The organism is Streptomyces sp. NPDC104313 (genome assembly GCF_055583985.1).
Genome location: NZ_JBVJMW010000001.1, coordinates 1 through 114190, shown reverse-complemented (window position 1 = coordinate 114190; position 114190 = coordinate 1). Strand labels below are relative to the sequence as shown.

Genomic DNA, 114190 nt, shown 5'->3' with positions numbered 1-114190 from the left:
CACCTCGCCGCCCGCCTCCGGCCGGAACAGCCGCCGCGCCGGATCCGCCGACGCCGACGGCTCCCCGTGCCCCGGCGCGAGCCGCAGTTCGTCGCCGTCCACCGTGAACACCGCGTCCGCCGCGTCCGCGTCCAGGGCGTACGGCCCGTGCCCCGCCAGCCGCAGCGAGCAGGCCGCCCCGCCGGAGGCGATCCGGGGCAGCCACTCCCTGGCCACCGGTCCGCCGGTCCCGCCCAGCAGCACCCCGGCCGCCAGGGTCTCCGCCACCGGTCCGGGCACCGCGTGCCGCCCCAGCTCGACGCAGGCGAGGGCCAGCTCCACGGGGAGCGGCCCGAGACCCCCGTACGCCTGAGGGACGGCGAGCGCGAACACCCCCGCGTCCGCGATCCGCCCCCACAGGGCCCGCCCCGGCCCGTGATCCCCGGCGGCCCACGCCCGCAGGACCGATGGCGTGCCGGCCGCCGTCAGCATCGCGTCCAGCGACCGGGCGAACTCCCGCTGCTCGTCGTCGAGGAGGAAACGCATCAGCGCCGTCCCTTCGGCAGGCCGAGCAGCCGCTCGGCGATGATGTCCCGCTGGATCTCGTTCGTCCCGGCGTACACGGGGCCCGCGAGGGCGAAGACGTACCCCTGCGCCCACGCCGTGTCCGCCAGCTCCGCGTCCGGGCCCAGCAGATCGAGCGCCGTCTCGTGCAGCGCGATGTCGTACGTCGACCAGAACACCTTGTTCAGGCTGGACTCGGGCCCCAGCGACGCCCCCGCCGCGAACCGGGACGCGGAGGCGGCCGTGAACAGCTGATACGCCCGCGCCCCGATCACCGCGTCCGCCACCCGGTCCCGCAGCGCCGTGTCCGTAGGGTCGCCCGCCTCCCGCCACAGGTCGGTGAGCCGGTCGGCGGCGGCCAGGAAACGGCCGGGGGAGCGGAGGGTGAGCCCGCGCTCGTCGCCGGTGGCCGACATAGCGATGCGCCAGCCCTGCCCCGGCTCCCCGATCACGTCCTCGTCCGGTACGAAGACCTCGTCGAGGAAGATCTCGGCGAACGCGGGCTTCCCGTCCAGCCGCCCGACGGGGCGGACGGTGACCCCCGGCTCCGACAGCCCGAACATCAGATACGTGAGCCCGTGATGCGGTTTCGCGGCCCCCGGGTCCGTACGGAAGATGCCGAAGGCCCGGTCCGCGAACGCCGCCCGCGAGGACCAGGTCTTCTGCCCCGACAACAGCCAGCCGCCGTCCGTGCGCACCGCCCGCGACCGCAGCGCCGCCAGGTCCGACCCGGCCTCCGGCTCCGACCAGGCCTGCGCCCAGACCACCTCGCCGCTCGCCATCGGCGGCAGCACCCGGGCCCGCTGCTCCGCCGTGCCGTGGGCGAGGAGGGTCGGGGCGAGGAGGCTGATCCCGTTCTGCGAGACCCGGCCCGGTGCGCCCGCCGCCCAGTACTCCTCCTCGAACGCCAGCCAGCCGAAGAGATCCGCGCCCCGTCCCCCGTACTCCTTCGGCCAGGAGAGCGCCGACCACCGGCCGGTGCCCAGCAGCGCCTCCCACTCCCGGTGCGCGGCGAACCCCTCCTCGGTCTCCAGGGAGGGCAGTGGCCGGGCCGGTACGTGGTCCCGGAGCCAGGCCCGGGCCTCGGCCCGCAGGGCTGCCGTCCGCGCCGTCTGCGCCAGATCCATGGAGCGCCCGCCTTCCGTCCGGTCGGCACCGTCGCCGACGGTGTTCCCTAACAAGTGTTTGGTAGGTTAACGTACGACCCACAGACCGTCGAGAAGCCGGGGGACCGGGCCATGGACACACCGTCGTACCTGCCGGGACACGGACTGCTGGCCGGCCGCACCGCCGTCGTGACCGCCGCCGCCGGAGCGGGGATCGGCGGCGCGACCGCCCGCCGCTTCCTGGAGGAGGGCGCCCGCATCGTGATCGGCGACGCCCACGCCCGCCGGCTGAAGGAGAGCTCCCACGCCCTCGCCGACGAGTTCGGCCCCGACCGCGTCACCCACCTGACCTGCGACGTCACCGATGAGGGCCAGGTCGGCGCCCTCTTCGCCCACGCCGAACGCACCCACGGCGGCCTCGATATCGTCGTCAACAACGCGGGCCTCGGCGGCACCGCCGAACTCACCGAGATGACCGACGACCAGTGGGCGAGGATCCTCGACGTCACCCTGAACGGCACCTTCCGCTGCACCCGCGCCGCCCTGCGCTCCCTCAAGGCCGCCGGAACCGGGGGAGTCCTCGTCAACAACGCCTCCGTCGTCGGCTGGCGCGCCCAGCGCGGCCAGGCCCACTACGCCGCCGCCAAGGCCGGCGTCATGGCCCTCACCCGCTGCGCCGCCGTCGAGGCCGCCGACTACGGCGTACGCGTCAACGCCGTCGCCCCCAGCCTGGCCATGCACCCGCACCTGGCCAAGGTCACCTCCGCCGAACTGCTCGCCGAGCTCACCGGGAAGGAGGCCTTCGGCCGGTACGCCGAACCCTGGGAGGTCGCCAACGTGATCGTCTTCCTCGCGAGCGGCTACTCCTCGTACATGACCGGCGAGGTCGTCCCCGTCAGCAGCCAGCATGCGTGAACACGCGGGCCGTGGGCGGACAATGACCGGGTGCCTACCAAGAAGAAGCCCCAGGTGACCCCCACGCCGGAGCGACGCCGTGAACTGCTCGCCACCGCCGCCGAGGTCTTCGCCGCCCAGGGATACAACGCCACCACCGTCCGCCGGATCGCGGACGAGGCGGGAATGCTCGCGGGCAGCCTCTACTACCACTTCGATTCCAAGGAATCGATGATCGACGAGATCCTCTCCACCTTCCTCGACGAGCTCTGGCGGGGCTACGGCACCGTCCTGGAAGCCGGCCTCGGCTCCCGCGAGACCATCGAGGCCCTGGTCACCGAGTCCTTCCGGGAGATCGACCGGCACCGCCCCGCCGTCGCGATCTACCAGAAGGAGTCCAAGCACCTCGCCACCCAGCCACGCTTCGCCTACCTCCTCGACTCGCAGACGAAGTTCGAGAAGGCCTGGCTCGGCACCCTGGAACGCGGTGTCGCCGAAGGCGTCTTCCGCGACGACCTCGACATCCGCCTCACCTACCGCTTCGTCCGCGACACCGTCTGGGTCGCGGCCTCCTGGTACCGGCCCGGCGGACACCACAGCCCCGAAGAGATCGCCCGTCAGTACCTCTCGATGGTGCTCGACGGAATCGCCCTGCGTACGTAACCGGAAAACGGTCCATCCCGAGCGAACCGAGGAGCGGCAGCCATGGCCGAGGCCTACATCGTCGAAGCGGTACGCACCCCCGTCGGGCGGCGCGAAGGCGGCCTCGGGGCCGTCCACCCCGCCGACCTCGGCGCGCATGTGCTGAAAGAGCTGATCGTCCGCTCCGGCGTCGACCCGGCGGCCGTCGAGGACGTCGTCTTCGGCTGCCTCGACACCGTCGGACCGCAGGCCGGCGACATCGCCCGTACGTCATGGCTGGCCGCCGGACTGCCCGAGGAGGTCCCCGGCGTCACCATCGACCGGCAGTGCGGCTCCTCCCAGCAGGCCCTCCACTTCGCGGCGCAGGGTGTCCTCTCCGGCACCCAGGACCTCGTCGTCGCGGGCGGCACCCAGAACATGACGCAGATCCCGATCGCCTTCGCCTCCCGCCGGGCCGCCGAACCCCTCGGCCTCACCCAGGGGCCGTACGCGGGCAGTGAGGGCTGGCGCGCCCGCTACGGCGACGCCCCCGTCAACCAGTTCCACGGCGCCCAGCTGATCGCCGAGAAGTGGGGCATCAGCCGCCGGGACATGGAGGAGTTCGCCCTCACCTCCCACCACCGGGCACTCCGCGCCATCGACGAGGGCCGCTTCGCCCGCGAGACCGTCACCTACGGGGACGTCACCGCGGACGAGGGTCCGCGCCGCGACACCACCCTGGAGAAAATGGCCGGTTTGCGGCCCGTCGTGGAGGGCGGCACCATCACCGCGGCCTGTTCCTCCCAGGTCTCCGACGGGGCCGCCGCCCTGCTCATCGCCTCGGAGCGGGCCGTTGTCGAACACGGGCTCACCCCGCGGGCCCGCGTCCACCACCTGTCCGTACGGGGCGAGGACCCGATCCGGATGCTCTCGGCCCCGATCCCGGCCACCGCGTACGCCCTGAAGAAGACCGGCCTCACCATCGACGCCATCGACCTCGTCGAGATCAACGAGGCCTTCGCCCCGGTCGTCCTCGCCTGGCTGAAAGAGACCGGTGCGGACCCCGAGCGGGTCAACGTCAACGGCGGAGCCATCGCGCTGGGCCACCCGCTCGGCGCGACCGGGGCCCGGCTGATGACGACCCTGCTGCACGAACTGGAACGCACCGGCGGTCGCTACGGGCTCCAGACGATGTGCGAGGGCGGCGGACAGGCCAACGTCACCATCGTCGAGCGGCTCTGAGAGGCCGGCCCGGGCCGGCCTCTCGGGCGAGTCCGGCCCCGGGCCGGACTCGCCCGGGCACCCTCTGGTCAGCCAAGTCTTCCCTCCGACGGTGCGGCGTGATCCACCACCGGAGGAGAGGACGTGCTAGGGTGTTTCCCGTTGCAGTTTTGGTACCCATGAACTTTATGTGCGCCTGACGGGAATGCTTCCTCAGGCGCTTTATTGTTTTCCGGCTTTCTCCGGGTGGGGCTCAATGCGGCGACTTGGAATCCGTAAAGTGCGGGTTCTCGGCACTGCACCTGTTTTAGGAGAATGACATGGCTACTGGAACCGTGAAGTGGTTCAACTCGGAAAAGGGCTTCGGCTTCATCGAGCAGGACGGCGGCGGCGCCGACGTCTTCGCCCACTACTCCAACATCGCCACCCAGGGCTTCCGTGAGCTCCAGGAGGGCCAGAAGGTCTCCTTCGACGTCACGCAGGGCCAGAAGGGCCCGCAGGCGGAGAACATCGTCCCGGCCTAATCGCCGGACGCGTACCTCGCTGACCGGGGCCCGCACCGTGAAGGTGCGGGCCCCGGTTTGTGCTGTCCGAGCAAGAACCCGTTTCGTGCGCACATCCTGGGGGCGCATCACAGACGGCCGGGCCGGCACATCGCAGTAAACCCACTCGGCAGTTGCCCAGGAATCCCCCAGGAGGGCAATTCCGTATGACCAGTTCCGAACGCCAGGACCGCACCCCCCGCTCGCGACCGGCCCGTGGCCGAGGCCGCGGCCAGGGCGCCGGCCCCCAGGCTCCCGCGAACGGCCGGGGCGGCGCACCCCGCTCCAAGGCCCAGGGCGGCTCCAAGCCCCCGGCCCGCCGCCGCGCCACCCCGCCGCAGGGCGAGTTCGCCCTGCCGGAGACCGTGACCCCCGCGCTGCCCGCCGTCGACGCCTTCGCCGACCTGGACATGCCCGGCGGGCTGCTGAAGACCCTTACCGCGCAGGGCGTCACCGAGCCGTTCCCGATCCAGGGCGCGACCCTGCCGAACTCGCTGGCCGGCCGCGACATCCTCGGCCGCGGTCGCACCGGCTCCGGCAAGACGCTCGCTTTCGGCCTGGCACTGCTGGCCCGCACCGCCGGACGCCGCAGCGAGCCGCGCGCCCCGCTCGCCATGGTCCTGGTGCCCACGCGCGAGCTGGCCCAGCAGGTCACCGACGCGCTGACCCCGTACGCGACCGCCGTGAACCTGCGGCTCGCCACCGTCGTCGGCGGCATGTCGATCACCAAGCAGTCCGCCACCCTGCGGCGCGGCGCCGAAGTGCTCGTCGCCACCCCGGGCCGGCTCAAGGACCTCATCGAGCGCGGCGACTGCCGCCTGGACGAGGTCTCCATCACGGTCCTGGACGAGGCCGACCAGATGGCCGACATGGGCTTCATGCCGCAGGTCGTCGCGCTGCTCAAGCAGGTCGAGACGGACGGGCAGCGGATGCTGTTCTCCGCGACCCTCGACAAGAACATCGACCGGCTCGTGAAGATGTTCCTCACCGACCCGGTCGTGCACTCCGTCGACCCGTCCGCCGGTGCCGTCACCACGATGGAGCACCACGTGCTCCACGTCCTGGACGAGACCGACAAGAAGGCCGTCGCCACGAAGATCGCCGCCCGCGAGGGCCGGGTGATCATGTTCGTCGACACCAAGCGCGCCGCCGACCGCTTCGCGAAGCGGCTGCTCGCCAGCGGTGTACGGGCGGCCGCCCTGCACGGTGGGCGCTCGCAGCCGCAGCGCAACCGGACACTCGACCAGTTCAAGAACGGGCAGGTCACGGCGCTCGTCGCGACGAACGTCGCGGCCCGCGGCATCCACGTCGACGACCTCGACCTGGTCGTCAACGTGGACCCGCCGACCGACCACAAGGACTACCTCCACCGCGGCGGGCGCACGGCGCGCGCCGGGGAGTCCGGCAGCGTCGTCACGCTGGTGCTGCCCGAGGAGAAGCGCGAGATGACCCGGCTCATGCAGGACGCCGGCATCGCGCCGCGCACCACGCGGGTCACCTCCAGCGATGCTGAGCTGGGCCGGATCACGGGGGCCCGTGAGCCCTCGGGTGTCGCGATCGTGATCGAGGTGCCGCAGCCGACTCCGCCGAAGCAGCGGACCCGGTCGGGCGGTGCGGCGGGCGGCTCCGGCGGGGGCGCGGTGCGGTCCGGCAGCCGGGGACGTGGACGGCGCGGGTCCGGCGCGGGGGCCGGCGGTGGCGGCGCGGCGCGTTCGGCCGGTGCCGCACGCTCCGGTGGCGGTGCGGCGCGCTCCGGTGGCGCAGACCGCTCCGGCGCGCCCGCACGGGGGCGCCGGGCCGCGTAGGGCCACTCATCTCCAGCCGTCCGGCGATGGAGGACCGGGTCCGGGGCTCAGCCCCGGACCCCGGACCGGGGCTTTGTCCTCGTGCGCCGGACGGGCTGGGTGTGGCCGCCCGGTCGTTGTTGTCGGCCGAGGGCCCGGCCTCGGCACGATGCGGCCGGGGTCTTGTCCTCAAGCGCCGGACGGGCTGGAGTCGGCCGCCCGGTCCTCCGGATCGGGAGCCGGCAGCGCCGCGCGAGCCTCGTCCGCCTCGGCCAGGATCCGGTCCACCAGCTCCGCCACGCTCGGCAGGTCCTCGATCAGGGCCGCGACCTGGCCCGACGCCATGATGCCGAGGTCCGTGCGGCCGTCGACCATGGACGCCCTCAGCAGCATCGGGGTGTTCGCCGCCAGCAGCACCTGGCTCCAGCTCAGCTCCTTGCCGTGCCGCATGGCCAGACCGTCGCGGACCATGCCCGGCCAGCTCAGGCCGGAGATCCGGCGGAAGCCGGACGCCCGGCGCAGCGCCCGGTACAAGGAGCGCAGCCGGCCCGCACCCTCCAGTTCCGCCACCATCTCCGTACGGAGCATGCGGTGCGGGAGCCCGTCCACCGCCCTCGTCAGGGTGATGTCCTTGGCGGTCGCCGCCAGATAGCGGGCCTTCACCGCGTCCGGGACCGTCGAGTCCGAGGTCAGCAGGAACCGGGTGCCCATCGCGACGCCCGACGCCCCGTACGCCAGCGCCGCCACCAGGCCCCGGCCGTCGTGGAAGCCGCCCGCCGCGACCACCGGGATGTCCACCGCGTCCACGACCTGCGGCAGCAGCACCGTGGTGGCGACCTCGCCGGTGTGGCCGCCGCCCTCGCCGCCCTGCACGATCACCGCGTCCGCGCCCCACGCCGCGACCTTCTCCGCGTGCCGCCGGGCACCCACCGACGGGACGACGACCACACCCGCGTCCTTCAGCTCCGCGATCAGCTCCCTGGACGGGGCGAGCGCGAACGACGCCACCCGCACACCCTCCTCGACGATGATCCGGACCCGCTCCCGGGCGTCCCCCGCGTCGGCCCGCAGATTCACCCCGAACGGCGCGTCCGTCCGGGACTTCACCTCCCTTACGGAGGACCGCAGTTGACCCGGCGTCATGGTCGCCGAGGCCAGGATGCCGAGCGCCCCGGCCCGCGCGGTCGCGGTGACCAGGCGGGGGCCCGCCACCCAGCCCATCCCGGTCTGCACGATCGGGTGCCGGACACCGACGAGGTCGGTCAGGGCGGTGCGCATCAGGACCGGACCTCCCGGTCCCGGGTGCGGGCCGGGTCGACGACCTCGCGGATCAGGGCGAGTTCGGCGGTGGACGGGGCGCGGGTGTACGGGACGTCGTCCGGGACCGTGAGCGCGAAACCCGTCGCTTCCCTGACCTGGTCCACCGTGACGCCGGGATGGACCGAGGCCAGGCGCATCGAACGGTCGGGCGTCGCGAAGTCGAAGACCCCGAGATCGCTGACGACCCGGGGGATGCGGTGGAAACGGGTGGCCGAAGGGCCCGCCGCCCGCGCGCTGTCGTGGCCGACCCCGCAGATCATGTCGACGCGTTCGACGAAGACCCGGGGGGAGTGCCGGGGGATCCAGTAACTCACCGGGTTGTTCAGGGTGTTGACCGGGGCACCGCGTACACCCAGCAGTTGCCGGGAGGGCTGTTCCCAGTCGCCGATGCAGGAGATGTTCTGGTTGCCGAAGCGGTCGATCTGACTCGCGCCCATCATCACGTGCCGCCGACCGCCGGTCACCAGGGCCAGGTGCCTGCGGTAGGGGAGCCAGCCCTCCGCCTCGCCGTCCGGGCCGACGAGCGTCGCCTCGCCGTCCGTGAGGAGGAGTTCGGGGGCGAAGGTCAGCCGGGCCAGCCGCGCGCCGGCCGAGGGCACCGCGCCCATCGGGCTGGCCAGGATCTCGCCGTCGCCCCGCCAGGCCTCCGCGCACGCGATCACGCAGTACTCGGCACGGGTGATGCTGCCGGTGCCGGTGCCGGTGCCGGTGCCGGTGCCGGTGTCGCTGCCGGTCGCGGACGCGTTCACTTCTGCTCCTCGTGCCAGGTGCGGACCGCCTGCTGGTAGCCCTTCTCGTCGCCGTCCGGCGGCAGGAAGCGGGCCGCGAACTCCGCCCAGGCGGCCGGGTCCGCCGCCGCGGCCGCGTACGCCTTCTGGAACGGCTCGTCGCGCGGGTGGTCGGGTACGCAGGAGGTGAAGTGCGCCCCGCCCGGCGTCTCCACGACGCCGGTGACCGAGTGCCGCTGGACGAGGAGGGTCTGGGCGGTGGAGTTCTCGGTCAACTCAGCTGTCCGCACGATGCGTTCGCAGGAGACGTAGGCCGCGTCCGCCGCTTCGCAGAACAGGTCGTCGAAGTACGGGTCGGGGCCCAGGTACTGGCCGTTGCCGAGCCGGTCCGCCCGGTTGAGGTGGACCAGCGCCGCGTCCATCCGCAGGGCCGGCATCGCGACGAACTCCTCGCCGTCCTCGTACGGTGAAGTCACGGTGCGCAGCTCGGGGTTGACCCGCATCACGTCCGATCCGATGCCCGCGCGAACCGGCAGGAACGGCAGCCGGTTCGCCGCCGCGTGCAGTCCCCACATGAACATCGCCTCGTCGATCTCCGTCAGTGCGAACGCCCCGCGCTGCCGGGCCGCCCGGTAGTGCGGCTCCAGCGGGATGGAGTCGAGCGTCACGAACGCCGTGACCAGGCGGGCGATCCGGCCCGCCGCGGCCAGCAGTCCCACGTCCGGGCCGCCGTAGGAGATCACCGTGAGATCGGTGACGGGCGATCGCAGCAGCGCCCTGACCAGGGCCATCGGCTTGCGGCGCGCCCCCCAGCCGCCGATCCCGATCGTCATGCCGCTGCTCAGCCGGTCGACGACCTCCTCGGGCGTCATCGTCTTGTCGCGCACATGAGGGGGAGTGGGCACGATTCAGTCCTCCTTGCCGAAGGTGTCGCGGACCCGGGCGGCGGTCCCGGCGAGGTTCGCCTCGAAGGTGAACCCCTGCTCGAAGCGGTAGCTGCGCTGTACGTCGACGGGGTCGATGCCGTTCAGTGCGGCCTTCGCGAGCCGCAGCAGATGGCCGTCCTTGGCGGCGATCTCGTCCGCCAACTCCAAGGCGGTGTCCATCAGTTCGTGGGGAGGGACCACCCGCCACACCGATCCGTGGGCGAGCAGTTCCGCCGCGGTGACCGTGCGGGAGGTGTAGTACAGCGTGCGCATCAGGTGCTGCGGGACCAGCCGGGCCAGGTGGGTCGCGGCGCCGAGCGCGCCCCGGTCCAGCTCCGGCAGGCCGAAGACCGCGTCCTCGCTCGCGACGATCGCGTCGGCGTTCCCGACCAGGCCGACCCCGCCGCCCAGGCAGAAGCCCCGCACCGCCGCGACGACCGGGACCTCGCACGCGTACACCGCCGCGAACGCCTCGGCGCAGCCCCGGTTGGCGCCGATCAGGGCCCCGTGGCCCGCATCGCGCTGCAACTCCTTGATGTCGACGCCCGCGTTGAAGCCGCGCCCGGCGGCGGCCAGGACGACGCAGCGGACCCCGGGATCGCGGCCCGCCGCCCGGACGGCGTCCGCCAGGTCGTACCAGCCCTGCACGGGGAGCGCGTTGACGGGGGGACGGTCCACGGTGACGACGCGGACGCCGTCCGAGGGGCAGGCGGTGGAGACACTCATCGGAGGATCAGCTACCTTTCCACCAAACATTTGTTAGGTGGACGGTAGCAGTCGCGACGCCGCCCGCCAACCGCCTGCCGGCCGGTTGCCGTCAGCCGGCCGTTGATCATGGGGAGATGAGATGACCGCATCCACCGCACGCCGTGCCGGACTCTGCGCGGACCGGGTCGTCGCCGTCACGGGCGCCGGGCGGGGGCTCGGCCGGGCGCACGCTCTGGCCTTCGCCGCCGAAGGGGCGCGGGTCGTCGTCAACGACCTCGGCGTCGGCCCGGACGGGGACGGGGGCTCTGCCGGCCCGGCCCGGGAGGTCGTCGACGAGATCGCGGCGGCGGGCGGCGAAGCCGTCGTCCACGGTGGCGACATCGCCACGGCCCAGGGCGCGGCCTCCCTGGTCACCACCGCCCTGGAGGCCTTCGGCCGCTTCGACACCCTGGTCAACAACGCGGGCGTCCTGCGCGACCGGATGCTCGTCAACCTGGACGAGGACGACTGGGACGCGGTGATGCGGGTCCACCTCAGGGGCCACTTCCTGCCCCTCAAGCACGCAGCCGCCCACTGGCGGGCCGAGGCGAAGGCGGGCCGCCCGCCGGTCGCCCGGGTGATCAACACCAGCTCCGGCGCCGGACTCCTCGGCAGCGTCGGCCAGGGCAACTACGCGGCGGCCAAGGCCGGAATCGTCGCCCTGACCCTGGTCGCCGCCGCCGAACTGGGCCGGTACGGGGTCCACGTCAACGCCCTCGCCCCGGCCGCCCGGACCCGGATGACCGAGCAGACCTTCGCCGAGACGATGGCGGCCCCGGAGGGGGAGTTCGACGCCATGGCCCCCGCGAACGTCTCGCCCCTCGTCGTCTGGCTCGGCTCCGCCGCGAGCGAGGGGGTGAGTGGCCGCGTCTTCGAGGCCGAGGCGGGCCGTATCACCGTCATGGAGGGCTGGCGCCCCGGCCCCACCGACGACCGGGGCGCCCGTAGATCCCCGGCCGAGGCGGGCGAGACGGTGCGCCGCCTGCTGGCGGACGCGGAGGAGCCGGGGCGGGTCTACGGGGCGTCCTGAGAGGTGTCCCTGCCGGTCGTTCCGGGCGCGCGTGCCCCGGCACCCTCTGCCCCGCCGATCGCGTACGGAAACCCGCTTGCGCACCCGTCCGGGCACCCGGTATCCAGCAGGGGACACCGGAGGAGCACACGATGACGCGACACGGCCCGATGAACGAGTTCTGCTGGATGGACCTCAAGACCCACGACCCGGCCGGCACCGCCGCCTTCTTCTCCTCGGTGCTGGGCTGGGACTTCGCCGTGGACGAGGAGGACTGGCGGCGGGCCGTCAAGATCACCGCCGGGGCCGACCGGATCGGCGGGGTGAGCGATCTCGCCCAGCCGGTCTACCCGCCCGGTACGCCGCCGCACATCGCCTACTACCTCGCGGTGGACGACGTGGACCACCGTACGGCTCTGGCGGTGGCGAACGGGGCGCAGGTCGTCGTCCCGCCGTTCGACGCGGGGGACCAGGGCCGGATCGCCACACTGATCGACCCGGTGGGCGCCGTCCTCTCCCTCTGGCGGCCGCGTGGGTTCGCCGGGTGGCCGGTGTCGGCCACGGCCGGTGGCACGCCCCACCATGCGGTCCTGGCCTGCGAAGACCCCGAGCGGGCCCGGGAGTTCTACACCAAGGCGACGGGCACGCCCCTCGGCCGGGCCGCCTTCCGGGAAGCCGGACCCGCCCCGACCGGCACCGGAGCGGGCGCCACCGGCTCCGTACCGCAGTGGGAACTGGCCCTCGCCGTGGACGACCCGGACGCTGTGATCGGCCGGGCCCACGCTCACGGGCCGGACCTCGTGACCCCGGCCGACGAGGGCGGTCGCCGCATCGTACGGCTGCGCAGCCCGGAGGGGCTGACGTTCCGGATCCAGGGCCGGGGCCGGGACCTGATCCAGGGCCGGGACCGGGACCTGATCCAGGGCCGGGACCGGGACCTGATCCAGGCCCCGGAGGCCTGATTCCGGGCCCGGGACCGGACCTCCGGCCCGGACCACCGACGCCCGCGCATATCGGGTGGCGCGGCCCGGCCGCCGGCGGTGAGGATCGCCGTATGCGCACCTTTCTGGAGACCGACCGGCTCGTCCTCTGTCCGGTCACGGAGGCCGACGCCCCCGACCTGCTCGCCCTCGACAACGACCCCGCCGTCATGCGGTACATCAACGGCGGCCGGCCGACGAGCCCCGAGTCCATCCGGGACCGGACCCTGCCGAGGCTCCTCCACGACCACCCGTGCACCGGATCCCGCGGCTTCTGGGCCGCGCGGGAGAAGGGCGCCGGAGCCTTTCTGGGCTGGTTCGAGCTCCGGCCGCTGGATGACCACGACCCCGCCGTCGCCGAACTCGGCTACCGGCTGAACCGGGCCGCCTGGGGCCGTGGTTACGCCACCGAGGGCGCGCGAGCCCTGGTCGACAAGGGGTTCACCGACCTCGGTGTCCAGCGGGTCACGGCCAACACCATGGCGGTCAACATGGGATCCCGGCGCGTGATGGAGAAGACGGGCCTGACCTTCCTACGGGCCTACACGGACAACTGGCCGGAGGCCATCGAGGGCTCCGAGCACGGTGAGGTCGAATACGTACTCACCCGTGAGGGGTGGGAGCGCGACAGACAAGCGACCCGGTAGCGCCTACGACGGCCCACCCAGCAGGGCCGCGATCTCCCCGTGCCCCGTGTGCTGGTCCGTGCCCGCCGACGGCACCCCGTCCCGGAGCAACTCCACCGCCACCGTCTCCTCGCCGTCCCTGTGCTCGCGGAGCGTCACCGTCTCGATGTCGGAGCCGTACGACTCCTCCAGCTGTCGCCGCAGTTCGCGTTCCGGGTCGAGGGCGGCGATGCGGCGCGCCTCGGCCAGCGCGAGGGCGACCACGGGCTCCTGCCCGGCCGCCCCCGCACCGTGCGCGAGCAACGCCCGTACCGTCCGAGGGGATCCGCGCTGCGCCGCCAGTGCCAGCATCGCCTCTCCCCGGGGGCCCGGAAGCAGCGGGTCGGCGCCATGGGCGAGGAGCGCTTCCACGGTCGGGGCGTGCCCCAGACCGACCGCCCACCGCAGCGCGGTGAAGCCGAACTCCTCGCGCAGATCCGGCCGGGCCCCGGCGGACAGCAGCGCCTCCACCACCTCGGTGTGCCCGCCGCACGCCGCCCCGCACAGCGGCAGGTCGCTCGCCCCGGGGCCGCTCGCCCGGTTCGGGTCCGCCCCGGCGGCGAGCAGCAGGCGGACCGCCTCCAGGCGGTCCTGCACCGACGCCAGATAGAGCGCCGTCGTGCCCTCCTCGTCGCTCGACTCGGCCCGCACGCCCGAGCGCAGCGCCCGTACGACCGCGTTCTCGTCCTCGTACAGCGCGTCGAACAGGCGTAGTTCGTCCCTGATCGGCTCGTTCGTCATGCTTCGATCCTACGGTGGCCGGAACGACGCTCAGGTGTCGCATTCCAGGGCGGTCCCGCACAGCCCGCAGCGCGCGGTGAACCGGCCCCGGACGGGGACCCGGATGCGCTGGTGGCAGGTGGGGCAGGGGAAGGAGACGCGCAGGTCTCGGCCGTCGGTCCGGAAGGCGTACGGGGTGTCCGGGGCCGGGCTCGCGCCGGGGTGGTCCTGGGCGTACCGCCGGTCCTTGGCGTAGCGGCGGCGGCTCGCCCAGCCCGCGGCGGTCAGCGGGGGCCTGCGCAGATCGTGCAGCGCCCGCTCCCGCCCCTTGGTGTACGCGGTGTACGCCTGGGGGCTGGTGAACCACGGTGAGGGGTCCTCACCGAAGGCGAACGCCCGCTTGGCCAGGACGTATCCGAACTCCTCGGGGGTGAGGTAGCCGAGCTTCTGGCGGGACGTGGCGTCCTCCCGGAACGCGTCCAGCAGCAGCCAGCCCGCACCGAGGTAGGCCGTCGTCGTGTCGGTCAGGATCTCGTTGGCGCGGGTACCGGGGAACTCCAGGCCGAGCCGGTGCAGCAGTACATGGGTGACCTCGTGCGCCAGCGCCGCCCCGATGTCCCTGCGGTGGGTGCGGAAGCGGTCGTTGAGCTCGATGAAGTACTCGGGGCCCGCGGTCAGTTCCACACTCGCCGCGTGCTCCATCGCCCGGAAGCCGACGATCATGCGGGCCTCGGGCAGATGGAGGTGCTGGACCAGGGAGCGCGCCACCCGCTGGGCCCCCAGGTGCAGATCATCCCGGTCCGCGAACGCGGCGTCGGCGGGCGGGAGGCTGGTGGCATAGGCGTGGACGCCGTCCGCGGAGAGCCGCCGGTAGAGCGCGGTGATGGCGGAGCGGACCGTGTCCAGATGCGGAAAGCCGTGGACGACGGGTGCGCCCGGAGGGCTGTTCGTCATGCCTTACCCCCTCCGTGCGGCGACCGTCCGCGCCGTGCGCCCGCGACGGTCGGCGGACTTCCACTGTAGGCCCGAGGGGGGCTCGGCGGGGGTGGATCCCGGCGCGGGGATCATGGCCGGAAAGTGTCTCTTGTATCAGCGGTGAGCAACTCCCGATAATCGGATCACTTGTCGGGAGCATGACTAAAGCTCTCGTCGGGCACCCCAGCGACCCCCCCCCACGAAAGCAGGCAGCCCATGAAGCAGCTTCTGCGTGCGCTGAAGAGATTCTCCGTCGTCATAGCCGCCGTCGCCATCGCGACCGTCGGCCTCCAGCCCCTCACCGCCTCCGCGGCCCCCAACCCCGTCGTCGGCGGAACCCGCGCCGCCCAGGGCGAGTTCCCGTTCATGGTCCGGCTCTCCATGGGCTGCGGCGGCGCCCTCTACGCCCAGGACATCGTCCTCACCGCCGCCCACTGCGTGAACGGATCGGGCAACAACACCTCGATCACCGTCACCGGTGGTGTCGTCGACCTCCAGTCGCCCAACGCCGTCAAGGTCAAGTCCACCAAGGTCCTCCAGGCCCCCGGCTACAACGGCACCGGCAAGGACTGGGCGCTGATCAAGCTCGCCCAGCCCATCAACCAGCCCACCCTGAAGATCGCCACCACCACCGCCTACAACCAGGGCACCTTCACCGTCGCCGGCTGGGGCGCCAACCGCGAGGGCGGCAGCCAGCAGCGCTACCTCCTCAAGGCCGACGTCCCCTACGTCTCCGACGCCACCTGCCGGGCGGCCTACAGCAACCTCGTCTCCTCCGAGGAGCTGTGCGCCGGATACACCGACACCGGCGGTATCGACACCTGCCAGGGTGACTCCGGCGGCCCGATGTTCCGCAAGGACAACGCCAACGCGTGGGTCCAGGTCGGCATCGTCAGCTGGGGCAACGGCTGCGCCCGGCCCGGCTACCCGGGCGTCTACACCGAGGTCTCGACCTTCGCCTCCGGTATCGCCTCCGCGGCCGCCTCGCTCTGAGGCCCGCCACCACCCGCGACCCCGCGGATGATCACGGCTGAACCACCCCGGGGGCGTCCGCATCGACGGGCGCCCCCGGACCCAGCTCCACCCGCGGCTCACCCGCGTCCTCCAGCTCCAGCACCCACACCTCGTTGGCGCCATCGAGGAGCACCGGACCCGGCACGTACAGGGTCCGCTGCGGGCCCACCGACCAGTACCGCCCCAGGCAGAAGCCGTTCACCCAGACGAACCCGCGTGTCCAGCCCGGCAGTTCGAGTCCCGCGTGGTCGACGCCGAGAACACCCGAAGCACCCGAAGCACGAAGAGCGCCCGAAGTGCCCGAAGCACCAGAAGCACGAAGAGCGCCCGAGGCACCCGAAGTGCCAGAAGCGCGAAGAGCGCCCGAAGCGTCTTCCGGATCCGAAGCGCCTTCAGCGCCGGCAACACCTGAAGCGCCCGCGGTTCCCCCGATGGTGAACGTCCCCCGGAACAGACCCGTCCGCCCCGCCTCACCCGCCCCGGCGGCCGCCCCCACCGGCCCGAACGGGACCGCGGCCACCGCGCCCGCGGCCTCGAACGCGTCGAGCCGCAGCCCCCGGGCCCGTACTCCGTGCAGATACTGCCGCTCGTGCAGCACGCCGCCCGTGAGGCCCTTCGGCTCGCCGAGGCGCGGCCCGTAGTTGACCCGGCCCAGCGACTCCACCCACAGCTCGGCCTCCGCCGGACCCGCCACCGGCTCCGGCAGCGTGTCGGACTCCTCGGTCAGCACCCCGGCCCGCACCCCGTCCACGTACACCACCGCCCGGTCCCGCAGCCCCGAGGCCCTCAGCGGATAGGCCTGACGCGGCCCCGGCACCGCCACCCGGTAGCGCACCAGACCCCGGTCCACGCCCAGCTCCTCGAACGTCGGCGGTGCCCCCGCCTCCGTCTCCGGGTCGCCCAGCGCTTCCAGGACGTCCCCGAGCCCGGCCCACTCCGCCAGCTCCACCCGCACCGGCGCGGCGAGCCCGACCGGCTCCGGCGGCAACGCGGGCAACGGCCCCTCGGCGTAGGCCTCCAGGACTTCCCGGAACAGCCGGAACTTCTCCGTGGCCCGCCCGTACTCGTCGATGGGCGCGTCGTAGTCGTACGACGTCACTGTCGGCTGGAACGACTCGTCCTGCAGAGGTCCGGACCGGTTCGCGCCCGCCCAGCCCCCGAAGTTCGTCCCCCCGTGCGCCATGTAGATGTTCACCGACGCACCGCACTCCAGGATCTCCCGCAGCGCACCGGCCGCCCGCTCCGGATCCCGCAGCACCGGTTCCGCCCCCCAGTGGTCGAACCAGCCGCACCAGAACTCCATGCACATCAACGGGCCCCTCGGCCGGTGCCGGCGCAGCACCTCGAACCCCTCCCGCGCCCCCGAACCGAAGTTCGCCGTCGCGAGGAGACCCGGCACCGAACCGCCGGTCAGCATATGGTCCTCCGGGCCGTCCGACGTGAACAGGGGAACCGTCACCCCGCACTGCCGCAGCAGCCCCGCCAGCCACTCCAGATACACCGCGTCGCTGCCGTAGCTGCCGTACTCGTTCTCCGCCTGGACGAGGATCACCGGGCCGCCCCGGGACACCTGCCGCTGCACCACCTGCGGCAGCAGCTCCCGGAACCACCGCTCCACCACCGCCCGGTACTCCGCGTCCCGGGTGCGCACCCGCCGCCCGAACCGGCCCGTCACCCACACCGGAAGACCGCCGTTCTCCCACTCGGCGCAGATGTACGGACCCGGCCGCACGATCGCCCACAGCCCTGCCCGCCCCGCCGCGTCCAGGAACCGGCCGAGCGCCCCCACATCCCGGACCTCGCCCTCCCGGGGCTCGTGCAGATTCCACGGCACATACGTCTCGACGCAGTTCAGCCCCATCGCGGCGAGCATCGCGAGCCGGTGCTCCCACTGGGCCTCGTGCACCCGGAAGTAGTGCAGGGCGCCCGACAGCAGCCGCACGGGCTTCCCATCGAGCCGGAAGCAGTCGTCCCCCACGGCGAAGTCGGTCATGGTGCTCGTACGCTCCTGTGCTCGGCCGCACCCGAGGCCCTCGGGTCGATGGGTCCGACCACCTTCACCTCTGGCGCCGCACCGGGTCCATGGACAAAGATCGCTGTTGATTGGACACAACGGACCAGCCGGATCGGACACCGCGCATCAGCTGGATCGGACACCACGGACCAGCCGGATCGGACACCACGCATCAGCCGGATCGGACACCACGGACCAGCAGGGAGCGGAAGGACCGCGATGTACCACACCTGGATGCGCTTCTTCACCCCGAGCCCGCTCCACCACCGCCTGGGCCTCGTCTGCCTCGGCGTCGGTCTCCAGCACGGGGCGCTGCCCACCGTCGGACCCCGCACCCTCGACCACCACGTCGCCGTGATCGTCAACTCCGGCACCGGCTGGTTCAAGGGTCCCGACGGCCGCCGCACCCCCGTCACCGGCCCCAGCCTCATCTGGCTGACCCCCGGGACCCCCCACCACTACGGCGCCGACCCCGCCACCGGCTGGGACGAGAGCTTCGTCGACTTCACCGGCCCCGCCACCACCACGTACACCGAACTCGGCTACATCGAGCCCGACCGCCCCCTCGTCCCCCTCTCCGACACCGCCGCCCCCCGCGCCGCCGTCGGACGCATCGTGCGCGCCGCCCGGCGCGGCAACCCCCTCCTGGAGGTGGAGACCGGGGCCGCCGTCCACGAACTCCTCGTCACCCTGCGCCGCGCCCGCGCCGACATCGGCCCCGACGGCGACCCGGTGCTCCAGGCGCTGGCCCGCGACGCGTACCAGCCGCTCACCGTCGCCGAGCACGCCGCCCGGCACGGTATGACCCCCGCCGAACTGCGCGCCGCCGTACGGCGCGGCGCCGGATGCAGCCCCAAGGACTACCTGCTGGGCATCCGCCTGGGCCGGGCGAAGGAGCTCCTGGCCGGCACCGACCTCCCGGTCGCCGCCGTGGCCCGCCGTGTCGGCTACGACGACCCCGCCTACTTCTCCCGGCTCTTCGCCCGCCGCGTCGGCACCGCCCCCGTCCGCTTCCGCGAACAGCAGGGCCGCAGCGTGCCCGGCGGCTGGAGCGACCGGGTGCCCGACCCCGACGACCCACCGACGATCACCACGTGAGCCCGGCGGTCTAAGCTCGCTGACCATGAGTACGAGCGAGATCGACGCGTCCGTCCAGGCCGAGCTGAACCGGCTGCGCGAGAGCATCGACAACATCGACGCCGCCGTCGTCCACATGCTGGCCGAGCGCTTCAAGGCCACCCAGCAGGTCGGCCGCCTCAAGGCGGACCACAGGCTGCCGCCCGCCGACCCCGCCCGCGAGACCCGCCAGATCGCCCGGCTCCGGCAGCTCGCGCAGAGCGCCAACCTGGACCCGGCGTTCGCCGAGAAGCTGCTGAACTTCATCATCGCCGAGGTGATCCGCCACCACGAGCGCATCGCCGACGAAGCGGAGAACGGCCACGCCGGCCGGACCGGGGGCACGACGGGCACGGCGGCCGGAGCCTGACCGGTCGGCCATGGACCCCGCGTACCCCGCGTGCTCCTCCCTGCCCGCGCCCCGTGAGACCCGCCCGCCCCGGGGACCGCCCGCCCCGGGGACCGCCCGAACCGCCCCGTCCGCCCAGGGAGAACCCCACTGCGCCCGCCGTCCCCCGTACGGCAGCATGGGGCCATGTCCGTACTGACGCGCGACGAAGCGCAGACCCGAGCCCAGATCCTCGACGTGGAGCGGTACACGATCGCCCTCGACCTCACCACCGGCGAGGACACCTTCGACTCCCGCACCGCCATCCGGTTCACCGCCCGCGCGGCCGGAGACACCTTCGTCGAGGTCAAGCCCGCCACCCTGCGCTCGATCAGCCTCGACGGACACCCCCTGGACCCCGCCCTCCTCGACGGCAACCGCTACCCCCTCACCGCCATCGCCGCAGGCCCCCACGAACTGCGCATCGACGCCGCGATGTACTACTCCCGCACCGGCGAGGGCATGCACCGCTTCACCGACCCCACCGACGGCGAGACCTACGTCTACACCCAGCTGTTCATGGAGGACGTCCAGCGCGTTTTCGCCGCCTTCGACCAGCCCGACCTCAAGTCCGTCTTCGCCATCGACGTCACCGCCCCCGAAGGCTGGACCGTCCTTGGCAACAGCGTCGCCGAACACACGGGAGAGGGGCGCTGGACCATCGCCGCCACACCCCTCGTCTCCACCTACCTCGTCGCGGTCGCCGCAGGACCCTGGCACTCGGTCACCACCGAGCACGCCGGACTGCCCTTCGGCATCCACTGCCGCCGCTCCCTCGCCCCGTACCTGGACGCCGACGCCGACGAGATCCTCGACATCACCCGCGCCTGCTACGACCGCTACCACGAGAAGTTCGACGAGCCCTACCCGTTCGACTCCTACGACCAGGCCTTCGTCCCCGAGTTCAACGCGGGCGCCATGGAGAACCCCGGACTCGTCACCTTCCGCGACGAGTTCGTCTACCGCTCCGCCGTCACCGACACCGAGCGCCAGACCCGCGCCATGGTCATCGCCCACGAGATGGCCCACATGTGGTTCGGCGACCTCGTCACCCTGACCTGGTGGGACGACATCTGGCTGAACGAGTCCTTCGCCGAGTACATGGGCTACCAGACCCTCACCGAAGCGACCCTTCCCCGAGCTCTCAACCCCGATCGAGCGGGGGAGACCCTGTTCCCCGACACCTGGGTCGACTTCGGTGTCGCCCGCAAGGGCTGGGGATACGACGCCGACCAGCGCCCCTCCACCCACCCCGTCGCCCCGGACCCCGACGCCGTCCCCGACACCGCGTCCGCACTCCTCAACTTCGACGGCATCAGCTACGCCAAGGGCGCCTCCGCACTGCGCCAACTCGTGGCCTGGCTCGGCGAGAAGGACTTCCTGGCCGGTATCAACACCCACTTCGCCCGCCACAAGTTCGCCAACGCCACCCTCGCCGACTTCATCGACAACCTGGCCTCCGCCACCGACCGCGACGTCCACGCCTGGGCCGAGCAGTGGCTGCGTACCACCGGCATCGACACCCTCACCGCCGAGACCGGCGCCCCCGAGCCCGCGCCGAACGGCAACGGCGCCGGCCCGTCCTGGTCCCTCACCGTCACCCGCGACGGCTCCCGCCCCCACCGTGTCACCGTCGGCGCCTACGACCTCGCCCCGGGTACCCAGGCAGGCCCCGGCCGGCTCGCCCCGCGCGACCGCTTCGAGCTCGACGTACCCGGCGACGGGACGCCCACGATCCGCCCCGGCAGCCGGCCCGCCCTCGTCGTCCTCAACGACGGCGACCTCACCTACGCCAAGGTCCGTCTGGACACCGCCTCCTGGGACACCGTCCTGACCAGCCTCTCCGGCATCCCCGACGCCCTCACCCGGGCCGTCGTCTGGAACACCGCCCGCGACATGGTCCGCGACGCGGAACTCCCTCCCGCCACCTACCTCGCGACCGCCCGCACGCACCTCCCGCACGAGAGGGACCTCGCGCTCGTCCAGGGCGTCCTGTCCTTCGCCGCCGCCCAGGTCGTCGACCGCTACACCGTTCCCGAGGACCTGCCCGCCGCCCGCGCCACACTCACCGACCTCTGCCGCGACCTCATCCGCCGCACCGAGGACGGCTCACAGCCGGGCCTCCGCCTCATCGCCGTACGCCACTTCATCGACGCCGCCACCCAGCCCGACACGCTCCGGAGCTGGCTCGACGAAGGCACCGTCCACGGCGGACCCGAACTCGACCCCGAACTGCGCTGGCGCATCCTCACCCGGCTCGCCGTCCTCGGCGCCACCGACGAGGCCGCCATCGCCGCCGCGCTGGCGGCGGACCCGAGCGCCACCGGCAGGGAAGGCGCGGCCCGCTGCCGTGCCGCACTGCCCACCGCCGAGGCCAAGGCCGCCGCCTGGGCGGCCCTGTTCACCGACGACACCCTGTCCAACTACCTCTTCACCGCCACCGCCCAGGGCTTCTGGCAGCCCGGACAGGAAGAGCTGCTCGGCGGTTACGTGTCCCGCTTCTACCCGGACGCCATCGCGCTCGCCGACCGCCGGGGCCCCGCCATCGCCGAGGCCGCCGGACGCTACGCCTTCCCCGCGTACGCCGTCGACCCCGAGAGCCTCGGCATCGGCATCCGCGCCCTGGAGGACCCGGCCCTCCTCCCCGCCCTGCGCCGCAAGCTCGTCGACCAGCTCGACGACCTGCGCCGGGCCCTGGCCGTACGGTCGGCCGTCGCCCTCGCCGACTGACCGACCCGCCACGGCCGCGGGACGGGAACCGCTTCCCGCCCCGCGGCCGTGGCGGGATCACCGGGCGGTACGGAGGATCAGCCGCTGCCGCTGCCGCTGCCGCTGCCGCTGCCGCTGCCGCTGCCGCTGCCGCTGCCGCTGCCGTCGTCGTTCTTGTCCGCGGCCTCGTCCGCGACGTCGTCCGGAGCCCCGACCGGGTCGTCGTCCCCGGAACCGCCCGCCGCCCGCAGATCGGCCAGCAGCTCCGCCTGGCCCGCCAGCACCCCGGTCAGGATCGTCCGCGCCACCCGCAACAGCTCCGCCACCCCCGGGTCGGCCAGCGTGTAGTGGACGGCCGATCCCTCCCGCCGGGCCGTCACGAGACCGGCACGGCGCAACACGGCCAACTGCTGCGAGAGATGGGCGGCCTCGACCTCCACCTCGTACAACATCTCCGAGACCGCGTGCTCGCGTTCACTGAGCAGTTCGAGCACCCTGATCCGGACCGGGTGCCCCAGCGTCTTGAAGAACTCCGCCTTCAATCGGTACAGCGGTGTGCTCACCGGCGCGGCCCCGTTCCGCACGCCGGCAATCCGTCGCACCACAGCTGACCAGAACTCTTCTCCATAGGCTCATCCTCGCGCCTTCGCGCCCCACGGATGAACCCGGGGACGACACCCGCCCCCGAAGTCACCCGACGGCCCGGGAAGCCACCCGGCGGTCCGCTCACCGGCCGCCGGGCCGCAGCGGGAGGGTGATCCAGATGCTCTTGCCGCCCTCGTCGACATCGCCCCGCACCACCGCACTGCCGCCCAGACCACGGGTCAGCTCCATCACGGTGGCCAGGCCCCGCCCCGGAGCCGTACCGGCGGACGCGAACAGAGCCGGCCGGTAGGGGTGACGGTCGTGCACGCCGAACGCGAACGTGCCCGGCCCGCCCGCGAACACCACCGTCACGTTCGGCGAGAGCACCGCCGCGTGCCGCACACTGTTGGCCACCAGCTCGCTGAGGATCAGCAGCGCCGGATCCCGGCACATATCGCCCGACCCCACCCCCCACTCCGCCAGCACCCTCTCGGCGGTCTCCCGGGCGATACGCACGGCCGCCCCCATCGCGGGCAGCGTCAGCACATGCCGGTACGGCAACGTGTCGGGCGGCGTGATCATCGGGCGGACTCCCCGGCCAGGAAAACCACCGCCGCGGGCCGGAGAGCCGCGCGGGGGCCGCACGCCAGCGGCGGAACGGCCCGTACAGCATGTAGAGAATTGCTGAAATCTGCAATTCACTCATTGGGCAAGGGTGGGAGAGGCGACCACCCCCGCACCCCGACCCGGCGACCGGCCCCGAACCCATCCCAGCCCCCACCCCCGGACACGCACACCCGTCCCACAACCGCACACCCCTACCACCCCACCCCTCCCCAACCAGGCCACACCGGCCGCCAGTACCCCTTTCGAGTCCAGATCGTTGGGCTCTTCGGCCGCGCCACCCGAAACCCGGGACAAGCTGGCATGTCCACCTCCCGCACACCCGAAGGACCACCCCACCCATGCCCACCCCACCCCTCGCCGGAGGCACCGCAGGCCCCGCCGCCCTCCGCCCCCTCATCGACACCGTCCTCACCGCACTCCACGACGGCGCGACCCTCCGCGGCGGCCCCCTCCCCGCCGGCGGACCCGACACCGTCACCCCCCGCCTCCGCACCGCCACCCACCCCCTCATCCCCGACCACGGCACCGGCCCCCACCACGCCCTCCGCAGCCTCGTCACCGCCCTCGCCGCAGGCGCCGCGGACCCCGCCCACCCCCACTGCGCCGCCCACCTCCACACCCCGCCCCTCGCCCTGGCCGCCGCCGCCGACCTCGCCGCCAGCGCCCTCAACCCCTCCATGGACTCCTGGGACCAAGCCCCCGCCGCCTCCGCCCTCGAAGCCGACCTCACCACCGCACTCGCCACCGAGATCTACCCCCACACCCCCTCACCCGACGCCGTCATCACCACCGGCGGCACCGAGGCCAACCAACTCGCCCTCCTCCTCGCCCGCGAACGCCACGGCCCCGTACAGACCATCTGCGGCGCCAACGCCCACCACAGCATCGCCCGCGCCGCCTGGCTCCTCGGCCTCCCCGAACCCGTCGTCGTCCCCGCCCCCACCGGCACCCTCGACCTCGCCGCCCTCGACGAAGCCCTCACCGAACTCCACCGCCCCCTCCTCGTCGTCGCCACCGCCGGCACCACCGACACCGGCGAGATCGACCCCCTCGACGCCATCGCCGACCTCGTCACCACCCACGGCGCCGAACTCCACATCGACGCCGCCTACGGCGGACCCCTCCTCTTCAGCCCCACCCACCGCACCCTCCTCCACGGCCTCCACCGCGCCCACAGCGTCACCCTCGACCTGCACAAACTCGGCTGGCAACCCGCCTGTGCCGGCCTCCTCGCCGTACCCGAACACCACCACCTCACCCCCCTCCACCACCACACCCCCTACCTCAACGCCGACGACGACACCGAAGCCGGCCTCCCCGACCTCCTCGGCCGCTCCCTGCGCACCACCCGCCGCCCCGACGCCCTCAAGATCGCCGTCACCCTCCAGGCCCTCGGCCGCACCGGACTCGCCGACCTCATCGACCGCACCGTCGCCACCGCCCACCACCTCGCCGACCTCGTCACCACAACCCCCACCCTCGACCTCTACGACCGCCCCACCATCAGCACCGTCCTCCTGCGCCCCGCCGACGCCGACGACCACACCGTCGCCACCGTCCGCCGCACCCTCCTCCAACGCGGCCACGCCGTCCTCGGCCGCGCCCACGCCGAAGGCCGCCTCTGGCTCAAAGCGACCCTCCTCAACCCCCACACCACCCCCCAGGACCTCCAAGCACTTCTCGACCTCATCACCGCCACCACCGCCGACCTCCTCACCCACCCACCCGCCACCGCGACCCACCCCGCCGCGACCCACCCCACCCCCCACCCCACGGAAAGCGACACCCCGCGATGACCGCCCGGCCCGCCCCCGCCCCCGACCAGCCACACGACCTCGTCGGCATCGGCATCGGCCCCTTCAACCTCTCCCTCGCCGCACTCGCCCACAACATCCCCGCGAGCACCGACGACCCCCGCCCCCTCGCCGCGACCTTCTACGAACAACGCCCCGCCTTCCACTGGCACCCCGGCCTCCTCCTTGACGGCGCCAGCCTCCAAGTCCCCTTCCTCGCCGACCTCGTCACCCTCGCCGACCCCGCCAGCCCCTGGAGCTTCCTCAACTACCTCCGCACCCGCGACCGCCTCTTCCCCTTCTACTTCGCCGAGCGCTTCCACATCCAACGAGCCGAATACGACGCCTACTGCCGCTGGGTCAGCGAACAACTCCCCGGCCTCCACTTCGGCCACCAGGTCGACGCCGTCCGCTGGAACACCGACCGCGCCCTCTTCGAAGTCGACTTCACCCAGACCGACCGCGACGGCGAGGCCGAAGCCCTCGGCCGCGCCTACGCCCGCCACATCGCCCTCGGCATCGGCACCGAACCCTTCGTCCCCGAACCCCTCAAACCCCTCGCCGAAGCCGAAGCCGTCCCCGTACTCCACTCCGCCGACTACCTCCGCCACCGGACCCGACTCCTCGCCGCCGAACACATCACCGTCATCGGATCAGGACAGTCCGGCGCCGAGATCTTCCTCGACCTCCTGCGCGCCCGCCCCGAAGGCGCCGAGAAGATCCACTGGCTCGCCCGCACCCAGGCCTTCGCCCCCATGGAGTACTCCAAACTCGGCCTCGAACACTTCACCCCCGACTACAGCCGCTACTTCCACGCCCTCCCCGAATCCGCCCGCGACGAACTCGTCCCCCGCCAATGGCAACTCCACAAAGGCATCGACGCCGACACCATCGCCGCCATCCACGACGAGCTCTACCGCCGCACCCTCCACGGCGGCTGGCCCGACGCCACCCTCACCCCCGGCGTCCACGTCCGCACCGCGGGACGCGTCGCCAACACCCGCGTCGAACTCCACCTCGAACACACCCAACAAGGCACCCGCTCCCGCCTCACCACCGACGCCGTCATCCTCGCCACCGGCTACCGCGAACGCCCCCTCGACGCCGTCCTCGGCGGCCTCGGCCCCTACCTCAGCCGCGACGCCTCCCGCCGCCCCCGCATCGACGACCAGTACCGCCTGGTCCTCGACCACGCCGTCACCGGACACGTCTACGTACAGAACGCCGAACGCCACACCCACGGAGTCGGCGCCCCCGACCTCGGCCTCGCCGCCTGGCGCAGCGCCACCATCCTCAACAACCTCACCGGCGCCAACCCCTACCCCCTCCCCGAACGCACCGCCTTCACCACCTTCGGCCTCACCCCCCGGCCGCCGAGGATCCCCGCCCAGGCCCCCGCCCTCGTCCCCCTGAGCCAATCCGTCTGACCCGCACGACCAACGGCCCGGGCACCCACCGAAGGAGACCCGGGCCGAACGAACAGCACACCCCACAGACAGCGTTACGGAAACACGGGCACCCCATCACGCGTCAGCCGCCACCCCACCGAGGCGAACGCGGCCGGATCCACCGACCCCTTCTCCCGCACCCACCCGATGATCGTGTTCCGGATCTCATCCGAATCCGCCCACACCTGCCGCGCACCCGGCACATGCGGAAAGTTCCCCCCACCGCTCGCCCGATAGTTGTTCACCGCGAACACGAACCGCGCCGCCGGATCGATCGGCCTCCCCCCGAAGGACAACCCGACAATCCGCGAACCCACCGGCCGCGCGATGTCGATCTCGTACACCACACCCGACACCGCGTCATAGTTGTAGTCCGGAATCCCGTCCGCGTTCGTCAACTTCGCCGTATCCACCGCACCACCCGCCGGCGTCCGCACGAAATACCGCGCCGAATACTCCAGATACTCCTTCAACTGCGCACCCGTGAGCAGCCGCGCCTCCAGCGTGTTCTCGAACGGATACAGCCCCGCCGCATCCCTGATCGTCACCTCACCGGCCGGAACACCCGCCGTACGCGAGAAACACGAAGCCTGCGACAACACCGGCAGCCCCGCGTACTCCCCACCCGCCAGTGCCACCCTCACCGTCTCCGCCTGCACCTCGTTGATCAGATCGATGATCGGCTCGTCCCTCCACGGCGCCTCCGCCGTCGACATCGCCACCACCGACGTACCGATCACCTGGTTGACGTACTCCACCACCTTGCGGTGCTCGGAGAGCAACAGCGACGTCACCTTCCGGTCCTCCGGCACGGTATTCGAATTCAGCACCCGCGAACCAGCCCGCTCCACCGTCCAGCGGCCCTTCTCCCACACCAGATCGAAATTAAACAGCGTCAGCCGCTGACCCCACTTCGCCGGCTCCGAGAGCACGACCCGCTTCCCGGTCTCCTTGTTCGTCACGAAACGCTCGGCGATCTCCACATGCGCGTGCCCCACCAGAATCGCGTCGATACCCGGCACCTGCTCCGCCACCAGAGCCGCCGCGTTCTCCACATACGGCAACTGATCCCCCCACGACGAAGTCCCCGAAGAACCCGAATGCGCCGACACCACCACCACATCCGCGCCCATGGACCGCAGCTTCGGTACCCACTTCGCCGCCTGCTCCTCCAAACCAGGGAACACCATCCTCCCGCCCACATGCGCCCTGTCCCAGATCGCGACACCGGGATTCGTCAACCCCAGCACCGCCACCCGCACATCCCGCCCGTACGGCGTCCGCATCCGCTTGATGACATACGGGGCGAACGCCGGCCGCAACGTCTTCGCATCCAGCACGTTCGCCCCGAGCAACGGAAACTCGCACTGCTCCTCGAACTTCCGCAGCACCGGAATACCGTAATTGAACTCGTGATTCCCCAGCGCCGCCGCGTCGTAACCGATCACGTTCATCGCCCGCGCCATCGGATGCACCGGACCACGACGGGCCGTGATCGGATCGACCTTCGCGTAGTAGTACGACAACTGCGTACCCTGGATCGTGTCGCCCGCGTCGATCAGCAACGTGTTCCGGCGGCCCTTCTCCCGGCGCACCCGGTCCACCAACGTTGAGATCTTCGCCAGCCCCACATCGTTGTGCGCGGAGTCGTCGTACTCCTTATCCGTGAAGTAGTCCCAGTTGAAGACGTTCCCGTGCAGATCGGTCGTGCCCATCACCGTGAACGAGTACCGCTTCGCCGGGCGCCCGTGACCATGGCCGCGCCCCTCCGCCACCGCCGCACCCGCCGAGCCCACGACCGCCCCGCCCACCATCGACACACCCGCACCGGCGGCAGCCGAACGGCCCAGAAACGTCCTACGGTTCAACGGCATCTCTTCACTCCTCGTTCAGAAGGGCAACGCGCGTAGATTCTGGCCCAGGGGCCACCACGCACAACACCCCACACAGGTTTCGATCCGATGACCACGCGACACACACCGCGACACACCACCCCCCATGCCACAGTGAACGCATGACCGAAACCCCCGCACCCATCCCCGCCCCCGCACCCCACCACCCCTACGGCACGCCCACCACCCCCCACGTCACCGTCCGAGGCGAAGCCCACCTCGAAGTCGACCCCGAAATCGCCCACATCACCATCACCCTCACCGCCCGCGGCACCGACCGCCGCACCACACTCGACGGCCTCACCCACCGCAACACCACCACCCTCGACCTCATCAAGAGCTACGGAGACGCGGTGGAAAAGCTGGAAACCGGCACCCTCACCATCCGCCCCGAACTCACCCGCCACGGCCGCGCCGAACGCATCCGTGCCTACCACGGCAGCATCCAACTCAACGCCACCCTCAACGACTTCACCGCACTCGGCGAACTCACAGCCCGCGTCGCCGACCACGACCTCAGCCGCGTCGACGGCCCCTGGTGGGCACTGCGCCCCACCTCCCCCCACCACGCCGCCGCCCGCCGCCAAGCGGTCCAGGAAGCCCTCCAACGCGCCCGCGAATACGCCGAAGCCCTCGACACCCGCCTCAGCGCCCTCCTCGAACTCAACGACACCGGCGTCCACGGCAGCCCCCACATGGCCCCCATCAGCTTCTCCGCCCAGACCAGGTCCTACGGAGGAGCCGCGGAAGCCGCCACCGACGCCGCACCCATCGACCTCGAACCCGTACGCCAGACCGTCGACGCCCAGGTCGAAGCCTCCTTCACGCTCGTCCCACCGAACCTCGGATAAACGCTCATCAGAGCGGCCCACCGCACAATTCAACAGTCGTCAACCACCCTTTATGAGAAGGTTGTTGAGGTGTCACGCAGAGCCAAATACCTACCCGTAGGTAAGGTTTAGTCTCGAACCATGCGCCGAGCGAAAATCGTTTGTACCCTGGGACCCGCAACCGACACATACGACCAGATCAAAGCCCTGGTCGAAGCGGGAATGGACATCGCCCGCCTCAACCTCAGCCACGGCAGCTACGCCGAACACGAACAGCGCTACCACCACGTCCGCAAAGCGTCCGAGGAAACCGGCCGCAACGTCGGCATCCTCGCCGACCTTCAAGGCCCCAAGATCCGCCTCGGACGCTTCCGCGAAGGCCCCGTACTCCTCGAACGCGGCGACACCTTCACCATCACCGTCGAACCCCTCGAAGGCCAAGGCACCGGCGACATCTGCGGCACCACCTACGACGGACTCGCCGCCGACGTCACCACCGGCGAACGCATCCTCGTCGACGACGGCCGCGTCACCCTCGAAGTCACCGGAGTCGAAGGCCCCCGCGTGCACACCACCGTCATCGAAGGCGGCATGGTCTCCGACAACAAGGGACTCAACCTCCCCGGCGTCGCCGTCTCCGTCCCCGCCCTCTCCGAGAAGGACATCGACGACCTCCGCTGGGCCCTGCGCACCGGCGCCGACATCATCGCCCTGTCCTTCGTCCGCACCGGACGCGACATCGACGACGTCCACCGCATCATGGACGAGGAGAACCGCCGCCTCCCCGTCATCGCCAAGGTCGAAAAGCCCCAGGCCGTCGACAACATCGACGACATCGTCGCCGCCTTCGACGGCATCATGGTCGCCCGCGGCGACCTCGGCGTCGAAATGCCCCTGGAACAAGTACCGATCGTCCAGAAGCGCGCCGTCAAACTCGCCCGACGCAACGCCAAACCGGTCATCGTCGCCACCCAGATGCTCGACTCGATGATCGACAACTCCCGCCCCACCCGCGCCGAAGCCTCCGACGTCGCCAACGCCATCATCGACGGCACCGACGCCGTGATGCTCTCCGGCGAGACCAGCGTCGGCAAATACCCCGTCGAGACCGTCCGCACCATGTCCCGCATCGTCGAGGCCGCCGAGGAAGACCTCCTCGCCAAGGGCCTCCCGCCCCTCACCGAACACAACAAGCCCCGCACCCAGGGCGGCGCCGTCGCGAGGGCCGCCGCCGAGATGGGCGACTTCCTCGGCGCGAAGTTCCTCGTCGCCTTCACCCAGAGCGGCGACACGGTCAAGCGGCTCTCCCGCTACCGCTCACCCATCCCGCTCCTCGCCTTCACCCCCGACGAGGCCACCCGCGCCCAGCTCAACCTCACCTGGGGCGTCGAGACCTTCCTCGGCCCGCACGTCGACTCCACGGACGCGATGGTCGCCCAGGTCGACGAGGAGCTGCTGCGCATCGGCCGCTGCGCGAAGGGCGACGTCGTGGTCATCACCGCCGGCTCCCCGCCCGGCGTCGCGGGCTCCACGAACCTGGTCCGCGTCCACCACATCGGCGAGGACGACAGCCCGAAGTAGGGCGGCTCGGGATCAGCTCAGTACTTGGGCCCGACGTGCGCATCCATCAGGGCTACGGATGCCCGTCGGGCTACGGAGATGTTCAGCGGTTTGTCGCCGCGAGCGAGGGTGGTCCACTCGACACCTACGGCGGTCAGGGTGTCGCTGAAGAGCTTGCGGATGTCGTCGGACTTGTTGGTGAAGAAGTACCGGGGGTACTCGTAACGCCTGCGTTCGCCACGGACGAGGCGCGTGGTCCAGTTGATGATCCGGCATCCGTCGGAGTGGACGAGGCCGCGGATGAATGCCCAGGGGTGGGCGTCCACGATCTGCTGTTGCCACGGTTCGAGGACAATCCGACGGTCGTGCTTCTTGCCGGGGCCGTGTTGAGGGAAAAGGCAGGGCCAGTGCTTGCTGAAGGAAGTGACGTACTGGCAGCCCGCGCTCGCCACCCGGCAGACCTTGTTGTGCGGTCGCGCGATCTGTAGGGCTTCGGCGCAGGCGTCGATCAGGCCGGGCCAAGCGTCCGCGCACGCGATACGGAGCGAGTACACGCCTCGCTTGGTCGCGCTGATGCAGCCGTCCCCCAGATAGAGCCCCAGTAAGTAGGCGTAAGAAGAGGGAGACTCGATCGCTGTGGGCGCTTCGGAGCACCTCGGGCAGGGCGTACCTCGATTGAGCGGTTCAAGGCGCGACTGCCACGAACGAATGGCGGCGCGCGATATGCCAGTCTGCTTGCTCACGGAATTGAGGCTGCGACCCTGCGAGACCAAGGCCAGAGCTCGCTCGCGGGTTCCCACGTCGTACATGCTGCCGAGTTTCGTCGCGTGCGAGGCAGTCCGGCGCGGAATGGCGCACGCGTACTCAGATCAAGTGAAGTTAGCCGAATCGTGTTGTGCCTTGGAATCCAAGGAAAAGTGCCCCAGGTGGGATTCGAACCCACACTGTCCGCTGTTTGAGAGCGGCCTCTCTAACCAGTTGGAGTACTGGGGCCTTAGAAAGGAAGGGTCATTGCTGCCCTGCGCGTCACTACCTTACAGGAGCTAGGTAGGCTCGTGGCAGCAGTATCTGCCCCATATCAAGGAGCCCCGTGACCACCCCCGAGTCGCCCCAGCCCGTAGACGCCGTCGACGACGACAAGTCGCACGTCCCGCCGCTGACGACCCGCGTCGTCATCGCCGAGGACGAGGCCCTCATCCGCCTCGACCTCAAGGAGATGCTGGAGGAGGAGGGTTACTCGGTCGTCGGTGAGGCGGGCGATGGGCAGCAGGCCGTCGAGCTGGCCCGGGAGCACAGGCCGGACCTGGTCATCCTGGACGTCAAGATGCCGATCCTCGACGGCATCTCCGCCGCCGAGAAGATCGCCGAGGAGTCCATCGCCCCGGTCCTGATGCTCACCGCGTTCTCGCAGCGCGACCTGGTCGAGCGGGCCCGGGACGCCGGGGCCATGGCGTACCTCGTGAAGCCGTTCAGCAAGAGCGACGTGGTGCCGGCCATCGAGATGGCCGTCTCCCGGTTCGCGGAGCTGAAGGCACTGGAGAGCGAGATCGCGGACCTCTCCCAGCGGCTGGAGACCCGGAAGCTGGTGGACCGGGCCAAGAGCATCCTGCAGACGGATTACGGGCTCTCCGAGCCGGCCGCGTTCCGGTGGATCCAGAAGACGTCGATGGACCGCCGGATGTCGATGCAGCAGCTGGCGGAGGCGCTGATCGAGGACGCCGAGGAGAAGAAGAAGTCGGCCGGGTAGCCGCGTACGGACCACGTGAGAGGCCCGCATCCGGGGTGAACCGGGATGCGGGCCTCTCACGTACGGCAGGGGGGTCAGTCCTCGCCGAGGTAGGCCTTGCGGACCGACTCGTCGTGGAGCAGGTCCGAGCCCGCGCCGGAGAGGACGATTCTGCCGACCTCCATGACGTGGCCCTGGTCCGCGAGGGACAGGGCTGCCTGGGCGTTCTGCTCGACGAGCAGGATCGTGGTGCCCGACGCCTTGAGCTCGACGATGGTCTCCATGATCTTCTGCATCATGATCGGGGAGAGTCCCATGGAGGGCTCGTCGAGCATGAGCAGCTTGGGCTGGGACATCATGGCGCGTCCCATGGCGAGCATCTGCTGCTCCCCGCCCGAGAGGGTTCCCGCGGCCTGCTTTCGGCGTTCCCCGAGGATGGGGAAGAGGTCGTAGGCGCGCTGGACGTCCTTCTCGATGCCTGCCTTGTCGTTGCGGAGGTAGGCGCCGAGGAGGAGGTTCTCGGTGATCGTCAGCCGGGGGAAGATGTGGCGTCCCTCGGGGGAGTGGGCGATGCCCAGGGAGACGATCTTGTGGGCGGGGATGTTGGCCAGCGGCTTGCCCTCGAAGAGGATGCGGCCGCTGAGCGGCTTGAGCAGTCCGGAGAGGGTGCGCAGGGTGGTGGTCTTGCCCGCGCCGTTGGTGCCGATGAGGGTGACGACCTGGCCGGCTTCGACGGTGAAGGAGATGCCCTTGACCGCTTCGATCTTGCCGTAGGCGACCCGGAGGTCTTCGACCTCTAGCAGTGCGGTCATCGGGTGCCCTCCTCATCGGTGCTGGTGGTGTCGGGCGTGGTGTCCTTCGCCGTGCCGGTGGCTGTTTCGGTGGCCGGTGCGGTGTGGGCCGCGGCTTCCGCTTCGGCGGCCTCCACCTCGGCGACCTCGTCGGCGCCGGGGGCGCCTTCGAAGGGGGTGCCGAGGTAGGCGGCGATGACGCGTTCGTCGGCCTGGACGTCGCTGGGGGTGCCCTCGACGAGTTTCTCGCCCTGGACGAGGCAGGCGACCCGGTCGCAGAGGTTGAAGATGAACCGCATGTCGTGCTCGATGACGAGGACGGCGACGCCTTGGTCCCGGATGGCGAAGATGAGTTCTTCGGTGACGCGGGTTTCCTGGGGGTTCATGCCGGCGGTGGGCTCGTCCAGGAGGAGGAGTCCGGGGTCGCTGGCGAGTGCGCGGGCGATTTCCAGCTTGCGCTGGTCTCCGTAGGGGAGGTTTCGCGCGAGGTGGTCGGCCTTGTCCTGGAGGCCGATGAACTCCAGGAGTTCCATGGCGCGTTCGCGGCTGGCGTCTTCCGCCCTGTGGTAGCCGGGGAGGCGCAGGAGGGCCGACCAGAGGCCTTCCTTGGTCCGGGTGTGGCGTCCGACGAGGACGTTCTCCAGGACGGTCATGTTGGAGAAGAGGCGGATGTTCTGGAAGGTGCGGGCGATGCCGGCCTTGGTGACGAGGTGGGGCTTGGGCGGCAGGACGGTGCCCTTGTAGCTGACCTTGCCCTCGGTGGGGATGTAGAGGCCGGTGAGGCAGTTGAAGAAGGTGGTCTTGCCGGCGCCGTTGGGGCCGATGAGACCGACGATCTCGCCGCTGTTGACGGTGAGGTCGACGCCGCGTACGGCGGTGAGTCCGCCGAATCGCATGGTGACGCCGCTGGCGTCGAGCACCGTGGTGGTGGCCGGGGTGGTTGTGTCGGTGGTCATGTGATCACGCCCCCGCCTTCGTGGTGCCGGCGGCCCGGTCGGTGAGTGGGATGTCCGGTGGGACGTCGTTCTGGCCGGTCTCGTGGAATTCGAGCTGCTTCCTGCGGTCGGCGACGAGCCCTTCGGGGCGGAAGCGCATCAGGAGGATGAGTGCGATGCCGAAGAGGAAGAGCTGGTAGTCCTGCATGAACTGCAGCTTGGCCGGGATGAGGTAGAGCAGTGCGGCGCCGACGAGGGGTCCGCTGAGGGTTCCCATGCCGCCGAGGATGACGGCGGCGAGGAGGAAGGCGGAGTTCGGGGGCACGGAGCCGGCGAACTGGTACTGCTCGGGCGTCACGGTGTAGGAGACGTGGGCCTGGACGGTACCGGCGAGTCCGGCGAGGGTGGCGCCGAGGGCGAAGGCGAGCAGTTTGAGCCGGAAGGCGTTGATGCCCATGGCGGTGGCCGCGGTCTCGTCCTCGCGGATGGCGACCCAGGCGCGGCCGATGCGGGATTCTCCGGAGCGTCGGAAGACCAGGACGACGACGGCGGTGAAGGCGAGCATCAGCAGGTAGTAGTTGGCCGACCTGCCGAGGGTGAATCCGGCGATGTCGTGGCTGACGCCGAAGTCGAATCCGAAGAGGTTGAGGTCGGGGATGCTGGGGATGCCCTGGGAGCCGTTGGTGAGGTCGGGGCCGCTGACGCCGTTGAGGGCGTTGACGGTGAGCCGGAAGATCTCTCCGAATCCGAGGGTGACGATGGCGAGGTAGTCGCCGCGCAGTCGCAGGGTCGGGGCGCCGATGACGACGCCGAAGATCAGTGAGGCTGCGGCGCCGGTGAGGACGGCGGCCCAGAAGGGGAACTGGACGCCGACGGGGGAGAGCGGGGAGCCGGAGACCAGGGCGGCGGCGTAGGCGCCGACGCCGAGGAAGGCGACGTATCCGAGGTCGAGGAGGCCGGCGAGGCCGACGACGACGTTGAGGCCGAGTGCGACGGTCGCGAAGATGAGGATGTTCGCGCCGATGAGGGCGTACTGCTCGTTCTGCTGGGTGAAGGGGAAGCAGAACGCCGCGATGAGTGCGGCGGCGAGGGTGACGTTGCGGTGCTTGGTGGTCAGCCGGGTGATGCGGGCGATGAGCCCGGCCCGGGTGAGGGCTGTGAAGCCGAACGCGACGCTGATGATGTAGCCGATGAAGAGTTCGGCGTACTCGGTGTCGATGCCGTAGGTGAAGACGTGGAGGGCGACGCCGAAGGATCCGGCGATGATGAGGATCTCGGCCCAGTTGGGGAGGTCCTTGGCGCGTCGGATCTCGCGGGGGTTGGAGCCGAGGCGGATGTAGCGCCAGAGCGGGTAGGTGAGGAGCCCGGTGATGATGGTGAGGCCGATGAAGGCCAGCCAGTTGAACTGGGGCAGGGATTCCTTGGTGTGCCGGTCGAGTGGCAGGCCGAGGGAGGCGATCACGGTGAGGAGTGAGACCACCATGGCGACGAAGCCGCCGGGTTCGAGGTTGGCCAGTCCGCCGAGTTCCGCAGCGATGGCGATGGTCGTGAACCAGGTGGTGGCGAATGTGCCGAGGGCGACGAGGAAGGTTGAGTTGTTGCTCTGGGCGGGGTTGAGCCAGCCCAGCCCCCGTACGCCGTATCCGGCGGTGGCGAAGAGCAGGGTGAGTACCGCGCCCATGAGGGTGAGGACCTGGAGACCGCCGGGGTACCCGTAGACGGTGAGGTCGCCGGGGAAGGCGTCTGTGTAGGTCCAGGCAAGGAAGGTGGAGGCGACCGTGAGCGCTGCGCCGGTAACGGTAGCCGCGCGGGCGGCTGCCGTGGGTATCGCGATGACCGGGGTCGTCTCGGTGGTATTGATGGTCATGGTCATCACGCCCGATCCGCGACGCGTTCGCCGAGCAGGCCCTGGGGGCGTACGAGGAGGACGATGATGAGGAGCGCGAAGGCCCATACGTCCTTCCAGGCGCCGCCGCCGAAGAGTTCCATGCCGGGGACTTCGCTCATGTAGCCGGTGGCGAGGGCTTCGGCGACGCCGAGGACGATGCCGCCGAGCATGGCGCCGTAGATGTTGCCGATGCCGCCGAGTACGGCCGCGGTGAAGGCCTTGAGGCCCATGATGAAGCCCATGCGGAAGCCGATCTGGCCGTTCTTGAGCCCGTAGGCGACGGCGGCGACGGCGGCGAAGGCGGCACCGATGGCGAAGGCCATGACGATGATGCGGTCGGTGTTGATGCCCATGAGCTTGGCGGTGTCGGGGTCCTGGGAGGTGGCCTGCATGCCGCGGCCGGCCCGGGTCTTGGAGACGAAGAAGCCGAGGGCGAGCATGCACAGGGGGGCCACGACGAGGACGAAGACGTCGCCGCGCTGGATGGTGGCGCCGAGGATGTCGAAGGCTTCGCCTTCGAACTGGGGGAAGGAGCGGTCCTTCGTGGCGTTGGGGTACCACATCCATACCGCTTGCTGGAGGGCGAGGGAGAGCCCGATGGCGGTGATGAGTGGTGCCAGGCGTGGTCCGCCGCGCAGGGGCCGGTAGGCGAAGCGCTCGGCGGCCATGCTGATGGCGACGGCGGCTATGACGCCGCCGACGATCATGAGGGGTATCGCGGCGATGAGGGAGAATCCGGACGGAAGCCCGAGGTAGACCGTGAGGGCTCCGAAGCCCCCGATCATGAAGATCTCGCCGTGCGCGAAGTTGATGAGCTGGATGATTCCGTAGACCATCGTGTAACCGATCGCGATGAGACCGTACATCGCGCCGAGGATGAGTCCATTGGCCAGCTGTTGCGGCAGTTCGTTCACCGCAGGGCCTCCGTGGAGTGGTTCGGATATGGCACCGCGCGGGAGGGCTCGTAGCGCTCCCGCGCGGTCTGGTTGCTTTGTGTGATGGTGGCGGGGTCGTGGCCCGGCCGGTGGTTACTCGACGGTGCCGCTGGCCTTGGAGACCCACTTGCCGCTGGTGACCTGGTAGGCGGTCATCAGGGTGTTGGTGGTGTCGCCGAACTCGTCGAAGGAGACGGGGCCGGTGACGCCTTCGAACTTGACCTTGTCCATGGCTGCGAGGACCTTGGCGCGGCCGTCGTCCGCGGGGATCTTGCCGTCGTTCTCGGCGGCGACGATCTTGACGGCCTCGATGATGGACCAGGTGGCGTCGTAGGTGCCGCCGCCGTAGGCCTCGTAGGCGTCCTTGTAGCCGGCCGTCTTGTAGTCCGCGATGAACTTCTTGGCGGACTCGAGCTCCTCGACGGGCTTGCCGACGGAGGTGGCGATGTCGCCTTCGGCCTTCTTGTTGAGGGAGATGAAGTCGGCGCTGTACATGCCGTCGCCGCCCATGAAGGGGATCTTGACGCTGTCCTTGATCTGCTGGCTCAGCGGGGCGCCGGCGGGGTACTCGCCGCCGTAGTAGACGGCCTTGGCCTTGGAGCTCTTGACCTTGGTGGCGACGGAGTTGAAGTCGCGGTCCTCGGGGTTCACGTGGTCGGTGCCGACGATCTTGCCGCCGAGCTCGGTGAACTTCGCCTTGAAGGAGGCGGCGAGACCGGCGCCGTAGGGCTTCTGGTCGTCGATGAGGTAGACGTCCTTGATCTTCGCAGTTTCGAAGAGGTACTTGGCCGCGAAGGCGCCCTGGATCTGGTCGGTGGTGGCGGTGCGGAAGTAGGACGCGAAGGGGCGCTTCTTGGCGCCGGTCTTCCAGTCGTTGCCCTGGGTCAGCTCGGTGCCGGTGTTGGCGGGGGAGACCTGGGTCAGCTTGGCGTCGTTGAGCGGCTTCTGCATCGACTGGGCGACGCCGGAGTTCAGCGGGCCGACGACACCGAGGACCTCTTTGGTGCCGATGAGCTTGACGGCGTTCTGCTGGCCGACGGAGGGCTGGGCCTGGTCGTCGAGCGCCTCCAGCTTGAAGGTGACGCCGGGGACGGTCTTGTCCTTGTTGGCCGTCTTGACGGCGAGTTCGGCGGAGTTCTTGATGCCGAGGCCGAGGGCGGACAGGTCGCCGGTGAGCGGGGCGTCGAGGCCGATGACGACCGTCTGGTTGCCTCCGCCGTCGCTGTTGTTCTTGCTGTCGTCGCGCGAACCGCAGGCGGTGAGGGTGAGTGCTCCGGTGGTGAGCAGTGCGGTGAGTGTGAGCAAAGAACGGTGTCGCACGAAAAGTCCTTTCCCTGGCGCGGCCTCCTCTGCTTGAGGTGCCGTGTCGGTCGCCGGGCGGTACTGGTTTGGTGCAGGGTCGTGCGGCAGACGCGCCCGGCGGCGCGGTGACTGGCGGTGACTCTAGGCGCAGCCGGGGGCCACCGGGACTGGTCGGCGGCGGATGTGACTCTCTTGTTATGCCCTTGAGCAAGGCTTGAGGTTCCTGTGAGGATGTGTGGGGGTTTCGCCTGGAGTGCGAAATGACCACATGGTGAGAACGCGCAGCTCTGCTAAGGGGCTTGGGGTGATCTTGGTGCTGACGCGATGCGGTGGCGGCGGTGGGCGCGGCGAGGATTCCCGGGTGTCTGCGGCGGGGGTGTGCGGCTGGATTCCGCATCGCCTGCACGTTACGCAGTGTTACATCGGTGCTTGGGTCCCCGGGGGCGTGGGGGCTGATGTGGCTGCTGAGTGGCTCATGGAACGCGCCGTTGCGTCAAGGAAGTTGACCGAGTGTGTTGGGCAACTGTCTTTCTTTGGTGGGGATATGGAACTGCCCGGCCGGAATGCACAGGGTGCGATTCTGGTCGGGCAGGTGGGGTTTCGCCGTGTGGGCCGAAGGGGTGGCCGGTGGTGGGGGTCAGCCCGCTTTGGGGTGGGGGGCGTCGCGGAGCAGGCAGGTGAGGCGTGCGGTGCAGACCCGTTTGTCCTGTTCGTCGGTGATGACGATTTCGTACGTGGCGGTGGAGCGGCCCTGGTGTACGGGGGTGGCGACGCCGGTCACGAGTCCGTTGCGGACGCCCCGGTGGTGGGTGCAGTTGAGGTCGACGCCGACGGCGAGTTTGGAGGCTCCGCCGTGGAGCATGGAGCCGATGGATCCGAGTGTTTCGGCGAGGACGGCGGAGGCGCCGCCGTGCAGGAGGCCGTAGGGCTGGGTGTTGCCCTCGACGGGCATGGTGCCGACGACGCGGTCGGCGGAGGCCTCGATGATGGTCACGCCCATGCGCTCGCCGAGGTGGCCGGCGGAGAAGAGGGCGGGCAGGTCGACGCCGAGTGCCGCGTATTCGTCGATGACTTCCTGCGGGAAGTGGGGTGCGGTGTGCTCGCCCATGGATCCGGCTCCGTTTCGGTGCGTTCGTTCGTTGCTGTCTGCACTGTTCTTATCAGACGGCTGAGCGAACGCTTAGGGGGATTGCGTGGGTGGTCCGGTGCGGGGCGCCCGGTCCGGTCCGGGTCGGTGGATGTTCTCGAAGCGGACGACGACCGATTTGCTGGCGGGGGTGTTGCTGGTGTCCGCCGTGGAGTCGAGGGGGACCAGGACGTTGGTCTCCGGGTAGTAGGCGGCGGCGCAGCCCCGGGCGGTGGGGTAGTGGACGACGCGGAAGCCGGCCGCGCGGCGCTCGACGCCGTCCTTCCACTCGCTGACGAGGTCGGTGTAGGCGCCGTCGGTGAGGCCGAGGTCGGCGGCGTCCTCGGGGTTGACCATGACGATGCGGCGGCCTCCTTTGATGCCCCGGTAGCGGTCGTCGAGGCCGTAGATGGTGGTGTTGTACTGGTCGTGGGAGCGCAGCGTCTGCAACAGGAGCCTGCCGTCGGGGAGTTCGGGGTACTCGACGGGGGCGGCGGTGAAGTTGGCGCGGCCGGTGGCAGTGGGGAAGCGGCGCTCGTCGCGGGGGGCGTGGGGGAGGGTGAAGCCGCCGGGGTCGGCGATGCGGGTGTTGAAGTCCTCGAAGCCGGGGACGACGCGGGAGATGCGGTCGCGGATGGTGGCGTAGTCCCGCTCGAAGGCCTCCCAGTCCGTACGGGAGCCGGTGCCGAGGACGGCGCGGGCGAGGCGGGCGACGATGGCCGGCTCGGAGAGCAGTTGAGGGCTCGCGGGGGTGAGGTTGCCGCGTGAGGCGTGGACCATGCCCATGGAGTCCTCGACGGTGACGAACTGTTTGCCGCCCGCCTGGACGTCCTTGTCGGTGCGGCCGAGCGTGGGCAGGATCAGGGCGTGGGTCCCGGTCACGGCGTGGGAGCGGTTGAGCTTGGTCGAGACGTGGACGGTGAGGCGGGCGCGGCGCATCGCTGCCTCGGTGACGGTGGTGTCGGGCGTGGCCGCGACGAAGTTGCCGCCCATCGCGAAGAAGACCTTCGCCTCGCCGTCGCGCAGTGCCTGGATGGAGCGCACCACGTCCAGGCCGTGGTGGCGCGGTGAGGTGATGCCGAATTCCTTGTCGAGGGCGTCGAGGAAGGCCGGCGCGGGCCGTTCGAAGATGCCCATGGTGCGGTCGCCCTGGACGTTGGAGTGGCCGCGCACCGGGCAGACCCCGGCGCCGGGGCGGCCGATGTTTCCCCGCAGGAGAAGGAAGTTGACGACTTCGCGGATGGTGGGCACGGAGTGTTTGTGCTGGGTGAGGCCCATCGCCCAGCAGACGATGGTGCGTTCCGAGGCGAGGACGAGGGCGAGGGCCTGCTCGATCTCGGCGCGGGCGAGGCCGGTGGCGGTGAGGGTCTCGTCCCAGTCGGCTGTTTCGGCGGCCTTGGCGAACTCTTCGTAGCCGTGGGTGTGTTCGGTGACGAACGTGGTGTCGACGGCGCCGTCGGTGGCGAGGATCAGTTTGTTGAGGAGGCGGAAGAGGGCTTGGTCGCCGCCGATGCGGATCTGGAGGAAGAGGTCGTTGAGGGTGGTGCCCCGGATCATGCCCTGCGGGGTCTGGGGGTTCTTGAACCGCTCCATGCCGGCCTCGGGCAGTGGGTTCACCGAGATGATCTTCGCCCCGGCGGTCTTGGCCTTCTCCAGGGCGGACAGCATCCGTGGGTGGTTCGTGCCGGGGTTCTGTCCGGCGACGATGATCAGGTCGGCCTGGTGGATGTCCGCCAGGGAGACGCTGCCCTTGCCGATGCCGATGGTCTCGTTGAGCGCCGAGCCGGACGACTCGTGGCACATGTTGGAGCAGTCCGGCAGGTTGTTGGTGCCGAACTCGCGGGCGAAGAGCTGGAGCAGGAACGCGGCCTCGTTGCTCGTGCGGCCGGAGGTGTAGAAGAGGGCCTCGTCGGGGGAGTCGAGGGCGGTCAGCTCCTCGGCGATGATCGAGAAGGCGCGCTCCCAGGTCACCGCCTCGTACCGGTCGGCGCCTTCGGGGAGGTACACCGGCTGGGTGATCCTGCCCTGCTGGCCGAGCCAGTATCCGCTGCGTCCGGCGAGGTCGGCCAGCGGGTGGGCGGCGAAGAAGCCGGGGGTGACACGGCGCAGCGTCGCCTCCTCGGCGACGGCTTTGGCGCCGTTCTCGCAGAATTCGGCGGTGTGCCGCTTGTCGCCCTCGGGCCAGGCGCAGCCGGGGCAGTCGAAGCCGTTCTTCTGGTTGACCTTGAGGAGGGTCTGTGCGGTGCGGCGTACTCCCATCTGCTGTTTCGCGATGCGCAGGGAGTGGACGACCGCGGGCAGTCCGGCGGCGGCGTGTGGGGCCGGCTCGACCTGCGGGGCGTCCTGGACCGGGTCACCGGTCGGCGGCTTGGTGGCCATGATGCTGCTCCCCTCCGAGGGCTTGCTTCCACGTCGGTTACGTCCTGCGTACGTCCTTCCTGTCGATCCTGTCACGGCCCCCGGATGTCGTGCCGGTCCGGATTGTCAGTGGGCCGTGGCAGGATCGGGGGCGTGGCTGAGACGGCATCGAAGAAGACGGCAGACAACCGACCGCGCCTGCTCCTCATGGACGGGCACTCCCTGGCGTACCGGGCGTTCTTCGCCCTGCCCGCGGAGAATTTCACGACGGCGGTGGGGCAGCCGACGAATGCCGTGTACGGCTTCATGTCGATGCTGGCGAACACCCTGCGTGATGAGGCGCCCACGCACTTCGCGGTGGCGTTCGATGTGTCCCGCAAGACCTGGCGCGCGCGGGAGTTCCCGGAGTACAAGGCGAACCGCTCCAAGACCCCCGACGAGTTCAAGGGGCAGGTGGAGCTGATCGGCGAGCTGCTCGACGCGATGCGCGCGGACCGGTTCGCGGTGGACGGTTTCGAGGCGGACGACGTCATCGCGACGCTGGCCACGCAGGCGGAGGCGGCCGGGTTCGAGGTGCTGATCGTCACCGGCGACCGGGACTCCTTCCAGTTGATCACGGAGAACGTGACCGTGCTGTACCCCACCAAGGGGGTCTCCGAGCTGACCCGGTTCACCCCGGAGAAGGTCGTCGAGAAGTACGGGCTGACCCCGCGGCAGTATCCGGATTTCGCGGCCCTGCGCGGCGACCCGTCGGACAACCTTCCCGGCATTCCCGGAGTGGGGGAGAAGACGGCCGCGAAGTGGATCAATCAGTTCGGCTCGTTCGTCGAGCTGGTCGAGCGGGCGGACGAGGTCAAGGGCAAGGCCGGGCAGAATTTCCGCGACCACCTGGACGCGGTGAAGATGAACCGGGTGCTGACCGAGATGGTCCGTGACGTGGAGTTGCCGAAGGCCCCGGCCGAGCTGGAGCGTGCCCCGTACGACCGTACGGCGGTCACCGGTGTCCTGGACATACTGGAGATCCGCAACCCGAGCCTGCGCGAGCGCCTCCTCGCCGTCGACCCGGGTGCGGCGGAGGCCGAGCCGCCCGCGCCCGCCGCCGGTATCGAGCTGGACGGGGTCGTGCTCGGCTCCGGCGAGGTCGCCCCGTGGCTGGAGGCGCACGGGGCGCAGCCGCTCGGCGTCATGACGGTGGACACCTGGTCGCTGGGCGCCGGCGCGGTCACCGAGGTCGCGCTCGCCGCCGCCGACGGGGCCGCCGCCTGGCTGGACCCGGCCCAGCTGGAGGAGGCCGATGAGCAGGCGTTCGCCGCGTGGGCGTCGGACCCGGCGCGGCCGAAGGTCCTGCACAACGCGAAGAACGTGATGCGGGTCCTTCCCGAGCACGGCTGGCGGCTCGAAGGCGTCACGATGGACACCGCGCTCGCCGCGTATCTGGTGAAGCCGGGCCGCCGCTCCTTCGCGCTGGACGCGCTGGCCGTGGAGTATCTGGGACGGGAGCTGGCCCCGGCCGCCGCATCCGACGGGCAGCTGGCCTTCGGTGCGGACGACCGGGCCGAGCAGGACGCCCTGATGGCGCAGGCCCGCGCCGTGCTCGACCTGGGCGATGCGTTCACCACCCGCCTCAAGGAGGTGGGCGCGGCGGAGCTGCTGCATGACATGGAGCTTCCGACGTCGATCCTCCTGGCCCGTCTGGAGCGGCACGGGATCGCCGCGGACCGGGCCCATCTGGAGGGTATGGAGGAGCAGTTCGCCGGGACCGTGCAGCAGGCGATCAAGGAGGCGCACGCGGCGGTGGGCCGTGAGTTCAACCTCGGATCGCCCAAGCAGCTCCAGGAGATCCTCTTCGGCGAGCTGGGTCTGCCGAAGACGAAGAAGACCAAGACGGGCTATACGACGGACGCGGACGCGCTGGCCTGGCTGGCCGCGCAGACCGAGCACGAGCTGCCGGTCCTGATGCTGCGCCACCGTGAGCAGGCGAAGCTGCGGGTCACCGTCGAGGGCCTGATCAAGACGGTCGCGGCCGACGGCCGGATCCACACCACCTTCAACCAGACGGTGGCGGCGACCGGCCGGCTCTCCTCCACCGACCCCAACCTGCAGAACATCCCGGTCCGTACGGACGAGGGCCGGGCGATCCGCCGGGGCTTCGTCGTCGGTGAGGGCTTCGAGACGCTGATGACGGCGGACTACAGCCAGATCGAGCTGCGGGTGATGGCGCACCTCTCCGAGGACGCCGGGCTGATCGAGGCGTTCGCCTCCGGCGAGGACCTGCACACCACGGTCGCCTCGCAGGTCTTCGGCGTCGAGAAGGGCGCGGTCGACGCGGAGATGCGCCGCAAGATCAAGGCCATGTCCTACGGCCTGGCCTACGGGCTGTCCGCGTTCGGTCTCTCCCAGCAGCTGAACATCGACCCCGCCGAGGCCCGGGTGCTGATGGACACCTACTTCGAGCGGTTCGGCGGGGTGCGGGACTATCTCCACCGGGTCGTCGAGGAGGCCAGGGCCACCGGGTACACGGAGACGATTCTCGGCCGCCGCCGCTATCTCCCCGACCTGAACAGCGACAACCGTCAGCGCCGCGAGGCCGCCGAGCGGATGGCGCTCAACGCCCCGATCCAGGGCACGGCCGCGGACATCGTGAAGGTGGCGATGTTGCGGGTGGACCGGGCGCTGACCGAGGCGGAGTTGACCTCGAGGATGCTGCTCCAGGTCCATGACGAAATCGTCCTGGAGATCGCGAAGGGTGAGCGGAAGCGGGTCGAGGAGATCCTTCGCCACGAGATGGCCCACGCGGTCGAGCTGCGCGCCCCGCTCGATGTGTCGGTCGGCGTCGGCAAGGACTGGGAGTCGGCCGCGCACTAGCCGCGGGGAGGGGGCCGGCGACGTGGTCGCGGGCCCCCTCCGGCGTTCCTACCTCCCGTCGGTGGACACTCCCGTACGGGACGCCTCCGGCACGGACGCGGTCCGGCCCGGACCCGGTGTCCCGCCCCGGCGGTGCGGCAGTCGCATCCACACCCCGTACAGCAGCAGCCCGGCCGCCAGCCCGGCGCCCGCGCCGAAGCAGGCCGTGGGGATGATGTCGAGCGGGTTCTCCACCCGGCCGTGGTGGGCGTACCAGCGGGCGCACCGGTGGACGGCGCCGAGCAGCACGCACAGGCCCAGCAGCCCGAGAGCGCCCCACCTCTCCCGGCGGTCGAGCACCGGCACCTCCTCGGGTGCGGGGGCCGCCGGGGTCAGCCGGAGCCCGGTGACGGCGAACCAGCCGATGACCACGAGGGCCAGGGCCGAACTGCCGTACTGGACGAACTGGAACACCGGGAAGCCGCCGACGTCGCGGCTGAGCACCGGCACCAGCTCCGTCCCCCACCTGCTGTGGTGGGTGAACGCGTCCCACACCACATGCGTGGCCGCGCCCAGTGCGCCGGAGACGGCGAACCACAGCCAGGCGGACGGCCCGAAGGAGGCCCGCGTCCACCGCTGTCCCCGGACGAAGGCGTGGACGCGGCCCCGTACGCGTACCGGCAGCAGCGCCGCCAACGGCTCCCGCAGCAGGACCCACACCATCACCAGCACCGCGGCGATGGCCACGTTCACCGTGACCACCCCGAGGAAGGTGTGCGTGAACGACCCGAACTCCATCGCCCCGGGGATCACCGTGTCCGCGAAGTAGGTGATGTCGGGCGCGAACGAACCGGCGACGAGAGCGGAGGGGAACAGCGGCCACCGGGCCGTCCCGTTCCGGCGGATCGCCGGGAGTACGGCGGCGGCATGACTGAGCGTGAACGGCATGGCGGCAAGTATGCGGGACCGTTCGGGCACTCTTCCGTGGCCGGCAGGACAACATGCGTCCGCGAACGTGAAAAAACAGTAAGAAGCGGTCAGGGACCGATGCTCGGGCAACACAAGTTGCCGTAGGGTCGCTGGAGTCCTTGCGCTGGGGAGCGCGAGCAGCCTTCGAGGGGGAGGGACCGGAACGTATGGCAGCGCACATTCGCCGACGTCTGCGCAGGGGGGCCACGACCACCGCGGTGGCGGCGGCCGCCGTGGCGGCACTTGCGGCCTCGCAGGCGCCCGCGGTGACCCTGGCCGACGGACCCGCCGGTGGCGGCGACCCGAAGGCGGCCGGTGAGGACACCGCGAGCACCGAGGACGACGGCGCCGCGACCGGTAACTCGCCCTACTACACGGACCTTCCGCCCCTGGTCACCCCCGACAAGCCCGGATCTTCCAGCAAGCTGCCGATGACCGGCAGTGCGGAAGCGGGCATTCCGGCGTCGATCCTGGCCGCTTACAAGCAGGCCGAGCGGACCGTCGCGACCACCGATCCGAGTTGTCGGCTGCCCTGGCAACTTCTCGCGGCGATCGGCAAGGTCGAGTCCGGCCAGGCCCGCGGCGGGCGCGTCGACGCCAACGGCACCGCCAGCCCCCGGATCCTCGGCCCGGCGCTCAACGGCCAGGGCTTCGCCCTGATCAAGGACACCGACGGCGGGGCGTACGACGGTGACGCGGTCCACGACCGCGCGGTCGGCCCGATGCAGTTCATCCCGTCGACCTGGGCCTCCTGGGGCCAGGACGCCAATGGCGACGGCCGCAAGGACCCCAACAACATCTACGACGCGGCGCTCGCCGCCGGCCGCTACCTCTGCGCCAACGACCGTGATCTGGCCATCGCCGCCGACCTCGACCAGGCCGTGCTGAGCTACAACCGGTCGACGGAGTACCTGCGTACGGTCCGCACCTGGTTCTCGTACTACCAGCGCGGTACGCACGAGATCCCCGACGGCACCGGAACGCTGCCCACCTCTCCGAGCACCTCCTCCGGCTCCTCCCCGGGCCCGAACCCGCGAACCCCGGGCCCCGGCGCCACTCCGGGCCCGAAGCCCTCCCCGGACAAGCCGGGCGGCAAGCCGGGACCGGGTCCCTCGAAGCCCGGCGACGGCACCGCCGGCCCGACGCCGAAGCCGCCCACCTCCAAGCCGCCCACCTCCAAGCCGACGCCGGCCGATACCTTCGGCTCCCTGGAGAACGCGGGCACCGGCCCGCTGCGCGCCACCGCCGGCCGGACGTTCGACGAGCGGGTCGCCGTCCTCGCCCGCAACGCGCTCGGTGCCCCGCTCGGCAAGGTGCCCGTCACGTTCACCGTCACCGGGGACACCGGCACGCTCTTCACCGGCGGCAAGAAGACCGTCACGGTGCGGACCGGGGCCGACGGCACCGCCACCGCGCCGGATCTCCGGGCGGGCGAGAAGGCCGGGGAGTTCACGGTGACCGCCGTCGCGGGCACCGGCAGGCCGCGCACCCTGACCTACGCGGCGACCGTCACGCTCCGCCAGGCCGACGCGATCGCCCGGACCGACGAGAAGGCGCTGCTCGCCGCACCCGGTGAGAAGTTCGCGGACGCCGTGACCGTCAAGGCCACGTACAAGGACGCCGCCGCGGCCGGAGTGGCCGTCACCGCCACCATGGTCAAGGACCCCCTGGGGCTCTTCGACAACGACAAGGGCCCGTACTTCAAGGACGCGGCCGGCAAGCCGGTGCGCACCCTGACCACCCTGACGACGGACGCCGAGGGTGTGCTCCGGCTCCCGGAGATCTTCGCTGACGGCACCGAGGGCACCTTCAAGCTGCGCCTCACCACCGAGGGTGGCGCCTCGGTCGTCATCGAACTCACCATTCAGGCCCCGGAGAAGACCGCCCCGGAGAAGACCGCCCCCGAGGGGACCGCTCCGAAGGGGACCGCCTCCGAGGAGGCCGCTCCGAAGGAGACGCAAACCCCCGGAGCCTGACCCCGCCGTACCGCACAGCCACCGCACAGCCCCTCGGCCCTCCGGCCGAGGGGCTGTCCGCTGTGTTCTCATCTCGCGCCCCGGTTGCTACGGTGCCCCAGCCCTGACGACCCATCAGGTCGCCGTCATCGGATCACTGTCCCGGGAGGCCGAGCATGCGTGCCCTCGTCGCCGCCGCCATCGGACTGGCCGCCGCCCTCGTGCTCGTGTTCACCATCTCCGCCGTCGGCTCCCCGGCCGGGGAGACCTCGCCGAAACCCCTGCTGACCACCGTCCCGGGACCGAAGAGATAGCCGCCGCAGAGGGAGAGGTCACCACCATGCGCCGCCGAGCCGCTCTCGTACTCCTGGCCTTCGCCGTGTTCTTCGCCGCCCTGTCACCCCTGCTGCGCTGGTACGCCTTCCCGCGCCTGGCCAAGGTCCCGCCGAACCAGTACCAGGAAGTCGTCCTGGAGGCGTCCCCCGCGACCCTCCTCGACTACACCACCCTCAAGGCGAGGAAGGTCGAGAAGGTCACCATCGTCCAGACGCTCAAGGGCAACGTGGAGGAGTCCGAGAAGATCGAACGCGGCGCCGGACGCGACGTCGTCGTCTGGGACGCGCTCTCCTACATCCAGGGCCCCGACGGCAAGATGGTCTCCGAGATCCCCGAGCGCTACATCTTCGACGCCCACACCCAGGCCCCCGTCAACGCCACCGGCGAGATGGTCGACGGCGACCCGGTCCGGCGCGAGGGCATCGAGTACAAGTGGCCCTTCCTCACCGAGAAACGGGACTACGCGTACTTCGACGCCCAGAGCCGCACCACCGCCCCCATCCACTACAAGGGCACCCGCACCTTCCGCGGCCTGGAGGTCTACTACTTCGAGCAGACCATCCCGTGGACCAAGGTCCCGATGCCCAAGAAGATGCCCATCGAGGGCATCACCGCCGAACAGATCGCGCAGACCGGCATGACCCGCTGGTACACCACGAAGCGCATGTTCTGGGTCGACCCCGTCACCGGAGCCCCCGTCAACGGCGAGGAGATCCACACGGAAGAACTGCGCGACGCCAAGAAGATGGGCATGTCCAAGGACACCGTCACCGCGTTCTTCGGCCATGTGAAGATGCGCGAGGACTACATCGCGGACACCGTCGACCTGGTGAAGTCCCAGCGCGTCCTGGTCCTCCTCCTCACCTCGTACCTGCCCTGGGGCTTCCTCGGCCTCGGCATCGGGCTGCTCGCGCTCGCCCTCTGGCTGGAAGCCCGCTCCCGGCAGGCGGAGAGTCCCTAGGAACCCTGCCGTCTGAGCCGCGCCGAGGTGAACCGCGTCGCCGCTACGGCCGTGGGGTCCTCCGGCCACGGATGCTTCGGGTAGCGGCCGCGCAGCTCCGCCCGCACCGCCCGGTAACCCTCCTGCCAGAACGACGCCAGGTCCGCCGTGACGGCCGCGGGCCGTCCCGCGGGGGAGAGCAGGTGCACCAGGACCGGCACCCCGGCCGCCCGGGGCGTCTCGCCCATCCCGAACAACTCCTGGAGTTTCACCGCCAGGACGGGCTGCTCACCGCCGTACTCGACCCTGATGCGGGAGCCGCTCGGCACCTCGATCCGCTCCGGCGCCAGCTCGTCCAGCCGGGCGGCCTCCCCGGTCGCCCAGGGCAGCAGCCGCCGCAACGCCTGGCCCGCGTCGATCCGGCCCAGATCGGAACGCCGCCGTGCCCGCGACAGCTCCGGCTCCAGCCACGCCCCGGTCTCCGCGAGCAGCGCCTCGTCCGAGACGTCCGGCCACGGTGAGCCCAGCACCCGGTGCAGGAACGCCAGGCGCGGCCGCAACTGCTCACTGTCCCGGGTCCGCCGCAGCAGCCCGAGCCCCTCGCGCCGCAACCCCTCCACCAAGGCTCCGCGCACCAGCTCCGGATCGGGCTGCCGCAGTGGCCGTACCGCCAGCTCCACCGCCCCCAGCCGGTCCACCGACCGGGCCGCCACCTCGCCGTCCACCCACCGGACCTCCTCGCCCCGCACCCGCAGATGCCCGGCGGCCAGCAGCGCGGTGGGCTCGTCGATGACCGCTGCCAGCCGGACCCGCGCCGACGCCGCGTGGGAGGGCCGGTCCGCGACCGCCACGGCCAGCCAGGGCGCGCTGCGCAGCCGCGAGGCGTCCCGCAGCTCCGCGCCCGTGCCCGACGCCATCAGGAAGGTCCCGTCGCCCCGGGCCCGCGCCACCCGCTCCGGAAACGCCAGCGCGGCCACGAGTCCGACGACGGCGTCGTCCGAGCCGCCCTTCCCGGTACCGGGGGAGCCGCCGCCCAGCGACGACGACAGCCGGCGCACCTCCTGCTTCCAGCGCGCCGCGTACCCGTCCTGGCCCCGGCGGGCGGTCCGCAGCGCCGCCGCGAGATCGTCCCCGTACTCCCTCGGCGGCTCCTCGCTCAGCAGTGCCACCACCTCCGCGGCCCGCCGCGCCCCGGCCTCCCGGGCGCCGTCCAGCAGGGCCCGCGCCAGCCGGGGATGCAGCCCGAGCCGGGACATCCGGGCACCGCGCTCGGTGACCCGGCCCCCGTCGTCCACCGCGCCGATCGCCTCCAGTACCTCCCGGGCGGCGCCCATCGCCCCGGCGGGCGGCGGGTCGAGCAGTGCGAGCGAGGAGGCGTCCGGATCGCCCCAGCACGCCGCCTGGAGCGCGAAGGCGGCGAGGTCGGCGACCTTGATCTCGGGCGAGGGGAAGCGCGCGAGCCGTCCGTCCTCGGCCTGGTCCCAGCACCGGTACACCGCCCCCGGAGCCTCCCGCCCCGCCCGCCCGGCACGCTGCCGCCCGGCCGCCCGGGAGGCCCGTACGGTGCTCAGGGCGCTCAGCCCCCGGGCATGGTCGGTACGGGGTTCCCGGGCGAGCCCCGAGTCGACGACCACCCGCACGCCCGGCACCGTCAGCGACGACTCCGCCACCGAGGTCGCCAGCACCACCCGCCGCCTCTCGAAGGACCCGGCCAGCACCGCGTCCTGCACGGCGGCCGGAGCCCGCCCGTGCACCTGGAGCACCTCCGCGTCCACGCCCGCGAGCTGCCCGGCCACCCGCCCGATCTCCCCGACGCCGGGCAGGAAGCAGAGCACGTCCCCCTCCCGCTCACCGAGCGCCCGCCGCACGGTCGCCGCCACATGCGTCAGCAGGGCAGGGTCCACCCTCATCCCGTGCGGCGGCTTCACCGGACGGGCGGGCGGCGCCCAGAGCACCTCCACCGGATGCGAGACGCCCTCGGCCTCGATCACCGGGGCGTCGCCGAGCAGCCGCGCCCAGCCCTGCGCGTCCGTCGTCGCGGACGCCGCCACCAGCCGCAGATCGGGCCGGATCGCCTCCCGTACGTCCAGGAGGAACGCGGCGACCGTGTCGGCGTCCAGGTGCCGCTCGTGACACTCGTCGATGATCACCGTGTCCACCCCGGCCAGCTCCTGGTCCCGCTGGAGCCGCTGGAGCAGCACCCCGGTGGTCACGACCTCCACCACCGTGTCCCGCCCCACCACGCGCTCGCCGCGCACCGTGAAGCCGATCCGGCCGCCCGGCCGCTCGCCCAGCAGCCAGGCCATCCGCCGCGCCGCCGCCCGCGCGGCGATCCGGCGCGGCTCGGCGACCACGACCCGGCGCACCGGGCCCTGGCCGGTCAGCCCGGCCAGCACCAGCGGGACGAGCGTCGTCTTGCCGGTGCCGGGCGGGGCGCACAGGACGGCGACGCCCCGGTCGTCGAGCGCGCGCCGCAGGGCGGGCACGGCGGTGCGGACGGGCAGTCGGTCCAGGGCGTCGGTGCGGATCACGCCCCCAGTGTCGTACGGGAGTGTCCTGAAGGTCTGCGCGCACCCCGGCCGGTCAGCGGCTCAGCCCCGCTCGCAGACGAAGATCGCCGTGCCCGGGATCAGGTTGCCACGCAGCGGGGACCAGCCGCCCCACTCCTGGCTGTTCCAGGCGGGCCATTCCGGTTCGACCAGGTCGACCAGCCGGAAGCCGCCCGCCACCACGTCCCGGACCCGGTCGCCCAGTGTGCGGTGGTGTTCCACATAGAGGGCTTCGCCGTCCTCGTCCTGCTCGACATAGGGGACGCGGTCGAAGTAGGAGGCGGCGACGGACAGCCCCTCGGGCCCGGGCTCGTCCGGGAACGCCCAGCGGATCGGGTGCGTCACGGAGAACACCCAGCGCCCGCCGGGCCGCAGCACCCGGTGGACCTCGCGGAAGACCCGCACGGGGTCGGCGACGAACGGCACCGCCCCGTACGCGGAGCAGGCCAGGTCGAAGGACCCGTCCCGGAACGGGATCCGGCCCGCGTCGGCCTCGACCAGGGGTACGTCCCCGCCGATCCGCAGGGCGTGCTGGAGCTGGCGGTGGGAGAGGTCGAGCGCGACCGGGCGGGCGCCCCGGCCGGCCAGCCAGCGCGAGCACTGGGCGGCGCCGGCGCCGATCTCCAGGATGTCCAGACCCCTGAGGGAGGCGGCCGGCCCCAGCAGGGCGGCGTCCGCCTCGTCCAGCCCTTCCGGACCCCAGACGAAACGATCGTCCCCCAGGAAGCCGCCGTGGTCGCTCTGGTAGGTGTCGGCGTTCCGGTCCCACCAGCCGCGGCTGGCCCGGCTGCTCTCCGCCCCGTCCGCCGCGCGGCGCGTGGCCTCGGGCTCTGCGGGTTCTGCGGAGTGGGTCCCGTGGATCTCTTGGCTCATCGTGCCCGTCGTTGTAGTTTGCCTTCACCCGTCGCGCGCGGTACGTACCAGGGGGCGCACCCCGGGGGTACGGACGCGCGTCCGCGACCCTGTGCCGTAGTGTTCTCGGGCCGATGTGGCCTCGGGGAACACGAGTTGTGCCGGAATTGGGGCGATGTGCCCCGGGTGTGCGCCTTCGCGCATTGACCCTGTCCGGCTGCCCCCGTATGCTACAAGTTGCGCTGCGAGCCTGCGCGCCTCAGACCTAGCAGGCCGCGCTCGCGTCTGTTGTATGTCCCCTCGGTTGTCGAGGCGTCTCTCCGGAAACGGATTGCGCGCTTTCCAGGCTGTCCGGCTTCTGCAGAGGCGATACGGGCTTTCGGCGTAGCAGTACCTACGACTCTCTGTCCGTACCGGAGCCCTTTCCCACATGACGAGCAGCACCGAGACCACCGCCACCACTCCGCAGGTTGCGGTCAACGACATCGGCGACGCGGACGCGTTCCTCGCGGCGATCGACGAGACGATCAAGTACTTCAACGACGGCGACATCGTTGACGGTGTCATCGTCAAGGTTGACCGGGACGAAGTTCTCCTCGACATCGGTTACAAGACCGAAGGTGTCATCCCGAGCCGCGAGCTCTCGATCAAGCACGACGTCGACCCGAACGAGGTCGTCAAGGTCGGCGACGAGATCGAGGCCCTGGTTCTCCAGAAGGAGGACAAGGAAGGCCGCCTGATTCTCTCGAAGAAGCGCGCTCAGTACGAGCGTGCTTGGGGCACCATCGAGAAGATCAAGGAAGAGGACGGCATCGTCACCGGTACCGTCATCGAGGTCGTCAAGGGTGGTCTCATCCTCGACATCGGCCTCCGTGGCTTCCTGCCGGCGTCGCTCGTCGAGATGCGTCGCGTCCGCGACCTCCAGCCCTACGTGGGCAAGGAGCTCGAGGCCAAGATCATCGAGCTGGACAAGAACCGCAACAACGTGGTCCTGTCCCGCCGTGCCTGGCTCGAGCAGACCCAGTCCGAGGTTCGCCAGACGTTCCTCACCACCCTGCAGAAGGGTCAGGTCCGCTCCGGCGTCGTCTCCTCGATCGTCAACTTCGGTGCCTTCGTGGACCTGGGTGGCGTCGACGGTCTCGTGCACGTTTCCGAGCTGTCCTGGAAGCACATCGACCACCCCTCCGAGGTTGTCGAGGTCGGCCAGGAAGTCACCGTCGAGGTTCTCGACGTCGACATGGACCGCGAGCGCGTCTCCCTGTCGCTCAAGGCGACGCAGGAAGACCCGTGGCAGCAGTTCGCCCGGACGCACCAGATCGGTCAGGTCGTCCCGGGTAAGGTCACCAAGCTCGTTCCCTTCGGCGCGTTCGTCCGCGTCGACGAGGGCATCGAGGGTCTGGTCCACATCTCCGAGCTGGCCGAGCGCCACGTGGAGATCCCGGAGCAGGTCGTCCAGGTCAACGACGAGATCTTCGTCAAGGTCATCGACATCGACCTCGAGCGTCGTCGCATCAGCCTCTCGCTGAAGCAGGCCAACGAGTCCTTCGGTGGCGACCCGGCCTCGGTCGAGTTCGACCCGACGCTGTACGGCATGGCCGCGTCGTACGACGACCAGGGCAACTACATCTACCCCGAGGGCTTCGACCCCGAGACCAACGACTGGCTCGAGGGCTTCGAGGCGCAGCGCGAGGTCTGGGAGACCCAGTACGCCGAGGCGCAGACGCGCTTCGAGCAGCACCAGGCCCAGGTCATCAAGTCCCGCGAGGCCGACGAGGCTGCTGCGGCCGAGGGCGCTGCTGCCCCGGCCGGTGCTGCTCCGGCCGCCTCCGGTGGCAGCGGTGGCGGTGGCGGCGGCGGCTCCTACTCCTCGGAGTCGGCGGACAACTCCGGCGCCCTGGCGTCGGACGAGGCCCTTGCCGCGCTGCGCGAGAAGCTCGCGGGCGGCCAGAGCTGACGCTCTGACCCCGGCGGCTCATCGGCTGCGGTAGCTGTAAAGCGGTAAGTGAGGCCCGTCCCTTCGGGGGCGGGCCTCACTCGTGTTCGCGGGGCGGGGCGGTCAGGGGGTGACGGCGATGTTGGTCAGCCCCTTGCCGCCGGTGACGGTGTTGCTCGCGTACACGGTGGTGCGGCAGTCGGAACCGCTGTTGGTGACGTTGACGGCGAGTCGCTTGTCGCCGGTGGCCCCGGAGAGGTTCGAGGCGTTGTCGCGGAAGACGGTGCCACAGCCCCAGCCGCTCTGCTGGGTGTGGGTCTCGTAGCCGTTGTTGGTGGTGCGTGAGCCCTTGTTGCCCTCGACCAGGACGTCGTTGCCCTTCACATCGACCCAGGAGTCGTCGTAGTTGGCGCCGGTCAGCCCGTCGCCGTCGAAGGTGTTGCCGATGATCCTCGCGCCGGTCGTGCCCTCCTTGATGTCGATGCTCTCGCCGCCGACACCGGGGCCGATGATGTTGTTCAGGATCTGTGCGTTGTCGCTGCGGTCGGAGAGGCCGCCGGCCGAACCGACGTACACGCCCTCGCCCATGCCGCGTCCGTTCTGCCCGGTGTCGTAGATCCGGGAGTTCTTCAGAACGCCGTCGTTGCTGGAGGCACGGAAGTGGACGCCTTCCATGTCGAGGTCGTGCACGGTCACCGAGTCGATCACGACACCGTTCGCCGCGTCGGTCATGATGCCCTTCTGGCCGCCCTTGACCGTGACGCCCCGGACGGTCCAGTACGAGGCGCCGTTCAGGTGCAGCCCGTAGCCGCCGCCCGCGGTCAGGACCGCCCTGCTGGAGCCGGTGAGGGTGATCCGCGCCCCGGAGGAGCCGGGCCGTGTGGCCTTGAAGTTCCCGGTGTACGTGCCGTCGGCGAGCCGGATCGTGTCACCGGGGGAGACGGTGGTGAGCGCCGACTTGAGCTGGGCCGCGGTGCTGACCTCGATGACCGCGGCGGTCGCGGGCCCGGCGCCTGCCAGGGTGAGAGTGCCGGCGGCCAGGGTGGCGGCGAGCAGGACGGTGAGGGGGGAGCGGCTGCGCATGGGGGTGCCTTCCCGTCGGAGGAGTCGTCCAGCTGTTCTCTCGTGCGGATACGTTCCCATTCGGTTCTCGTACATGAATATGGGGCGCGTGTCTGAACGAGCGTTGCCCAGCGACGGTAGGGATGGCGGCGGGGTGCGTCAAGGTCTGGACCAGGATCGGCCGGTGATGCCGGTGATGCCGGTGATGCCGGTGATGCCGGTGGTACCGGCGAGGCCGAACCGCTCCTGCGGTATGGGCTGCTGACGCGCCGTGAACCGTCCTCACCGGGGAAAGATCCGGGTGCGGGGAATGCGCGTGTCACCCCTCGTGTTGTTTCCAAGGAATACGAGGAGGAGCGGTAACCGTGCTTGATCCGCAGAGTTTGTACGAATGGGAGCCGAAGGGCCTGGCCGTCGTCGACATGGCGCTGGCGCAGGAGTCGGCCGGCTTGGTCATGCTCTACCACTTCGACGGCTACATGGACGCGGGCGAGACCGGCGAGCAGATCGTCGACGGCCTGCTCGAAGCGCTGCCGCACCAGGTCGTCGCGCGCTTCGATCACGACCGGCTCGTCGACTACCGCGCACGGCGCCCCCTGCTCACCTTCCGGCGCGACCGCTGGACGTCCTTCGAGGCCCCGGCCCTTCAGGTGCGGGTGGTCCAGGACGCCACCGGAGCGCCCTTCCTGCTGCTGTCCGGCCCGGAGCCGGACGTCGAGTGGGAGCGGTTCGCCGCCGCCGTCGAGCAGATCGTCGAGCGCCTCGGCGTCCGGCTCACGGTGAACTTCCACGGCATCCCGATGGGCGTCCCGCACACCCGCCCCGTCGGCATCACCCCGCACGGCAACCGCACCGACCTGATGCCGGGCCACCGCAGCCCCTTCGACGAGGCCCAGGTGCCCGGTTCGGCCGAGGCCCTCGTCGAGTACCGGCTGATGGAGTCCGGCCACGATGTCCTCGGGGTCGCCACCCACGTCCCGCACTACGTCGCCAGGTCCTCCTACCCGGACGCGGCACTGACCGCGCTGGAGGCGATCACCGCGGCGACGGGTCTCGTGCTGCCCGCGCTCGCGCACTCCCTGCGCACCGAGGCGCACCGCACCCAGACCGAGATCGACCGGCAGATCGGCCAGGGTGACCAGGAGCTGATCTCCCTCGTCGAGGGGCTGGAGCACCAGTACGACGCCGTCGCCGGCTCCGAGACGCGCGGCAACCTCGTCGCCGAGCCGGTCGACCTGCCGTCCGCCGACGAGATCGGCCGCGAGTTCGAGCGCTTCCTCGCCGAGCGGGAGGGCGAGGGCTGAGCGCCCCCGCCCGGCCCGTAGGCTGCGGCCCATGCTGAAAGTGGGCCTGACCGGCGGCATCGGCGCCGGTAAGAGCGAAGTGTCGCGACTGCTCGTGAAGTACGGCGCCGTCCTGATCGACTCCGACCGGATCGCCCGTGAGGTCGTCGAGCCGGGTACTCCCGGACTCGCCGCCGTCGTCGAGGAGTTCGGGCCGGGTGTCCTGACCGCCGAAGGCGCTCTGGACCGCCCGGCACTCGGCGCGCTCGTCTTCGCCGACGCCGGGCGTCTGGCGGCGCTCAACGCGATCGTCCACCCCCTGGTCGGCGCCCGCGCGGCCGAACGGGAACGGGCGGCCCCCGAGGACGCCGTCGTCGTCCACGACGTCCCCCTCCTCACGGAGAACGGGCTCGCCCCCCTCTACGACCTGGTCGTGGTCGTCGACGCCTCCGCCGGGACCCAGCTCGACCGGCTTGTCACGCTGCGTGGAATGACGGAGTCCGACGCACGTGCCAGGATGGCCGCACAGGCCACCCGTGACCAGCGCCGGGCCGTCGCCGACCTGATCGTGGACAATGACGGGCCGCTGGAGGCGCTGGAACCGCAGGTCCGCACGGTCTGGGACGAGTTGGTCCGCAGAGCTGCCGCCCGCTGAGTCCGCGTACGGGGACGCCCCGGCCGGATGTACCGGAGTACCGGCTCCGGGGCGGACGGTGGGAAACCCGTGACGGTGGGAAACCCGTGAGGGAAGGGAAGGACGCGACCGTGCCCGAGAGCGATCCGCAGACCCACGTCATCGACTTCCCGGCGGCCGGGCAGTTGCTCGACGCCCGGGACCCCCCCGGGGTGCCGTGGGGCATCCTCGACTCGGTGATCGCCGCGCACCCGGAGCACACCACCGCCCGGCTGCTCCGGGCCCGTGCTTTCTTCGCCGCCGCCCAACTGCGTCCCGCCGAGCTGGAATTCGAGCTCGTGCTGGAGAGTGAGCCGGACAGCGCGTTCGCCCACTTCGCCCTGGCCCGCACCTTCGAGCGGGCCGACCGTCCCCAGCGGGCGACCCGGCACTTCCGCCTGGCGGCGGCGCTCGACCCGAAGCCGGAGTACCTCCGGGCCGCGAAGTTCGACGAGCAGGGCTGAGCGACCGGGCCGACGGTGTGCCGATGGTGTCACGGAGCGGGCCGACGGTGTCCGGGGCCCGGCGGACCCGGTCGACGGGGTCCGGACGCCCTAGGAGTGTCCCGAGGAAGGACCGGCCCGGCCTCCGTTCTTCCAGCCGCTGTGCCTGCCGGGCCCCGGCCGATGCGGACGGTCGTCGTCGTGGTCCGGTTGATACGGCGGGACATCGCGGCCCGGCTGATAGCGCGAGCCCTGGCGTATGCGGTACGTGATTACGCAGAGGTCGAGGATCGCGAGCAGCAGCACCGCCGCGCAGGCCGCCGCCCAGCCCGGCCGTCCGGTCAGGGAGAACGCCACCAGGCCGAAGAGCGCCCAGAGTATCCCCCACAGGCTCAGCCAGAGCCGCATCCGCAGCGGACTGCGGGCGGTCGCGGGTTCACTGCCGGTACGCATGGCGACCACCTCACTCCCCAGCATGGACCCGCCCGACGGCGTACGGAACAGAACGCGGCGCACAAGGGAGGGGCATGACGCTGCGAGCTCCGGTGCTGACCCGGCGTGATGGGTGGGGAACCTCGCTCGGTGACGGCTCGTTCGTCCTTCATGAGCGAATCTCTGGTACGCGAGGGGTACGAAGGGACCGGCCCCGGAGCCATCACGCCGGACGGGTGCGCGGTCGAGCTGTATCGCCGACTGTCCGTCGGTGAGGAGCCGGACGTGATCGCGGGCGTGGCCCCCGCCGGGGCGAGCATTCTCGAACTGGGCTGCGGGGCGGGCCGGGTGACACATCCGCTGGTGCGGCGCGGGTTCCGTGTGACGGCGGTGGACGAGTCGCCGGAGATGCTGGAGGCAGTCGTGGGGGCGCGCAGGGTGCGGAGCCCCATCGAGTCGCTGGATCTGGGCGGCGAGCGGTTCGACGTGGTGCTGCTCGGCTCCTTCCTGGTCCACGCGGGCGAGCACCGGGTGCGTGACGGGATGCTGCGCGTCTGCCGTGACCATGTGCGGGACGACGGGATCGTCCTCGTGCAGCGCGAAGGGGGCGCGCACCGCTCGGAGCTGCCGTGGGAGCGGACCGACCCGTCCGGCGGCCTGATCCGGATCGTCTCCGCGGATCCGGTGGGCGACGGTGTGCGCTCCGTGCGCGTGGAGTATCACTTCGACGACGCCCGGTGGACGCAGACGTTCCTGTCGCGGGAGCTGTCCGACGGGGACCTCGCCCGGCACCTGGAAGTGGCCGGACTCGCCGTGGACCGCGCCCTCACCGATGACGGCACCTGGCTGCTGGCCCGCCCCGTGCTCTGAGGGGCCGCGGCCGGCCGGCTCCCGTCGCCGTCCGTCCCTGTCGCTCAGTGCACGAAGCTGTAGCTGCGCCACGGACCGCTGCCCGGCGCCGTCACATCGCTGAAGCGGGTCGGTACGTACGTCGTCCTGCCGCCCGTGCAGTCGCGAGTGCGGTACAGGACGACGTCGACCAGCGTCCCGTTCTCCACCTCGTGGGCCCCCGCCGGGGCGATCCGGTGGCAGCCGCGTACCGGCGGGCTGTTCACCTGCAGCACCGCTTCGCGCTCCGTCGTGTACGTCACCTGGCCCACCGCGGTGCGGCCGAGCCCGGAGCAGCCCGAGACGGCGAGGGCGAGGAGCGAGGCTCCGGCGGCGATCCCGAGGCGGCGGTGTCGGCGGGGAACGGTGGCGGTCACGGACATGGGCGGGTCCTCGTCTGCTCGTCCGGTGCTCGTCCGGCGGTGGGGCACGTCGGGGGAGACGTGCTGGCGCTGGCCACCCTGCCCGCCGGGCGGGGCCCCGGCATCCGGCGCGCGGCCGACCGGGCGAGCCAGGGATTCGATGAGGTTCACTATGCGGCCAAATGGGGCATAAGGTGCGTAGGGATGTTATGCAGTCGGGCATGCGTCCGCTCCCACTCCTCCGAGGGGGCTGCAATGGTTGAATTCCTGGTGATCGCGTTGGTGGTCGTGCTCTGCGCGGGAGCGCTGTACGCGGCCTCCTCGGCGCGGGTGATCCGGCAGTACGAGCGCGGTGTGGTGCTGCGCCTCGGCAGACTGCGGGACGACGTGCGGCGGCCCGGCCTCACGATGGTCGTGCCGGGGGTGGACCGGTTGCGCAAGGTCAACATGCAGATCGTCACCATGCCCGTGCCCGCCCAGGACGGCATCACGCGGGACAACGTCACCGTCCGCGTGGACGCCGTCATCTACTTCAAGGTGGTCGACCCGACGAGCGCCGTCATCGCGGTGGAGGACTACCGGTTCGCCGTCTCGCAGATGGCCCAGACCTCGCTCCGGTCGATCATCGGCAAGAGCGACCTGGACGACCTGCTCTCCAACCGCGAGAAGCTGAACGAAGGGCTGGAGGTCATGATCGACAGTCCGGCGGTCAGCTGGGGCGTGCAGATCGACCGGGTGGAGATCAAGGACGTCTCGCTGCCGGAGACCATGAAGCGTTCCATGGCCCGCCAGGCGGAGGCCGACCGGGAGCGCCGCGCCAGGGTGATCAACGCCGACGCGGAGCTCCAGGCCTCGAAGAAGCTGGCCCAGGCGGCCGGGGAGATGTCCGAGCAGCCCGCCGCGCTCCAGCTGAGGCTGCTGCAGACCATCGTCGCCGTCGCGGCGGAGAAGAACTCCACGCTGGTGCTGCCCTTCCCGGTGGAGCTGCTCCGGTTCCTGGAGCGCGCGCAGCAGCCGACGGCGGAGGGAACGGACACGGGGCGGGCGGGTGGGCAGGCGTCGGCGAACGGCGCGGCCGAGCGGCCCCCGCTGTCCTCGGAAGAAGGATCACCGCCTCCGGAGGCGGAGGCGCTCGAAGGGCGGGTACCCGAAGAAGGGGCCGCAGCGGCCCCCTCGACCGCACCGACGGATTCCGAACCGTCCTCCTCCAAACCGTTCGCCCATCACTGAGCGTGCTGGACGCAGCTGCGGGGCGGGACCTGGCACAGGCCGGGTCCCGCCCCGTTGAGCTGGGGTGACGCGGCCGGATCCCGCGGTGTCGGACCTCCCGCCTAGACTCACGGAGTCAGCACATTCCGTGCCGACGGAGACCGTGGATCAGTGGATCAGCGGATCAGGTGGGAGGAGGTGGCGGACATGACGGCACGGACCCGAGAGGGCGAGCAGCGGGAGACCGGGGACACGTCCCGGACCGCCGACGCCGGACGCCTGCTGCGCTGCGCGGCGGTCTTCCTGCCCGGCCAGGTGCCCAGGGACGGCCGCATCGCCTTCTGGGACCCGCTCGTGGACGCTGCCCCGTGGCACGGCGACGGCGCGCAGGGGCGGAGCGGGACGCCCTTCGCGTACGCGGAACCCCCCGGCCGCCCCGACCCCGTTCCGTACACCACCGCCCGGCTCACGGTCGTCCGGCCGGACCCGGCGGCGGGCCCCGGGAGTGTCCGTGCCGTCGCGACGCCCGCGGCGCTGCTGTCCGTGGCCGACGCGCTGCCCCTGCTCGTCCGGGCACGTCATCACGCCTCCGCTCACCCAGCCACCCGCTGCTGGGGCGCGGCCGCGCTGCACGCCCTGCGGCTCGTCGCCCGCGGCAGGCTCCTCCCCGGACTCACGGCGGACGGTCACGACGCCTGGCGGGCGGGCCCGAGGGACGCCGAGGATGTCGCGCATCTGCGGGCGGTCGCCGCCGCCCTGCCGGCCGAGGGGCACGCCGCGCCGGTCCCCGGTTCCGAGCCGCCCCGGCTCCCCGACCCCGAGGCCCTGATCGCGGCGTTCCTGGACGCCGTCGCCGACACCCTGCCGCGCACGCCCGCCGCGGCGTTCGCGATGGGCGCGCCATTCGCCGCCCGCGAGGCCCAGTATCTGCCCCATGCCGCGGCCTGGGCCGTGGAGGTCGCCTCGGGCCTGGACGCGGGCGTGCGGGTCTCGCTGCGCCTGGACCTCTCCGCGTACGAGCTGTTCGACACCGCCGACACCTACGCGGTCACGGCCGCCCACGAGAAGGCGGAGACCCCCGGCGGATCCGCGCGGCCGGAACACCCGGACGACCCGGCGGTCCGGCACGCCGCCGCTGCCGTCGTCCAGGTCCACAGCCTCGCCGACCCGACCTACGTGGTGGACGCGGCCGCCCTGTGGAACGGCACGACGGGCGAGCCGTTCGGGCCGCGTGCCCGGGTCGACGCGGTGCTGGCGCTGCGCCGCGCCGCCCGCGTCTGGGCCCCGCTGGAACGGCTGCTGGGGCAGCCCGCCCCCGATGTGTTCGCGATCACCGAGGACGAGCTGTACGAGCTGCTGAGCGACGCGGGATCCCGGCTGGCCGCCGCCGGGGTCGAGGTGCACTGGCCGCGTGAGCTGGCCCGTTCGCTCACCGCGACCGCCGTCGTGCGGCCGGCGCCCGGATCGGCCACCGACGGCACGTCCTTCTTCGACGCCGAGCACCTCTTCGCCTTCGACTGGCAGCTGTCCCTGGGGGAGGAGCGGCTGACCGAGGCGGAGATGGACACCCTGGCCGAGGCCCACCGCCCGGTGGTGCGGCTGCGCGACCAGTGGGTGGTCGTCGACCCCGCCCTCGTACGCAAGGCGCGCAAGCGGGAGCTGGGGCTCCTGGATCCGGTGGACGCGCTCGCCGTGGCCCTCACGGGCAGCGCGGAGGTGGACGGCGAGCGGGTGGACGCCGTCCCCGCCGGGGCGCTGGCCGCCCTCCGTACGCGGATCCTCAGCCAGGACGCCACGATCGCGCCCCCGCCCGGCCTCGACGCGACCCTGCGCGACTACCAACTGCGTGGTCTGGCGTGGCTGGACCGGATGACCTCGCTCGGGCTGGGCGGCTGCCTCGCCGACGACATGGGCCTCGGTAAGACGATCACCCTCATCGCCCTCCATCTGCACCGGGCGCACCCCTCGCCCACCCTGGTGGTCTGCCCCGCTTCTCTCCTCGGCAACTGGCACCGCGAGATCAACCGCTTCGCCCCCGGCGTCCCCGTGCGCCGCTTCCACGGCACGGACCGGATGCTGAGCGACCCGGACGGCGGCTTCGTCCTCACCACCTACGGGACCATGCGCTCCAACGCGGCCCGGCTCGCCGAACAGAGCTGGGGCCTGGTCGTCGCCGACGAGGCGCAGCACGTCAAGAATCCGCACTCCTCCACGGCCAAGGCGCTGCGTACCATCTCCGCCCCGGCCCGGGTCGCACTCACCGGCACCCCCGTCGAGAACAACCTCTCCGAGCTCTGGGCGCTCCTCGACTGGACCACACCCGGACTGCTCGGCCCGCTCAAGGCGTTCCGGGCCCGGCACGCCCGGATCGTGGAGAACACCGGCACCGCCGCGGGCCTGGGCAACGAGGAGGCGGTGGAGCGGCTGTCCCGGCTGGTCCGGCCCTTCCTCCTGCGGCGCAAGAAGTCCGACCCCGGCATCGCCCCCGAGCTGCCGCCCAAGACGGAGACCGACCACCCCGTCTCCCTCACCCGTGAGCAGGCCACGCTCTACGAGGCGGCCGTCCGCGAGACGATGGCGCAGATCGAGGCGGCGGAGGGCATCGCCCGCCGGGGTCTCGTCATGAAGCTGCTGACCTCGCTCAAGCAGATCTGCAACCACCCGGCCCAGTACCTGAAGGAGGAGCCGACCCGGCTCACGGGCCGCTCGGGCAAGCTCGCCCTGCTCGACGAACTGCTCGACACGATCCTGTCCGAGGGCGCCTCGGTGCTGATCTTCACCCAGTACGTGACGATGGCGAAGCTTCTCTCCGCGCACCTCGCCGCCCGCGCGATCCCCTCCCAGCTCCTCCACGGCGGTACGCCGGTGGCCGAGCGGGAGCGGATGGTGGACCGCTTCCAGTCCGCCGAGGTCCCCGTCTTCCTGCTCTCCCTCAAGGCGGCCGGCACCGGGCTGAATCTGACCCGTGCCGCCCACGTCGTCCACTTCGACCGCTGGTGGAACCCCGCGGTGGAGGAGCAGGCCACCGACCGGGCCTACCGGATCGGCCAGACCCAGCCCGTGCAGGTCCACCGGATCGTCGCGGAGGGCACGGTGGAGGACCGGATCGCTGAGCTGCTGGAGTCCAAGCGGGTCCTCGCCGACGCGGTGCTCGGCAGCGGCGAGAGCGCCCTGACCGAGCTCAGCGACCGGGACCTCGCCGACCTCGTATCGCTGCGGAGGCCCGCATGAGCCCGCGCCCGACCACCGGCCCGGCCGCCCGGAGACCGGCCGCCCGCGCCCGGCCCGGCCCGGACGATCTGCGGCGCACCTTCGAGGCGGTGCCCGCCCGCACCTCCGGACAGGACGAGCCCTTCGCGGGCAGCTGGTGGGGCCGGGCCTGGGTGGACGCGCTGGAGTCGCTGTCGATGGACGAGGCCCGCCTCGCCCGCGGACGTCACTACGCCGACGACGGCCAGGTCGCCGCGATCACGGTCACCCCCGGGCGCGTCGTCGCCTATGTGCACGGCAGCAGGGCCCGCCCCTACCGTGCCGAGCTGCGGCTGCGCACCTTCACCGACCCCGGCTGGGAAACCCTGCTCGACGCGGTCGCCGCCCACCCCGGCCATCTGTCCGCGCTGCTGGCCAAGGAGATGCCGCACTCCTTGGCCCACACCGCCGAGGAGGCCGGTGTCCGGCTGCTGCCCGCCGCCGACGACCTCGACCCCAGCTGCACCTGCCCCGACCACGGGCGGCCCTGCAAGCACGTCGCCGCCCTCTGCTTCCAAACGGCCCTGCTGCTCGACAGCGACCCGTTCGTCCTGTTGCTGATGCGGGGCCGGGGCGAGCGCGAACTGCTGGAGGAGCTGGGCCGGCGCAACGCCGAGCACACCGCCCGCGAACGCCCCGCCGCCCCCGCCGTCCCGTCGGTCGGGGCCAGGGAGGCTCTCGCCGCCCGCTTCCTGCCGCCGCTCCCGGCCCCCCTGCCCGTACCGCCGTATCCCGGCCAGCCACCCTCGTATCCGGATCTGCCCGGCGCCCGCGACCCGTTGGGCCTGGACCACCTCGCCGCCGACGCCGCCGCCCGCGCCCACGCCCTGCTGACCACGGGCCGTGATCCGCTGGCCGGGCTCACCCCGTGGCAGGACGCGGTCCGCCTCGCCGCCGCACGGCCGACCGCCGGGCTCACCGCCACCACCCGCGCGCTCTACCGGGAGCTGGCCCGTGCCACCGGCCGCACCACCACCGACCTCGCCCGCGCCGTCGCCGCCTGGCGACAGGGCGGTGCCGAGGGCCTCGCGCTGCTGGAGACGCCCTGGGACCCGCCGGCCGGTCCCTTCGACCGGGCCCGCCCCGCGCTCGCCGCCGCCGGCTTCCCGCGCTTCACACCCCGGCGCAACCACCTCACCCACCCGCGGGGTTCGCTCCAGCTCCGCTTCGGCCACGACCACCGGTGGTACGGCTACGAATCCGATCCCGGCGCCGACGACTGGTGGCCGCGCGCAGCTCCGGAACCCGACCCGGTGGCCGCCCTCGAGGCACTGCTGGCCGGCGATGCCGTCCCGGACACCTCCGGGGCCGATCCCCTGTACGTACGGTAAAACCCTTGGCCGACGGTGAGTCGCCACTGTTAGCGTCCTCGACGTGGCGAAACTCAATCAGATCATCGCAGTGGAGAAGGGCGTCAAGTCCAAGGCACACCAGGACCTGACGGCGGCTCATCACGGCCTCCAGAAGACCGGACTGCTGGCCGGGATCTCCCGGACCTACCAGCCCAAGGACGAGGAGGGCGAACAGCTTCCGCCCGAGTCGACCCTCGTCCAGGTCAAGGCCGAGCACGTCCTGAGGGACACCGCGGCCACCCTGACCAGGCTCTTCGACGTGACCGCCACGAAGGACTGGGCGAACTGCTCGGCCAGGGCCGATGTGCTGGTCGACGGCCGGGTGCTGGTGAGCGAGGTGCCCGTGTCGTATCTGCTCTTCCTGGAGAAGCAGCTGACCGACCTCAACACCTTCGTCCGCAAACTGCCCGTGCTGGACGCCGCCGAGGCCTGGGCGCAGGACCCCTCGACCGACTCCTGGAAGACCGAGCCGGTCCGCACGGTCCGCACGAAGAAGGTGCCCCGCAACCACGTGAAGGCGGAGGCCACCGAGAAGCACCCGGCGCAGGTCGAGGTGTACTACGAGGACATCCCGATCGGGTACTGGACGACGGTCAAGTTCTCCGGGGCGCTTCCGGCGCGACGCGTCAACGAACTGCTGGACCGGATCGAGAAGCTCCAGCAGGCCGTGAAGTTCGCTCGCGAGGAGGCCAACGGCGCGGACGTCGCCGACCAGCGAGTGGGTGATGCGGTATTCGGTTACCTCTTCGGGTGACCGACCATGGATTCCCCGGCCGCCGTCTTCGGTGGCCGGGGTGCGCGAGGAGCGCAAGCTGAAACTGAAGCTTGTCGTGAAGGCGCGGTTCCAGTGGAGGTTCGACTCCTCCCTCCGGCACGGGCCGGAGTAGCCCAAGCAGGCAGAGGCAGACCGCCGTCAATCTCAGACTCTTGCTCCAGACTCAGCATTCGCCGCCGATCGCCGGATCGAACGGGCCCGGGCCCGCGCGCGTCGAAATGCCGGTTCAAGTCCGGCCCGCAGAGCTTCGATCTGCGGTGGTCCAAAGGCAGGACGCGACGACATCAGACTGACCCGGATCCTTAAACGTGCCGGCGTGCCCGATGGGCGGCACCATCAGGGCCCGGAGGCCGGCTACGCCTCCGGGCCCGCTCCCGTTTCCGGGGCTCCGGCCCCGGGCGACGGGCGCGTCATGACAGCGAGACGCCCCGCCCCGCGAAGAACCGCTCGAACTCCGTCAGCGGCAGCACGGCCGCCCGCGTCCCGGCGTCCGTCCCCGACGGGTTGTGGAAGTGGACGCCGGACCCGTCGGCCGTCCGCGCGGTCAACAGCACCAGATGCCCGCCCCGCCCCGGAGCGGGCCGCTCCGGATGCCGGATCCCGTAGTGGACGGACGCCAGCACGGTCCGGCCCGCGTCCAGCAGCCCGGAGATCTCGCCCACGTCCAGATGCCGGTGGACCGTGGCTCCGAGCCCGTACACCTCGTTGACGTACTCCGCGAAGGGCGCGTAGACCAGACCCCGGATCCGTCCGTCCACGTCCTGCGTGTACGCCCCGTACCTCAACGCCCCGTCGCGCAGCGCGAACAGGGACGGGGCGTCGACGCCGAGCGCCATGCGCAGGCAGGTCATACCGCACAGATGACCTGCCCAACGCGCGTACTCGGTGGGCGAGGGCGCCCCCGACTCCGCCCAGCCCGGATCCTCGGCCGGATCGAGCCCGCCCTCCACGATCGCCCCGACCAGCTCCGGAGTGGCGAACTGGGTGTGGACGGGGACGGGGCAGAGGGCACAGGTCACTGGCGGTATCCGTTCAGGAAGCGGCCGATGCGGCTGATCGCCGCGTCGAGGTCGTCGGCGTGCGGGAGGGTCAGGATGCGGAAGTGGTCCGGGCGCGGCCAGCTGAAGCCCGTGCCCTGCACCACCTGGATCTTCTCCCGCAGCAGCAGGTCCAGCACGAACTTCTCGTCGTCGAGGATCGGGTGGACCTTCGGGTCGATGCGCGGGAAGGCGTACAGGGCGCCCTTCGGCTTCACACACGAGACGCCGGGGATCTCGTTCAGCCGCTCCCAGGCCCTCTCGCGCTGTTCGTGCAGTCTCCCGCCCGGCGCGACCAGCTCCCGGATGGACTGCCGTCCGCCGAGCGCGGCCTGAATGGCGTACTGGGCCGGGGCGTTGGGGCACAGCCGCATGGAGGCCAGCATGGTCAGGCCCTCCAGGTAGTTGCGGGCGTGCCGGCGGGGACCGGACACAACCATCCAGCCGGAACGGAAGCCAGCCACCCGGTACGTCTTGGACAGGCCGCTGAAGGTGAGGCAGACCAGGTCGGGGGCGAGGACCGCCGCGCTGTGGTGCTCGGCCCCGTCGTACAGGATCTGGTCGTAGATCTCGTCGGCGAACACCATCAGTCCGTGCCGCCTGGCCAGATCGAGGATGCCTTCGAGGATCTCGCGCGGATAGACCGCTCCGGTGGGGTTGTTCGGGTTGATGATCACGACGGCCCTGGTCCGGTCGGTGATCCTGGCGGCCATGTCGGCGAGATCCGGATTCCAGTCGGACTCCTCGTCGCAGACGTAGTGCACGGCCTTGCCGCCCGCGAGCGTGGTCACCGCCGTCCACAGCGGGAAGTCCGGGGCCGGGATCAGCACCTCGTCGCCGTCCTCCAGCAGTGCCTGCACGGCCATGGAGATCAGCTCGGAGACCCCGTTGCCGAGGAACACGTCGTCCACGCCGATCTCGGTGAGCCCGATGGCCTGGTAGCGCTGGACCACCGCCCGCCGGGCGGAGAGGATGCCGCGCGAATCGGTGTAACCGTGCGCCTGCGGCAGCATCCGGATCATGTCCTGGACGATTTCCTCGGGAGCCTCGAAGCCGAAGAGGGCCGGGTTGCCCGTGTTGAGACGAAGGACGCTGTGGCCCGCCTCCTCCAGGGCGTTGGCGTGCTCGATGACCGGGCCCCGGATCTCGTAGCAGACCTCGTTGAGCTTGCTGGACTGCCGGAACTCCATGCGCTGCCTCCCGAGCCGAATTGCGATACTTGGTTTTACCAAGTTTCAGCTTGGAAAGTCCAACAACATGTCTAGACTGCGTCGCATGCCACGTCAGCAGCAGCCAGCAGCACCCCCCGCCCGTCGCCGGAGCTACGACCAGTTCTGCGCCACCGCCCGCGCCCTCGACTCCGTCGGCGACCGGTGGACGCTGCTGATCGTCCGTGAACTGCTGGGCGGGCCACGCCGGTACACGGACCTGCACGCCGATCTGCCCGGGGTCAGCACGGACGTGCTGGCCTCCCGGCTCAAGGACATGGAGCAGGGCGGGCTGGCCCTGCGCCGCAAGCTGCCGCCCCCGTCGGCCGCATCGGTCTATGAGCTGACCGCCCGCGGCCACGCCCTGCTGCCCGTCCTCGCCGCCCTCGCCGAGTGGGGGGCGCCCGCCCTCGCCGAGCGCCGCCCCACGGACGCGGTGCGGGCCCACTGGTTCGCCCTGCCCCTGCTCGGCGCCCTCGCCGGGCTCACCCAGGAGGGCGTCCTCGAAGTCCGGCTGGAGGAGGGCGAGTTCCACCTCCATATCGGTGGGGGAGCGGGCGTCCCGCTCCCGGCCGCCGAAGCGGTCTCCGCGGTGTACGGATACGGTCCCGCCGACCGCCCCGACGCCCGGATCTTCCTCGGCGCCGAAGTGTGTCTGGAGCTCGCGCGAGGTGGGGCGACACTCGCGGAGGCGGTGAGGGAGGGCCGCGTCGAGGTGCTCGGCGAAGGCCCGCTCGCCGCCGAACTGCGGGGCGCCTGAGCCTCCCGCGCGCAAGCGTCACGCCGCCGGTCCGGCGATGATGGAGCCGTGCGACTCGAAGCGATCACCTGGGAACGGCTGGCCGGCGAGCTGGCCCGGTACGCCGACGGGCTGTCCGCCGCCGACGGCGGGCCCTGGCTCGCGCTCGGCATCGACGGCGCGCCGGCCGCCCGCACCGGCGAGAGCGCCGAACGCCTCGCGCGGGAACTGCGGCTGCTCGGCCGCGCCGTGCTCGTGGTCTCCACCGAGGGCTTCCTACGCCCGGCGAGCCTGCGCTTCGAGTACGGGAGGCGGGACCCGGACGCGTACGCCGAGGGCTGGTACGACACCGGGGCGCTGTGGCGCGAGGTGTTCGGGCCGCTGGAGGCGGGCGGCTCCGGCCGCGTGCTGCCCGATCTGTGGGACCCCGTGACCGACCGGGCCACCCGTACCCCGTACCACTGTCTGCCCGAGGGCGGAGTGGTCCTCGTGCACGGCCCGTTCCTGCTGGGGCACTGGTTCCCGTTCGCGCTGAGCGTCCAGCTGCGGCTGTCCCCGGGGGCGCTGCGGCGACGTACGGCGGAGTCGGAACGCTGGACCCTGCCCGCCTTCGCCCGGTACGAGGAAGAGGCGGCGCCCTCGGACCGCGCGGACGTGGTGGTCCGGGCGGACGATCCGTCGCACCCCGCCTGGTCGGGGCTGCCCGGGAGCGGGTAGCCGGCGCGCGGAGCGACACGGGCGGCATCGGACGCGTGGCCCGGCATCGGCCGTCACCGGGGCGGGCGGTTGCCGCTTCCGGACGGCGGCGGCCGAGGGCTACCGGTCCGGCGGTGGCCGCCCGCCCACCGTGGCCACGGCCGCCGCCCCCGCCCGGCAGCCCTCGGCCGCCGCGGTCATGTCGTCGGCCCCGGCCAGTAGGGCCGCGAGGAACCCGCCGGTGAACGCGTCGCCCGCCCCCGTCGAGTCGACCGGCTCGCGCACCGGCGGGGCGGGGACGCGGCCGACGACCTCGCCCCCGGCGGCCACCACGGCTCCCCGCGCGCCCAAGGTGACGACGACGCGCGGGAACCACCGGCTCAACTCGGCCGCCGCGGACTCCGGTCCGGGCCGCCCGGTGAGCAGGCGGGCCTCGTCCGCGTTCGGCAGCAACAGCTCCGCCCCCTCCGCGAACTCCAGGAACCGCTTGGGGCCCAGCTCGCCGAGGAACCCGGCCGACGCCGGGTCCACACTCACCGGTACGCCCCGCTCCACGGCGGTGCGCAGGGCGAGGAGGGCGGCGGTCCGGCTCGTCGCGGCGAACAGGAGATAGCCGGAGAGATGCAGCCGCCCGACACCGTCGAGCATCATGGGCGCGAAGTCCTCGACGGCGAGCCGCAGCACCGCCCCGCCATCGGTCAGGAACGTGCGCTCCGCCGCCGCGTCGACCAGGGCGATGACGGTCGCTGTCGGGAACGCGTCGTCCACCGCCAGGAACGCCCGCACCCCCGCCCGCTCCAGCTCCTCCCGGTGCCAGCCGGCCGACTCCGCCCCCGCCCTGGCCAGCAGCCGGACCTCCCGACAGCCCGAACGCACTGCCCAGCAGGCGACGTTGGCCCCCGCGCCGCCCGGCAGTGTACGGATCCGGGCCGCCGTGTCCGTACCGTGGGCGAGCGCCGATCCGTAGCGCGCCACCACGTCCGTCACCACGTCCCCCACCACCAACAGCCCACCGCCCGCCGCCGGACGGTTCACCGGGAGCCCGCCGCCACGACGGCGATCCGCGCCGCCAGGGCCACGTTTGCGCGTACGGCCGAAAGGTTCGCCTCCAGCGACGCGCCTCCGGTCCGCCGCATCAGCTCATCCAGCAGGAACGGAGTGACGCCCTGCCCCGTGACGCCCCGCTCCCGGCACGCGTCCAGCGCCTCCGCCAGCACCCGGTCGTGCAGTGCCGGATCCAACTGATCCTGTTCCGCTACGGGGTTGGCGACGATCAGAGCGGCTGCCGGGCCGCCCAGCGCCTCCTTCGCCCGGATCACCTCCACCGCCTCCTCGGGGCTGTGCACCGTCCAGTCGACGGGTTGGCCCGAGCTGCTCAGGTAGAAGCCGGGGAAGTGTCCGGTGCCGTAGCCGACGATGGAGACGCCGAGGGTCTCCAGCCGCTGGAGGGTCGCCGGGACGTCGAGGATCGACTTCACCCCCGCGCAGACCACGGTGATCCCGGTGCGGGCGAGCAGCCGCAGATCGGCCGACTCGTCCTGGTTCTCGGCCCACTCCCGGTGGACGCCGCCGAGCCCGCCCGTCGCGAAGACGCCGAGTCCCGCCCGGGCCGCCAGGAACGCCGTCGCGGACACCGTCGTCGCCCCGCTCGCCCCGGCGGCGAGCGCCGGAGCGAGATCGCGGTGCCCGAGCTTGCGTACCGCCGGATCTCCGGCGACCCGCTCCAACTGCTCCTCGCTCAGGCCGATATGGGCCCGTCCGTCCAGAACGGCGATGGTGGCCGGGACAGCGTCGGCGGACCGGACGAGCCCCTCCAGCTCCCGGGCCACGGACAGGTTGCGGGGGCGCGGCAGACCGTGCGCGATGATCGTCGACTCCAGCGCCACGACGGGCAGACCGGCGCTCAGAGCGTCCCGAACCTCCCCCGAGAGCACGGGTACGTAGGCGTTCGTCCCAGGGTTCTCGTGTGCGGCGGGACGCTGGTCCGGTGGGTTCTGTGGCATGCCCCATCCCTGTCGCGGCCGGGAGGGGCGCAAACCATGGACGGACGTCCTGGGGCGGGTCCTGGCCGCAGGGTGGCCGGAAGTGGTCGCTAAGGTGACCGGCCATGACGACATATGACCAGGTCCCCGTCTCCTTCGCCGTGCACATCCCGGACGCCGAACTCGTTCCGGAACCTCTCGATCCGGCGCGGACCCTCTCGGGCGATCCCGTGGTGACGGGCAAGGTGCTGTGGGAATCGGCCGACGGCAAGCAGATCCGGGGGATCTGGCAGATCACGCCCGGCGTGGTCACCGACACCGAGGCGAACGAGCTGTTCGTGGTCGTCAGCGGCCGGGCGACGGTCGAGGTCGAGGGCGGGGCGAGGCTGGAGATCGGCCCGGGGGACGCCTGTGTCCTGCGCGAGGGCGACCGGACGACCTGGACCGTCCACGAGACGCTCCGCAAGGCGTACCACATCAGCCTCTGAGGTCCCCGGCGATGGCCGCGGTTCATGCCCACGGCCGTCTCCGCGGCAGTGGTGAGGGCCGTGGCGACGGTGACAGAGGTGCGGTCCGGCGGTGTGTCAGCCGCTGACCGTTCCCGGCCGTCGCAGGCTCCGGCGCAGGGCGAGCGCGGCGACCGGCAGGAGCAGCGCGGCGCCGATCGCGTTGAGGAGGCCGTACCCCCACTCGGCGACGATCACCCCGGCCGCCGCCCCGCCGACGGCCGCCGCCGCGTTCATGATCAGGTCCGACAGCCCCTGTACCGCCGCGTGGGCGGACCGCGGCACCGCGTCGGTGAGCAGCGCCGAGCCGGCGATCATCCCCGCCGACCAGCCGAGGCCCAGCAGGAACAGGCCCGCGGCGGTCTGCCCGTGCCGGGGCCCGGCGGTGCCCGCGAGCAGCGCGGCGCAGCTCAGCAGTCCGACGGCCAGGCCGATCACGGCCGGCCGGCCGAACCGGTCGGCCAGCCACCCCATCACCGGGGAGAACGCGTACATGCCCGCGATGTGACCGCTGATCACGAGCCCGATCAGCTGGAGACCGGCGCCGTGCCGGCCCAGGTCGACCGGGGTCATGACCATGATCGACACCATGGCGGTGTGCGACACGGTGACCGTCAGCAGGGCGAGCCGCGCCATCGGCGACTCCCGGACGGCCTCGACCCCGGCGCGCAGGGAGCTCCTCGGCGGCCCCGTCGGGCCCTCCGGGGCCAGGGCGCGGGCGGTGAGCAGCGGATCCGGACGCAGCGCGAGCGCCACGACCACCGCGGCGAGCAGGAACACGGCGGCCGAGCACAGATACGGTCCGGCGGCCTCGGGCACCGGCGTACCGCGGAACAGCCGGCTGGCCGGGTCCGAGATGTTGGGGCCCACGACCGAGCCGATCGTGGTGGCCCAGACGACGGTGGAGATCGCCCGCCCGCGCCGCTCCGGCCCCACCAGGTCGGCCGCCGCGAACCGGGCCTGGAGACCGGCCAGGGACCCCGCGCCGAACGCGGCCATGCCGAGCAGCAGCAGCGGGAAGCTGGGCAGCATCGTGGCGAGGACCACCAGACCACCGCCCAGCGCGCCGATCAGATAGGCGAGCGCCAGGCCGGACCTGCGGCCCCGGGCGGCCATCAGGGCGGCCATCGGCAGCGAGAGCAGCGCCGTGCCGACGACGGACGCGGTCGGCGCCAGCCCCGACAGCGCCTGCGACCCGCTCACCTCGGCGGCCAGTATCGGGGCCAGGGCGATGCCGACGGCCACGCCGAGGCCGCCGAGTATCTGGCTGACGATGAGCACGGCCGACGTCCGGCGCTGGAGAGCGGGCAGACCGGCGGCCGTGACCTGGGGGAGGGAGAGCGGTCGTGTCACCGGCGCAGTGTGTCACCGCCCGACCGCCGCCGTGCACCCGGGCGGGTGAACGAGCCCTGACGTGATCGATCGGGCAGGCTCAGGAGCTTCGTTCGGATCGGGCCGGATGCAAGGTGCCGGACCCCGCGAGCCCGGCATGATCCGAACGGGAGTCCCTAGAACAGCGGCCGTGGCAGGACCCCCTCCAGCGCCAGCAGCTGCCGCTTGGTCTCCAGACCGCCCCCGAACCCGCCCAGACCCCCGTCGCTCTCCACCACCCGGTGACATGGCACCACCACCGGAAGCGGATTGGCCCCCATGGCAGCGCCCACCGCCTGAGCCCCCTCCGGCCGGCCGACCCGTGCGGCCAGCTCCCTGTACCCGACGACCGTCCCGTAGGGCACCCCGGACGCCAGCTCGCGGAGCACCTCACGGTGGAACCCGGAGGTGAGCGACCAGTCCAGGTCGAGGTCAAAATCCTGCCTCTCGCCCGCGAAATACGCCGCGAGCGCGCGTATGGGCCCGGCGAGCCGAGCGGAGCCGGGCTTCTCCACCGGCACCGCGCCGAACCGGGTCCGCAACCGGTCGAGAACCGTGTCCCGCACGGCGGGGCGGGCGTGGAAGGACACACTCACCAGACCCGCCCCGGTCGCGGCGAGCAGCAGCGGGCCGATGTCGCTGTCCACGACAGTCCACTCGACGGCCCGCTCGGCATCGGTCCCGTAGCTGTTCATGCCGACCACCGTGTACGACCCGCCACTGACAGTGCCGGGCCCGTCGGCGGGAAACCGACGGGCCCGCCCCCTGCCGCGTCAGCTCGTCGCGTCACGCACCGCGTCGGGGAAGTTGGAGATGATGCCGTCGACCCCGTAGTCGCGGGCCTTCACCGCGTCCGCCGCCTTGTTGACCGTCCACGTGTTCACCCGCAGACGCTTGTCGTGCGGGCCCTTGAGCCGCTGGACGGCCGCCACGTAGTCGGCGCCGATCGTCGCGTAGGAGGGGTTGATCTGATCGGTGAACGCCGCGTACGAGGGCAGCTCGGCCACCGCCGGTGTACCCAGGAAGCCGGTCGTGATGTCGGGGCGCAGGCTGTGCACCTTCTTCACGCTGTCGGCGCCGAAACTCTGGATGACCAGCCGGCTCCGCACATGGGAGCGGTCCAGCCACCCCGACTGTCCCAGGACCCGGATGATGTCCCGCTCGATGCCCGGGTAGGCCGCCGGGCTCTTGATCTCCAGGAGCAGCTTCTGCCGGTTGCGGTCCATGCGCTGCAGGAACTGGGTGAGCGTCGGCACCCGGGCCCCGGTGAACCGCGTTCCGAACCAGCTGCCCGCGTCGAGCTTCGCCAGCTCCGCCGCGGTGAAGTCCTTGACCGCCCATGGCGCCCGGTCGGGGAAGACCTGCTCGGCGTCCGTCGTGCGCTTCAGGTTGTCGTCGTGCAGTACGACCAGCACGCCGTCGCCGGTACGGTGGACATCGTTCTCGACCCAGTCGATGCCGAGCGCGTCGGCGGCGTCGACGGCGGCGAGGGTGTTCTCCGGCGCGTAGCCCGATGCCCCCCGGTGGGCCACGACGACCGGGGCGTCCTGCCGCTCCGGAGTCTCGGGCCGGTCGGCGGGCAGCAGCAGGGCGCCGGCGCCGAGCAGGGCGGCGGCCGTGGTGGAGGCGGTGGCGGTGCGGACGAACACGGGGACTCCTCACGTCGGGAGTGTGCGGACACGCAGAGAGTGACAGCGGACCGCCAACGCCCGGCGGGGCGGCGATGGCCGCGAAATGAACGGAACCTTTGATCCCGGATGCCACCGCCCGAGCAGGGCGCGCGGCCGTGCCGATAAAATGTGCTTTCTTTGTCTGCCTGCCGGGACTCGCCCCTTGGGGGACCCTCCTCGACCCCGGGCTTTCTCGAAGGGCGTACGCGCATGCAAGGAACAGTCGACGGATTCACCTACGGCCTGGTGACCCCGGTCGCGGCTTTCCTCATGGCTGCCCTGGGAGCCGCCCTCGGACTCCGTTGCACCACCCGGTCCCTTCACGCCACACGCTCCTGGCGGGTCGGCTGGCTGGCGCTGGGTTCGCTGTCCATCGGCTCCGGTGTGTGGACCATGCACTTCGTCGCGATGACGGGCTTCACCGTCCAGGAGGCTCCGATCTCCTACGACAAACCCCTCACTTTCGCCGGCCTCGCCCTGGCCGTGCTGATGGTCGGCATCGGCATCTTCATTGTCGGGTACCGCGGCGCGACCCGCATGGCGTTGATCACGGGAGGCACCATCACCGGCCTCGGCATCGCCTCGATGCACTATCTCGGCATGGCGGGCATGCGTATGGACGCGCGGTTCGCGTACGACACCCCCCTCGTCGTCCTCTCGGTGCTGATCGCCGGGTGCGCCGCCACGGGCGCCCTGTGGGCCGCCGTCACCCTCCGGGGAGCCCTCTCCGGCCTCGGCGCGAGCATCCTGATGGCCGTCGCGGTGACCGGGATGCACTACACCGGAATGGCCGCGCTCGACGTGCACCTGCACGTGCCGCCCACCCTGCCGTCCGACCTGGCCGACGTCCTGCCCGGCGACCGGCCCGCCGAGATGATCGGCCCGATGCTGGCCGGCCCCGGCTTCTTCCTGCTCCTCGCCGCCGTGGTGCTGATGTTCGACCCCAGGGCCGTGACCGGCGATCCCGCCCCGGACCCGAGGGCCGGGAAGCGCCCGCGGAGCACCGCCCGCGAGGGGGCGGGAGGGGCTCGGTACCGCTGATCCGGGGCCGTTGTCAGTGGCGAGCCGTACGGTGGTTGCATGCGGCCCGTTTCCAAGATCGAACGTTCGGTGGCGCCCTTCGAGGTCGTCAGTTCCTACCAGCCCAGCGGCGACCAGCCGGCGGCCATCGCCGAGCTGGAGCGGCGTATCCGCGCGGACGAGAAGGACGTCGTCCTGCTCGGCGCGACCGGCACCGGCAAGTCGGCGACCACCGCCTGGATGATCGAGAAGCTGCAGCGCCCCACCCTGGTGATGGCGCCGAACAAGACCCTCGCCGCCCAGCTGGCCAACGAGTTCCGTGAGCTCCTCCCGAACAACGCGGTGGAGTATTTCGTCTCGTACTACGACTACTACCAGCCCGAGGCGTACGTCCCGCAGTCGGACACCTACATCGAGAAGGACTCCTCCATCAACGAGGAGGTCGAGCGGCTGCGCCATTCGGCGACCAATTCGCTGCTCACCCGGCGCGACGTCGTCGTGGTCGCCTCCGTCTCCTGCATCTACGGCCTCGGCACGCCCCAGGAGTACGTGGACCGCATGGTCCGGCTCACGGTCGGCGAGGAGATCGACCGCGACCAGCTGCTGCGCCGCTTCGTGGAGATGCAGTACAGCCGCAACGACCTGGCGTTCACCCGCGGCACCTTCCGGGTCCGGGGCGACACCATCGAGATCTTCCCGGTCTACGAGGAGCTCGCCGTCCGGATCGAGATGTTCGGCGACGAGATCGAGGCCCTGTCCACGCTCCATCCGCTGACCGGCGAGATCATCAGCGAGGACCCCACGGTCCACGTCTTCCCCGCCAGTCACTATGTCGCCGGGCCCGAGCGCATGGAGAAGGCCGTCGGCGGCATCGAGCGGGAGCTGGAGCGGCGCCTGGCCGAGCTGGAGAAGCAGGGCAAGATGCTGGAGGCCCAGCGACTGCGCATGCGCACCACGTACGACATCGAGATGCTCCGTCAGATCGGCACCTGCTCCGGCGTCGAGAACTACTCGATGCACTTCGACGACCGCGCGCCCGGCACCGCCCCCAACACCCTCCTCGACTACTTCCCGGACGACTTCCTGCTCGTCCTGGACGAGTCCCACGTCACGGTCCCGCAGATCGGCGCGATGTACGAGGGGGACGCCTCCCGCAAGCGGACCCTCGTCGACCACGGCTTCCGGCTGCCGTCCGCGATGGACAACCGGCCGCTGAAGTGGGAGGAGTTCCTGAAGCGGATCGACCAGACGGTGTACCTCTCGGCGACCCCGGGAAAGTACGAGCTCTCGCGCGGCGACGGGTTCGTCGAGCAGATCATCCGCCCTACCGGCCTCGTCGACCCCGAGGTCGTGGTCAAGCCCACCGAGGGTCAGATCGACGACCTGGTCCACGAGATCCGCAAGCGCGTCGAGCGCGACGAGCGGGTCCTGGTCACCACGCTCACCAAGAAGATGTCGGAGGACCTCACCGACTACTTCCTCGAGCTCGGCATCCAGGTCCGCTACCTGCACAGCGACGTCGACACCCTGCGCCGCATCGAGCTGCTGCGCGAGCTGCGCTCCGGCGAGTACGACGTGCTCGTCGGCATCAACCTCCTGCGCGAGGGCCTCGACCTTCCCGAGGTTTCCCTGGTGGCCATCCTCGACGCCGACAAGCAGGGCTTCCTGCGCTCCGGCACCTCGCTCATCCAGACCATCGGCCGCGCCGCCCGTAACGTCTCCGGCCAGGTCCACATGTACGCCGACAAGATCACCCCGGCCATGGCGCAGGCGATCGACGAGACGAACCGGCGCCGCGAGAAGCAGGTCGCGTACAACACCGAGCGCGGCATCGACCCGCAGCCGCTGCGCAAGAAGATCAACGACATCGTCGCGACCATCGCCCGGGAGGAGGTCGACACCGAGCAGCTGCTCGGCACCGGCTACCGCCAGGGCAAGGAGGCCAAGGCGCCGGTGCCCGCGCTCGGCGGCAAGGCCGCCAAGGGCGGGGCCAAGGGTAGGGCGGCCTCGCCCGGCGCGGTGCTCAGCGACCGGCCCGCGACCGAACTGGCCGGGATCATCGAGGAGATGACCGAGCGGATGCGGGCCGCTGCCGCGGATCTGCAGTTCGAGGTGGCCGCCCGGCTGCGCGACGAAGTCGGCGAGCTCAAGAAGGAACTGCGTCAGATGAAGGAAGCGGGCCTCGCCTGATCCGGGTGGTTTGGCCGGCGCGGGATCTCCACTGACGCGTGCCGGCTCCGCGCTGGTTCCTCACCCGTTCCGCGCCTGCCCCGCGCCTGTTCCGGCGTGGATTCCGGCGCGGTCTCCGAAGCGCCGGGCATGCCGCGCCGGGTGTGTTGCAAGACCGACACGAAAGCGGAGCGAGCCTGCTGCCGCCCGGGGTGGAATGCGTAGGGTGCGGGGAAACCGCACACGGATGGTTGCGGGGCAATGCCGAGAGGGGACAGCGCGTGACGGTCAATATGACCAAGGGTCAGGCCATCAGCCTGCAGAAGAGCGACGGGGGGACCCTGACGGCGGTACGGATGGGGCTCGGCTGGCAGGCGGCTCCGCGCCGTGGCCTGTTCGGTTCGCGCACCCGCGAGGTGGACCTGGACGCCTCGGCGGTGCTCTTCGCCGACAAGCAGCCGGTCGACGTCGTGTTCTTCCGCCACCTCGTCAGCGATGACGGCTCGGTCAAGCACACCGGTGACAACCTGGTCGGCGGCGCCGGCTCCGGCGGCGGCGACGACGAGGCGATCCTCGTCGACCTCCAGCGCGTGCCGGTCCACATCGACCAGATCGTCTTCACGGTGAACTCCTTCACCGGGCAGACGTTCCAGGAGGTCCGACACGCCTTCTGCCGCATTGTCGACGAGACCAACGGCCAGGAGCTCGCCCGGTACACGCTCGACGGCGGCGGCCAGTACACCGCCCAGATCATGGCGAAGGTGCACCGCGCGGGCAGCGGATGGCAGATGACAGCCCTCGGGAACCCGGCCAACGGCCGCACCTTCCAGGACCTGATGCCGTCGATCCTCCCGCACCTGTAGGTCCCGCACCGGCCCGGCACGGCCGGCACGGGAAGGGGCAGGAGCAGCTCCCGGCGGCACCCGACGCCGGGAGCTGCCCCCCATGCGGCACGCGCACGGCAACAGGGCACACACGCGTGAACAACGGCCACGCCCGTACAGGGTCATGCACGGCACGCGCGTACCCGCGATCATGCACGGCACGGCAGAACACGGCAGAACACGGCATCGCATGGAACCGCGCCCACAGACGCGCGGGCCATCGTCGAGGGGGACAGGGAAATGACGGCCGAACTGGTCCGGGGGCAGAACCACACCTTGCCCCGGACCCGTCTGGAGATCCGGGTATCGGCGGGCACGCCCGTCGTGGCCGGGGCCACCCTCGGCGACGAACGGGGCACGGTGCGCGGCGTCGAGTGGATCGCCCACCCCGGCTCGCCCCAGCTCCCCGGGCTGGAGGTCTCACAGCAGGCGGCGGCCGATCACCGCCTCGCCGTCGACCTGGAGGCGCTGCCCGCCGGCGCCCACCGGGTCACCGTGCTGCTCGCGCTTCCCGTCGGAGCGGGTGGCCCGGCGCGGTTCGGCCTGGTCCCCGCCCCCTTCGTCGCCGTCACCGGGCTCGACGGCGCCGAGATCGCCACCTTCACGCTCACCGGCCTGGACGCCGAGTCCGCGGTCAGTGCCCTGGAGCTCTACCGCCGTCAGGACGCCTGGAAGGTCCGCGCCGTGGGACAGGGGTACGCCGGCGGGCTCGCCGAGATGCTCGCCGACCAGGGCGTGGCCGAGGCCACCGAACTGGCCGGATCCATTCAGGAGGCCGTCACCCGGGGCATGGCCCGCTCGGTGGCGCCGCCGCCCCGGCCCCGGGGAGGCGAGCGCGTCCGGCAGCCCACGGGCTCCGCGGCGGACCACCGCCCGTCCACGCCGCCGCAGGCCCCGGAGCCCCCCGAGCCGCTGACCGACCCGGCCACCACGCCCCAGCCGCACACCGCCCCGGGCCCGGCCGCCGCAGGACCCGCCGCCGACGGCCCCATCAACTACGCGCACCCGCGGCGGCAGCACGCCGCACCCCCGTCGCCCCCGCCCACCGTGCCCCCGGCCCAGCCCGGACAGGCCGCGCAGCCGGTCGCCGGGGACGCCACCGGCTGGTCGATGGACGAGCGCCTCTACAACCAGATCTGGGGCATGTTCGAGGATCTGGCCCGCTCCGTCGCCGCCTACCGCAGCGCCGTGGACTTCGCCGAGTCCCGCATGGACCAGGAGCTCGACCGGGCCCTGTCCGACCCGCGCAACCGGATCGGCGGTGCGGGTGACCGTGCCCGTGAGGGGGCCCGCGCCAAGCGCGACGAGCTGACTTCCCGGGCCTGGGAGGTCCTCGACCGCGATCTGGCCCAGCTGGCCGCCGAGGCGGCCGTCGTCGAGCCCGCGCTCCCGGCCGCGTACGCCGACTGGGGCAACCCCGTCTGGCACGCTCACCGCCTCCCCACGGAGATACCGATGGCGCTGCGCATCGGCGATCTCCACCTTCCCGAGCGCACCGACCTGCGTGTCCCGCTGCTCGTCCGGCTGCCACTGGAGCGCGGGATCTGGGTGGACAGCGGACGGACGGCGTCCGAGGCGGCCGCCCTGATGGACATGGACCGACTGCGCCGACTGGCCGTGGAGGCCGCGGTCACCCACGTGGCGCGGCTGCTCGCGGTGTATCCGCCCGGTGCGTTCTCGGTGCACGTCATCGACCCGGCGGGCGCCGCGGCCGGTCCCCTCGCGCCGCTGGTCGACGCGGGTGTCCTCGCCGGGCCGCCCGCCGCCGGGCCCGGGGGAGTGGCCTCGGTCCTCACCCACCTCACCCGGCGGGTGGACCTGGTGCAGATGGCGGTGCGGGCCGGAGCGGCCGATTCGCTCCCGCCCGACCTGGACACCGGCGAGCAGCTCCTGGTGGTCAACGACTTCCCGCACGGCTTCGACGACCGGGCCGTCACCCAGCTCCGCTATCTCGCCGACGAGGGTCCCGCGGTCGGGGTGCACCTCCTGATGGTCGCGGACCGGGAGGAGGCCAGTGCGTACGGGCCCGTGCTCGACCCGCTGTGGCGTTCGCTGTTGCGGATCACCCCGGTCGCCGACAGTCACCTCGCCGATCCGTGGGTCGGGCATGCCTGGACGTACGAGCCGTTGGCCCTTCCGCCGGGCAGTCGCGTCCTGGAACAGGTGCTCGCGGCGGTGGCGGCCGCCCGCCGAGCGGGCGGCCGATGACCCGAAAAGCCGTGACAACCTGCGGTTTTGACGATTTCTTTACTCTTTCCTTTACCTTTCCTTGGCGGTGCATGTACTGTTTGCGGAACGGAGGGGAGTACTCCTTACGCGACGTCCCGTCAATACGGATCGTTATCGATCCCGGGGCGCCGGTCCGGGCGCGCACAGAGCGCGCACGGGTGGAAGAGACCTCCGGCAGCGACGACGCTGATCAGTAGCCGTAGCGAACTGCCGGAGGCGCAGTGGACGTTTCATGGACCGTATGGGTTCTGACCATTCTTGGTCTGTCAACCCTCATCGCCGTCGACTTCTTCATCGGGCGCAAGCCCCATGACGTGTCGACCAAGGAAGCCGGAATCTGGACGATCGTCTGGATCGCCCTGGCCGTTCTCTTCGGATTCGGCCTCATGGCCTTCGGTGAGGGCCAGGCCTCCGGCGAGTTCTTCGCCGGATTCATCACCGAGAAGTCGTTGAGCGTCGACAACCTCTTCGTCTTCGTCCTGATCATGGCGAAGTTCGCGGTGCCCTCGCAGCTCCAGCAGCGCGTGCTGCTCATCGGTGTGCTGATCGCCCTGGTGCTCCGGGCCATCTTCATCGCCGCCGGCGCCGCCGTGATCGCGAACTTCTCGTGGGTGTTCTACATCTTCGGCGCGTTCCTGATCTACACCGCCTGGAAGCTCATCCAGGAGGCGCGGGCCGACGAGGAGGACGACGACTTCGAGGAGAACCGTCTCCTCAAGTCGATCGAGCACCGCTTCGGTGTCGCCGACAAGTACCACGGCACGAAGCTGTTCATCCGGCAGAACGGCAAGCGCATCATGACCCCGCTGATGGTGGTCATGCTCGCCATCGGTATGACCGACGTGCTGTTCGCGGTGGACTCGATCCCGGCGATCTTCGGCCTGACCCAGGACCCGTACATCGTCTTCACGGCCAACGCGTTCGCTCTGATGGGTCTGCGCCAGCTGTACTTCCTCATCGGCGGTCTGCTGAAGAAGCTGGTCCACCTCAGCTACGGCCTGTCGGTGATCCTCGGCTTCATCGGCGTCAAGCTGGTGCTGCACGCCCTGCACGAGAACGGGGTGCACGTGCCCGTCATCTCCATCCCGTTCTCCCTCGCCTTCATCTGTGGTGTCCTGGTGATCACCACGATCACCAGCCTCATCGCCAGCAAGAAGCAGGCGGCGGCAGAGGCGGAGAAGGACGGCAAGGCGGAGACCGCCGGCCCGGCCGACGAGGAGAGCAAGAGCATCAACAACAGCTGACCCCGGGCCGCCCCGAGCGGCACAGGGACACACCGGCAGCGGCCGGGGCGGTAACGGCGAATGCCGTCCGCCCCGGCCGCTTCTGTATGCGTACACGGGAGATGTGCGCGGGCTACCAGCCGCGGGCGCGCCACTCGGGCAGCTGGGGCCGCTCGTCGCCGAGCGTCGTGTCGTGTCCGTGGCCCGGGTAGACCCACGTCTCGTCGGGCAGCCGGTCGAACAGCTTCGTCTCGACGTCGTGCAGGAGGCTGGCGAAGGCCTCGGGGTTCTTGTTCGTGTTCCCGACCCCGCCGGGGAAGAGGCAGTCCCCGGTGAACAGGTGCGGGGCGCCGTGCGGGTCGTCGTAGACCAGGGCGATGGAGCCCGGGGTGTGGCCGACCAGGTGGCGGGCGGTCAGCTCGACCCGGCCGACGGTGACGGTGTCGCCGTCCTCGACCAGGACGTCGGTCGGGACGGGGATGCCCTCGGCGTCGTAGCGACCCGCGTACGTCCGGGCGCCGGTGGCACCGACCACCTGGGCCAGAGCCTGCCAGTGGTCCCCGTGCCGGTGCGTGGTGACGACGGAGGAGATCCCGTCGTCACCGATCAGCGCGAGCAGGGTCTCCGGCTCGGCGGCCGCGTCGATCAGCAACTGCTCGCCGGTCGCCCGGCAGCGCAGCAGATAGGCGTTGTTGTTCATCCCGCCGACGGCGACCTTGGAGATCATCAGATCCGTCAGTTCGTGCACGCTCGCCGGTCCGCCGGCCTTCACCGCTCCGCTGTACGTCATACGGCCCAGCCTATAGCGGGGGCAGCGCGGGCAAGGGGCCCCCGGCCACGGTCAGGGCGGAGCCGTCGCGACGGCCGCAGAGCCAGCCCAGCAGCTCGGCGGCGGGCCCCTGCACGGTCACCAGGGCGCTCGGCGGGCCGCCGCCGGTGGACCAGGTGTGGCCGTCCAGGTCGGTCAGCGCGGTGGCGGGCACGTCCTGGTTGCCCAGGAAGCGCTCGGTCAGGAAGGCGATCTCCCGCGACACGAACTCCGCGGACAGGTCCTCCAGCTCGTGGCCGACGTCGAGGTCAACGTGGTGCAGCTCCACCTCGACCCAGCGCCGGAAGGGCACCCGGGCCGCGGAGTCCGTCACATTGTTGCGCAGGGTGACCGTACGGGACCAGTCGGCGGGTTCGGCGGCGACCGCCAGGAAGCCCTCCGCGCTCTCCCGCAGGTCGGTCAGCTGCTCGGCCGCCGGGCGGGGGGCGCCGTCGGCGATGTCGGCGTCCCGGGTTTCGCTGCTCGCGTACATCGGGAGGCCCCGGAGAACATTTCCGAGTGCGTCGGCGTTACGTGACAGGTGGGCCAGAACATGGCCCCGACTCCAGCCGGGCAACCGTGACGCCCCGGCGACCGAGACGTTGTCCAGTTCACCGGCTGCGTCGAGCAGTCGTGTCGTCGCCTCGCGTACAGCTCCCAGGTCGTGCGCATGATCAATCATGCGGCCGAGCCTAGCTCCGCCACTCATTCGGGTGAAGGAGCCCGAGGGTGGCCGTAAATCGAATGTGCGTGCTATACGCTCGGAATCGAAAGCTTCTTACACCGCTGTGGCGCCCCCCATACCCTGGGAGAGGGGCTCAGCTCCCCCGCTTCTCTCCAGAAAGGTGCGGACCGGCGTGGCCGACCGTCTCATCGTCCGTGGCGCGCGCGAGCACAACCTGAAGAACGTCTCGCTCGACCTGCCCCGCGACTCACTCATCGTCTTCACCGGGCTCTCCGGGTCGGGCAAGTCGTCCCTCGCGTTCGACACGATCTTCGCCGAGGGGCAGCGCCGCTACGTGGAGTCGCTCTCCTCGTACGCCCGGCAGTTCCTCGGCCAGATGGACAAGCCGGACGTCGACTTCATCGAAGGTCTCTCGCCGGCCGTCTCCATCGACCAGAAGTCGACCTCGCGCAATCCGCGCTCGACGGTCGGCACCATCACCGAGGTCTACGACTACCTCCGGCTGCTCTTCGCCAGGATCGGCAAGCCGCACTGCCCCGAGTGCGCCCGCCCCATCTCGCGCCAGTCGCCGCAGGCCATCGTCGACAAGGTCCTCGGCCTGCCGGAGGGCAGCCGCTTCCAGGTCCTCTCGCCCCTGGTGCGTGAGCGCAAGGGCGAGTTCGTCGACCTCTTCGCCGACCTCCAGACCAAGGGCTACAGCCGGGCCAGGGTCGACGGCGCCACCATCCAGCTCGCCGAGCCGCCCACGCTCAAGAAGCAGGAGAAGCACACCATCGAGGTGGTCGTCGACCGCCTCACCGTCAAGGACAGTGCCAAGCGTCGGCTGACCGACTCGGTCGAGACCGCGCTCGGCCTCTCCGGCGGCATGGTCGTGCTCGACTTCGTCGACCTCCCCGAGGACGACCCCGAGCGCGAGCGGATGTTCTCCGAGCACCTCTACTGCCCGTACGACGACCTCTCCTTCGAGGAGCTGGAGCCGCGCTCCTTCTCCTTCAACTCGCCCTTCGGTGCCTGCCCCGACTGCACCGGCATCGGCACGCGGATGGAGGTCGACCCGGAGCTGATCGTCCCGGACGAGGAGAAGTCCCTCGACGAGGGCGCGATCCATCCCTGGTCCCACGGCCACACCAAGGAGTATTTCGGCCGCCTCATCGGCGCGCTCTCCGAAGCGCTCGGCTTCCGTACGGACATCCCCTGGGCCGGGCTGCCGCAGCGGGCCAAGAAGGCCCTGCTGTTCGGCCACAAGATCCAGACCGAGGTCCGCTACCGCAATCGGTACGGGCGCGAGCGCGCCTATACCACCCCCGCCTTCGAGGGCGCGGTGCAGTTCGTCAAGCGGCGTCACACCGAGGCCGAGAGCGACTCCAGCCGGGAGCGCTTCGAGGGCTACATGCGCGAGGTGCCCTGCCCGACCTGCGAGGGCACCCGGCTGAAGCCGATCGTGCTCGCGGTGACGGTGATGGAGAAGTCCATCGCCGAGGTGTCCGCGATGTCGATCAGCGAGTGCGCCGAGTTCCTCGGCCGCCTCAAGCTGAACGCCCGGGACAAGAAGATCGCCGAGCGGGTGCTCAAGGAGGTCAACGAGCGGCTGAAGTTCCTTGTCGACGTCGGCCTGGACTATCTGTCGCTGAACCGCGCGGCCGGCACCCTGTCCGGCGGCGAGGCCCAGCGCATCCGGCTGGCCACCCAGATCGGCTCCGGCCTGGTCGGTGTGCTGTATGTCCTGGACGAGCCGTCCATCGGCCTGCACCAGCGCGACAACCACCGGCTCATCGAGACCCTGGTCCGGCTCCGCGACATGGGCAACACGCTCATCGTCGTCGAGCACGACGAGGACACCATCAAGGTCGCCGACTGGGTCGTCGACATCGGCCCCGGCGCGGGTGAGCACGGCGGCAAGGTCGTCCACTCCGGTTCGCTCAAGGAGCTCCTGGCCAACAAGGAGTCGATCACCGGCCAGTATCTGTCCGGCAAGCGGTCCATCACGACCCCCGACGTCCGCCGGCCGGTCGACCCGGGACGGGGCCTCACCGTCCACGGTGCCCGGGAGAACAACCTCCAGGACATCGACGTCTCCTTCCCGCTCGGCGTCCTCACCGCCGTCACGGGCGTCTCCGGGTCCGGGAAGTCGACGCTGGTCAACGACATCCTCTACACCCACCTGGCCCGCGAGCTGAACGGCGCCAAGTCGGTGCCCGGCCGCCACACCCGGGTCGACGGCGACGATCTCGTCGACAAGGTGGTGCACGTCGACCAGTCACCGATCGGCCGGACGCCCCGGTCCAACCCGGCGACCTACACCGGAGTCTTCGACCACGTCCGCCGGCTCTTCGCCGAGACGATGGAGGCGAAGGTGCGCGGCTATCTTCCGGGCCGCTTCTCCTTCAACGTCAAGGGCGGCCGCTGCGAGAACTGCTCCGGCGACGGCACGATCAAGATCGAGATGAACTTCCTGCCCGATGTGTACGTTCCGTGCGAGGTCTGCCACGGAGCGCGCTACAACCGGGAGACCCTGGAGGTCCACTACAAGGGCAAGTCCATCGCCGAGGTGCTGGACATGCCGATCGAGGAGGGCCTGGAGTTCTTCGAGGCCGTCCCGACGATCGCCCGCCACCTCCGTACGCTCAACGAGGTCGGCCTCGGCTATGTGAGGCTGGGCCAGTCCGCGCCGACCCTCTCCGGAGGTGAGGCGCAGCGCGTCAAGCTGGCGAGCGAGCTCCAGAAGCGCTCCACCGGCCGCACGGTCTACGTCCTGGACGAGCCGACCACCGGTCTGCACTTCGAGGACATCAGCAAGTTGATCACCGTGCTCTCCGGCCTGGTGGACAAGGGCAACACCGTGATCGTCATCGAGCACAACCTCGATGTCATCAAGACCGCCGACTGGGTCGTCGACATGGGCCCCGAGGGCGGCAACGGCGGTGGCCTGGTGGTCGCCGAGGGGACACCGGAGCAGGTCGCCTCGGTCCCCGCCAGCCACACCGGGAAGTTCCTCCAGGGCGTCCTGGACGCGGACCGCATCAGCGAGGCCGCGGTGCCCTCCGGGCGGGGGACGACCCGTAGGACGGCCGCCCGCAAGACCGCCCCGGGGAAGAAGACGGCCGCCGCGGCCAAGAAGGCCGCGGTGACCAAGGCGAATGCCACGGGCGCCAAGGCGGGTACGGCCAGGGCCGCCACCAAGACGGCCGCCCCGAAGAAGGCCACCCGCGCCCGCAAGGCCTGAGTGAGGCCCGAGCGGTCGTCCCGCCCGACAGCCGCTCGCCCCTCGGGGGCGACGGCGGCCCCCACAGCACGAAGGGGGCCGCCGTCGCCCGTCGGTGCGGTGCTCCGGCCCGGTCGCAGGGCTTCCGATCCCCGCCGGTATCGTCGGTTCTGTCACCGGCCCGCAGGGCCGCCGTCGCCGCACCATCCTGTTCGGCGACGCGGATCCACCGTGATCCACCCCCGAACAGCCCGCCCCACCGTGATCCACCCCGAACGACAACCCGTGGAGTCCGCATGCCCGGCCTGCCCGCCGCCCGCCGTACCGTGCTGAAGGGCGCCGCGCTCGCCGGCGCCGCCGGGCTGGGAGCGGCCGCCTGCTCCACCGAGTCCAAGCTCGGCCACGCCAAGAACCCCACCCCCACCGCTCCCGTGGATCTCGGGGCCGCCTCCGAGGTGCCCGTCGGCGGGGCCAAGCTCTACCGCGAGCAGCGCCTGGTCGTCGTCTGCCCGGCGAAGGGCGAATACAAGGCGTTCAGCGCCCAGTGCACCCACGGCGGCTGTGTCCTGGACAAGGTCGAGGGCACCGAGGGCCACTGCCCCTGCCACGGCAGCCGCTTCGACATGACCACCGGCAAACCGGTGAAGGGCCCGGCCACCGTGCCGCTGCCCGCCGTCCCGGTCACCGCCGAGGGCGGAAAGCTCGTCGCGGGCCCCGACGCCTGAAGCGGAGCCTCGGCCCGACGCCCGACGCCCGACGCCCGACGCCCGACGCCCGACGCCCGAAGCGGAACCGCGGCCCGACGCCTGACGCGGAACCGCAAGCCCCGACGCCCGACGCCCGACGCGGAACCGCAAGCCCGGCGCCCGGTGCGTCATCGCGGCCCCGACGCCTGAAGGCCGGCCGTCACGACGGCCGAGGCCCTCACTCCCAGTCCCAGTCGACCCCGATCAGTCCGGGCCGTACGGTCTCCTCCACCAGGTGCACGGTCCGGTGCCGGCCGGTCAGCGTGAGGTCCTGGCGGGCCCCGCGCGCCGCCCCCGCCGAAGCCTGGGCGAACCGGCGGCACCGCACCGGGAGCGCCGCCTCGTCGAAGCCGACCTGGAGCACGTACTGCCCGCCCCCGAAGGTGAAGCCGCGCATGTACTCGCCGCCGGCTCCGCCCGTACCGTCCTCGAAGCCGTAGCCGAAGAGGTACGTCTCACCGGACCGCAACCGGGTGTCGAAGAGCAGCTCCGCCACCAGCACCCTCGCGTCCCGGTCCCAGCGGACCCGGCCCGTCCGGCAGTTCTCCAGGGCCCGCACCACGATCCGCGACGGGTCGCAGCCGGGGTCGCCCCGGTGGACCGCGAGATAGCGGTCGACGCCGTCCCGATGCGCGCGCACCACGTGCTGCGACGTGCGGCCCAGCAGCTCTCGCCGCGCCCCGATCCGTACCCGCTCCTGGTGCCCCACCGTGTGCAGACCGCCGTCCACGGGTGACTCCATCGCCGTGAGGAGCCGCTCCACCGAGCCCGACGCCTCCATGAGTGAGCGGTACGAACGGCCGGCCGGGCGGTCCCCGTCCGCCGGCGCGTCACCGTCGCGCAGCAGCCGCAGCAGCGAGTCGTCCGGCAGCGCGAGCACCTCCTCCAACGCCCGAACGGCCCGCAACGACTCGGCCCGCCGGGGCCAGCGCACCCCCTGCTGCCAGTAACTGAGACTGGTCACCCCGAGCTTGACGCCCCGGTGCGCCAGATGGTGCTGCACCCGCTGGAGCGGCAGCCCGCGTACCGACAGAGCGGTCCGCAGCGCCAGGTGGAACGGTCCGGTCCGCAGTACCTGCGCCAGTTCGGTCTCGGTCTGCCGCATGGTGGGCCTCCGGTGAACGTTCACGTGGGAAGTGGCGACACCTCCCCCGGTGGGATGCGGGGGAGCAGGTGACGGGACAGAGCCGTTCACACGGACGCCGTGCCGTTCACACCGTGATGTCACCTCGCATTGAAGCGTGTTGACCTGCTCCGGACAACGCCGGATGCTCCTCATCAGCGTCCGGACGCGCTCCTCCGATCCCCACCCCCGCATTGGGAGGAACGCCATGCGCAACCGAAGAGTCAGGCCCGGAAGGTCCTCGTTCACCGCCCTCCTGGCCGCCATCCTGCTCGCCGTCCCCGCGGGCACCGTCACCGCCGCCCAGTCCCCGGACGGGGCGGGCTCCACCATCGCCGCCGCCCAGCGGCTCAACATCACCATGCAGGCGCAACAGCAGACCAACTGGTGCTGGGCGGCCGGCGGCAACACCATTGCCGCCTGGTTCGGCCGCAACTACACGCAGAACCAGTTCTGCAACGCCGCCTTCAACCGCAGCCAGAACTCCCAGTGCCCCAACTCACAGGCCACCCTCGGCAACGTCCAGACCGGACTGTCCTGGGCCGGGGTCAGGCCCGGCAGTTACGTCACCGGCTGGCTGCGCTACCCGGTCGTGCAGGCCGAGATAGCCGCCCAGCGCCCCATCGAGACCCGTATCCAGTGGTCGTCCGGCGGCGGCCACATGCATGTCATCTACGGGTACGACGACGCCAACAGCTGGGTCTACTGGGGCGATCCGTGGCCCTCCAGCGGCCGCTACAACTGGGCTTCTCACGCCTGGTACATCAACAACAACGAGTTCTCCTGGACCCACTCGCTCTACCGGATCGGGGCGTGAGGTCATGAACTCCACCACCCGGCGCATCGCCGTCGCCACCGCCCTCACCGGCGCCGCCCTGTTCACCGCCGCCGCTCCCGCCCTCGCCGACGACGGCCGGGCGGCCCCGCCGAAGCTGACCGCCGCCACCCTCGACGCGGCCCACGAGGCCGCCACCGAGCCCGCGACCCTGGACACCCTGTCCCGCTTCTTCGCCCGGGAGGGCGCGGTGAGCAGGGCGGCGAGCGCTCCCAGGATCGAGGGGAGGTCCGTTCCCGTCCGCACGCTCTCCGCCGCCTTCGTCGCCGGGAAGCGGGGGGCCGCCCCGAGCACCCTGGACTACCTGGCCAGCACCGCCGTCTCCTCCGACGGCCAGAAGGCCTCCCTGTGGACGGTCCCCGGGGCGGGCGGCGACGGCTGGCAGGTGGTGAACATCGCCACAGGCGACGACGAGGCCCGTTACGACGCCCAGGGGGCCCGCGCGCTCCCCGGCGGCACCGTGTTCCGCGAACCGCAGATCGACGCCTGGTACGTCCACGACGGCTCCCGCGTCTTCCCGCTGGACAAGGACGCGAAGACCGCAGTGGGAGCGAAGGGCACCACGCTCGACGCCTACCGGACCCGGGTCCAGGAGGCGTACGGCGACAAGCTGCCCGGCTCCGGATACGCCCGCTCCGGCAAGGCGGGCGGCTACGGCCCCGACGCGGTCACCGGCACCGGGGGAGCCCCGGCGGCCGTACCCGCCCCCGGCCCGGTCACCGGACCGGCCGCGGACCGGGCCGGTGACCCCGCCGGGAGCCCCGCGCTCGCCGGCGCGGCGTCCGGTTCGCCGGACACGGCCCTGACCGCCGTGTCCACGACCGCCGGGGCCGGGGCGCTGCTCGCCCTGGCCCTGGGCGCCGCCGCCGCGCTGCGCCGCCGCAACCGTGCCGGGCGACCCCCGGCCACGGACGCCTGAGCAGCGGCTCCACCGGCCCACAGGCCCGCGCTCCGGGGTGCGAACATCCCACGGCACCCCGGAGCGCGGCACCACCCGAGGACGACGCGCTGTCACTGCCCGCAAGTAGGGTGTGAGACATGGCAGACCCCTCCAGCTACCGCCCCAAGCCGGGACAGATCCCCGACTCCCCGGGGGTCTACAAATTCCGCGACGAGCACCGCCGGGTGATCTACGTCGGGAAGGCCAAGAACCTGCGCCAACGCGTGGCCAACTACTTCCAGGACCTCGCCGGACTCCATCCGCGTACGCGCACGATGGTCACCACCGCCGCGTCCGTCGAGTGGACGGTCGTCTCCACCGAGGTCGAGGCGCTCCAGCTGGAGTATTCCTGGATCAAGGAGTTCGACCCCCGGTTCAACGTCAAGTACCGCGACGACAAGAGCTATCCGTATCTCGCGGTCACCCTCAACGAGGAATTCCCCCGCGTCCAGGTCATGCGCGGCGCCAAGAAGAAGGGCGTGCGCTACTTCGGTCCCTACGGCCACGCCTGGGCGATCCGCGAGACGGTCGACCTGATGCTCCGCGTCTTCCCCGTCCGTACCTGCTCCGCCGGGGTCTTCAAGAACGCCGCGCGCACCGGCCGCCCCTGCCTGCTGGGCTACATCGGCAAGTGCTCGGCCCCCTGCGTCGGCCGGGTCACCCCCGAGGAACACCGGGCGCTGGCCGATGACTTCTGCGACTTCATGGCCGGCCGCACCGGCGCCTACATCCGCCGCCTGGAGAAGGACATGACGCGGGCGGCGGAGGAGATGGAGTACGAGCGGGCCGCCCGTCTCCGCGATGACGCCGAGGCCCTCAGGCGGGCCATGGAGAAGAGCGCCGTCGTCCTCGCCGACGCCACCGACGCCGACCTGATCGCCGTCGCCGAGGACGAGTTGGAGGCCGCACTCCAGATCTTCCACGTGCGCGGCGGCCGGGTGCGCGGCCAGCGCGGCTGGGTCACCGACAAGGTCGAGGCGGTCGACACGTCCGGCCTCGTCGGGCACGCCCTCCAGCAGTTGTACGGGGAGGAACGCGGCGACGCCGTCCCCAAGGAGGTCCTGGTCCCCGCCCTCCCGGAGGACGCCGAAGCGGTCTCCCAGTGGCTCGCCGAGCGCCGGGGCTCCCAGGTCAGTCTGCGCATCCCGCAGCGCGGCGACAAGAAGGACCTCATGGTCACCGTCCAGCGCAACGCCCAGCAGGCGCTCGGGCTGCACAAGACCAAACGCGCCTCCGACCTGACCACCCGCTCCCGCGCCCTGGAGGAGATCACCGAGGCGCTGGGCCTGGACACCGCCCCGCTGCGCATCGAGTGCTACGACATCTCCCACCTCCAGGGCGAGGACGTGGTGGCCTCCATGGTCGTCTTCGAGGACGGCCTCGCCCGCAAGAGCGAGTACCGCCGCTTCCAGATCAAGGGCTTCGAGGGCCAGGACGACGTCCGCTCGATGCACGAGGTGATCGGCCGCCGCTTCAAGCGCTACCTCCAGGACAAGGAACGCACGGGGGAGTGGGAGGAGACGCCGGAGGCCGTCCCCGCCGCCACGGGCCCTGCTCCTGGCCCCGCCGCCACGGGCCCCGTCCCCGCCCCGGCCGTCACCGCCGCCTCCCCGGACGACGAGCCCAAGCCCCGGGAGGACGACGGACGGCCCAAGCGGTTCGCCTACCCGCCGCAGCTCGTCGTCGTCGACGGCGGGCAGCCCCAGGTCGCCGCCGCCAAGCGCGCCCTGGACGAGCTGGGCATCGACGACATCGCGGTCTGCGGCCTCGCCAAGCGCCTGGAAGAGGTCTGGCTCCCCGATGACGACGATCCGGTCGTCCTGCCCCGCTCCAGCGAGGGCCTCTACCTCCTCCAGCGCGTCCGGGACGAGGCCCACCGCTTCGCCATCACCTACCAGCGCGCCAAACGCGCCAAGCGCATCCGCAGCAGCCCCCTCGACGAGGTGACAGGGCTCGGCGAGACCCGGAAGCAGGCCCTCATCAAGCATTTCGGCTCGGTGAAGAAGCTCCGGCAAGCGACAATCGACGAGATCTGCGAGGTCCCCGGGATAGGGCGAAGGACGGCGGAATCGGTGGCCGCAGCCCTCGCCTCGGCCACTCCCGCGGCACCTGCCGTGAATACGGCCACAGGAGAGATCATTGAAGAGGACGACGGGGGCAGCTCATGACCGGGAACAGCCACGAGGCCGCACAGAACAGCGCGGCGCACGAGGACCGGGACACCACCGGCCAGGACACCACCGGCCGGGACACCACCGGCCGGGACACCACAGACCGAGCAGACGGAGCAGCAGACGTGAGTACGAACGCCCCGAACGAGACGGGTGAGGCGGCCATCCCCGAGCTGGTGATCATCTCCGGGATGTCGGGCGCCGGCCGCAGCACCGCCGCCAAGTGTCTGGAGGACCTCGGCTGGTTCGTCGTCGACAACCTGCCGCCCGCGCTGATCCCCACCATGGTGGAGCTCGGCGCCCGCTCGCAGGGCAACGTGGCCCGGATCGCCGTCGTCGTCGACGTACGCGGCCGGCGCTTCTTCGACAACCTCCGCGAATCCCTCGCGGACCTGGAGGCCAAGCACGTCACCCGGCGGATCGTCTTCCTGGAGTCCTCCGACGACGCCCTGGTGCGCCGCTTCGAATCCGTCCGTCGCCCGCACCCCCTCCAGGGTGACGGCCGCATCGTGGACGGCATCGCGGCCGAGCGCGACCTGCTGCGCGAGCTGCGCGGCGACGCCGACCTGGTCATCGACACCTCCAGCCTCAACGTGCACGAGCTGCGGGCCAAGATGGACGCCCAGTTCGCGGGCGAGTCGGAGCCGGAGCTGCGGGCCACGGTGATGTCCTTCGGCTACAAGTACGGCCTGCCCGTCGACGCCGACCTGGTCGTCGACTGCCGCTTCCTGCCCAACCCGCACTGGGTCCCCGAGCTGCGCCCCTTCACCGGCGTCAACGAGGAGGTGTCCGACTACGTCTTCGACCAGCCGGGCGCCAAGGAGTTCCTCAACCAGTACACCGAGCTGCTCCAGCTGATCGCCGCCGGCTACCGCCGTGAGGGTAAGCGGTACGTGACCATCGCCGTGGGCTGCACCGGCGGCAAGCACCGCTCCGTCGCCATGTCGGAGAAGCTCTCGGCCCGCCTCGCCGCCGAAGGCGTCGAGACCGTCCTCGTGCACCGCGACATGGGGCGAGAGTGACCGGACGCAATCTGCGGATGCGGCGCCTGAGCCGCGCCACCTCGGCGCTCTCGGGCCGTAAGCGCGCCGCTCAGCCCAAGGTCGTCGCGCTCGGCGGCGGTATGGGTCTCTCGGCGTCCCTGACGGCGCTGCGCCGGATCACCGGCGATCTCACGGCTGTGGTCACCGTCGCCGACGACGGCGGCTCCAGCGGCCGGCTGCGCGAGGAGCTGGGCGTGCTGCCGCCCGGCGACCTGCGCAAGGCGCTCGCCGCGCTGTGCGGCGACGACGACTGGGGCCGGACCTGGTCCCAGGTCGTCCAGCACCGCTTCGAGTCCAAGGGGGACCTCCACGGGCACGCGGTCGGCAATCTGCTGATCGTGGCCCTCTGGGAACAGCTCGGCGACCCTGTCCAGGCGCTCGACCTGGTCGGCAAGCTGCTCGGCGCGCACGGGCGGGTGCTGCCGATGTCGGCCGTCCCGCTGGAGCTCCAGGCGCTGGTCAAGGGCCACGACCCCGACCTGCCCGACGCGATCGTCACCGTGCGCGGCCAGGCCACGGTGGCGCTCACGCCCGGCGAGGTGCAGTCCGTGCATGTGGTCCCGCCCGACCCGCCGGCCGTCCCGGAGGCCGTGGAGGCGGTCCTGGACGCCGACTGGGTGGTGCTCGGTCCGGGCTCCTGGTTCTCCTCGGTGATCCCGCACCTGCTCGTGCCGGAACTGCTCGACGCGCTGGTCACCACGAAGGCCCGCAAGGTCCTCTCGTTGAACCTCGCACCCCAGCCCGGTGAAACAGAAGGCTTCTCACCGCAGCGTCATTTGGAGGTTTTGGGGCGACACGCCCCTAAACTCGCCTTGGACGTGGTGCTGGCCGATGAGGCCGCCGTGCCCGACCGTGAGTCACTCGCCGATGCCGCACTACGGCTCGGAGCCGCGGTCGAGCTGGCGCCGGTGGCATCGCCCGACGGCGTTCCGGTCCATGATCAGGAGCTGTTGGCCGCCGCGTACGACCGTATTTTTCGGATGCATGGAAGGATCGGCCCATGGCGATGACGCCAGCGGTGAAGAACGAAATCTCTCATCTTCCCGTCACCCGGACCTGCTGCAGGAAAGCAGAGGTCTCGGCGATTCTTCGGTTCGCGGGCGGCCTGCACCTGGTGAGCGGCCGGATTGTGATCGAGGCGGAGCTGGACACCGGCAACGCCGCACGCCGCCTCAAGCGCGACATCCTGGAGATCTTCGGGCACAGCTCGGAGCTGATCGTGATGGCCCCCGGCGGACTGCGTCGCGGCTCGCGCTATGTCGTACGGGTGGTGGCGGGCGGCGACCAGCTGGCCCGCCAGACCGGTCTGGTGGACGGCCGGGGCCGTCCGATCCGCGGGCTGCCCCCGCAGGTGGTCTCGGGGGCCACCTGCGACGCCGAGGCGGCCTGGCGCGGGGCGTTCCTCGCCCACGGCTCGCTCACCGAGCCCGGCCGCTCCTCCTCGCTGGAGGTCACCTGCCCGGGACCGGAGGCGGCCCTCGCCCTGGTCGGGGCGGCGCGCCGGCTCTCCATCGCGGCCAAGGCCCGCGAGGTCCGCGGCGTGGACCGTGTGGTGGTCCGCGACGGCGACGCGATCGGCGCCCTGCTGACCCGGCTCGGCGCCCATGACGCGGTGCTCGCCTGGGAGGAGCGCCGGATGCGGCGCGAGGTCCGCGCCACGGCCAACCGGCTCGCCAACTTCGACGACGCGAACCTGCGCCGCTCGGCCCGCGCCGCGGTCGCCGCCGGGGCCCGGGTGGGGCGCGCGCTGGAGATCCTCGCCGAGGAGGTCCCCGAGCACCTGGCCGCCGCGGGACGGCTCCGTATGGAGCACAAGCAGGCCTCCCTGGAGGAGCTGGGCGCGCTCGCCGACCCGCCGCTGACCAAGGACGCGGTCGCCGGCCGGATCCGCCGGCTGCTGGCGATGGCCGACAAGCGGGCCCAGGATCTGGGCATCCCGGGGACCGAGTCGACCCTCAGCGAGGAGCTGGCCGACGGCCTGGTCGGCTGACTCGGCGGCGAGCCGGGGGACGTTGGTCCCGCCCCCGCCGGGACTTGGGTCCCCGGGCCCGGGGACCCAAGTCCCGGCGGGCGAAACGGAGGTCCGTGCTCCTACTGGCGAGTACGGACCTCCGGACGTATCCGGTGGCGTGCGGTGGCCCTCTCGATGTCACCTCCGGGCCCTCGGAGAGGTAGGGTCGGAAGCGGTCGGGGACATCCCTATACAACTCGCCGGCGTCGAAAACCGGCGTACCTAACGAGGAGATCGGTTCGTGACGATCCGCGTAGGCATCAACGGCTTCGGCCGCATCGGTCGCAACTACTTCCGCGCGCTGCTCGAGCAGGGTGCGGACATCGAGATCGTGGCTGTCAACGACCTGGGTGACACTGCGACCACGGCCCACCTGCTGAAGTACGACACCATTCTGGGCCGTCTCAAGGCAGAGGTCAGCCACACCGCCGACACCATCACCGTCGATGGTCACACCGTCAAGGTGCTCTCCGAGCGCAACCCGGCCGACATCCCCTGGGGTGAGCTGGGCGTCGACATCGTCATCGAGTCGACCGGCATCTTCACCAAGAAGGCCGACGCCGAGAAGCACATCGCGGGCGGCGCCAAGAAGGTCCTCATCTCGGCTCCGGCCAAGGACGAGGACATCACCATCGTGATGGGCGTCAACCAGGACCAGTACGACGCGGCCAACCACAACGTCATCTCCAACGCCTCCTGCACCACCAACTGTGTGGCGCCGATGGCCAAGGTTCTCGACGAGAACTTCGGCATCGTCAAGGGCCTGATGACGACGGTCCACGCGTACACGAACGACCAGCGGATCCTGGACTTCCCGCACTCGGACCTGCGTCGCGCCCGCGCCGCCGCCGAGAACATCATCCCGACGACCACCGGCGCGGCCAAGGCCACCGCCCTGGTCCTCCCGCAGCTCAAGGGCAAGCTCGACGGCATCGCGATGCGCGTCCCGGTCCCGACGGGCTCCGCCACCGACCTCGTCGTGACGCTGGCGCGCGAGGTCACCAAGGACGAGGTCAACGCCGCGTTCAAGAAGGCCTCCGACGACGGTGCCCTCAAGGGCTTCCTGACGTACACCGAGGACCCGATCGTCTCCTCGGACATCGTCGGCGACCCGTCGTCCTGCACCTTCGACTCCTCCCTGACCATGGTCCAGGAGGGGAACACGGTGAAGATCCTCGGCTGGTACGACAACGAGTGGGGCTACTCCAACCGCCTCGTCGACCTCACGGTCTTCGTCGGCGAGCAGCTCTGATCCTCGGGGTCGGCGGCACCACGATGTGAGCAAGGGGCTCGACCGGCGCAACGACGCGCCGGTCGAGCCCCTCAGCATGTTCATCCGTCCTTGCAAGGAGTAACGGAAGACCAGATGAAGACGATCGACGAACTTCTCGCCGAAGGGGTCGTGGGCAAGCGGGTATTCGTCCGTGCCGACCTCAACGTGCCGCTGGACGGCACCACGATCACCGACGACGGCCGTATCCGCGCCGTCGTCCCGACGATCGCCAAGCTCGCCGAGGCCGGCGCGCGTGTCGTCGTCGCCTCGCATCTCGGCCGGCCCAAGGGCGCCCCGGACCCGGCCTTCTCGCTGGCGCCCGCCGCCGCCCGCCTGGGTGAACTCCTCGGGGCCGAGGTCGCCTTCGCCGCCGACACGGTCGGCGAGTCCGCCCGCGCCGCGGTCGCCGGCCTCTTTGACGGCCGGGTCGCGGTCATCGAGAACCTCCGCTTCAACGCCGGTGAGACGTCCAAGGACGACGCCGAGCGCGGCGCCTTCGCCGATCAGCTGGCCGAGCTCGCGGACATCTATGTGGGCGACGGCTTCGGCGCGGTGCACCGCAAGCACGCCTCGGTCTTCGACCTCCCGGCCCGGCTCCCGCACTACGCGGGCTACCTCATCGCCACCGAGGTCGGCGTCCTGAAGAAGCTCACCACCGATGTCCAGCGGCCGTACGCGGTCGTCCTCGGCGGGGCCAAGGTCTCCGACAAGCTCGGCGTGATCGACCACCTGCTGGAGCGGGCCGACCGCATCCTGATCGGCGGCGGAATGGCGTACACCTTCCTCAAGGCCCAGGGCCACGAGGTCGGCGGCTCGCTGCTCCAGGAGGACCAGATCCCGGCCGTCCAGGAGTACCTGCGACGGGCCGAGGAGAAGGGCGTGGAGTTCGTCCTCCCCGTCGACGTCGTGGTCGCCCCGTCCTTCCCGGACCTGAGGACCAAGGCCCCGGCCCACCCCACCACCGTCGCCGCCGACGCCATGCCGGCCGGTCAGCTGGGGCTGGACAACGGGCCGGAGACCAACAAGCTCTACGCAGCTAAGCTCGCCGACGCGGCCACCGTCTTCTGGAACGGCCCGATGGGCGTCTTCGAACACCCCGACTTCGCCGACGGCACCCGCGCGGTCGCCCAGGCGCTCGTCGACTCGTCGGCCTTCAGCGTCGTCGGCGGTGGCGACTCCGCCGCGGCCGTTCGCATCCTGGGCTTCGACGAGAATGCTTTCGGACATATTTCGACCGGTGGCGGCGCGAGTCTCGAGTACCTCGAGGGCAAGACGCTTCCCGGGCTCGCCGCACTGGAGGACTGACCTTTCATGACCACCCGCACCCCGCTGATGGCGGGCAACTGGAAGATGAACCTCAACCACCTCGAGGCCATCGCCCACGTCCAGAAACTCTCCTTCGCCCTTGCCGACAAGGACTACGAGGACGTCGAGGTCGCCGTCCTCCCGCCCTTCACCGACCTGCGCTCCGTGCAGACCCTGGTGGACGGCGACAAGCTGAAGATCAAGTACGGCGCCCAGGACATCTCGGCGCACGACTCCGGCGCGTACACCGGTGAGATCTCCGGCCCCATGCTCGCCAAGCTGCGCTGCACGTACGTGGCCGTCGGCCACAGCGAGCGCCGCCAGTACCACGGCGAGAACGACGAGATCTGCAACGCCAAGGTGAAGGCCGCCTACCAGCACGGCCTGACGCCGATCCTCTGCGTCGGTGAGGGCCTGGACATCCGCAAGGCAGGTGACCAGGTCTCCTATACGCTCGCCCAGCTCGACGGCGCCCTGAAGGACATTCCGGCCGAGCAGGCCGAGACCATCGTGATCGCCTACGAGCCGGTCTGGGCCATCGGGACCGGCGAGGTCGCCACCCCCGAGGACGCCCAGGAAGTCTGCGGCGCGATCCGTGGCCGGCTGGCCGAGCTGTACTCCCAGGAGCTGGCCGACGCCGTCCGTATCCAGTACGGCGGCTCGGTGAAGTCCGGCAACGTCGCGGCCATCATGGCGCAGCCCGACGTGGACGGCGCCCTCATCGGCGGTGCCGCACTGGACACCGACGAGTTCGTCAAGATCGTCCGCTTCCGCGACCAGTGAGTATGCGGTAGCGCGGATCCGTCGTACCCTTGCGGGGGCCGGAGGGGCCAGTCGCCCTTCGGCCCCCGGTGTACGTACACGCAGTAGTCAAGAATTCCGGAAAGTAGGGACCAGCCGTGGTTTTGGCGTTCCAGATCGCTCTGATCGTCTTCAGCCTGCTGCTGATGCTGCTGGTGCTCATGCACAAGGGCAAGGGCGGCGGCCTCTCCGACATGTTCGGTGGCGGAATGCAGTCCTCCGTCGGTGGCTCCTCGGTCGCCGAGCGTAACCTCGACCGGATCACCGTCGTGGTCGGTCTGGTCTGGTTCGCGTGCGTCGTGGTACTCGGTCTGCTCGTCAAGCTGGACAGCTGACCCGTCGTCCGCGCATACCGGTGACGGTGTAACTCCTTTCACTGGACGCGCGTTGGGCCTTACGTAGACTGGGGCATCGCTCGAGCACCATCACGCAGGGAGTTACGACCGTGGCAAGTGGCAACGCGATCCGGGGAAGCCGGGTCGGAGCGGGGCCGATGGGGGAGGCCGAGCGTGGCGAGTCCGCGCCGCGCGCCCGCATCTCCTTCTGGTGCTCGAACGGGCACGAGACGCAGCCGAGCTTCGCCCATGACGCGCAGCTGCCGGACACCTGGGACTGCCCACGCTGCGGCTTCCCGGCCGGCCAGGACAAGGACAGCCCGCCCGACCCGCCCCGCACCGAGCCGTACAAGACGCATCTGGCGTACGTACGCGAGCGGCGGAGCGACGAGGACGGCGAGGTGATCCTCGCCGAGGCGCTGGCCAGACTCCGCGGCGAGATCTGAGGCTCCCCCCAGCGCGGTTCCACGGAACCCCAGTCGTTCACCGGCCGGACACCCCACGGGTGTCCGGCCGGGTCGCGTTCCCACGCCGCCGCCCACCTCCACGCCGTCGGACTCCTCGATCAATTAGGTTGGAGGGGCAGCGGGGATGCTGAGTGACGAGAAGAAACGGGCTGATATCCGGGATGAACGCAGCAAGCCGAACCAAGCTCAACCAGACGCCCGAGTGGACGGCCCTCGCCAAGCACCGTGAGGAGCTCGGCGCACCCCAGTTGCGCGAGCTGTTCGCACGGCAGCCGGACCGCGGCACCGTCCGCACCCTGCGGGTCGGCGACCTCCACCTCGACTACTCCAAGAACCTGGTCACCGACGAGACGCTGCGCCTGCTGCGCGAACTCGCCGAGGCCACCGGGGTCGCGGAGCTGCGGGACGCGATGTTCCGCGGCGAGAAGATCAACACCACCGAGGACCGGGCGGTACTGCACACCGCGCTCCGCGCCCCGCGCGACGCGGTGATCGAGGTGGACGGCGAGAACGTCGTACCGGCCGTGCACGCCGTCCTGGACCAGATGGCCGGCTTCGCCGACAAGGTCCGGTCGGGGCAGTGGACCGGTCACACCGGCAAGCCCGTCAAGAACATCGTCAACATCGGGATCGGCGGCTCCGACCTCGGCCCCGCCATGGCGTACGAGGTGCTGCGCTCCTTCACGGACCGCGCGCTCACCGTCCGCTTCGTCTCCAACGTCGACGGCGCCGATCTGCACGAGGCCGTCCGTGACCTCGACCCGGCCGAGACGCTGTTCGTCATCGCCTCGAAGACGTTCACGACGATCGAGACCATCACCAACGCCACCTCCGCCCGGGACTGGCTGCTGACCGGGCTGAGGGTCGGTCAGGACGCCGTCGCCAAGCATTTCGTGGCGCTGTCGACCAATGCCGAGAAGGTCGAGGAGTTCGGCATCGACACGGCCAACATGTTCGAGTTCTGGGACTGGGTGGGCGGCCGCTACTCCTACGACTCGGCGATCGGCCTCTCGCTGATGGTCGCCATCGGCCCGGACCGCTTCCGCGAGATGCTGGACGGCTTCCACCTCGTCGACGAGCACTTCCGCACCGCCCCCGCCGAGGAGAACGCCCCGCTCCTCCTCGGTCTCCTCGGCGTCTGGTACGGCAACTTCTTCGACGCCCAGTCGCACGCGGTGCTGCCGTACAGCCACTACCTGTCCAAGTTCACCGCGTACCTCCAGCAGCTCGACATGGAGTCCAACGGCAAGTCCGTCGACCGCGACGGCGACCCCGTGGACTGGCAGACCGGACCGGTGCTCTGGGGCACGCCCGGCACCAACGGGCAGCACGCGTACTACCAGTTGATCCACCAGGGCACCAAGCTGATCCCGGCGGACTTCATCGGCTTCGCCGCCCCGGTCCACGACCTGCTGCCCGGGCTGATCGCCCAGCACGACCTCCTGATGGCCAACTTCTTCGCCCAGACCCAGGCCCTCGCCTTCGGCAGGACGCCCGAGGAGGTCCGGGCGGAAGGGGTGCCCGAGGAGCTGGTCCCGCACAAGACGTTCCGGGGCAACCACCCCACGACGACGATCCTCGCCGACCGGCTGACCCCCTCGGTCCTCGGTCAGCTCATCGCGCTGTACGAGCACAAGGTCTTCGTCCAGGGCGCCATCTGGAACATCGACTCCTTCGACCAGTGGGGCGTCGAGCTCGGCAAGGTCCTCGCCAAGAAGATCGAACCGCTCCTGACGGAGACCGGGGGAGTGGACGCCGGGCAGCTGGACAGCTCCACCGCCGCCCTGGTCGACGCCTACCGCACGCTGCGTGGGCGCTGAGCCGATGCCACAGGGGGAGGGGACGGCGGTCCGGCTGCGACCGCCGCGTAACACGGTGAACGAGCGAGCCGTCAGCTGGTGGCGGGCCCAGTGTCTGCTGCTGACCGCCGCACCCGTCGTGCCGCTCGCGGTACTGGGCGCGCTGATCGAGCCCGCCCGCTTCTGGCTGCTGCTGCCCGCCGCGGTCCTGGCCGCGGCGGGCACGGCGGCCGCTGTCCTCTTCCCCCTGTGGTGGTTCCGTACGCACCGTTGGGAGATCACCGAGGACGCGGTGTACGTCCGCACCGGGTTCTTCTGGCAGGAGTGGCGGATCGCCCCGATGTCCCGCATCCAGACCGTCGACACCGCACGGGGACCGTTGGAGCAGCTCTTCCGGCTGGCCACGGTCACCGTCACCACCGCCTCCTCCAAGGGCGCGGTACGGATCGCGGGCCTGGACCACGAGGTCGCCGCCGACCTCGCCCGGCAGCTCACCCGGATCACCCGCGACACCCCCGGGGACGCCACATGAGCACCGCGGCCCCGCCCGCCGACTGGCGCCGCCTCGATCCCCGTACCGTCCTGGTCACCGCCCTCGTCGTGGCGGGCGTCGTCGCGGGTGCGGCCGTCCCCGTCACGCTCGGGCTCACCCGGTGGTTCAGCCTCCTGGCCGCCGTGCTCCACGTGCTCGCCGGCGCGGTCCTGGTCATCGGGGCCGCGGCGGGCGCCGACCGGGTCCGCTGGCACCGCACGCGCTACCGGATCGGTGAGGAGCGCGTCGACCTCCACACCGGCCTCCTGATCGTCAAGCGCCGCTCCCTGGCCCGGAGCCGCATCCGCACGGTCGACCTCACCGCCAACCCGTTGCTCCGCCTCCTCGGCCTGGTCACCGTCAGGATCGGCACCGGCGAACAGGGCTCCGAGTCCACCCTCGAACTGGACCCGGTCACCCGCGCCGAGGGCGAACGGCTGCGCCGCCTCCTGCTGGAGCGCGCCGCCACCGCCCCGCCCGGCGTCCACCGCGAAGGGGAACTGGCCGTCCTGGACCCCCGCTGGATCCGCTACGCCCCGGTCTCCTTCGTCGCGCCCATGCTCGGCGGGGCCGCCGCCGGGGCCGTGATGCAGGTCAGCGACTGGTTCGGGGCCCAGGGTGAGGTCATCGCGTGGGTCGGTGGCCTCTTCCAGGACACCCAGGTGCTCTGGATGATCGTCATCCTCGTCCTGGCCGCCCTGGTCGCGGGCGTCGTCGGGGCGCTCGGTCTCTGGATCGAGATGTGGTGGAACTACCGCCTGGAGCGCGAGCCGGGCGGCACCCTGCGGGTGAGGCGCGGGCTGTTCACCTCCCGCTCCCTATCGGTCGAGGAGGCCCGGCTGCGCGGTGTCGATCTGGTCGAGCCGCTGGGCGTACGGCTGCTCGGGGCGGCCCGGCTGGACGCCATCACCACCGGCCTCGCCAAGGACACCGAGGCCAAGAACGCCGACCACAACACGCTGCTCCCGGCCGCGCCCCGGACCCGGGTCGACAAGGTCGCCGCCGACGTGCTGCGCGAGGCGCTCACTCCGACCGGCGCGGCGCTCACCCCGCACCCTCGCGCCGCCCGGGGCCGCCGACTGCGCTGGTGGCTCGCCGCGGTCCTCGGCCCGGTCCTCGTCCTGACCGTCCTCGGGGCGCTGCTCACGCCCGTGCTGCTGTGGATCGCGCTCGGCTGCACGGTGGTTCTCGCACCCGTGGCGGTGGCGCTCGCGCTGGACGCGTACCGGAGCCTCGGGCACGCGCTCTCCGGGCGCTATCTGGTCACCCGCTCCGGCACGGTCCACCGCTCCACCGCCGCCCTGGAGCGGGCCGGGGTGATCGGCTGGACGGTCAAGCGGTCGGCGTTCCAGCGGCGGGCCGGGCTGGTGAGCATCACGGCCACCACCGCCGCCGGCAACGGCGCCTACACGGTGTACGACGCCGACGTGGCCGAGGGACTCGCCTTCGCCGCCGAGGCGGTACCGGGGCTGCTGGAGCCCTTCCTGGAGCGCGCCGGTGGCACCGGGCCGTGACGGACGGCACAGGAGGCCCCCTGTGCGGGCGGGCCCGGGTCGGCGACGATACCGATCATGACTTCCACCAGCCGTCGTACGGTTCTCACCGCCCTCGCCACCGCAGCTGTCAGCGGTCCGCTGTTGGGTTCGCTCACCGCGACCGACGCCCACGCCACCGCTGACCTGGACATCTACACCTCCAACACCGACCTCTACAAGAAGCTCGCCGGTCAGGAGGGCGTCGAGTTCGCCCGCCGCTACCGCAGACACGAGTACGTCGACCACTCGGTCCCGCAGAGATTCCCGTACAACCGGACCACCGTCATGGCCCTGCACGGCGGCGGCATCGAGACGGGCACCTCCGAGCTCTGCCTCGCCATCGCCGGCTACCACCCGGCCACGCTCGCCCCGCTGCCGGACGGCCACGGGGCGTTCGACTACTGGATGTTCGAGGGGCTGCGCACCTCCGGCAACAGGGATCTGCACGTCACCGCCAAGAACTGCGACGACCACGTCGCCCTCTCCATGGCGGCGAGCAGCCTCAACGCCCTGGGCCTGCACGGCTGTACGGCGGCGCAGGCGGGCACCGTCCCGCAGGCCGTGGTCGTCGGGGGGCTGAACACCCGCTTCAAGACCCTGCTCAAGGCAGAGTTCGACGCGGTCGGCATCGCCTGGCGCGACGGCAACGAGGTGCCCGACCTGGCCGGGGTCAACCCCGCCAACCCGGTCAACCGCACCATGCTGGCCAAGGGCGGTCAGCTGGAGCTCACCACGGAGCTGCGCGCCGCCATGTTCACCGTCAACACCCGCGCGGGCCGGGCCGGCAGCACGACCCCGGTCTTCGACCGATTCGTCGGCGCCTGCCGTGCCGCGATCACCGAGCTGGAGCAGGGAACGGACCAGATCGTCCTCTGACCCCGGGATCCCGGGCCGCCTTCAGCCGCCGTGCGTCGTGTCGATGACGCGGAAGCGGTTGCCCTCGGGGTCCGCGAGCACCACGAAGTCCGGGTCCGGCCGCAGGCCGCGCGAAGGCATCGCGCGGCCTGCGGCTTGCCCTGGTGAACGGAACGGTTACGCATGAGCCTTGAGAGTGCAGACATCGACGGTTCGGGGGACGTCCTGTATCGGCTTGTCGATAAGGAGTCCGGAAAGGTCCTGCTGGCCGCCGAGGACCTTCGCGACTACTTCATGGAGGAGGAACCGGAGCCGCCGGAGACCGTCACCGTCACCTTCGTCCGAGCACACCGGGTCGGCCGCGCCCGGCGGAAGACCGAGCGCGCCGAGCTGCAGGTCATCGACCGGCAGGGGAGAAGGATCGGTGCGTACTGCCTCGGGAGGGTGGTCGCCGCGTTCCGGCACGAGCTCGTGCCGTCCGTCGCGGACCGCCCCGACCTCGACTACTCCTTCGGGTACACCTGCGAGTACCCCCGGGCCGGAGAGATCTGGCGGGAGTGGGCCACGGGCCGACCCGTGGAGCGCGGAGAATGGACCCGCCACCCGTCCGACTGGCACGAGAGCTGGCTGCATGTCGTGCAGACCGCCTGGTTCGACTCCGGACGGAACGCGACGCGTTACGGGACCGGCGGGACGGCGGTCATCGACGGCTCCGGATTCACCACGAGGGACGGCTTCTACTGCGCCCTGGGAGAAGCCGTCAACGGACCCGGCGGCTACTTCGGTTCGAACCGCGACGCGGTCTGGGACTGTCTTCGGACCGTGCGGCGCGAAGGAGCGGCTCCGTTCCGCCTGGTGTGGCGGAACTTCGCGGCCTCCCGCGAAGTGCTGGGCAGCGATTTCACCGAGAGCGTTCTCTCGTTGTTCGAGGAGGCCGGTGTGGAGACCTTGCTGTCCCCGGGGTGATGGTCCGCGCCGCTCCCCGAGAGGCCGGCCGCGGCATGCCGCAGGCCCGGACCGCTCGGCAGAAGCGGTCCGGGCCTGTGAGAGTCTGCGAGAGTCAGGCGGAGGCCTGCGGATACAGGGCGCGCGGCAGCTGCGAGGCCGCCGCGGCGTCCAGCAGCCACAGCGTCCGGCTCCGCCCGTACGCGCCGGCCGCCGGGGCCTGGATCTCCCCGGCCCCGGACAGCGCGATCGCCGCAGCCCCGGCCTTGTCCTCGCCCGCCGCCAGCAGCCACACCTCGCGCGCCGCGCGGATCGCCGGCAGCGTGAGCGAGACGCGGACCGGCGGCGGCTTGGGAGCCCCGTGCACACCGACGACGGTGCGCTCGGTCTCCCGTACCGCGGGCAGCTCCGGGAAGAGCGAGGCCACATGCGTGTCCGGGCCGACGCCCAGCATCAGCACGTCGAACGTGGGGACCGCGCCGTGGTCCTCCGGCCCCGCGGCGGCGGCCAGTTCGGCGGCGTAACCGGCTGCCGCCGCGTCCGCGTCGTCGCCGTACGGGCCGTCGGACGCGGGCATCGCGTGCACCCGGGCCGGGTCCAGCTCCACCGCGTCGAGCAGCGCCTCGCGGGCCTGGGTGACATTGCGCTCCGGGTCGCCCTCGGGCAGGAACCGCTCGTCACCCCACCACAGTTCCAGACGCGCCCAGTCGATCGCGTCCCGGGCGGGCGCGGCGGCGAGCGCGGCCAGCACGCCGTTGCCGTTGCGCCCGCCGGTCAGCACCACCGAGGCATGGCCCCGGGAGGCCTGGGCGTCCACGATCCTCGTGATCAGCCGGGCCGCCGCGGCCTGGGCCATCAGCTCCTTGTCGCGGTGCACGACCAGCTGGGGAGGCGTCACTTCGACGCCGCCTTCTTGGCCGGGGCCTTCTTCGCGGCGGGAGCCTTGGCCTCGGCGGCCTTGGCCGCCTTCTCCGCGGCGCTCTCGACCGGAGCGGCTTTGACCTCGCCGCCCGCGTGCAGTCGGGCGACGCCGAACTTCACCGCGGACGCGTAGGTGTTGTCCGGGTCGAGCCGGCGCAGCTCCTCCGCCAGCAGCTCGGCGGTGTCACGGCGCTTGAGCGCCACCGCGCGGTCCGGCTGGTTCTGCATGGAGAGCGTGGCGAGCGAGCCGTCGGCCCGGTCCAGGACGATGACGCCGTTCTTCGTCTCCATCCGGACCGCGGTGAGACCGGGCCCCCCGGAGAGCGTGCGCTCCACCGGGACGCCGAGCCGGTCCGCGAGCCACATGGCGAGCAGCTCGCAGCTCGGGTTGTCGCTCTCGCCCTCGACGGTCGCGCCGATGACCTCGGCCGGCTGCTGGTCCAGCGCGGCGGCCAGCATCGAGCGCCACGGAGTGATCCGGGTCCAGGCCAGGTCCGTGTCGCCGGGGCTGTACGTCGCCGCCCGCACCGCCAGCTCGTCGAGCGGCAGCTCGGCCGAGTAGGTGTCGGTGATCCGGCGCTGGGCGAGGGCCCCGAGCGGGTCCTTCGCCGGGTCGGAGGGCGCGCCCTCGGGCCACCACACCACGACCGGGGCGTCCGGCAGCAGCAGCGGAAGGACCACCGACTGGGCGTGGTTGGCCAGTTCGCCGTGCAGACGCAGGACGACGGTCTCGCCGGTGCCCGCGTCGGAACCGACCCGCACCTCGGCGTCGAGGCGGGCGTCCCGGCGGGCCCGCGGCGAGCGGCTGACCCGCTTGATCACCGCGATGATCCGCGAGGGGTGCTCGCGGGAGGCGTCGCCGGCCGACTTGAGCGCGTCGTACGCGTTCTCCTCGTCGGTGACGACGACCAGGGTGAGCACCATGCCGATGGCGGGGGTGCCGATGGCCCGGCGCGCCGAGACCAGCGCCTGGTTGATCTTGCTGGACGTGGTTTCCGTGAGATCGATCTTCATGGCCGCCTCCAGCTCCGTCCGTCACGTGCGAGCATCTCGTCGGCCTCGGCCGGACCCCAGGTGCCGGCCGCGTACTTCGCTGGCTTCCCGTGCTTGTCCCAGTACCGCTCGATCGGGTCGAGGATGGTCCAGGAGAGTTCGACCTCCTGGTGGCGCGGGAAGAGGTTGGCATCGCCGAGCAGGACGTCCAGGAGGAGCCGCTCGTACGCCTCCGGGCTGGACTCCGTGAACGACTCGCCGTACGCGAAGTCCATCGTGACGTCCCGGACCTCCATCGAGGTACCGGGCACCTTGGAGCCGAAGCGCACGGTGACGCCCTCGTCCGGCTGGACCCGGATGACCAGGGCGTTGCCGCCCAGCTCCTCCGTGGCGCCGGACTCGAAGGGCAGATAGGGCGCGCGCTTGAAGACGACCGCGATCTCCGTGACCCGGCGGCCGAGCCGCTTTCCGGTGCGGAGGTAGAACGGCACGCCCGCCCAGCGGCGGTTGTTGATCGTCAGCTTGATCGCCGCGTAGGTGTCGGTCGTCGACTTGGGGTCGATGCCGTCCTCCTCGCAGTAGCCGAGGACCTCCTGGCCGCCCTGCCAGGCGTGCTCGTACTGGGCGCGCACGGTGTGCTGCCCGAGGTCCTCGGGCAGCTCGACGGCGGTGAGCACCTTGAGCTTCTCGGCGACCAGCGCCTTCGGGTGGAAGGAACCGGGCTCCTCCATCGCGGTCAGCGCCAGCAGCTGGAGCAGGTGGTTCTGGATGACGTCACGGGCGGCGCCGATGCCGTCGTAGTAGCCGGCCCGGCCGCCGATGCCGATGTCCTCGGCCATCGTGATCTGTACGTGGTCGACGTAGGACCGGTTCCAGATCGGCTCCCACATCGTGTTGGCGAACCGCAGCGCCAGGATGTTCTGGACCGTCTCCTTCCCCAGGTAGTGGTCGATCCGGAAGACCTCGTTGGGCGGGAAGACGTCGTGCACGAGCTGGTTGAGCTCCTGCGCGCTGGCCAGGTCGTGGCCGAAGGGCTTCTCGATGACGGCGCGCCGCCAGGAGCCCTCCCCCTGGTCGGCCAGGCCGTGCTTCTTCAGCTGCTGGACGACCTTGGGGAAGAACTTCGGCGGCACGGAGAGGTAGAAGGCGAAGTTGCCGCCCGTCCCCTGGGCCTTGTCGAGCTCCTGGATGGTCGACTTCAGCGTCTCGAACGCCTCGTCGTCGTCGAAGTTGCCCTGGACGAAGCGCATCCCCTGGATGAGCTGCTGCCAGACCTCCTCGCGGAACGGCGTACGGGCGTGCTCCTTGACGGCGTCGTGGACGACCTGGGCGAAGTCCTCGTCCTCCCAGTCGCGGCGCGCGAAGCCGATGAGCGAGAAGCCCGGCGGCAGCAGGCCGCGATTGGCCAGGTCATAGACGGCGGGCATCAGCTTTTTACGGGACAAATCGCCCGTGACGCCAAAGATGACCAGGCCCGACGGCCCCGCGATACGCGGAAGCCGTCGGTCCTGTGCGTCACGGAGCGGGTTGGCTCCGGGAACAGCAGACAAAGTGGTCAGCCCTCCGAGGGGGCGAGGCGCGAAAGCTCCGCCTCGGTCGACTTGAGCAGGTCGTTCCAGGACGCCTCGAACTTCTCGACGCCCTCGTCCTCCAGCACCTGCACGACGTCGTCGTACGAGATGCCGAGCTTCTTGATCGCGTCGAGGTCGGCGCGAGCCTGGTCGTAGCCGCCGGTGACGGTGTCGCCGGTGATCTCGCCGTGGTCGGCCACGGCCTCCAGCGTCGCCTCCGGCATGGTGTTCACCGTGTTCGGCGCCACCAGGTCATCGACGTACAGGGTGTCCTTCAGGGCCGGGTCCTTGACGCCGGTCGAGGCCCACAGCGGACGCTGCTTGTTGGCCTGCGCCTTGTCCAGGGGGGCCCAGCGGTCGCAGGAGAAGACCTCCTCGTACGCCTCGTAGGCCAGGCGCGCGTTGGCCAGCGCGGACTTGCCCTTGGCCGCCTTCGCGTCGTCGGAGCCGATGGCGTCCAGCCGCTTGTCGATCTCGGTGTCCACCCGGGACACGAAGAACGAGGCCACCGAGTGGATCTTGGAGAGATCCAGGCCCGCGGCCTTCGCCTTCTCCAGGCCCGCCAGGTAGGCGTCCATGACCGCGCGGTAGCGCTCCAGCGAGAAGATCAGCGTCACGTTGACGCTGATGCCCCGGCCGATCGTCTCGGTGATCGCCGGCAGGCCGGCCCTGGTCGCCGGGATCTTGATGAGCGTGTTCGGCCGGTCGACCAGCCACGCCAGCTGCTTGGCCTCGGCGACCGTGGCCGTGGTGTGGTGCGCCAGGCGCGGGTCGACCTCGATGGAGACCCGGCCGTCCTGGCCGTCCGTGGCGTCGAAGACCGGGCGCAGGATGTCGGCGGCGTCGCGGACGTCCGCCGTCGTGATCATCCGCAGGGCTTCCTCGACGGTCACCTTGCGGGCGGCGAGGTCGGTGAGCTGCTGCTCGTAACCGTCGCCCGAGGAGATCGCCTTCTGGAAGATCGACGGGTTGGTGGTGACGCCGACGACATGGCTCTGGTCGATCAGCTCGGCCAGGTTGCCGGACGTGATCCGCTTGCGCGACAGGTCGTCGAGCCAGATCGCCACGCCCTCGTCGGAGAGGCGCTTGAGTGCGTCTGTCATGAGTTGCATCTCCTACTAGTCGTATCTATCGGCGTCAGCGCGTGACGGCGGCGAGAGATTCCCGCGCGGCGGCGGCCACGTTCTCGGCGGTGAAGCCGAACTCGCGGAAGAGCACCTTCGCGTCGGCCGAGGCCCCGAAGTGCTCCAGCGAGATGATCCGGCCGGCGTCGCCGACGTAGCGGTGCCAGGTCAGGCCGATGCCCGCCTCGACCGCGACCCGCGCCTTGACCGACGGCGGAAGCACGCTGTCCTTGTACGCCTGGTCCTGCTCCTCGAACCACTCGACGGACGGCATCGAGACCACCCGGGTCGCCACCCCGGCCGCCTGGAGCTGCTCGCGCGCCTCGACGGCGACATGGACCTCGGAACCGGTCGCGATGAGCAGCACCTGCGGCTCACCGGCTTCGGCCTCGAACAGGACGTAACCGCCCTTGGCGGCGTGCTCGTTCGCCTCGTACGTCGGCACACCCTGCCGGGTCAGCGCCAGACCGTGCGGGGCGCCCTTGCCGAACACCTTGGTGTAGCGGCGCAGGATCTCGCGCCAGGCGATGGCGGTCTCGTTGGCGTCGGCCGGGCGCACGATGTTCAGGCCCGGGATGGCGCGCAGCGCGGCCAGGTGTTCCACCGGCTGGTGGGTCGGGCCGTCCTCGCCGAGGCCGATCGAGTCGTGCGTCCACACGTACGTCACCGGCAGGTGCATCAGCGCGGACAGCCGCACCGCGTTGCGCATGTAGTCGGAGAACACCAGGAAGGTGCCGCCGTAGATACGGGTGTTGCCGTGCAGCGCGATGCCGTTCATGGCGGCGGCCATGGCGTGCTCGCGGATCCCGAAGTGGATCGTCCGGCCGTACGGGTCGGCCTCCGGCAGCGGGTTGCCCGCCGGGAGGAACGACGACGTCTTGTCGATCGTCGTGTTGTTCGAGCCCGCGAGGTCGGCGGAGCCGCCCCACAGCTCGGGCACGATCTCGCCGAGCGCCTGGAGGACCTTGCCGGAGGCGGCACGGGTGGCCAGGCCCTTGCCGGGCTCGAAGACGGGAAGCTTCTCCTCCCAGCCCTCGGGCAGCTCGCCCGCGGCGATCCGGTCGAAGGAGGCGGCGCGCTCCGGGTTGGCCGTGCGCCACGCGGCGAACGCCTTGTCCCACTCCGCGCGGGCCTCGCGGCCGCGGTCCAACGCCTCGCGGGTGTGCCCGATGACCGCGTCGGAGACCTCGAAGGTCTGCTCCGGGTCGAAGCCGAGGACCCGCTTGGTCGCCGCGATCTCCTCGGCGCCGAGGGCCGAGCCGTGGGCGGCCTCGGTGTTCTGGGCGTTCGGGGCGGGCCAGGCGATGATCGAGCGGGCCGCGATGAACGAGGGGCGCCCGGTCTCGGCCTTGGCCGCCCGCAGCGCCGCGTACAGACCCGCCGGGTCCAGGTCGCCGCTGGGGAGCTGGTCGACACGCTGGACGTGCCAGCCGTACGCCTCGTACCGCTTCAGGGTGTCCTCGGAGACCGCGGTCTCCGTGTCGCCCTCGATGGAGATGTGGTTGTCGTCCCAGAGCAGGACCAGGTTGCCCAGCTTCTGGTGCCCGGCCAGCGAGGACGCCTCGGCCGAGATGCCCTCCTGGAGGCAGCCGTCACCCGCGACGACCCACACCATGTGGTCGAACGGGGAGGCGCCGGGGGCCGCCTCGGGGTCGAAGAGACCGCGCTCGTAGCGAGCGGCCATCGCCATGCCCACCGCGTTGGCGACACCCTGGCCCAGCGGCCCGGTCGTCGTCTCGACTCCGGTGGTGTGGCCGTACTCCGGGTGGCCCGGGGTCTTGGAGCCCCAGGTGCGGAAGGCCTTGAGGTCGTCCAGCTCCAGGCCGTAGCCGGCCAGGTAGAGCTGGATGTAGAGCGTCAGGCTGGAGTGGCCCGCGGAGAGGACGAACCGGTCGCGACCGGTCCACTCGGCGTCCGCGGGGTCGTGCCGCATCACCTTCTGGAACAGGGTGTACGCGGCGGGAGCCAGGCTCATCGCCGTGCCCGGGTGGCCGTTTCCGACTTTCTGTACGGCGTCCGCGGCGAGGACGCGGGCGGTGTCCACGGCCCGCTGGTCCAAATCGGTCCACTGGAGGTCTGTGGTGGTCGGCTTGATGCTCACCCTGAGTCAGGGCTCCTCTCCACTGTCGTAAACCGGTGACTGTTACCGCACCGGGCGCTGTCGAGCCTACCCCCGTTGACAGGCACACTTTCCGGGCACTTTCCAGGGTGTGGGCGACCCGTGGAGTTCGCCTCCCGGCGGAATGCGCATACCGGTGAACAGTCACCCCCAACACGACCCCACCCCCGCGAAGGGCGGCGTATCCGCAACGTCTAGAGTGAACGGGTTCGCGCAAGTCTTCATCGGGCCTTCCCGCCCGGAGCTTGCTGGGATTTCTCTGTCAGGGGTGTGCGTGACGGCCGTCGAGTCCCGACCCGCAGGGGTCGCCTTGACTCCCAGCCCGGGGGGCCATCGCCCGTTCGGGGCCCGCGTCAAGGCCTTCGTGGCTCTTACCAAGCCACGGATCATCGAGCTGTTGCTCATCACCACCGTTCCGGTGATGTTCCTCGCCGCCCGGGGTGTACCCGATCTGTGGCTCGTCCTCACTACCACCATCGGGGGATATCTCTCCGCCGGTGGCGCCAACGCGCTCAACATGTACATCGACCGGGACATCGACGCGCTGATGGACCGCACGTCCCAGCGCCCGCTGGTCACGGGCATGGTCAGCCCCCGCGAATGCCTCGCCTTCGGCATCGCCCTCGCGGTGATCTCCACGCTCTGGTTCGGGCTGCTCGTCAACTGGCTCTCGGCCGCTCTCGCGCTCGGCGCGCTGCTCTTCTACGTCGTCGTCTACACGATGCTGCTGAAGCGGCGCACCTCCCAGAACATCGTCTGGGGCGGCATCGCGGGCTGCATGCCGGTCCTCATCGGCTGGTCCGCCGTGACGAACGAGCTCTCCTGGGCCGCCGTCATCCTCTTCGCCGTCATCTTCTTCTGGACGCCGCCGCACTACTGGCCGCTGTCGATGAAGGTCAAGGACGACTACGCCCGGGTCGGTGTCCCGATGCTCCCGGTGGTCGCCTCCAACCGGGTGGTCGCGAAGCAGATCGTCCTCTACAGCTGGGTGATGGTCGCGGTCTCGCTGCTGCTCACCCCGCTCGGCTACACGGGCTGGTTCTACACCGCGGTGGCGCTGGTGTCCGGTGGCGCCTGGCTCTGGGAGGCCCACGGTCTGCAGAACCGGGCCAAGGCCGGAGTGAGCGGGGCCAAGCTCAAGGAGATGCGCCTCTTCCACTGGTCCATCACCTATGTCTCCTTGCTCTTCCTCGCCGTCGCGGTGGACCCCTTCCTCCGCTGACACACCTCTCCTCCCGCGTACGGGCGGGGGGGGGGGGGCCCGGGGCCCCCCCCCCCCCCCCCCCCCGGACCCCCCCCCCGGTAAAATACCCGGGGGGGGCACCAGTTGGTTGGGGCCGCGGGCCGCCCGCCCGGCGGCCGCGGGGCGTCCCCCCCCCCCGCCCCCCCGGCC

At 71.2% G+C, this 114190-nt stretch carries 97 protein-coding genes, 1 tRNA gene and 3 pseudogenes (1 of these 101 cut by a window edge); 58 read left to right on the top strand and 43 right to left on the bottom strand.

The window, feature by feature from the left end:
* Positions 1-525 carry the 5' portion of an acyl-CoA dehydrogenase family protein gene (locus ACZ60Q_RS00505; RefSeq protein WP_469626235.1) on the bottom strand. The gene continues 462 nt to the left of window position 1, outside the view, so only the first 525 of its 987 coding nucleotides appear in the window; its start codon is at positions 523-525; the stop codon falls past the left edge of the window.
* Entirely contained in the window at positions 525-1670 is a 1146-nt protein-coding gene (locus ACZ60Q_RS00500; RefSeq protein WP_469626232.1) for an acyl-CoA dehydrogenase family protein, read from the bottom strand. Before ACZ60Q_RS00500 ends, ACZ60Q_RS00505 begins: the two co-directional genes overlap by 1 nt.
* A gap of 111 nt (positions 1671-1781) precedes the next feature.
* Here ACZ60Q_RS00500 and ACZ60Q_RS00495 point away from each other — a divergent pair, with 111 nt between their 5' ends.
* The 5 genes from ACZ60Q_RS00495 (at position 1782) to ACZ60Q_RS00475 (ending at position 6732) form a co-directional block, all read left to right on the top strand.
* Positions 1782-2564 carry an SDR family oxidoreductase gene (locus ACZ60Q_RS00495; protein ID WP_469626230.1) on the top strand — a complete coding sequence of 261 codons (783 nt, stop codon included), beginning with the start codon at positions 1782-1784 and terminating at the stop codon, positions 2562-2564.
* A gap of 30 nt (positions 2565-2594) precedes the next feature.
* On the top strand, positions 2595-3206 hold the full coding sequence (locus ACZ60Q_RS00490) for a TetR/AcrR family transcriptional regulator (RefSeq protein ID WP_469626227.1): 612 nt from the start codon (positions 2595-2597) through the stop codon (positions 3204-3206).
* Between the two features lie 42 nt (positions 3207-3248).
* Positions 3249-4406 (top strand): acetyl-CoA C-acetyltransferase, encoded by a 1158-nt coding sequence (locus ACZ60Q_RS00485; protein ID WP_469626224.1) that lies wholly within the window; start codon positions 3249-3251, stop codon positions 4404-4406.
* Between the two features lie 299 nt (positions 4407-4705).
* On the top strand, positions 4706-4909 hold the full coding sequence (locus ACZ60Q_RS00480; protein WP_015607926.1) for a cold-shock protein: 204 nt from the start codon (positions 4706-4708) through the stop codon (positions 4907-4909).
* Between the two features lie 185 nt (positions 4910-5094).
* Positions 5095-6732 (top strand): DEAD/DEAH box helicase, encoded by a 1638-nt coding sequence (locus ACZ60Q_RS00475; RefSeq protein WP_469626222.1) that lies wholly within the window; start codon positions 5095-5097, stop codon positions 6730-6732.
* Between the two features lie 168 nt (positions 6733-6900).
* Here ACZ60Q_RS00475 and ACZ60Q_RS00470 read toward each other — a convergent pair whose 3' ends face one another.
* From ACZ60Q_RS00470 to ACZ60Q_RS00455, 4 genes are all read right to left on the bottom strand, one after another.
* Entirely contained in the window at positions 6901-7989 is a 1089-nt protein-coding gene (locus ACZ60Q_RS00470) for an NAD(P)H-dependent flavin oxidoreductase (RefSeq protein ID WP_469626219.1), read from the bottom strand.
* Positions 7989-8714: a CoA-transferase subunit beta gene (locus tag ACZ60Q_RS00465; protein ID WP_469627936.1), complete on the bottom strand. Its 726-nt coding sequence runs from the start codon at positions 8712-8714 to the stop codon at positions 7989-7991. Before ACZ60Q_RS00465 ends, ACZ60Q_RS00470 begins: the two co-directional genes overlap by 1 nt.
* Positions 8715-8776: 62 nt before the next feature.
* Entirely contained in the window at positions 8777-9664 is an 888-nt protein-coding gene (locus ACZ60Q_RS00460; RefSeq protein WP_469626216.1) for a CoA transferase subunit A, read from the bottom strand.
* 3 nt (positions 9665-9667) lie between these two features.
* The gene (locus ACZ60Q_RS00455) at positions 9668-10411 is read right to left on the bottom strand and encodes an enoyl-CoA hydratase family protein (protein WP_469626213.1); all 744 of its coding nucleotides are present in this window, start codon (positions 10409-10411) and stop codon (positions 9668-9670) included.
* 121 nt (positions 10412-10532) lie between these two features.
* Here ACZ60Q_RS00455 and ACZ60Q_RS00450 point away from each other — a divergent pair, with 121 nt between their 5' ends.
* The 3 genes from ACZ60Q_RS00450 (at position 10533) to ACZ60Q_RS00440 (ending at position 13068) form a co-directional block, all read left to right on the top strand.
* On the top strand, positions 10533-11462 hold the full coding sequence (locus ACZ60Q_RS00450) for an SDR family oxidoreductase (RefSeq protein ID WP_469626211.1): 930 nt from the start codon (positions 10533-10535) through the stop codon (positions 11460-11462).
* Between the two features lie 131 nt (positions 11463-11593).
* The gene (locus ACZ60Q_RS00445; RefSeq protein ID WP_469626208.1) at positions 11594-12403 is read left to right on the top strand and encodes a VOC family protein; all 810 of its coding nucleotides are present in this window, start codon (positions 11594-11596) and stop codon (positions 12401-12403) included.
* Positions 12404-12495: 92 nt separating this feature from the next.
* Positions 12496-13068, top strand: a complete 573-nt coding sequence (locus ACZ60Q_RS00440; protein ID WP_469626205.1) for a GNAT family N-acetyltransferase — start codon at positions 12496-12498, stop codon at positions 13066-13068.
* Positions 13069-13071: 3 nt separating this feature from the next.
* Here ACZ60Q_RS00440 and ACZ60Q_RS00435 read toward each other — a convergent pair whose 3' ends face one another.
* Positions 13072-13827 (bottom strand): ankyrin repeat domain-containing protein, encoded by a 756-nt coding sequence (locus ACZ60Q_RS00435; protein WP_469626203.1) that lies wholly within the window; start codon positions 13825-13827, stop codon positions 13072-13074.
* A gap of 30 nt (positions 13828-13857) precedes the next feature.
* Entirely contained in the window at positions 13858-14760 is a 903-nt protein-coding gene (locus ACZ60Q_RS00430) for a hypothetical protein (RefSeq protein ID WP_469626200.1), read from the bottom strand.
* A gap of 237 nt (positions 14761-14997) precedes the next feature.
* Here ACZ60Q_RS00430 and ACZ60Q_RS00425 point away from each other — a divergent pair, with 237 nt between their 5' ends.
* The gene (locus ACZ60Q_RS00425) at positions 14998-15774 is read left to right on the top strand and encodes a S1 family peptidase (RefSeq protein ID WP_469626198.1); all 777 of its coding nucleotides are present in this window, start codon (positions 14998-15000) and stop codon (positions 15772-15774) included.
* Between the two features lie 31 nt (positions 15775-15805).
* Here the strand turns inward: ACZ60Q_RS00425 and ACZ60Q_RS00420 are convergent, their stop codons facing one another.
* Complete coding sequence (locus ACZ60Q_RS00420) at positions 15806-17788, bottom strand: glycoside hydrolase family 35 protein (protein ID WP_469626195.1); 1983 nt, start codon at positions 17786-17788, stop codon at positions 15806-15808.
* Positions 17789-18028: 240 nt separating this feature from the next.
* Between ACZ60Q_RS00420 and ACZ60Q_RS00415 the strand changes: the two genes are divergently transcribed.
* From ACZ60Q_RS00415 to pepN, 3 genes are all read left to right on the top strand, one after another.
* Positions 18029-18907 carry an AraC family transcriptional regulator gene (locus tag ACZ60Q_RS00415; protein WP_469626192.1) on the top strand — a complete coding sequence of 293 codons (879 nt, stop codon included), beginning with the start codon at positions 18029-18031 and terminating at the stop codon, positions 18905-18907.
* A gap of 25 nt (positions 18908-18932) precedes the next feature.
* Positions 18933-19295, top strand: coding sequence for a chorismate mutase (locus ACZ60Q_RS00410; protein ID WP_469626190.1), 363 nt, complete (start codon positions 18933-18935; stop codon positions 19293-19295).
* Between the two features lie 165 nt (positions 19296-19460).
* Positions 19461-22043: an aminopeptidase N gene (pepN, locus tag ACZ60Q_RS00405; RefSeq protein ID WP_469626187.1), complete on the top strand. Its 2583-nt coding sequence runs from the start codon at positions 19461-19463 to the stop codon at positions 22041-22043.
* A gap of 206 nt (positions 22044-22249) precedes the next feature.
* Here the strand turns inward: pepN and ACZ60Q_RS00400 are convergent.
* Positions 22250-22585, bottom strand: a pseudogene (locus ACZ60Q_RS00400) (ArsR/SmtB family transcription factor); the annotation flags it as partial.
* Between the two features lie 163 nt (positions 22586-22748).
* Positions 22749-23189 carry an ATP-binding protein gene (locus tag ACZ60Q_RS00395; RefSeq protein ID WP_469626184.1) on the bottom strand — a complete coding sequence of 147 codons (441 nt, stop codon included), beginning with the start codon at positions 23187-23189 and terminating at the stop codon, positions 22749-22751.
* 383 nt (positions 23190-23572) lie between these two features.
* On the opposite strand from ACZ60Q_RS00395, the gene ACZ60Q_RS00390 reads away from it, so the two are divergent.
* Together ACZ60Q_RS00390 and ACZ60Q_RS00385 are read left to right on the top strand one after the other, a co-directional pair.
* On the top strand, positions 23573-25030 hold the full coding sequence (locus ACZ60Q_RS00390) for a pyridoxal phosphate-dependent decarboxylase family protein (protein ID WP_469626182.1): 1458 nt from the start codon (positions 23573-23575) through the stop codon (positions 25028-25030).
* A complete protein-coding gene (locus ACZ60Q_RS00385) occupies positions 25027-26454 on the top strand; it encodes a lysine N(6)-hydroxylase/L-ornithine N(5)-oxygenase family protein (RefSeq protein WP_469626179.1) in 1428 nt (475 codons plus the stop codon). Before ACZ60Q_RS00390 ends, ACZ60Q_RS00385 begins: the two co-directional genes overlap by 4 nt.
* Before the next feature lie 74 nt (positions 26455-26528).
* Here ACZ60Q_RS00385 and ACZ60Q_RS00380 read toward each other — a convergent pair whose 3' ends face one another.
* Positions 26529-28349, bottom strand: a complete 1821-nt coding sequence (locus tag ACZ60Q_RS00380) for a bifunctional metallophosphatase/5'-nucleotidase (protein WP_469626177.1) — start codon at positions 28347-28349, stop codon at positions 26529-26531.
* Between the two features lie 140 nt (positions 28350-28489).
* Here ACZ60Q_RS00380 and ACZ60Q_RS00375 point away from each other — a divergent pair, with 140 nt between their 5' ends.
* Together ACZ60Q_RS00375 and pyk are read left to right on the top strand one after the other, a co-directional pair.
* Positions 28490-29218 (top strand): SIMPL domain-containing protein, encoded by a 729-nt coding sequence (locus tag ACZ60Q_RS00375; RefSeq protein ID WP_469626175.1) that lies wholly within the window; start codon positions 28490-28492, stop codon positions 29216-29218.
* 120 nt (positions 29219-29338) lie between these two features.
* Positions 29339-30778: a pyruvate kinase gene (gene pyk, locus ACZ60Q_RS00370; RefSeq protein WP_469626172.1), complete on the top strand. Its 1440-nt coding sequence runs from the start codon at positions 29339-29341 to the stop codon at positions 30776-30778.
* Positions 30779-30795: 17 nt separating this feature from the next.
* Here the strand turns inward: pyk and ACZ60Q_RS00365 are convergent, their stop codons facing one another.
* Positions 30796-31566, bottom strand: a complete 771-nt coding sequence (locus ACZ60Q_RS00365; RefSeq protein ID WP_469626170.1) for a helix-turn-helix domain-containing protein — start codon at positions 31564-31566, stop codon at positions 30796-30798.
* A 109-nt stretch (positions 31567-31675) separates the two neighbouring features.
* A tRNA-Leu gene (locus ACZ60Q_RS00360) sits at positions 31676-31750 on the bottom strand.
* 97 nt (positions 31751-31847) lie between these two features.
* Here ACZ60Q_RS00360 and ACZ60Q_RS00355 point away from each other — a divergent pair.
* Positions 31848-32504 carry an ANTAR domain-containing response regulator gene (locus tag ACZ60Q_RS00355; RefSeq protein ID WP_469626168.1) on the top strand — a complete coding sequence of 219 codons (657 nt, stop codon included), beginning with the start codon at positions 31848-31850 and terminating at the stop codon, positions 32502-32504.
* A 74-nt stretch (positions 32505-32578) separates the two neighbouring features.
* Here ACZ60Q_RS00355 and ACZ60Q_RS00350 read toward each other — a convergent pair whose 3' ends face one another.
* The 7 genes from ACZ60Q_RS00350 to ACZ60Q_RS00320 all read right to left on the bottom strand — a co-directional run bounded on the left by ACZ60Q_RS00350 (position 32579) and on the right by ACZ60Q_RS00320 (position 41839).
* Positions 32579-33295 (bottom strand): ABC transporter ATP-binding protein, encoded by a 717-nt coding sequence (locus tag ACZ60Q_RS00350; protein ID WP_469626165.1) that lies wholly within the window; start codon positions 33293-33295, stop codon positions 32579-32581.
* Positions 33292-34230 (bottom strand): ABC transporter ATP-binding protein, encoded by a 939-nt coding sequence (locus ACZ60Q_RS00345; RefSeq protein ID WP_469626162.1) that lies wholly within the window; start codon positions 34228-34230, stop codon positions 33292-33294. The genes ACZ60Q_RS00350 and ACZ60Q_RS00345 overlap by 4 nt, the downstream gene beginning before the upstream one ends.
* A 4-nt stretch (positions 34231-34234) precedes the next feature.
* Complete coding sequence (locus tag ACZ60Q_RS00340; RefSeq protein ID WP_469626159.1) at positions 34235-36076, bottom strand: branched-chain amino acid ABC transporter permease; 1842 nt, start codon at positions 36074-36076, stop codon at positions 34235-34237.
* Between the two features lie 5 nt (positions 36077-36081).
* Positions 36082-37011 carry a branched-chain amino acid ABC transporter permease gene (locus tag ACZ60Q_RS00335; protein WP_215110593.1) on the bottom strand — a complete coding sequence of 310 codons (930 nt, stop codon included), beginning with the start codon at positions 37009-37011 and terminating at the stop codon, positions 36082-36084.
* Positions 37012-37125: 114 nt separating this feature from the next.
* Positions 37126-38337 (bottom strand): branched-chain amino acid ABC transporter substrate-binding protein, encoded by a 1212-nt coding sequence (locus ACZ60Q_RS00330; protein WP_469627933.1) that lies wholly within the window; start codon positions 38335-38337, stop codon positions 37126-37128.
* A 634-nt stretch (positions 38338-38971) separates the two neighbouring features.
* Positions 38972-39442 carry a PaaI family thioesterase gene (locus ACZ60Q_RS00325; RefSeq protein ID WP_469626156.1) on the bottom strand — a complete coding sequence of 157 codons (471 nt, stop codon included), beginning with the start codon at positions 39440-39442 and terminating at the stop codon, positions 38972-38974.
* Positions 39443-39514: 72 nt separating this feature from the next.
* The gene (locus ACZ60Q_RS00320; protein ID WP_469626153.1) at positions 39515-41839 is read right to left on the bottom strand and encodes an FdhF/YdeP family oxidoreductase; all 2325 of its coding nucleotides are present in this window, start codon (positions 41837-41839) and stop codon (positions 39515-39517) included.
* 132 nt (positions 41840-41971) lie between these two features.
* Here ACZ60Q_RS00320 and polA point away from each other — a divergent pair, with 132 nt between their 5' ends.
* Positions 41972-44683: a DNA polymerase I gene (gene polA / locus ACZ60Q_RS00315; protein WP_469626150.1), complete on the top strand. Its 2712-nt coding sequence runs from the start codon at positions 41972-41974 to the stop codon at positions 44681-44683.
* 48 nt (positions 44684-44731) lie between these two features.
* Here polA and ACZ60Q_RS00310 read toward each other — a convergent pair whose 3' ends face one another.
* Positions 44732-45610, bottom strand: coding sequence for a DUF4184 family protein (locus ACZ60Q_RS00310; RefSeq protein ID WP_469626147.1), 879 nt, complete (start codon positions 45608-45610; stop codon positions 44732-44734).
* A gap of 188 nt (positions 45611-45798) precedes the next feature.
* On the opposite strand from ACZ60Q_RS00310, the gene ACZ60Q_RS00305 reads away from it, so the two are divergent.
* The 3 genes from ACZ60Q_RS00305 to pgfA all read left to right on the top strand — a co-directional run bounded on the left by ACZ60Q_RS00305 (position 45799) and on the right by pgfA (position 48883).
* Positions 45799-47607: a lytic transglycosylase domain-containing protein gene (locus ACZ60Q_RS00305; protein ID WP_469626145.1), complete on the top strand. Its 1809-nt coding sequence runs from the start codon at positions 45799-45801 to the stop codon at positions 47605-47607.
* Between the two features lie 155 nt (positions 47608-47762).
* Positions 47763-47900, top strand: coding sequence for an SPW_0924 family protein (locus ACZ60Q_RS00300; RefSeq protein ID WP_107085744.1), 138 nt, complete (start codon positions 47763-47765; stop codon positions 47898-47900).
* A gap of 26 nt (positions 47901-47926) precedes the next feature.
* Positions 47927-48883, top strand: a complete 957-nt coding sequence (gene pgfA, locus ACZ60Q_RS00295) for a cell envelope lipid trafficking protein PgfA (protein WP_469626141.1) — start codon at positions 47927-47929, stop codon at positions 48881-48883.
* On the opposite strand, the gene hrpB is transcribed toward pgfA, so the two are convergent.
* Positions 48880-51393: an ATP-dependent helicase HrpB gene (gene hrpB, locus ACZ60Q_RS00290; RefSeq protein WP_469626138.1), complete on the bottom strand. Its 2514-nt coding sequence runs from the start codon at positions 51391-51393 to the stop codon at positions 48880-48882. The genes pgfA and hrpB overlap by 4 nt on opposite strands.
* A gap of 60 nt (positions 51394-51453) precedes the next feature.
* Complete coding sequence (locus ACZ60Q_RS00285) at positions 51454-52284, bottom strand: class I SAM-dependent methyltransferase (protein WP_469626135.1); 831 nt, start codon at positions 52282-52284, stop codon at positions 51454-51456.
* Positions 52285-52693: 409 nt separating this feature from the next.
* On the opposite strand from ACZ60Q_RS00285, the gene rpsA reads away from it, so the two are divergent.
* Positions 52694-54217 (top strand): 30S ribosomal protein S1, encoded by a 1524-nt coding sequence (gene rpsA / locus ACZ60Q_RS00280; RefSeq protein ID WP_097963511.1) that lies wholly within the window; start codon positions 52694-52696, stop codon positions 54215-54217.
* A gap of 102 nt (positions 54218-54319) precedes the next feature.
* Here the strand turns inward: rpsA and ACZ60Q_RS00275 are convergent, their stop codons facing one another.
* A complete protein-coding gene (locus ACZ60Q_RS00275) occupies positions 54320-55279 on the bottom strand; it encodes a right-handed parallel beta-helix repeat-containing protein (RefSeq protein WP_469626132.1) in 960 nt (319 codons plus the stop codon).
* A gap of 344 nt (positions 55280-55623) precedes the next feature.
* Between ACZ60Q_RS00275 and ACZ60Q_RS00270 the strand changes: the two genes are divergently transcribed.
* From ACZ60Q_RS00270 to ACZ60Q_RS00260, 3 genes are all read left to right on the top strand, one after another.
* Positions 55624-56562, top strand: coding sequence for a PAC2 family protein (locus ACZ60Q_RS00270; RefSeq protein ID WP_469626129.1), 939 nt, complete (start codon positions 55624-55626; stop codon positions 56560-56562).
* A gap of 31 nt (positions 56563-56593) precedes the next feature.
* Complete coding sequence (coaE, locus tag ACZ60Q_RS00265) at positions 56594-57196, top strand: dephospho-CoA kinase (protein ID WP_469626127.1); 603 nt, start codon at positions 56594-56596, stop codon at positions 57194-57196.
* A 110-nt stretch (positions 57197-57306) separates the two neighbouring features.
* Entirely contained in the window at positions 57307-57678 is a 372-nt protein-coding gene (locus tag ACZ60Q_RS00260; RefSeq protein WP_469626124.1) for a tetratricopeptide repeat protein, read from the top strand.
* A 90-nt stretch (positions 57679-57768) separates the two neighbouring features.
* Here the strand turns inward: ACZ60Q_RS00260 and ACZ60Q_RS00255 are convergent, their stop codons facing one another.
* Positions 57769-58134 (bottom strand): DUF6343 family protein, encoded by a 366-nt coding sequence (locus ACZ60Q_RS00255; protein WP_469626121.1) that lies wholly within the window; start codon positions 58132-58134, stop codon positions 57769-57771.
* A 126-nt stretch (positions 58135-58260) separates the two neighbouring features.
* On the opposite strand from ACZ60Q_RS00255, the gene ACZ60Q_RS00250 reads away from it, so the two are divergent.
* Positions 58261-58959, top strand: coding sequence for a class I SAM-dependent methyltransferase (locus tag ACZ60Q_RS00250; protein WP_469626119.1), 699 nt, complete (start codon positions 58261-58263; stop codon positions 58957-58959).
* A gap of 44 nt (positions 58960-59003) precedes the next feature.
* Here ACZ60Q_RS00250 and ACZ60Q_RS00245 read toward each other — a convergent pair whose 3' ends face one another.
* Positions 59004-59360 carry a hypothetical protein gene (locus ACZ60Q_RS00245; RefSeq protein WP_469626116.1) on the bottom strand — a complete coding sequence of 119 codons (357 nt, stop codon included), beginning with the start codon at positions 59358-59360 and terminating at the stop codon, positions 59004-59006.
* 234 nt (positions 59361-59594) lie between these two features.
* Between ACZ60Q_RS00245 and ACZ60Q_RS00240 the strand changes: the two genes are divergently transcribed.
* The 5 genes and pseudogenes from ACZ60Q_RS00240 (at position 59595) to ACZ60Q_RS00220 (ending at position 66023) form a co-directional block, all read left to right on the top strand.
* A complete protein-coding gene (locus tag ACZ60Q_RS00240; RefSeq protein WP_469626113.1) occupies positions 59595-60569 on the top strand; it encodes a slipin family protein in 975 nt (324 codons plus the stop codon).
* 186 nt (positions 60570-60755) lie between these two features.
* A complete protein-coding gene (locus ACZ60Q_RS00235; RefSeq protein ID WP_469626110.1) occupies positions 60756-63779 on the top strand; it encodes a DEAD/DEAH box helicase in 3024 nt (1007 codons plus the stop codon).
* Complete coding sequence (locus ACZ60Q_RS00230) at positions 63776-65128, top strand: SWIM zinc finger family protein (protein ID WP_469626108.1); 1353 nt, start codon at positions 63776-63778, stop codon at positions 65126-65128. The genes ACZ60Q_RS00235 and ACZ60Q_RS00230 overlap by 4 nt, the downstream gene beginning before the upstream one ends.
* A gap of 43 nt (positions 65129-65171) precedes the next feature.
* The gene (locus ACZ60Q_RS00225) at positions 65172-65903 is read left to right on the top strand and encodes a DUF7873 family protein (RefSeq protein WP_469626105.1); all 732 of its coding nucleotides are present in this window, start codon (positions 65172-65174) and stop codon (positions 65901-65903) included.
* A 34-nt stretch (positions 65904-65937) separates the two neighbouring features.
* Positions 65938-66023 (top strand): annotated as a pseudogene (locus ACZ60Q_RS00220).
* Positions 66024-66334: 311 nt separating this feature from the next.
* On the opposite strand, the gene ACZ60Q_RS00215 reads toward ACZ60Q_RS00220, so the two are convergent.
* Together ACZ60Q_RS00215 and ACZ60Q_RS00210 are read right to left on the bottom strand one after the other, a co-directional pair.
* Positions 66335-66943 carry a cysteine peptidase family C39 domain-containing protein gene (locus tag ACZ60Q_RS00215; protein ID WP_469626102.1) on the bottom strand — a complete coding sequence of 203 codons (609 nt, stop codon included), beginning with the start codon at positions 66941-66943 and terminating at the stop codon, positions 66335-66337.
* Positions 66940-68151: a pyridoxal phosphate-dependent aminotransferase gene (locus ACZ60Q_RS00210; RefSeq protein ID WP_469626099.1), complete on the bottom strand. Its 1212-nt coding sequence runs from the start codon at positions 68149-68151 to the stop codon at positions 66940-66942. Before ACZ60Q_RS00210 ends, ACZ60Q_RS00215 begins: the two co-directional genes overlap by 4 nt.
* A gap of 85 nt (positions 68152-68236) precedes the next feature.
* Between ACZ60Q_RS00210 and ACZ60Q_RS00205 the strand changes: the two genes are divergently transcribed.
* A complete protein-coding gene (locus ACZ60Q_RS00205) occupies positions 68237-68929 on the top strand; it encodes a winged helix-turn-helix transcriptional regulator (RefSeq protein ID WP_469626096.1) in 693 nt (230 codons plus the stop codon).
* A gap of 48 nt (positions 68930-68977) precedes the next feature.
* The gene (locus ACZ60Q_RS00200) at positions 68978-69625 is read left to right on the top strand and encodes a nucleoside/nucleotide kinase family protein (RefSeq protein WP_469626093.1); all 648 of its coding nucleotides are present in this window, start codon (positions 68978-68980) and stop codon (positions 69623-69625) included.
* 99 nt (positions 69626-69724) lie between these two features.
* On the opposite strand, the gene ACZ60Q_RS00195 is transcribed toward ACZ60Q_RS00200, so the two are convergent.
* Together ACZ60Q_RS00195 and ACZ60Q_RS00190 are read right to left on the bottom strand one after the other, a co-directional pair.
* Positions 69725-70639, bottom strand: a complete 915-nt coding sequence (locus ACZ60Q_RS00195) for a carbohydrate kinase family protein (RefSeq protein WP_469626090.1) — start codon at positions 70637-70639, stop codon at positions 69725-69727.
* The gene (locus ACZ60Q_RS00190) at positions 70636-71607 is read right to left on the bottom strand and encodes a pseudouridine-5'-phosphate glycosidase (RefSeq protein ID WP_469626089.1); all 972 of its coding nucleotides are present in this window, start codon (positions 71605-71607) and stop codon (positions 70636-70638) included. The genes ACZ60Q_RS00195 and ACZ60Q_RS00190 overlap by 4 nt, the downstream gene beginning before the upstream one ends.
* A gap of 104 nt (positions 71608-71711) precedes the next feature.
* Between ACZ60Q_RS00190 and ACZ60Q_RS00185 the strand changes: the two genes are divergently transcribed.
* On the top strand, positions 71712-72074 hold the full coding sequence (locus ACZ60Q_RS00185; protein WP_469626086.1) for a cupin domain-containing protein: 363 nt from the start codon (positions 71712-71714) through the stop codon (positions 72072-72074).
* A gap of 96 nt (positions 72075-72170) precedes the next feature.
* Here the strand turns inward: ACZ60Q_RS00185 and ACZ60Q_RS00180 are convergent, their stop codons facing one another.
* The 3 genes from ACZ60Q_RS00180 to ACZ60Q_RS00170 form a co-directional block, all read right to left on the bottom strand.
* Positions 72171-73373: an MFS transporter gene (locus tag ACZ60Q_RS00180; RefSeq protein WP_469627930.1), complete on the bottom strand. Its 1203-nt coding sequence runs from the start codon at positions 73371-73373 to the stop codon at positions 72171-72173.
* Positions 73374-73600: 227 nt separating this feature from the next.
* On the bottom strand, positions 73601-74158 hold the full coding sequence (locus ACZ60Q_RS00175; RefSeq protein WP_469626083.1) for a methylated-DNA--[protein]-cysteine S-methyltransferase: 558 nt from the start codon (positions 74156-74158) through the stop codon (positions 73601-73603).
* Between the two features lie 78 nt (positions 74159-74236).
* Positions 74237-75112 carry a glycerophosphodiester phosphodiesterase family protein gene (locus ACZ60Q_RS00170; protein ID WP_469626080.1) on the bottom strand — a complete coding sequence of 292 codons (876 nt, stop codon included), beginning with the start codon at positions 75110-75112 and terminating at the stop codon, positions 74237-74239.
* 231 nt (positions 75113-75343) lie between these two features.
* Between ACZ60Q_RS00170 and ACZ60Q_RS00165 the strand changes: the two genes are divergently transcribed.
* From ACZ60Q_RS00165 to ACZ60Q_RS00145, 5 genes are all read left to right on the top strand, one after another.
* A complete protein-coding gene (locus ACZ60Q_RS00165) occupies positions 75344-76174 on the top strand; it encodes an MHYT domain-containing protein (RefSeq protein WP_469626078.1) in 831 nt (276 codons plus the stop codon).
* Positions 76175-76213: 39 nt separating this feature from the next.
* Positions 76214-78343 carry an excinuclease ABC subunit UvrB gene (gene uvrB, locus ACZ60Q_RS00160; RefSeq protein ID WP_469626075.1) on the top strand — a complete coding sequence of 710 codons (2130 nt, stop codon included), beginning with the start codon at positions 76214-76216 and terminating at the stop codon, positions 78341-78343.
* 260 nt (positions 78344-78603) lie between these two features.
* A complete protein-coding gene (locus tag ACZ60Q_RS00155) occupies positions 78604-79185 on the top strand; it encodes a TerD family protein (protein ID WP_469626073.1) in 582 nt (193 codons plus the stop codon).
* Between the two features lie 261 nt (positions 79186-79446).
* Positions 79447-81414: a TerD family protein gene (locus tag ACZ60Q_RS00150; protein WP_469626070.1), complete on the top strand. Its 1968-nt coding sequence runs from the start codon at positions 79447-79449 to the stop codon at positions 81412-81414.
* Positions 81415-81656: 242 nt separating this feature from the next.
* A complete protein-coding gene (locus ACZ60Q_RS00145; RefSeq protein WP_469626068.1) occupies positions 81657-82679 on the top strand; it encodes a TerC family protein in 1023 nt (340 codons plus the stop codon).
* A gap of 112 nt (positions 82680-82791) precedes the next feature.
* Here ACZ60Q_RS00145 and ACZ60Q_RS00140 read toward each other — a convergent pair whose 3' ends face one another.
* Positions 82792-83448 carry an MBL fold metallo-hydrolase gene (locus ACZ60Q_RS00140; RefSeq protein ID WP_469626065.1) on the bottom strand — a complete coding sequence of 219 codons (657 nt, stop codon included), beginning with the start codon at positions 83446-83448 and terminating at the stop codon, positions 82792-82794.
* Between the two features lie 10 nt (positions 83449-83458).
* Complete coding sequence (locus ACZ60Q_RS00135; protein ID WP_469626062.1) at positions 83459-84148, bottom strand: maleylpyruvate isomerase family mycothiol-dependent enzyme; 690 nt, start codon at positions 84146-84148, stop codon at positions 83459-83461.
* A 175-nt stretch (positions 84149-84323) separates the two neighbouring features.
* Here ACZ60Q_RS00135 and uvrA point away from each other — a divergent pair, with 175 nt between their 5' ends.
* A complete protein-coding gene (gene uvrA, locus ACZ60Q_RS00130; protein ID WP_469626059.1) occupies positions 84324-87374 on the top strand; it encodes an excinuclease ABC subunit UvrA in 3051 nt (1016 codons plus the stop codon).
* A 275-nt stretch (positions 87375-87649) separates the two neighbouring features.
* Positions 87650-88078 (top strand): Rieske (2Fe-2S) protein, encoded by a 429-nt coding sequence (locus ACZ60Q_RS00125; RefSeq protein WP_050358163.1) that lies wholly within the window; start codon positions 87650-87652, stop codon positions 88076-88078.
* A gap of 199 nt (positions 88079-88277) precedes the next feature.
* Here the strand turns inward: ACZ60Q_RS00125 and ACZ60Q_RS00120 are convergent, their stop codons facing one another.
* Positions 88278-89204, bottom strand: a complete 927-nt coding sequence (locus ACZ60Q_RS00120; protein WP_469626056.1) for a hypothetical protein — start codon at positions 89202-89204, stop codon at positions 88278-88280.
* A gap of 226 nt (positions 89205-89430) precedes the next feature.
* On the opposite strand from ACZ60Q_RS00120, the gene ACZ60Q_RS00115 reads away from it, so the two are divergent.
* The 15 genes from ACZ60Q_RS00115 (at position 89431) to ACZ60Q_RS00045 (ending at position 105145) form a co-directional block, all read left to right on the top strand.
* Entirely contained in the window at positions 89431-90039 is a 609-nt protein-coding gene (locus ACZ60Q_RS00115; protein WP_469626054.1) for a papain-like cysteine protease family protein, read from the top strand.
* Positions 90040-90043: 4 nt separating this feature from the next.
* Positions 90044-90976, top strand: a complete 933-nt coding sequence (locus ACZ60Q_RS00110; protein ID WP_469626051.1) for a hypothetical protein — start codon at positions 90044-90046, stop codon at positions 90974-90976.
* A 119-nt stretch (positions 90977-91095) separates the two neighbouring features.
* Positions 91096-93165, top strand: a complete 2070-nt coding sequence (uvrC, locus tag ACZ60Q_RS00105) for an excinuclease ABC subunit UvrC (RefSeq protein WP_469626048.1) — start codon at positions 91096-91098, stop codon at positions 93163-93165.
* The gene (gene rapZ, locus ACZ60Q_RS00100; RefSeq protein ID WP_469626045.1) at positions 93162-94190 is read left to right on the top strand and encodes an RNase adapter RapZ; all 1029 of its coding nucleotides are present in this window, start codon (positions 93162-93164) and stop codon (positions 94188-94190) included. Before uvrC ends, rapZ begins: the two co-directional genes overlap by 4 nt.
* Positions 94187-95221, top strand: a complete 1035-nt coding sequence (locus tag ACZ60Q_RS00095; protein ID WP_469626042.1) for a gluconeogenesis factor YvcK family protein — start codon at positions 94187-94189, stop codon at positions 95219-95221. Before rapZ ends, ACZ60Q_RS00095 begins: the two co-directional genes overlap by 4 nt.
* The gene (gene whiA / locus ACZ60Q_RS00090) at positions 95212-96201 is read left to right on the top strand and encodes a DNA-binding protein WhiA (protein WP_398615251.1); all 990 of its coding nucleotides are present in this window, start codon (positions 95212-95214) and stop codon (positions 96199-96201) included. The genes ACZ60Q_RS00095 and whiA overlap by 10 nt, the downstream gene beginning before the upstream one ends.
* 262 nt (positions 96202-96463) lie before the next feature.
* Positions 96464-97474, top strand: a complete 1011-nt coding sequence (gap, locus tag ACZ60Q_RS00085) for a type I glyceraldehyde-3-phosphate dehydrogenase (RefSeq protein ID WP_469626040.1) — start codon at positions 96464-96466, stop codon at positions 97472-97474.
* A 114-nt stretch (positions 97475-97588) separates the two neighbouring features.
* A complete protein-coding gene (locus ACZ60Q_RS00080; RefSeq protein ID WP_469626037.1) occupies positions 97589-98800 on the top strand; it encodes a phosphoglycerate kinase in 1212 nt (403 codons plus the stop codon).
* 6 nt (positions 98801-98806) lie between these two features.
* Positions 98807-99583, top strand: a complete 777-nt coding sequence (gene tpiA, locus ACZ60Q_RS00075; protein ID WP_469626033.1) for a triose-phosphate isomerase — start codon at positions 98807-98809, stop codon at positions 99581-99583.
* 116 nt (positions 99584-99699) lie between these two features.
* Positions 99700-99936, top strand: coding sequence for a preprotein translocase subunit SecG (gene secG / locus ACZ60Q_RS00070; protein ID WP_030078776.1), 237 nt, complete (start codon positions 99700-99702; stop codon positions 99934-99936).
* Positions 99937-100046: 110 nt separating this feature from the next.
* Positions 100047-100382, top strand: coding sequence for an RNA polymerase-binding protein RbpA (locus ACZ60Q_RS00065; RefSeq protein ID WP_469626031.1), 336 nt, complete (start codon positions 100047-100049; stop codon positions 100380-100382).
* A gap of 182 nt (positions 100383-100564) precedes the next feature.
* Positions 100565-102223, top strand: coding sequence for a glucose-6-phosphate isomerase (gene pgi, locus ACZ60Q_RS00060; RefSeq protein WP_469626028.1), 1659 nt, complete (start codon positions 100565-100567; stop codon positions 102221-102223).
* 4 nt (positions 102224-102227) lie between these two features.
* On the top strand, positions 102228-102734 hold the full coding sequence (locus tag ACZ60Q_RS00055; protein WP_469627927.1) for a PH domain-containing protein: 507 nt from the start codon (positions 102228-102230) through the stop codon (positions 102732-102734).
* A complete protein-coding gene (locus ACZ60Q_RS00050; protein ID WP_469626025.1) occupies positions 102731-104248 on the top strand; it encodes a PH domain-containing protein in 1518 nt (505 codons plus the stop codon). The genes ACZ60Q_RS00055 and ACZ60Q_RS00050 overlap by 4 nt, the downstream gene beginning before the upstream one ends.
* A 57-nt stretch (positions 104249-104305) precedes the next feature.
* Entirely contained in the window at positions 104306-105145 is an 840-nt protein-coding gene (locus tag ACZ60Q_RS00045) for a poly-gamma-glutamate hydrolase family protein (RefSeq protein ID WP_469626022.1), read from the top strand.
* 21 nt (positions 105146-105166) lie between these two features.
* Here the strand turns inward: ACZ60Q_RS00045 and ACZ60Q_RS00040 are convergent.
* Positions 105167-105244: pseudogene (locus tag ACZ60Q_RS00040) on the bottom strand (VOC family protein); the annotation flags it as partial.
* A 63-nt stretch (positions 105245-105307) separates the two neighbouring features.
* On the opposite strand from ACZ60Q_RS00040, the gene ACZ60Q_RS00035 reads away from it, so the two are divergent.
* Positions 105308-106090 (top strand): barstar family protein, encoded by a 783-nt coding sequence (locus tag ACZ60Q_RS00035; RefSeq protein ID WP_469626019.1) that lies wholly within the window; start codon positions 105308-105310, stop codon positions 106088-106090.
* A 94-nt stretch (positions 106091-106184) separates the two neighbouring features.
* Here the strand turns inward: ACZ60Q_RS00035 and pgl are convergent, their stop codons facing one another.
* From pgl to tkt, 5 genes are read right to left on the bottom strand one after another with little or no spacing between them, the layout of a single operon-like run.
* Complete coding sequence (gene pgl, locus ACZ60Q_RS00030) at positions 106185-106967, bottom strand: 6-phosphogluconolactonase (RefSeq protein WP_469626017.1); 783 nt, start codon at positions 106965-106967, stop codon at positions 106185-106187.
* Entirely contained in the window at positions 106964-108004 is a 1041-nt protein-coding gene (gene opcA, locus ACZ60Q_RS00025; protein ID WP_469626014.1) for a glucose-6-phosphate dehydrogenase assembly protein OpcA, read from the bottom strand. The genes pgl and opcA overlap by 4 nt, the downstream gene beginning before the upstream one ends.
* A complete protein-coding gene (gene zwf, locus ACZ60Q_RS00020; protein WP_469626012.1) occupies positions 108001-109533 on the bottom strand; it encodes a glucose-6-phosphate dehydrogenase in 1533 nt (510 codons plus the stop codon). The genes opcA and zwf overlap by 4 nt, the downstream gene beginning before the upstream one ends.
* Before the next feature lie 5 nt (positions 109534-109538).
* On the bottom strand, positions 109539-110657 hold the full coding sequence (tal, locus tag ACZ60Q_RS00015; RefSeq protein WP_469626009.1) for a transaldolase: 1119 nt from the start codon (positions 110655-110657) through the stop codon (positions 109539-109541).
* A 34-nt stretch (positions 110658-110691) separates the two neighbouring features.
* Entirely contained in the window at positions 110692-112779 is a 2088-nt protein-coding gene (tkt, locus tag ACZ60Q_RS00010; protein WP_469626007.1) for a transketolase, read from the bottom strand.
* Between the two features lie 286 nt (positions 112780-113065).
* Here tkt and ACZ60Q_RS00005 point away from each other — a divergent pair, with 286 nt between their 5' ends.
* Positions 113066-114019, top strand: coding sequence for a heme o synthase (locus ACZ60Q_RS00005; RefSeq protein WP_469626005.1), 954 nt, complete (start codon positions 113066-113068; stop codon positions 114017-114019).
* The last annotated feature ends 171 nt before the right edge of the window (positions 114020-114190 follow it).

Bases quoted from the DNA above. Each gene is read 5' to 3' on its own strand.
- ACZ60Q_RS00500 (WP_469626232.1), bottom strand. From the start codon at position 1,670: ATGGATCTGGCGCAGACGGCGCGGACGGCAGCCCTGCGGGCCGAGGCC.
- ACZ60Q_RS00495 (WP_469626230.1), top strand. From the start codon at position 1,782: ATGGACACACCGTCGTACCTGCCGGGACACGGACTGCTGGCCGGCCGC.
- ACZ60Q_RS00485 (WP_469626224.1), top strand. From the start codon at position 3,249: ATGGCCGAGGCCTACATCGTCGAAGCGGTACGCACCCCCGTCGGGCGG.
- ACZ60Q_RS00480 (WP_015607926.1), top strand. From the start codon at position 4,706: ATGGCTACTGGAACCGTGAAGTGGTTCAACTCGGAAAAGGGCTTCGGC.
- ACZ60Q_RS00475 (WP_469626222.1), top strand. From the start codon at position 5,095: ATGACCAGTTCCGAACGCCAGGACCGCACCCCCCGCTCGCGACCGGCC.
- ACZ60Q_RS00470 (WP_469626219.1), bottom strand. From the start codon at position 7,989: ATGCGCACCGCCCTGACCGACCTCGTCGGTGTCCGGCACCCGATCGTG.
- ACZ60Q_RS00455 (WP_469626213.1), bottom strand. From the start codon at position 10,411: ATGAGTGTCTCCACCGCCTGCCCCTCGGACGGCGTCCGCGTCGTCACC.
- ACZ60Q_RS00450 (WP_469626211.1), top strand. From the start codon at position 10,533: ATGACCGCATCCACCGCACGCCGTGCCGGACTCTGCGCGGACCGGGTC.
- ACZ60Q_RS00445 (WP_469626208.1), top strand. From the start codon at position 11,594: ATGACGCGACACGGCCCGATGAACGAGTTCTGCTGGATGGACCTCAAG.
- ACZ60Q_RS00440 (WP_469626205.1), top strand. From the start codon at position 12,496: ATGCGCACCTTTCTGGAGACCGACCGGCTCGTCCTCTGTCCGGTCACG.
- ACZ60Q_RS00435 (WP_469626203.1), bottom strand. From the start codon at position 13,827: ATGACGAACGAGCCGATCAGGGACGAACTACGCCTGTTCGACGCGCTG.
- ACZ60Q_RS00430 (WP_469626200.1), bottom strand. From the start codon at position 14,760: ATGACGAACAGCCCTCCGGGCGCACCCGTCGTCCACGGCTTTCCGCAT.
- ACZ60Q_RS00425 (WP_469626198.1), top strand. From the start codon at position 14,998: ATGAAGCAGCTTCTGCGTGCGCTGAAGAGATTCTCCGTCGTCATAGCC.
- ACZ60Q_RS00420 (WP_469626195.1), bottom strand. From the start codon at position 17,788: ATGACCGACTTCGCCGTGGGGGACGACTGCTTCCGGCTCGATGGGAAG.
- ACZ60Q_RS00415 (WP_469626192.1), top strand. From the start codon at position 18,029: ATGTACCACACCTGGATGCGCTTCTTCACCCCGAGCCCGCTCCACCAC.
- ACZ60Q_RS00410 (WP_469626190.1), top strand. From the start codon at position 18,933: ATGAGTACGAGCGAGATCGACGCGTCCGTCCAGGCCGAGCTGAACCGG.
- pepN (WP_469626187.1), top strand. From the start codon at position 19,461: ATGTCCGTACTGACGCGCGACGAAGCGCAGACCCGAGCCCAGATCCTC.
- ACZ60Q_RS00395 (WP_469626184.1), bottom strand. From the start codon at position 23,189: ATGATCACGCCGCCCGACACGTTGCCGTACCGGCATGTGCTGACGCTG.
- ACZ60Q_RS00390 (WP_469626182.1), top strand. From the start codon at position 23,573: ATGCCCACCCCACCCCTCGCCGGAGGCACCGCAGGCCCCGCCGCCCTC.
- ACZ60Q_RS00385 (WP_469626179.1), top strand. From the start codon at position 25,027: ATGACCGCCCGGCCCGCCCCCGCCCCCGACCAGCCACACGACCTCGTC.
- ACZ60Q_RS00380 (WP_469626177.1), bottom strand. From the start codon at position 28,349: ATGCCGTTGAACCGTAGGACGTTTCTGGGCCGTTCGGCTGCCGCCGGT.
- ACZ60Q_RS00375 (WP_469626175.1), top strand. From the start codon at position 28,490: ATGACCGAAACCCCCGCACCCATCCCCGCCCCCGCACCCCACCACCCC.
- pyk (WP_469626172.1), top strand. From the start codon at position 29,339: ATGCGCCGAGCGAAAATCGTTTGTACCCTGGGACCCGCAACCGACACA.
- ACZ60Q_RS00365 (WP_469626170.1), bottom strand. From the start codon at position 31,566: ATGTACGACGTGGGAACCCGCGAGCGAGCTCTGGCCTTGGTCTCGCAG.
- ACZ60Q_RS00350 (WP_469626165.1), bottom strand. From the start codon at position 33,295: ATGACCGCACTGCTAGAGGTCGAAGACCTCCGGGTCGCCTACGGCAAG.
- ACZ60Q_RS00345 (WP_469626162.1), bottom strand. From the start codon at position 34,230: ATGACCACCGACACAACCACCCCGGCCACCACCACGGTGCTCGACGCC.
- ACZ60Q_RS00340 (WP_469626159.1), bottom strand. From the start codon at position 36,076: ATGACCATCAATACCACCGAGACGACCCCGGTCATCGCGATACCCACG.
- ACZ60Q_RS00325 (WP_469626156.1), bottom strand. From the start codon at position 39,442: ATGGGCGAGCACACCGCACCCCACTTCCCGCAGGAAGTCATCGACGAA.
- ACZ60Q_RS00320 (WP_469626153.1), bottom strand. From the start codon at position 41,839: ATGGCCACCAAGCCGCCGACCGGTGACCCGGTCCAGGACGCCCCGCAG.
- ACZ60Q_RS00310 (WP_469626147.1), bottom strand. From the start codon at position 45,610: ATGCCGTTCACGCTCAGTCATGCCGCCGCCGTACTCCCGGCGATCCGC.
- ACZ60Q_RS00305 (WP_469626145.1), top strand. From the start codon at position 45,799: ATGGCAGCGCACATTCGCCGACGTCTGCGCAGGGGGGCCACGACCACC.
- ACZ60Q_RS00300 (WP_107085744.1), top strand. From the start codon at position 47,763: ATGCGTGCCCTCGTCGCCGCCGCCATCGGACTGGCCGCCGCCCTCGTG.
- pgfA (WP_469626141.1), top strand. From the start codon at position 47,927: ATGCGCCGCCGAGCCGCTCTCGTACTCCTGGCCTTCGCCGTGTTCTTC.
- ACZ60Q_RS00285 (WP_469626135.1), bottom strand. From the start codon at position 52,284: ATGAGCCAAGAGATCCACGGGACCCACTCCGCAGAACCCGCAGAGCCC.
- rpsA (WP_097963511.1), top strand. From the start codon at position 52,694: ATGACGAGCAGCACCGAGACCACCGCCACCACTCCGCAGGTTGCGGTC.
- ACZ60Q_RS00275 (WP_469626132.1), bottom strand. From the start codon at position 55,279: ATGCGCAGCCGCTCCCCCCTCACCGTCCTGCTCGCCGCCACCCTGGCC.
- coaE (WP_469626127.1), top strand. From the start codon at position 56,594: ATGCTGAAAGTGGGCCTGACCGGCGGCATCGGCGCCGGTAAGAGCGAA.
- ACZ60Q_RS00255 (WP_469626121.1), bottom strand. From the start codon at position 58,134: ATGCTGGGGAGTGAGGTGGTCGCCATGCGTACCGGCAGTGAACCCGCG.
- ACZ60Q_RS00250 (WP_469626119.1), top strand. From the start codon at position 58,261: ATGAGCGAATCTCTGGTACGCGAGGGGTACGAAGGGACCGGCCCCGGA.
- ACZ60Q_RS00245 (WP_469626116.1), bottom strand. From the start codon at position 59,360: ATGTCCGTGACCGCCACCGTTCCCCGCCGACACCGCCGCCTCGGGATC.
- ACZ60Q_RS00240 (WP_469626113.1), top strand. From the start codon at position 59,595: ATGGTTGAATTCCTGGTGATCGCGTTGGTGGTCGTGCTCTGCGCGGGA.
- ACZ60Q_RS00235 (WP_469626110.1), top strand. From the start codon at position 60,756: ATGACGGCACGGACCCGAGAGGGCGAGCAGCGGGAGACCGGGGACACG.
- ACZ60Q_RS00230 (WP_469626108.1), top strand. From the start codon at position 63,776: ATGAGCCCGCGCCCGACCACCGGCCCGGCCGCCCGGAGACCGGCCGCC.
- ACZ60Q_RS00210 (WP_469626099.1), bottom strand. From the start codon at position 68,151: ATGGAGTTCCGGCAGTCCAGCAAGCTCAACGAGGTCTGCTACGAGATC.
- ACZ60Q_RS00205 (WP_469626096.1), top strand. From the start codon at position 68,237: ATGCCACGTCAGCAGCAGCCAGCAGCACCCCCCGCCCGTCGCCGGAGC.
- ACZ60Q_RS00190 (WP_469626089.1), bottom strand. From the start codon at position 71,607: ATGCCACAGAACCCACCGGACCAGCGTCCCGCCGCACACGAGAACCCT.
- ACZ60Q_RS00185 (WP_469626086.1), top strand. From the start codon at position 71,712: ATGACGACATATGACCAGGTCCCCGTCTCCTTCGCCGTGCACATCCCG.
- ACZ60Q_RS00175 (WP_469626083.1), bottom strand. From the start codon at position 74,158: ATGAACAGCTACGGGACCGATGCCGAGCGGGCCGTCGAGTGGACTGTC.
- ACZ60Q_RS00165 (WP_469626078.1), top strand. From the start codon at position 75,344: ATGCAAGGAACAGTCGACGGATTCACCTACGGCCTGGTGACCCCGGTC.
- uvrB (WP_469626075.1), top strand. From the start codon at position 76,214: ATGCGGCCCGTTTCCAAGATCGAACGTTCGGTGGCGCCCTTCGAGGTC.
- ACZ60Q_RS00150 (WP_469626070.1), top strand. From the start codon at position 79,447: ATGACGGCCGAACTGGTCCGGGGGCAGAACCACACCTTGCCCCGGACC.
- ACZ60Q_RS00140 (WP_469626065.1), bottom strand. From the start codon at position 83,448: ATGACGTACAGCGGAGCGGTGAAGGCCGGCGGACCGGCGAGCGTGCAC.
- ACZ60Q_RS00135 (WP_469626062.1), bottom strand. From the start codon at position 84,148: ATGATTGATCATGCGCACGACCTGGGAGCTGTACGCGAGGCGACGACA.
- ACZ60Q_RS00125 (WP_050358163.1), top strand. From the start codon at position 87,650: ATGCCCGGCCTGCCCGCCGCCCGCCGTACCGTGCTGAAGGGCGCCGCG.
- ACZ60Q_RS00120 (WP_469626056.1), bottom strand. From the start codon at position 89,204: ATGCGGCAGACCGAGACCGAACTGGCGCAGGTACTGCGGACCGGACCG.
- ACZ60Q_RS00115 (WP_469626054.1), top strand. From the start codon at position 89,431: ATGCGCAACCGAAGAGTCAGGCCCGGAAGGTCCTCGTTCACCGCCCTC.
- ACZ60Q_RS00110 (WP_469626051.1), top strand. From the start codon at position 90,044: ATGAACTCCACCACCCGGCGCATCGCCGTCGCCACCGCCCTCACCGGC.
- uvrC (WP_469626048.1), top strand. From the start codon at position 91,096: ATGGCAGACCCCTCCAGCTACCGCCCCAAGCCGGGACAGATCCCCGAC.
- rapZ (WP_469626045.1), top strand. From the start codon at position 93,162: ATGACCGGGAACAGCCACGAGGCCGCACAGAACAGCGCGGCGCACGAG.
- whiA (WP_398615251.1), top strand. From the start codon at position 95,212: ATGGCGATGACGCCAGCGGTGAAGAACGAAATCTCTCATCTTCCCGTC.
- ACZ60Q_RS00080 (WP_469626037.1), top strand. From the start codon at position 97,589: ATGAAGACGATCGACGAACTTCTCGCCGAAGGGGTCGTGGGCAAGCGG.
- tpiA (WP_469626033.1), top strand. From the start codon at position 98,807: ATGACCACCCGCACCCCGCTGATGGCGGGCAACTGGAAGATGAACCTC.
- pgi (WP_469626028.1), top strand. From the start codon at position 100,565: ATGAACGCAGCAAGCCGAACCAAGCTCAACCAGACGCCCGAGTGGACG.
- ACZ60Q_RS00055 (WP_469627927.1), top strand. From the start codon at position 102,228: ATGCCACAGGGGGAGGGGACGGCGGTCCGGCTGCGACCGCCGCGTAAC.
- ACZ60Q_RS00050 (WP_469626025.1), top strand. From the start codon at position 102,731: ATGAGCACCGCGGCCCCGCCCGCCGACTGGCGCCGCCTCGATCCCCGT.
- ACZ60Q_RS00045 (WP_469626022.1), top strand. From the start codon at position 104,306: ATGACTTCCACCAGCCGTCGTACGGTTCTCACCGCCCTCGCCACCGCA.
- ACZ60Q_RS00035 (WP_469626019.1), top strand. From the start codon at position 105,308: ATGAGCCTTGAGAGTGCAGACATCGACGGTTCGGGGGACGTCCTGTAT.
- opcA (WP_469626014.1), bottom strand. From the start codon at position 108,004: ATGAAGATCGATCTCACGGAAACCACGTCCAGCAAGATCAACCAGGCG.
- tal (WP_469626009.1), bottom strand. From the start codon at position 110,657: ATGACAGACGCACTCAAGCGCCTCTCCGACGAGGGCGTGGCGATCTGG.